The sequence below is a fragment of the Okeania hirsuta genome (genome assembly GCF_003838195.1).
In the GTDB taxonomy this organism is placed as follows: domain Bacteria; phylum Cyanobacteriota; class Cyanobacteriia; order Cyanobacteriales; family Microcoleaceae; genus Okeania; species Okeania hirsuta.
Map to the genome: position 1 here is coordinate 1 of NZ_RCBY01000002.1, position 100,563 is coordinate 100,563.

Here is a 100,563-nt window from a genome sequence, read left to right on the forward strand (position 1 = left end):
CTGAAGCTCTAGAACAAGTAATTTTAAATTACCTAGATAGACAGTGTGTTAGATTCTCTTGATTTTTTATAACTAGGCAACATTGTTTCTTTTTCCGGCAAAACCTAACCATTTCAACCTGTAATTTTTTCTGGTAATTTCTGTAGGTTAACCACTACTAAAGTCTCCAGAACCTGTTGTGTAGAAACTCTGGGTTTGCTCTAGATTAATATCAATAACTGTCAAAGTATTTCTGGGAGATAAGTTAGTACTAATTAAATTATGCAGACTTCTACCTGAAGCTCTAGAACAAGTAATTTTAAATTACCTAGATAGACAGTGTGTTAGATTTTCCTGATTTTTTCTAACTAGGCAACATTGTTTATTTTTCCGGCAAAACCCAACCATTTAAACCTGTAATTTTTTCTGGTAACTCCTGTAGGTTAACCACTACTAAAGTCTCCAGATCATAGGTAGCATAAAAACTCTTGTTTTCCTCTAAATTAATATCAACAGCAGGACCCCACCTAAAGCTCTAGAATCAAGTAATTTTAAATTACCTCGATAGACAGTATGTCAGATTATCCCAATTTTTGTTAACTAGGCAACATTACTTCTTTTTCTCGTAAAACCCAACCATTTAAACCTGTAATTTTTTCTGGTAACTCCTGTGGATTAACCACTGCTAAAGTATTCATGTCATAGGTAGTATAAAAACTCTTGTTTTCCTCTAGATTAATATCAACAACTGTCAAAGTATTTCTGGGAGATAAGTTACTACCAATTAAAGTACGCGGACCGCTACCTAAAGCACCAGAATAAAGCAACTTCAAATTACCTTTATAACCAGGAAAATAAGCATGATGATGACCGCTAATATATAGGTGAACATTATACTTTTCTAGGATAGTTCGTAACTCATCAGCTTTAGCTAAAACATCACCAATTTTATTTTTAGTAGGAGCAACAGCATAAAAAGGTAAATGCCCCATGACAATTCGCATTTTTGCTGTTTGTGCTTGACTACTTGCGAGACTTTTTTCTACCCATTCTAATTGTTGTTTAGGAATCCGAAGCATAGAAGCATCCCAAATTAAATAAAAAATTTCTTTATGGAGAAAGCTGTAATAAAAAGGAAATCCATCTGCTTCTAAAAAATTTATGTTTAAATCATTTTGATGTTTGCTCCAATAAAGTTGTGCTTGTCTGCGCTCTTTTTCATACTTATATCCATCCCCAGATTTTTTGAAATAACCTGAAGCATCATGATTGCCAATAGTAATAGCAAAAGGTTGTTTTGCTTGACGTAATGGTGTGACAATATAACGGTCAAAACCATTCCACATAGCTTGAATATTTTCTTCAGTAAGTGACAGTTTTTGTCCGGCAATCATATCACCGGCACAAAGTAATAAATCTGGCTGCCATTCAGATATTAAAGGAATAGTTTTTTCTACTTGCTGTTGGTAAGTTGTGGAACCATAACTACTGTTTAAATCGCTGATAACTACGAGTCGAATATCTCCTTGTTTTGGGGCAAACATTCCTGGAGGAGCGGGTGTTGATGGAGTCGATATTTCTGAGGGATTAAAAGTCTGATTGCCGGGAATTTGAGACTTAAAATTTTCTACGTTTGTAGTCTTGGTTTGCTGAAAATTTTTGCAAGAATTAAAAGCTAATCCTAATGCACTGCCGAGAGAAATTAGGAAATAACGACGGTTGAATTTCATTTTTTTCTCCACAATTACAATTAATTAGGTTAATTATATCTGAACTTTAAGTAAAGGTTTGATTAGCTTGGTGTGAAATATAAAATTTTATGCAAGCATTCAGGTGTCAGCTATCAGCTATTAACTTAATTACCCTTTTTTGAGGAATCAGAGTTGAAAGATTTAACAGAATTAAAAGTACCAAATATATTAGATATATTAGCTACTTGCTCACGACTCAATATTACTCAAATCCTCAAACTACTAATTCCTGTTAACGTAGTTCCTCCGGAGGAGGAAAGCTGACCCCCCATGGCTGAATGCTGACAATTTTATTAATCTCTTGTTAACCTCTTTTTAAACAACTAATCCCTATTTTTGTTAGCTGTTATACATTGATTAAAACAAATAAAAATATTGATAAACTGCCTAAAAAATCCTGCTATTCTTTTTATTGGTATTTTTCAAATATTTAGATAAATTCAAACTAGATTGTCATTTTTTATCCTATAGACAACTGTGGGAAACTTTCCAAAATTTGCTTTTTCTGTTCCTTCAAAAATCGACTAAAAATGGCTAACAATCACAATCGACTCAGTTTATATCTGAGTTTAACTCTATTAATCGGACTATTGCCAGAACCAATAGTTGCTCAAACTACCTCTAATTTGAAATCTCTTAAATCTTGCAACAATGACAATATTCAATTATCAGAAATATCAGTCGATAATTCAGTAAATAAGTTACTAACTATTTCTAACTGGATGACGAATCCAGAAATGGGATTAGCTAACTTAATTACAACACTGGGAGAACAAACAATTGTTGCTGCTAATACCATCCCTAATCCTTGGCCGACAATTCACGAACGAGCAAGATTAGGGAAAGTTCCTGTAATGATGTATCACGATATTTTGCCCAAGAAAAAAGTTTCCTTTGATGTCACAGTAAAACAATTTGAAAAGCATCTTGAATTAATTCAAGAAAGTGGAGCAACACCCATTAGCTTAGACCAATTAATTCAGCATTTACGCACAGGAGAAGCATTACCAGAAAAACCAATAGTTCTGACATTTGATGACGGATATATTGGTCATTATGAAATAGTTTATCCCCTACTCAAAAAATATAATTATCCAGCAGTTTTCTCAGTATATACAGACAAAATAGAAGGCAAAATAGTTGGTCGTTCTACTCTCACTTGGTCACAATTGCAAGAAATGGCAAAAAATTCATTAGTCACAATTGCTTCCCATAGTGTTACTCATCCCAAAGATTTAACTAAATTATCTGACCGAGAACTACAAGCAGAAATTTTCAAATCAAAGCAAATTTTAGAGAAAAAATTAGGAATAAAAATTAACTATTTTACTTATCCAGAAGGTAAATATGATGAACGTGTTAGTGCTTGGGTAAAAGTAGCGGGATATGAAGCAGCACTAACAATGGAAAATAATAAAAATATCTTTAGTAATGAATCAAAAAGTTTATTGGCAATAGACCGCTTTGGTCAATCAGGATTAAAAAAGGCAATTGCAAAAACTTTTGGTGGATTACAATTACCTCCCTGGAAATTTGGGTTTGATTTTACTGGTCAAATTATCAAAAATGAAATAACTCTTCAAGGAATTCCATTAATTTTAATTTCTGGAGGAAAACCAATAACTATTCATGCAGATAGTCGGTATCAAGTTAAAGATATTGTGGCAAAAAACGAGGCGATCGCTGGAGTGGATGGAGTATTTTTTTCTCTGGAAAAACTAGATTCTAACAAAGTAATTGGTCCGATTTTTAGTCAGAATACAAAAAAATTTGTGCCTGGAGATAACTATGACAACAATAAATTAAAGAATCGTCCGTTAGTATTAATTAGTGATGATCAAGTAAATTTTATTCCTTTTAATCCCGAAAATCACAATACAATCAAAGGCATAAAAGCAGAGATGCCAAATTTTACAGATGCTTTTGTGGGAGCTGCATTTTTAGTGAGAAATTATCAACCTCAACCACCAGAAAGTTTTGGTGAATTATTCAAGTTCAACGAACCTCGTCACCGAGCATTTTGGGGTATTCATCGTAGTGGTCAACCTATCATTGGTGTATCTTATAAAAGAATTGGTTCCGTTAAACTTGCTCAACTTTTAGCACAAGTAGGATTTCGGGATGCAGTTATGTTAGATTCTGGAGCTAGTACGTCTCTAGTTTATGAAGGTAAATCTTTAGTCAGGTATACTCCACGTCCTGTTCCTCATGTAGTGGCTTTAGTTTCACCAAAGTCAGCTTCCAAATCAACTTGTGTTGTCGCTCAGTATTGATAAATAAAAGTCAATTATTAGATTGAAAAAATGATTAACTAAATCAATATAAATTCATATAGCAGTCGGAAATTATTTACTGCTACATAACTAATTAGCATTCAGAATATTGCTAAGGCAAAGCTACCTCACCAGTATTAAAAATGCTATACTTGTTAAGCTGACTTTTAAAAAAGTTAATATTGAATCAGCATTAGAATTAACTTTAGCAGAAGTTTGTCAAACAATGAATTGGGATTTTGGAGAAGCATGGATTCCTGACCCAGAAGCTACAATGCTCAAATTTAGTAGAGGATGGTATTCTAGTAATAGTAATAACGGTACTTTACCAGCAGCTTTAAAATTTCGACAACAGCATCAAATTATTACCTTTAACTCCCAAGAAAGCTTACTACAAAGGGTGTGGAATTCTCAGCAAACAGAATGGGTAAAAGATATTTATCAGGAAAAAGATTCAGTTTTTATTTGTTTTAAAATTGCCGAAAAAATAGGTATTAAATCTGCATTGGGAATACCGATTATTCTAGATAAACAGGTTTTAGCTATCTTAGTATTTTTCCAGAAATTTTCTCAAACATTAGATCAAAATTCTATACAGTTAGTTAATGCTGTGGCAACTCAGTTAGGTGGATTAATTCAACGTAAAAAATCTGAGTTAGCTCTGAAAAAAGCAAACCAAAATTTAAAACTAATTGCCAGTTTTGATATTTTAACTTCTTTGGCTAATCGTCGTACATTCGATGAATATTTTCATCAAAAATGGGAGCAACTTAGACAAGACAAAAAATATTTATCTCTCATCCTTTGTGATGTGGATTATTTCAAATATTATAATGATTTTTATGGGCATCCAGAGGGAGACAAATACCTCAAAAAAGTTGCTCAAGCTATTAGCAAGGTAGCTAAATTTTCTACAGATTTAGTCTGTCGTTATGGTGGCGAAAAATTTGGAGTTATATTACCAAATACAAATATTAAGGAAGCTTTACGAAGAGCAGAATTAATTAGGAGAGAAATCAAAAGGTTTGAAATACCTCACGCTTGTTCAAAAGTAAGTCCTTATGTAACTGTAAGTTTAGGAGTAAGTAGCGTAATTCCTACGTTACAATTATCTGTCGTACATGATTAATAGATGCTGATCAGGCGCTTTATCAAGCAAAAGAACAGGGACGAGATTGTGTTATTGCTCATAGAATTAATTATGTTTGTTAGGAAAGAAAAAATCATATAAGACTCAGGTATAATTTTTTTTGTTTCCCCTACTGATATTAAATACTAAAATTTTTGCTACAAATACTTAGGCTGTTTCAAACAGTCAGGAGTCAGTAGGAATAGCCTATATATTATTTAGCTAGAGTCAAACTCTGTTTTTAGTAAAATCTATATTTCTAAGTACAGTCTTTTAAGCAGGGAAATTATTCATAGCGTTCTTTTTTATAGTTCATATGATTACTAAATTGAAGTGAGGTTATTCAACCTGATTTGAGATGATATGAAATACGAAAAATAATGGTAGAGTTATTTCACAAAGGCTGAAAGTTGAACTAGAGAGTCAAAGATCAATTTTATCTGAAATACAAGTAATGATCTTTTCCCTTATGGATTTAATACACTACCGTCACACTGTTTACAAGCTTGTTGGGGTTTGTATAGGTAAAGTTGCAATTTTTCAGTATCCCCATGCACTTTTTCCTTCTCTCCTAGGATATAACTAAAGCTTTCTTCCTTCTTCAAAACTAATTTATTCAAAATTAATATCAGATATTTCAATACACCCTTGAATTTAATTATTAGATTTAGTATATATTTCCATTATAACTCCTACGAATGAGCCAAATATTCCTCCAATAATTGCTCCCCAAAAAGGGATAAGTAGTGGACTGAAACAGGCATAAAATCCATCTAAACCATCTGCACAATTTAGAGGTTGAATTTTTTGATGAGCTACAACTATAAAAATGAACGTACTAAAAAGTGAAGTAAAAGTTGCTGCATTGAATATTCTCATCGTGCATCTAAATTTAGTGATTAAATTAGTAATTGCACCAACAATTCCCCCAATAGTACCTCCAATGATAATACCTACACAAGCTCCAAATAATGTGATAAACCATACGAAAATAACAGGAATTATACTACTCATAAAATCCTCCTTCTCTTGTTAATAAATATTGGTAGTACTGTACAAGTAGTAATATTTTAATACCCAATTAAAATAAAGCTGTATAGAATAAGATTCAATTTTGAATTGACCGTAGATCGACAGAGATAAATGAATTAATTTCATAATTATCTATATTTATTTTAATATTAGGTTCAAGACTCTCAGTATATTTAAAAAAATTAGTGGTACACCTTTGTGGCGGATCTGAGTCCTCCATCATACACCTGAATTTCGCACTTCCGACCCAGGAGACTAACTGATTCAAGTGCAGCCTTACATAAAATTGGTATTAGAAAAAGTCAAATAATTTGTCAATACTATTTCTTTGAAACTTAAAAATTGGAAATATTTTTTGTTTCCTCTTTTTTTACACTACCAGGTTTGTTTATGCCGACCCATTATCCCATCTCTGTTACCTGACTCCACAGGAAATTACTACATCTATAAAATGACCGATAATATTTTAGTTTTTTTTTGCTGTTTTTAAGTCCTCCAAAAAAGCTTTAATTTGCTAAAAATACTTACAATTAATGCCACTATTAATGTATAAATAAATCCCGTTAATAATCCTAACCTTGTTGTTTGAGTCATTTGTGCAATTTTTTCATACCATCCAGTTAATTTCAAGATAGGTAAGAGTAAGTTACCAAAAACCACATAAGCTATCATTGGATTTTGACCATTATAGATAAATAATTTGAGAATACTTTTTTGCTGAAAATAATCTCTAACAACAGTGAATAGAATTAACAAAAAAATAGACATTCCTGTAGTAATGAAAAAGTAGCTTAGAGTAGCACTATCTTTTTTAATTCCACCTTGAAAAGGTTCAAAAGCTAATCCTAATACTAGCCAATAAATTCCCCAACCATAAAGTTTATTGAGTAAATTTTCTATCTGATTACTTGGTTGCTGGAATAATAACCAACCAGAAGCACATAAAACTCCGCTGATTAAAGTTGTTTCTAAAACTAGCCTAGATTGTAACCCAATCAATAATACCAAGTCAATAGTAAGCATTAATACTGCAATAATAAAAAAACGACTAGCTGGCCATTTTTCTAATGTCGAATCGCGATCGCTACTTTCATTATTTCTCATCCATTTTAAAATTAAATCTCCGCTAATAGTACCTGGAATGACGATAAATAAGTACTTCAAATAATCAAATCTAAAAATCCAAGGCAAAGGAGAGTTAAACCAAAAATCTTTTACCCATCCATCATCAGCAGCAGAAAATCTTAGCCCTAATAATATTCCCAATAATCCTAAACGTAACCACCAATTAGATTGAGTAAATAACCAAATTATCGAACCAAAAACAGCCATATTAGTTAAAACGATGAGGATAATATCACTGCGTTCTAATGAAAAGTTACTACCATCTGGATATGTTAATCTACTCAGAATTAAAATACATATACTCCACCCAGCTATACTCATAAATTGATTGAGAAATTTGGGGATAAATTTTGGCAAACGACTGTACATTAAAAATAGGATTAAAAATCCCAATAAAGCAAGTTTCCACTTTTCCGGAATTTCCTCTGCATTATTAATAATGTGCGGTCGAAAATGTTGAAGCACTATAGCAAAAGTTCCCAACAAAAATCCTCTTTTCAGGATGAATAAAAATATTGAAATGTATCGCCACCCTTTATTTATTAATCGAGATAAAGCTAGGGGTATAGATGCTCCCATTGCAAATAAGAAAATTGGAAAAACAATATCTACCCAAGTTAATCCAGGAATATTAGGATTAAATACATAATTTGGTGGTGGTGTTTGAGCATGATACATCCAAGTAGGAAGTGTTCCATCACGAGGAATTATGCCTGATAATACCATCATTAAAATAGCAAATCCTCGTAGAGCATCTAGAGCTTCAGCACGTTTTTTAGAGGTTAGTTGTTTTACCATAGTTATATAGTCATCCTAATTTCATTTGTGATATTTTAGTGTTGGTTAGGAGCAAGAATTGCTGGAGTCAGCGAGTCAGAATATAAAGGATTTTTAATAGATATAGCAATCCTATTTTATTCGTGTCAAAAATCTTACTGCTTTTTAGGGAACACTTAACTGGGAATAGGGAACAGGGAACAGGTAAGAGTTTCAGTTTTTTTATTTACTTTTTGATTTGTCACGACCTATTTAGGATTGCTATATCTACAGAAAATCAACTTGCTCTTTATTTAAGATAAGCTAAAGTTGTAAAAGTCACTTACAAAATCATTTTTCGTATCTTGATTGCGAAAATATATTCTCTGTTTCCTGTTCTCTACTCTTGCAAAAATCTATATCTTTTTGGAATAGTTATAGTGCCTATTAACTATAATAATATTTTTCACAACCTATTTAGGATTGTTATATAAAAAATAGTTAGATTAAAATGTCAAAAAATTCAATTAGAATACAGTCTTTACTGAAAATTAGATTAATTAGAAAACTTTAGGCTGTAATTAATTTTTGCTAATTCTCTATTTCTAATTTTTTAAAGCTATACCCATAATGTTACCTCCACCTTGAGCTTTAGATAGACGCATTGCCAAAGCAACTTCAGGTAATGTTTTACCATATCCTATAGTGCCAGTTAATCCAGTTCTCTATTTGTAAATTCTCTGTAAATCCTTTAGTAAACTTATACCATTTATCCATGAATTTGCACTTAATATAAAGATGAGAATAGTCAGTTTAATAAGGTCTGAGCAACAATTATTAAGCGCATTGTTACAGAGAAATGGTATTACCTGATAAGGTGCTTTAAATAGAATATTATCTCCTTCTGCAAAAAGTACACTTTTGTTGCTTTGTAGATTAACTTTTTCAACTCTCCAATAACTTCATGTACTATATGACTTCGTTCTCTTACTTCATCTTCATTTGATTTTTCAAACGCCATTTCTAAATAGTCACCTCTAAAATCACCATCAAACCCAAAATAAAAAATTGTCTGATTTTTATCTGTTGGAGTTTCTAGAATTTGAACATTTACAAGTTGAAACTTTTTATCTAGAAAAGAACTTAGTGTTTTAGTGATAAATTGTAGAAATGCAAATGCTAACTGAGAAGACAAGCGAGATTGAATAGCTATTATATCCTTTGAATAACTATTTTCTGAAGAAGGATGAGCAATATCATTTCGTACTGAAGTGATTAGTCTAGTGATATGTTCTAGTATTTCAGTATTAACGAAGTATTTTGGATTTTGAGAAAAAATATTTCGCACTTCATCTAACTTTTTTCCTAGTGTTTTGTTTTCCAAATCAGCACTTTTTATAATCGTTAAAATGATATTTGCGACTTCTTCAACTCCAGCAGAGAAAGAAAAAATAGAATGACGATAACTATAGGTTTCTTCAGTTACTTCACCAATTAGGCGAGAATTTACCCCAGAGAAAAGCGATTCTCGTAAATGTTCAATATCAAATCCAGAAGGTAATAAATTTGTTAGGCAATTTACAAGATAGTTAATATTTGAGCGATGGCGTAAAACTTCTGTGTAATTTAATTTTCCGAAATTATCAAACTCCCTTATCGGAGGAAATTTGCGATACTTTATACTTACGCCTGCTTTTTCTAAATCATGGTAAAAAAGACTAGCTTGCTTTTTTCTAGTATAGCAATGAGCGCTGGTATATTTACAAATTGCAGGAAAGGCCAAATAACTAAAAGTCTTATATTATCGGCAATTTATTCCCCCTGTTGCCTGTTGCCTGTTGCCTGTTGCCTGCGCACAGCGCTATACCTGAATCTTTAGAAAAATCTATTTCCAACGAATAAATATTTTCTATATCAAGTACATAAGCAAAAACAGCAAGTATAGACTTAAGAGATGAAATACCACCTGTCAAGTCAATATAGTTTTGTGGGTTATCAAAAGGGTTAAATTTTTTCGTAGTTGCTCTACAAAATCCCTAAATGTATCAACATTAGAATCTTCTATTTTTTTGACATGATGTACTAAACTTGTTGAATAAATTTTATAGTTGCTTAGATATTCTTACCAATCTACTGAAGTTGTCAAAGCTTGTAATGATTGTTCTGAATGAAAAATCTATACTTGACCAAAAATTAAATCGCTATTTTTAGTATCATTTCGCGCTTGAAGGGTAGCTCCAATAATAGCGTTAATCATTGCAGGAATGTTTGTCTCTCCCGCTAAAATTAGCTTGAATGATTTTTGATAAATGTTCATTTTTGCTTTGTTTAATTCCCGATAATATAATTTATCTACTGTATAGTGGAGTTTAAATTTTATACTAATTCCAGTTATGAAAAGATACTTTTTCCAACTCTTTTTTAATCCTTCTGCCTTTTGCCTTTTGCCTTCTCCTCTTTAGAAAGATACTAATTAGGGTTTGCGTATGGAAAGTCTTTTTGCTCGGGTAAGAGACAGGAGACAGCAGACAGGAGAAATGGGAACTATAGAGGAAATAGTAGGAAGAATCGTCCGTTGATTTTTCTGCTCAACTCTTGACCAAAATCCACTCATTTTTGAACCATTACCACCTAAAACCTCGCATTTTTTGATACTTAAAAAGGCTGAAAACTTTGTCTATAAAGACTTTTAGATTTAATCGGCAAGCCCTAATTAGGGTTTGCTAAAAAAGTCTTATAGTTGAGGATATAATTCAGGATTTATAATTCTGAACTCATAATTCAGAATTTAGAGGATTTAGGAGGAATAAATATCCCTTGATTTTTCTATCCTTATCTACTCAAAACTCTAACTTTTTTAGCTTTTTAGACCAAAAACCTTGCACCTTTTTTAACTCTAAAAATCATCAAGTATTGACAGATAAAGGATTTGACAGTTAATCAGTAAGCCCTAATTAAATTAAATTTGTATTATACCAATTTTAAAAAAGAATGCTATGAAAAGTGCCTCTCTATCAGATATTCTTAAAAATAGTGACTATCGTGGATTTTAGATAGTTATTTATATCGTTTTTACCTTTTTTAAAATATTTCCTTCTTCTTCCTTCTTCCTTCTTCCTTACTTCTACTATTTGTAAAAAACACTTATCAAATTGGTATTATAGCAATGAGCGCTGGTATCTTTACAAATTGCAGGAGAGGCCAAATAGCTAAAAGTCTTATATTATGAGCAATTTATTTCCCCTGTTGCCTATTGCCTGTTGCCTGTTGCCTGCGCACAGCGCTATATTGCTCAATCAAGGCTCCATTTTTTGAAAAAAAAATTAGTTGCCAGTAAAAACTTTTCCTACTAACAACTAATAATAATTAACTATTAAATAATTAATCAACTTACCTTGGAATAGGCAAAGAAAGTTGAGGTTTAGTATCTGGTTTATCACCATTACCATTACCATTAGAATGCTCTGGAGATAATAACACTTGACGAATTAAACGAGCGATCGCCCTTTGAGTCAAACCACTTGCCACTTGTTGCCCCATCTGTTGCATTTCTGGTTTAGCCAACAAATTTGGTACTAATTGCGCTAACTGCATAGCATCAAAACCAGGAGTATCTTGAATAATTTGCCAAATACGTTGAATATGCTCTGCTCTTTTTTCTTCTGGAGAATTTGTAGATGCTATTCTGGTCGGTTTTTCTTCTTTCATACCCAACAATTCACCCACTCTATTTCTCACATTAGAAAAAGTATTTCTGGATGCTAAGTCAAGACTATTAATCAATTCTTCGACTAAACGTACCCTAATAAAATCACCACGTTCAGATAATAAGAAATCTAGAGCTTGGTCTAATACCTTGCTAATATCATAATCCTCACTATTACTCGCATTTCTTAATAGATTTTCCAATCTATTCCAACGAAAATCACCATCCTTAAAAAGTAAATCTTTCAGAGAAGTTCTTAACTCAGGAGCTGGGTCAGTTAATAAACGTTTTGCCACATAAGGATAAGCTTTACTCAACACCTTAAAATTAGGTTCGACATTAATCGCAATACCTTCCAAAGTTACCAAAGAACGAATAATCAAAGCATAATAAGCAGGCACAGTAAATGGATACTCATACATTAAAGCTGATAACTGGTCTGTAATACTCTTAAAATTAAGTTCTGCCACACTAGCACCAAGAGCATTATTAAACACACCAGCTAAGGCAGGAATAATTGGAGTTACATCAGTATCAGGAGTCAAAAATTCCAGCTTAATATAATCCTGAGCCAAAGCTTCAAAATCACGATTTACCAAATGTACAACTGCCTCTAATAAACCATATCTCTGATAAGGTTTGACCTCACTCATCATGCCAAAATCTAGATAAACCAACTTACCTTCTGGACTAGCCAATAAATTACCAGGATGAGGATCGGCATGAAAAAAACCATGTTCTAATAACTGTCTCAAAGAACATTGCACACCAATTTCTATCAGATATTTAGCATCAATATTTTTAGCTTTTACAGCTTCCAAATTAGTTAATTTAGTACCCGTTATCCACTCCATTGTTAATACACGACGACCTGTATATTGCCAATAAATTTTAGGAACATAAATATCTGGAAGATGACCGTAAAGTTGCTTAAATTTTTCCGCATTACGACCTTCTTGAGTGTAGTCCATTTCCTCAAATATTCGAGCCCCAAACTCATCCATAATAGCTACTAAGTCACTGCGGAGTCGCTTAATACTTTTATGTGTCCAAATAGCTAGTGTTCTTAATATATAAATGTCTAAAGCAATATTTTCCGCTAAACCAGGACGTTGTACTTTTACCGCTACTGCTTCGCCTGTTTTAAGTTTGCCTTTATAAACTTGTCCAAGAGAAGCTGCAGCAATGGGATTAGGTGTTAATTCTGCATAAATTTCTTCTGGACGGAAACCTAATTCTTCTTCTATAAAACGATAGGCTAATTCATTAGGAAAAGGGGGTAATTGGTCTTGTAATTTAGTCAACTCTTCTAAATATGTGGGAGAAGCTAAGTCTGGTCGAGTAGATAGTGCTTGTCCCACCTTAATAAAAGCAGGACCTAGATTTGTCAAAATTTCTCTTAACCTAATTGCCCGTTTTGGTTCATTTTTAGTGGCATTACCTGTAATTTTGTCCAACCACAAGCTAAAAGCAAATGATAAAAAAGTCCATAAAACACTGATGCGTCTTTTCCATACTGGCAAAGGGCGTTTACTGTAGAAGGCTGTGATTGCTTCTGGGTCATAGCGTAGAGCATTATTTTCTACTGGTTTTGAATAATCTTGAGACTTAACCATATTTATATTTGTCACTGGCATTGCCTCTATTTCTAATGTGTCTAATTTCTTAGTATGTGAATTCAAATATTCTTTTTGGGTATTAGATGATATTTTTTCCAGATTCATAAAATTTCAGATTTTTTTTATAAAGGTTGTTAAATATTGTAACAATATGGCTGTTGTTTCACTGAAGTCTTTGGTGAAGTCAAAAGTCAAAAGTCAAAAGTAAGAATTTGACTATATTTCTACCCAGAATTTCCTCTAGTCACAGAAAAATTATTAGTGAATCAAGAATCGAAAAATTAATTATTAAATCTGACTATTGCGACATACGCAACAGTAGAACATTAAACCTAGAGAGCAAGGAAACTCAGAGTTGATTTCTGCATCCCAGAAAATATTTGACTATCTCTCTACCGGAAACTTCCTTTAGTCACAAACAAATTATTAGCAAATCAAGAATCGAAAAATTAATTATTAAATCTGACTATTGCGATATACGCAACAGTAGAACATTAAACCTAGAGAGCAAGGAAACTCAGAGTTGATTTCTGCATCCCAGAAAATATTTGACTATCTCTCTACCGGAAACTTCCTTTAGTCACAAACAAATTATTAGCAAATCAAGAATCGAAAAATTAATTATTAAATCTGACTATTGCGATATACGCAACAGTAGAACATTAAACCTAGAGAGCAAGGAAACTCAGAGTTGATTTCTGCATCCCAGAAAATATTTGACTATCTCTCTACCGGAAACTTCCTTTAGTCACAAACAAATTATTAGCAAATCAAGAATCGAAAAATTAATTATTAAATCTGACTATTGCGATATACGCAACAGTAGAACATTAAACCTAGAGAGCAAGGAAACTCAGAGTTGATTTCTGCATCCCAGAAAATATTTGACTATCTCTCTACCGGAAACTTCCTTTAGTCACAAACAAATTATTAGCAAATCAAGAATCGAAAAATTAATTATTAAATCTGACTGTTGCGACATACGCAATAGTAGAACATCTAACCTAGAGAGCAAGGAAATTGAGAGTTGATTTCTACATCCCAGAAAATATTTGACTCTATTTCTCCCTACCCGGAATTTCTTCTAGTCACAGAAAAATTATTAGTAAATCAAGAATCGAAAAATTAATTATTAAATCTGACTGTTGCGACATACGCAATAGTAGAACATCTAACCTAGAGAGCAAGGAAATTGAGAGTTGATTTCTACATCCCAGAAAATATTTGACTCTATTTCTCCCTACCCGGAATTTCTTCTAGTCACAGAAAAATTATTAGTAAATCAAGAATCGAAAAATTAATTATTAAATCTGACTGTTGCGACATACGCAATAGTAGAACATCTAACCTAGAGAGCAAGGAAATTGAGAGTTGATTTCTACATCCCAGAAAATATTTGACTCTATTTCTCCCTACCCGGAATTTCTTCTAGTCACAGAAAAATTGTTGGTAAATCAAGAATCGAAAAATTAATTGTAAAATCTCACTGTTGCTACATACGCAATAGTAGAACATCAAACCTAGAGAGCAAGGTAACTCAGAGTTGATTTCTACATCTAAGAAAATATCTAACTCTGTCTCTCTACCCAGAATTTTTCGACTCACAGAAAATTTATTAGTTATTAGTCCGGAAGTTTTAGTATACTTTCCGTATTAATGAGTATTAATGATAGTATTGCGACTTTAAATCATGAAAAACTTGATATGTCTGTAACAAATACGAGTCAACAAAATCACATAATAAATGGGTGTACCTTTATGAGAAGTACACCCTCAAATGCTAATTACGAACTTACTTTAGCAAAAGATTGGTCTATTATTTCAATAAGCTTTCCCTCCTTACCTCAAACTTCACTGGTACATCACATATCTCTATTTCAATTGATGTAGTTGATGAAGTTAGTAAACACACAGTTACAGACGTAATCAAAGGCAATACTAGCTTTGCTAGAATCCAACCTTTGTTGTTGTGATTCGTATTTTTCATTGATTTTTTCCTGTTAATAACCAAGCTAGGTTGCAGTAAAATAATGTTTTCCGCCAAAAAACATTTATGGCAACTGAGCTTTTATTTTGCCGTTGCCGTTTTACTTTATTACTAATATCTATCTAATGTATTTGTTTATTTCCGGACTAGAAAATAAAATAGACAGCAAGGCAACTGAGAGCTGATTTCTATATCTAAGAAAATATCTAACTCTGTCTCTCTACTCGGAATTTCCTCTAGTCACAGAAAAATTGCTAGTAAATCAAGAATCGAAAAATTAATTGTTAAATCTGACTATTGCGTATGTCGCAATAGTAGAACATCAAACCTAGAGAGTAAGGAAACTCAGACTTTATTTCCACTGACAGAAAATATTTGACTATCTCTCTACTCGGAATTTCCTCTAGTCACAGAAAAATTGCTAGTAAATCAAGAATCGAAAAATTAATTGTTAAATCTGACTATTGCGTATGTCGCAATAGTAGAACATCAAACCTAGAGAGTAAGGAAACTCAGACTTTATTTCCACTGACAGAAAATATTTGACTATCTCTCTACTCGGAATTTCCTCTAGTCACAGAAAAATTGCTAGTAAATCAAGAATCGAAAAATTAATTGTTAAATCTGACTATTGCGACATACGCAACAGTAGAGCATCAAACCTAAAAAGTCAGGAAACTGACAGTTGATTTCCACACCCCAGAAAATATTTGACTGTCTCTCTACCTAGAATTTCCTCTAGTCACAAACAAATTATTAGTAAATCAAGAATCGAAAAATTAATTGTTAAATTTCACTATTGCGACATACGCAACAGTAGAACATCAAACCTAGAAAGCAAGGAAACTGAGAAAGGTGAAATAATACCAAATAGAAATTTGATTTTATTTCAAAAATTCTTGCAGTTTTACTTTAATCAGTAATACCCAGATTGTTGTTTCTGTCAGGATAGTAAAAGAAAATAATCTGAAAAATCTTTGACAGAATTTGAGCGTATCTCTCTACCTAAAATTTCCTCCACTCACAGAAAATTAATTGTCAAATCTGACTATTGCTCTATACACAATAATTAGAAAATACACCCATCTCCCTATCACCCCATCTCCCTATCACCCCACCTCCCCATCTCCCCATCTCCCTTTCAGCTATAATTACCAGGAATCCTCAACAAAAGAAAAAGCCTTACCCCATGCTAAAAAACGACCCACTTTGGTTCAAAGACGCCATAATTTATGAAGTACCAGTTCGAGCTTTCGCTGATAGTAACGGTGACGGTATTGGAGACCTTCAGGGACTTACAGAAAAATTAGACTATTTGCAAGACCTGGGAGTAACAGCAATTTGGACTCTACCATTTTTTCCCTCTCCCCTCAGAGACGATGGTTATGACATTGCTGACTATAGAAGTATTAACCCCATCTACGGCAACATAGAAGACTTTCAACAACTTCTAGATGCTGCCCATGACAGAGGAATTCGGGTCATTATCGAACTTGTAGTCAACCATACTTCTGACAAACACCCTTGGTTTCAAAGAGCACGTCGCGCTCCCAAAGGTAGTGTAGAAAGAGACTTTTATGTTTGGAGTGATAGTGCTGATAAATTCCCAGAAGTTCGGATTATTTTCCAAGACTTTGAAAATTCTAACTGGGCATGGGATTCTGTAGCTCAAGCTTACTATTGGCATCGCTTTTTTTATCATCAACCAGACCTAAACTACGAAAACCCTGCGGTACAAGATGCTGTTTTAGAGTTGGCAGACTTTTGGTTGAGCATGGGGGTTGATGGAATGCGCCTTGATGCGGTTCCCTATCTTTGTGTTGAAGAGGGTACTAACTGCGAAAACCTGCCAGGAACCCATGTCTTTCTGAAAAAGTTACGGGGGCACATAGATTCCAAATATCCCAACCGAATGTTATTAGCAGAGGCTAATCAATGGCCTGAAGATGCGGCTAAATATTATGGGGCGGGAGATGAATGTCACATGAATTTCCATTTCCCTTTGATGCCTCGTTTATTTATGGCTTTGCGGATGGAGGATAATTTTCCAATCTCTGATATTCTCAAACAAACTCCTTCTATTCCTAATAACTGTCAATGGGCTTTGTTTTTGCGTAACCATGATGAGTTGACTCTGGAAATGGTGAGCGATGAAGACCGAGATTATATGTATAAGGCTTATGCTCAAGACCCACAGGCTAGAATAAATTTGGGTATTCGTCGCCGTTTAGCGCCTCTATTGGGAAATGACCGTCGGCAAATAGAGTTGCTGAATAGTTTGTTGTTGTCTTTACCTGGGACTCCGGTTTTGTATTACGGTGATGAAATAGGTATGGGAGATAATATTTATTTGGGCGATCGCAATGGTGTACGGACTCCGATGCAATGGACTGCGGACCGGAATGCTGGTTTTAGTCGTACAAATCCACAAAAGTTATATGCTCCTGTTATTGTTGACCCTGAATACCATTACGAAACAATTAATGTGGAGGCTCAACAGGCTAATTCTAATTCTTTGTGGTGGTGGATGAAGCGTTTGATTTCTACCAGGGAACGTTTTCAAGCTTTTGGACGGGGTTCCTTTGAGTTGTTGCATCCGGAAAATAGGAAGGTCTTGGCTTTTACTCGTACTTATGCTGGTCAACATATTTTAGTAGTAGCTAATCTCTCTCGTTTCGTGCAAGTAGTAGAGTTAGATTTATCAGCTTTTAATGGTATGGTTCCTGTGGAAATTTTTGGTAGAACTAAGTTTCCAGCTATTGAAGAGCATCCATACTTTTTTAGTTTAAGTCCTTATGCTTTTTACTGGTTTACTTTACAACCACAACAAACTTATATTGAGACTCCAAAACCTCTAAGTAAACTTCCTGTTTTGACCGTAGCAGGTAATTGGAAAGATATATTTTCTCAGGCAGAAATCAAGAGTAGATTAGAGTCAACTTTACCTAATTATTTGAGCAGCTTCCCTTGGTTTGGAGGTAAAAATAAGGTGATTCAATCTACAGAAATTACAGAAGTTATTCCTATTGATTATCAACAAAAAGAAACTGCTTTAATATTTTTAGAATTTAATTATACAGAGGGGTCGCCAGAAACATATTTGATTGGTTTGAGCTATTTAATTCCCACAGAAATAACTCCTCAAATTCCTCGGGAACAGATTGTTGCAGAGTTGCAAATGCAGCAGCAAGAAAAGCCTGGAATTTTGTTTGATGTGTTGGGAGATAGAGATTTTTTAAATATGCCTTTTGATGCCATCGCCCAAAACCAAAAATATCACGGAAATAAAGGTGTTATTCGAGGAAAATCTAACGATGTATTAGCAGAGATGATGCAGACAAATACAGGGAATATTAATCCTCAGATTTCCTCAGAAAAACATGATAAAACTCTGATTAATTTCGGTACAGGATTAATGCTTAAGTTATTACGAAAACTAGAAATTGGTATTAATCCAGATTTAGAAGTTGGCAACTTCTTGACAAATAAATCTAGGTCTCAAAACTCAGAAATTTCAGGAAATATTTCTCAAATAGCAGGATATCTGGAATATCACCAACAGGGAACTAATTTAATAACCATTGGTATATTAGAACAATTTATTCCTGAAGCAATGGATTGTTGGTCTTATACTTCTGATATTTTGAGGGATTATTTTGATAGAATAATGGTGGAACAAACCTCTGTAAATGAGTTAGAAATTCCTCAGATTACTGTTAATAATGCTTTAAATATTGAAATCACTGAAGAAGTCTCCGACCTGATTGGTTCTTATATAAGTTTCGCTGAAAATTTAGGCAAAGTTACAGGAAATATTCATCATGCCTTAGCTTCTGATTTAGAGAATCCAAATTTTGCTCCCGAACAGTTTACACCTTTTTATCAAAGGTCGGTTTATCAGTATATGAGAAACCAGACAGGAAGAATTTTATTAAAGCTGAAAAAACACCTATCAGGATTTTCACAAGATAAACAACAATTAGCGAAAAATGTAATTAATCGTCAGGACCAAATTATGACACATTTAGGTTCTGTCGTAGAACGAAAAATTACTGCGATGCGTACTCGTTGCCATGGAGATTATCATTTAGAAAACGTTTTATTTACAGGTAAAGATTTTGTAGTTGTTAATTTTGAAGGGGAAGGTGTTCGACCTTTAAATGAACGTCGCATGAAGCGTTCCTTACTTCGAGATATAGCAATAATGTTAGAGTCATTTTATTATGCAGCTAACGTTGCTCTCCAGGAAGAAATTAAAAATGGAATGATTCGTCCTGAAAATTTGCTTGCCATGGAACAATGGTCTACATTTTGGTATAGCTGGGTGAGCATATCTTTTTTAAAAGCTTACCTCAACAATACAATGTCAAGTTCATTCTTGCCAAAAACTGAAGAGGAAATACAGGTACTTTTAGATGTTTATCTCTTAGAAAAAGTTGTTTATGAACTTGATTATGAACTGAATTATCGTCCTGAATGGGTGGAAATTCCTTTGGCACGAATTCAACAGTTAATTCCATGATTGATCGAGAAAGAATTCAGGAGTCAGTCCTCAGAAGTCAGAAGTTGTTTTTATAACGGGGATCTGAGCAAGTCTCCAAAAAGATTTCGCCAATCAAAGCGGGGTTGCGCGACCCAATTATTTTGATAAATAAATGGGTTTAATATCCCCACTAAGTTTGATGATTTGCTGGTACTCAATTAGTTGCGGGTCTGAATACCACTAATTGATTCAGACTCCTTCTTCAAGTCAAAAAAACTTTTATTATACCAATTCTCATGCATTAATGCTATACTAAGGTGACGCTTCATTTATTAAATAGGGTTTGCTGAATAAAGTCTTTTTGCTGGGGTAGGAGACAACCCACCCCTAACTCCTCCCAGGAGGGGAAGACATCTATACTGGAGACAGGAGAAATGGGTCGGGAGCGAGGAAGTAGGAGTAAGAATTGTCAGAATGATTTTTCTGCCCAACTTTGAACCTAAAATACGCCCCATGCATGAGCGTTTTAGACGTGATACCAGGTACTTTTTTCGACCCCAAAAAGGCTAAATTCTTTATATTTCAATGCTTTTAGATTTAATCAGCAAGCCCTAAATAATTAATACAGACAAAGTCCCTTTTTGCTAATTAACAACTCCGTTAATGTTAATTATTCTTATGTTTATTTCTCCCTGTACGGACGTTGCATGCAACATCCCTACCTACTCCCTTACTCAAGAAAATGTAGAAAAATTTTTGAGAAATGGTATTATTTAGAGCCAATTTAGGAATAATAGCTGTGAGTTGATTTTCCAACAAATTTATTAATACTCAATCACAAATTTTGCTAAATTATATCCTTAATAAATGGTTTATTTGACTTGCCATTTATTAGGGATTCATACAACTATTATTTTGCATAAGATGTTTGCATTAACACGATTAGATAAAACTTATCAATAAAATAATTTTATGGCAAGATATATACTGTATTAATTAGCAACATTGTAGTGCTAAAATAAAAGTAAAGTATATAAAAATTGGGATATTAAATATATTAGGTGGATAATAAACATCAAAATGGGACAAAAAGCCTTCAACTAAACTCTATGAAATTGAATTTCGCAGGCACTACTGATAAAGGTTGTATTCGCTCAGTTAATCAAGATTCTTATTACATAGACCCTGAAGGACGATTTTTTATTGTTGCTGATGGTATGGGAGGACATGCAGGTGGCCAAGAAGCTAGTAGAATTGCTGCGGAAGTAATTAAAAATTATCTTGTTAGCCATTGGCAGGATGTTATAGAATCATCAAAATTGTTAGAAGATGCTTTTCTCAAAGCCAATGAAGCCATTTTATACGACCAACTAGAAAACCCAGAACGTTCAGATATGGGCACCACCGCAGTAGTTGTTATCTTCCGAGAACAAGAACATTGGTGTGCAAATGTAGGTGACTCTCGCTTCTATCGACTTCGAGACCAAAACTTAGAACAAATTACAGAAGACCAAACTTGGGTAGCTCAAGCAGTGAGACAGAATGCTTTAACTCCCGAACAAGCTAGAGTACATCCTTGGCGTCATGTACTATCTCAATGTTTAGGTAGGAAAGATATGGGTAAAGTAGACACCTTATCTATTGATATTCAAACAGGCGATCGCCTATTACTCTGTAGTGATGGATTAACAGAAGATTTATCTGACACGGTAATTGCCCCCATGTTAAGTTCTAGTGATGATTGTGAACCTATTGCTCAAGAACTTGTAGATGCAGCTAAAGATCGAGGAGGTCGCGATAATATCACAGTAGTAATTGTCATTGTTGGTAATGAAAAATGACCAAAATTATTGGTTTGATTAGTGGCACTTCTGTCGATGGTATAGATGCAGCTTTAGTTGATGTTGCTGGTGGTCAAACAAATTTAAAAGTTGAACTGCTAGCAGCAACTACTTATCCCTACTCAGAAAAATTACGCTCCCAAATTCTTAGTGTTTGTGGCGGTGCATCTCTGTCAATAGCTGAATTGGCAGAACTTGATGATGCTATTGCCCAAGAATTTGCCCAAGCAGCATTTACAATTAATCAAAAAAGCGATCAAAAAGCAGAAATTATTGGCTCTCACGGTCAAACTGTTTATCACCGTCCACCATCTCAACAATTAGGTTATAGCCTTCAGTTAGGACGTGGTGAAGTAATTGCTAACATCACAGGTATTCCCACTATTAGTAATTTTCGAGCTGCTGATATTGCTGCAGGAGGTCAAGGTGCACCCTTAGTTCCTTGTGTAGATATTCATTTACTGAGCCACCCTGAATATAATCGCTGCATTCAAAATTTAGGTGGAATAGGAAATGTCGCTTATATTAAAAGTCAAAAATCACCATACCTCAAAAATAGTATTTTAGGTTGGGATACAGGTCCGAGTAATACACTATTAGATTTAGCAGTACAACACCTTTCTCAAGGTAGGAAAACCTACGATAAAAATGGAGAATGGGCAGCCAGTGGAATACCATGTCAAGACTTAGTAGAAAAATGGTTAAAACAAGACTTTTTCCAACAAAAACCACCAAAATCTACAGGTAGAGAATTATTTGGCAAAGACTATTTATTTAACTGTCTTGCTGATGGAGAAAATTATAATTTAAGTGCTGCTGATATACTAGCAACTCTCACAGAATTAACAGCAGCTTCTATTAATCATAGCTATCGAAATTTTTTGCCAAATTTACCAGATCAAATATTATTATGTGGTGGTGGTAGTCATAATTTATATTTAAAAGAACGGATACAGAATTTATTAGTACCAATTCCAGTAATTACCACTGCTGAAGTAGGTGTAGATGTAGATTTTAAAGAAGCGATCGCCTTTGCAGTTTTAGCTTATTGGCGTTCTTTAGAAATTCCCAGTAATTTGCCAGAAGTTACCGGAGCTAAAGCCAAAGTAATGTTAGGAGAAATTCATCAACCAATTATTTAATTAGGAGTCAGGGAGTCAGGGAGTGGCTCACACGGATTATGGCACGGATATACGGATTAGGTCAGGGAGTAGGGGAGATTAGAGGGTGCATCTCATCGCAAGCAAAAATACTTTTTTCCTATATATTCCCTATTCCCTATTCCCTGTTGCCTAAAAGGGATAAATTTTTGGTTTTATTCATACATTGAGATGCACCCAGATTGGATATTGAAGTAATTATAGAATTATCCACGTATACTATTAGGACTTACGCAGATACGCTATATATAGCGCTCAAAACTATTGTCCAACAGTTACTTTACTCTATAAATAGTGCCTTTCCGTAAGTCCTGACTATATAACCGGATTTTAGATTACGCAGTAATATTATGTCTGGATAATTAGTGATAAAAAAACTTTCCCCTTTAGCGATAGCCAATACCATTTGCCCCTACAGATGGTGGTTTAAAAGTCAATTTGCATAAGTCCTGAATAAAAAATAAAATCAATTATCCCACTGTTATTCATCAATTATTTCCCCCTACTTTGTACGGACGTTGCATACAACCTCCCTACTACGTTCTTACCGAATAATTAATAATTAATAATTAATAATTAAATAATCCTGGTTTAAAGCCTCCCCTTTTAAGGGAAAAAAAGTGCTAGGATATTTCCTTATATTCAATTCCGTAACTGTTTTAACCAGAGGTAATTATCAATTATCAATTATCAATTATCCATTATCAATTAATTACTCCCTCTTTTCTAGAAATGTCTAATGAAAACAACCGATTATTTTCAAAGATTATCTCAATATAATCAATGGATGAACGAAAAAATTTACCAAGTTTGTGCATCCATACCCGATGAAATACGCCGGGAAGATAAGAGAGCATTTTTTAATTCAATTCACGGCACACTCAACCATATTTTGTTAGCAGATAAATTGTGGTTAAGTCGTTTTGAAAATTATAATTTTGAAATTGAATCTTTAAGACAAGAATTAATTTATGAATTCGATTTATTATGGGAAGAACGTCAAAAAACAGACAAAGAAATTCAGAGTTATATTGATTCGTTAACAGATGAAAAATTGTCTGAAACTTTGACTTTTACAAGTAGGTCTCAGAAACGAGAATGTACATTTCCAGTTTGGTTCTTACTCTTACATTTTTTCAATCATCAAACTCATCATCGCGGTCAACTTACTACTTTAATTAGTCAATGTGGCAAAGATTTCGGAGTAACAGATTTATTGTGGTTACCAGAAGCTGAATTATAACGAAGTCAGAAGTCAGAAGTCAGAAGTCAGAAGTTGTTTTTGTAACGGAGATTTAAGCAAGTCTCCAAAAACATTTTGCCTTAAAAGGCGGAGTTTTAGACCCAATTATTTTGATAAAAAAATTTATTTTGGTAATAAATAAGAAACATAGCTTCCCTATGATTTACTTCCTCTTTTTGTAACCCTACAATTTATTCCGCAAATATGCCAAGCTAGATTTAGTATTAATTTATATCTAACCTAATTAATATTATGTGCCCTTTCCAGGGGAGCTACGCTATTAGTAGAACAGTTATAATTAGGCTATTATTAGGGCTAAAGCCCAACTAGAAAAAGCTCCCCCGGAGGGGTACACCCTCGACTCTAAACTGAAAAATTTAAAACTATAATTTCATTAACTTTACCTCTTTTCAAACCTTTAGAATTGATATTTCGTGCTGCCTTAACTATGTGAATTTTATCATGATAATCTTGATATAAATCCATAATAAAACCAGTCTGAGAATTACTCAACATAACTCGACAACCTCTCTCTGTTAAATTATCAACAACTTCCTTCAATCTTTCCTGTTCATTCCGGTTAAAACCATTAGCATCATATCCAGTAAAAGATGCTGTATCAGAAACTGGGTCATAAGGTGGATCGAAATAGATAAAATCACCTTTTTTTGCCTTCTTAACAGCCTCTGCAAAATCCATATTTAATAGTTTTACTTGAGGTTTGTTTAAATATTTACTAACAGCTTTTAAAACATCTTCATCTAATATTTTAGGTTTTTTGTATTTGCCAAAAGGAACATTGAATTGACCTTGAGAATTCACTCTAAATAAACCGTTGTAACAAGTTTTATTCAAATAGATAATTCTGGCAGCCCTTTCTACTGCTGACAAACTTTTATATTTAGACATACGGTCTAAATTTCTTACTTCATAATAATAATCTGGACTATTTTTTTCTTGATGTTTTTTTAACTCCACAATTAAATCATCCAATGAATCTTTAACTACCTGGTAACAGTTAATTAATTCCGGATTTTTATCGTTAATAACTGCCCTAGTTGATTGTAGCTCAAATAAAAGCGCTCCACCTCCAATGAAAGGTTCATAATAGGTATGCTTTTTTAGAGATTTTTCATCAATATATTTGATTAACTCAGGCAATAATTGTCTTTGTTAGAGTCGAATGGGATATCACTATCCCAAACTCTCCTTCAGAACCGAACATGAAAGTTCCCCTTCATTCAGCTCCTCCTAGCTAGTTTGACTTGCGATCGCGACTACCATCTTGAAAAATTTTCTGATGATGGCAGTAATTGTGCAGGAATTTTTTGTTAGCCATATTGTTTTTACCCTCTAAATATTAGAGAGTTATATGGTCTATTTCCAGGTTGTCTTCACTGGTAAAATACTAGGGAATTATAGGGAATTATATGGTTTATTTCCAGGTTGTCTTCACTGGTAATTATGTAGAATCCGGTTATATAATACCTATGTTTATAATTCTATAATTACTCTCCCACTCCCTGTAGGGACGTTGCATGCAACGTCCCTACCCACTCCCTGACCTATCCGTATATCCGTGCCATAATCAGTGTGAGCAACTCCCCCACTCCCTGACCTATCCGTATATCCGTGCCATAATCAGTGTGAGCAACTCTCCTTATGGTTTCGCAATACTTTCCCGTCTGGTGTGATAAACTTCCATCCTTGTCCCTTATCAACTCCCCAATATTTGTTTACAGTATGCTTTTTACCCTGCATGGAGGCACGATAGTATCCCCATCTGAGAAGTTGATGGAATAAGATATTATCCATCTTTGCGAAGACTCTTGAACTTACCACAGAGTCATAATAATTGCTCCACTCCCTTATTTTAGGTGTTAGCACTTCTATTAATTTCTCTTGCGCTGCATTGCGATACAGTCGAATTGTATGTTTTAGGACTCTGGTATGGCGTTTGATAGCTTCCTTTGTAGGTTTTATGAGAGTTTTAAACCCTAGTTTGTTACCATTTCCATCCGTTGCACTGTTTATATCTTTGACTGGATATTGCCTAACATTAAACCCTAGATAGTCAAATCCTGTCTGAACTTTTCCATCTCCTAGAGTGTGAGCAATTCTTGTTGTTGAGTCTTTGAGTTTTAGACCAATATTTTCCAAGTAGTCATTGATAATTTCCAGGCATTCCTCTATCACCTTTTTGCTTTCGTGCAAGATAACAAAATTACCCGCATATCTATGGAATAGAGGTGGATTGAAATTGATATCAGGTTGTATCCCATAGGTGGTATTTTTCTCAGAAAATACCTCTTGTAATGCTTCCTGCATTCCATGTAAAGCTATGTTAGCTAATAACGGAGAAATTACACCACCTTTTGCAGTACCATTTTCGGCTTTGTAGAAGACATCCTTTTCAATAACCCCTGCTTTAAGCCATGCCTTAATTTGACGACGCATAGCTGGATAAGTATTGAGTTTATCCAATAATCTTCCATGGTTTATTTGGTCGAAGCACTGCTCTATTTCAGCACCTAGAACATAGTAACTTGTTTTTTTGATGTCACTATAGATAGCTGTGATCGCATCTTTAGCACTTTTTCCCGGTCTGAAACCATAAGAGTTAGCTTCAAACCTTGCTTCCCATTCTGGTTCTAGAGCTATTTTAGCTAATACCTGTTTAGACCAATCTTCCATGGTGGGTATTCCGAATGGTATTTTCTCCTGTTTGTTTCGCTGAGGAATTTCAATCCTGCGGACAGGTTGAGCTTTGCCATCCAGTTGAATTTTTTGGGCTATTTGAGCTATTCCATCAATTCCTGGAGTATTTTGTCGGGTAATATTGGACTGTGTTACTTTCCTGACTGCGAGTAGTTTAGCTGATTTAGACTTTACCAGTAATTTCTGTAGTTTCCTGACAGTTTTGGTATCACCATTTAGCGACGCTTTGTAGATTCTTTTCTGAAGGCGAAATACTGCTCTATTAACCGATTTCCAGTTAATATCACTCCATTTCATTTCCACCGTAGTTGTTTCACTCGTATTGGTCATTTTGCCTCTTACTTAGTTTCTACTCTCTAGACTTAGGGATGTCCGTCTGCATATCCTGGAAATTACTCCAGACATTAGCTTTTGACATCATCCTTCCCCAATAAAGTTTATAGCTTGGCTGCCTACTCAATGAGAACTTTATTCGGGTTACTTCGTTCCGTAGAGGTTTTGTCTGGTCGGGTTGGGTTCTGACTATACGCCGAGGAATGCTCTTATCGGTAAGAGAAGGATGTTAATCAGAAAGAGGAAATTCTCTGATTCTCATTCCTATAGCAGGGAACAGGGAACAGGGAACAGGGAACAGGGAACAGGGAACAGTAGGAAAAAAATTTCCCTGTCTAAAGATCATTATCAAAATCATAAGGGTCGCGCAACCCCGCCTTGATTGGCGCAATATTTTTGGAGAGTTGCTCAAATCCCCGTTACAAAAATAACTTTTGACTTCTGAGTTCTGAGTTCTGAGTTCTGACTTCGTTAACAGTCTATGTCCGCACCCCATCTGTCTATTGCTATATTTGGATAGAGACTTGACCTATCGTATCTCCATCTTGGACTAACGACGCTTCCAATCATCAGTTCACAAATGTTAACCCTTTCGACCTCCCTCGCAGGGATTTAACCTAGATAGTTTAGTTATTACCTGCTTTTTATCCCGCTTCACTAATTCGAGCGCCACTCTCCTTAATGGGGATAATGGATTCAATCGAACATCTCGATGCTAGGACTTAAACCTAGAAACTCTCTACAGTTGTAGTTGATCTAAAAAAATCAACCCAGGTCATCCCCCGCTCCTAAAAGCAGTTTCGACCTAACGAATCGCACTACCTCCTGCCCATTTTAAAAAAGGTCTAGCTACTGAATTTTTGCTCACTCAAAAACCTCTATAAATCTAAGAAAGAAAATTATATAGCAGGGAACAGGGAACAGGGAACAGGGAACAGTTGGAAAAACATTTTCTAGTCTAAGATTCGTCATTATCAGGACTTACGCAAATTAACTTTTAAAGTACCATTTGTAGGGGCGAATGGTATTGGCTAACGCCAAGCTCCGAATGGCGCCCTTGCTATATGTAGAGTCTCTGCGCAAGTCCTACAAATTAAATGTTTGTAGTGCGGACATCTTGCCCGCGATGGGTGTATCTCACACTTAGTGGAATCTGCTGTATCAAAAGCTTAAAACTCAGACAATGCCAGATTTTTCCTTATTCCTTCTGCTATACAATCAAAAAACAGGGAATTGGTCTGCTATTTTCCCTGCCAATTCCCTCAATATTTTGTATTTGTTATTACTGAGTTCTTAGTCTGCAAAATTGTAACTTTACGGATCTACTGACTTGTCTGTACTATCCTTTGATAAATCTGATTCTAAATTCTTATTTTCAGATTTTTCCTCAGAAGAAATGGAAGTACCTTTTACTTCCAATTTTTCACTATCTTGAGTAGTTATTTCGTCTGATGACACCGAACTATCTTGAGTTTCAATACTTTGTGTATTAGTCTCTAAAATAGCTTTTTCGGAATCCGTAGATGTATAATTTATATCTGAAGATATAGTTGATTCTTCCTCAACTTCTTCCAAAGTAGTCTCTTTTTGTACATCAGATACAACAGGTGCTTCTTTATCTACTAAAAGTTCTGGATCAGATGAATTTTCTTTTCCATCACTAACTAAACTATTAACCTCAGAAGTAACTTCTTCACTAGAGACTAATTCTTCTGTCTCAACTTGATTTTCTTTGGATACTAAGTCAGAATTTGTATCTGTATTTTTACTATCTTTACCTTGAATTGCATTTTTAATATTACTCAATAGACCACTAACAGGTGTCAATAACTGAGAAAAACCACCACCTTTTTTAGATGAACTTTTCTGTGAATTCTGGGGTGTTTCTGAAACATCTTTCGTCGTATCTGTTATGACATTTTGTTCTGCCATATTTGTAACTGCATCTACCTCAGAATCTTTTGTTATATTGCTTGAATCTAAATTAGTTTCAGATGATACTAATTCAGATTCAGTTTCCGCAGGTTTAACTTCATTTTCTTCCTCTTGAATAGAGGTAGCTATTTCCGTAATATCTGATTTTGAGATAGTGTCTACTTCTTCTGTAGATGGTGCTTGAGGAACAGTAGTTGATTGTTCTTGAGTTTTATCTTTAGTACCTTTCTGAGTAGATATTTTTGTTTGCTCTACTACTGGAGTAACTTGGCGACGCAATGTCAGGGTTTGCCAACCAAAATAACCCAATAAAGCTACACTTGCCATTTGACCCAATAACACTGCACCTGTAATTCTACCTGCACAGAACCATAATACTAAGCCATAGAAAAGACCTAAACCACTCCAGATAAAATCATTTTTTCGATGGACTTCTGGAAAGAAAAAGGCCACCAGATATAAGGCTAAACTACCAAGACCAACAGTTAAGGCCAGTATTTTTGTCAGCATAAGTTGATGTACTCCCACTATATGTTTGGTATATGGGGTAATTTTATCGTTCAATAACTCCTGCTATAGCAGAAGGAAGAAGGAAGAAGGAATTTGGTTATCTATAGCGCTACGCAAATATGTTAGGACATTCATCTATTTCCTCTCTTGGTCAGCATTCCCTTGGGTATGTCGCACCTCGGGGAGTCGCACCGTTGTTCCCTTACAACTAAAATTTATTGTCAAGCGCCAAAAGACGTAGTGCTATAGGACAGACAGGATTTACGCAAAATATTACATTATACGCCATTTGTAGGGGTTGACAGCGGTTAACCCCTACTATATTTGGTGGTTATACGTAACTCCTAACATAAGGAAGAAGTAGAGAAGACTTTATTCATCTAGGAAACAAGGAAAAATCTGGCGTTATCTGAGTTTTAAGCTTTTGATATCTTCTAACCTTGTGCTTAGACTGCTATAACTTCTACATTTTTAACTTCAACCGCTCGGAGTGGACTAAATAGGGATATGTCGCCAGAGTCTTCCCAGCTTACATCTGAATTATTTGAACTAATTGATCTTGATTTATTAATTAATTAAACAGTGATTAAACTCACGATTTTACCTACTTTCAAGTCACAGACAATTAGTAAGTTTGTTTTGTAATATTTACCTAAATAACATGGGAGCATGAAAGCCATCTTCTTTTAAGCGATGGATGAAAGGTGACTCGTCGGATTTTAATCCACGGTAGCCTTAAGACTAATTGTTCTATATTTTAAGTAAAATTAAATTTAGGTGTGAGATGTGGGAAAAATTTTGGTTAGCAGTTGCTGTTACTTTATCTTTACATATATTTGCTGGGATAGATTTATCTGATATTAAATTGCCCTTTACTTCTCTATCTCCTGTGGTTAAAGCAGACAGTGAGATACCCGATACATTATTTGTGGAAAAAAATTTTCCATCTTCAAATCTAACAAATATCAAGATTTTGATTAACCGATAATCTAAATTTATTGCTGCAAAAAATAAATAATTTTCATTGATATTATTTGCAGCAGTAGAGTAATTCTGAAGTCGCAATAAATTAGAATAAATGTGTTTAAAATTTTACTAATTTTTTTGATAGGTATGACTCCTTGGATAGTTTCTTTGTGGATACTGCACAAGTTTAAAGCACGAACTAGAGAAAGACTTATGTCTATTAGATTGGCAGTAAACTATACAGGAATACCAACTATATCTAGTCAACCAGAACAACAATATATTGAAGGATTAGGATATATAATAGGAGACCTAAGTTGTAAGTTCAATGCTAGGTCTCCCCTAATTCGTTGTGCTGTTAACCCTTTCGGTCCATGTAAGGATTGTTCTGATTATAAGTCCATAGATACCTAATATTAATAATTTAATACCAAATTCATTTCTAAATTCCATAGAATAATATCTCGATTGGGGTTGACTGTAGATTGAGATAGACAAGTTAATAAATTTCTTCAAGAAGGGAGAAGGAAGAAGGAAGAAGCAAAAAATAATTGTGTGCCACCTCAAATAAAATTTTTATCAGACCTAACACCTAATTATGTGCCACCTCAAATAAAATTCGACTTGTGCAAATATTCCAATCCTAAAAATATTGCTGCTATAGTTCCAGAAACACTTATTTCTCCTATCAATACTCTTTTAATAACTTCATCGACAGGTATTAAAACTACTTCAATTTCTTCTGTAATATCAAGCTCTTGTTGTTGAGACTTAATGACATTTTCAGCAACAAATAAATGAATAGAATTGGTATCTTTAACAGGATTATCATATAAAGTTGTTAATTTAATTAATTTCTCAGCAACATATCCAGTTTCTTCAGTAAGTTCTCTACTAGCAGCTACTTCAGGAATTTCTACTTGAGGATTAAAAGATCCTGCGGGTAGCTCTAATAAGACTTTACCAACTCCATGTCTATATTGACGGACAAATACAATTTCTTGTCGAACAGTTACAGGAAAAACAAGAGCAATATCTGGTCTAACATTAACAAAAAAATCATCTATAATTTTGCCATTCGGTAATTCAACTTCATCCTGTCTTACCTGACACCATTTATTATTAATTACTAACCTAGATTGTAAAAGCTTCCATTTTTTTAAATTAGTCATAAATCAATAGATATGAGTAACCATTTAATCAATTCAACTAGACCCAGAAAGGATGCAGTGGACATGGCAAGAACCCACATTCCGCACCACAAAATGTAACATCAAAATATAAGTCAAAAGTCAAAAGTAAGAAATAAGAAGTAAGAAATAAGAAATAAGAAGAAAATTATAGTGGTCAATAGGAGTCAAGGATTCAGTAAGTATTTATGCTGGCATATTTAACTGAGAATTTGACTCCCGATCGAGGTAAATGAAGATAATTTATATAGTATAAATACTTAAGCAAGCTACGGATTTTATACTAATTTTCATGTGACAAATTGAAGTGCCGAATGTGGGCAAGAATATCAAAATTCTGATTACATCCGATTTTTAGAGATTATCTGGCAGTAACTCTTTAAATAAATTATTTAACTCTTGAGGATGAATCGGAGAAAGTATAGCATCATCTAAAATAACAGCAGCTCCAAAATGTCGATTGTGTAAAATTTCCCAGTCAATAATAGTTAAATGATTGCGTGTCATAAAGGGCAGTTTTCTATGCCAATGTATCTTCATTTCTAATACTGACCCCCCACCTTCTCTCTCTGCTAACGAAATTGGTTCTGTTTTGTCAAACTCTCCGTGGGGATGAATAATTAATATAGCTAATTTCCCAATTTCATTCCTTTTACTGTTGAGATTTTTCTGTAAATCTAAAGCTAATTTATCGGCTGATTTTTGACTTTGCCCTACGGTAATTTGCAAATCATTTTGTGCAGACAAGCTAAATCCTGAGAGAATATTTTCTGCATTAGCTACAGGTAGATTAAAGTTAGGTATTGCAACTGATAATAAAATCAAAACTATAGCCAAGATGAGAGAATTTACCTTGTTAATCATTGGTTTGAAGACAAAATAACGCATAAATAAATAAAAGCTGAAAATTGAAATAAGTCTAGAAACTTATAGCATTTTAAAATAAGATGTCAAACAACTGTTGGTGATTTTCTGACATTAAAAAGTCCTGGAAACCTTTTTACCGAAAAATTGTTGTCTAAAGCTTCCCCTTTTAAGGGGATCAAAAAAAAGATAATTCCGTATTTCAAGTCTCCTTATTGCAGAGGTACTGATAACTGATAACTGAAATGACACCGATGTTTTTCTTTTCTTTTATCTATCAATTTCTGCTGTATGTTTTTCTCGTTCCAACTTAAATACATTATCTTCCAGATTAAGTGGAATTAGTTCTCTAAATCAATCATTTAACTCTTATACCAATTTTATGTGAGAGTAGGTGTTAGGTCTTAGGTGTTATACCAATTTTATTTTAGGTGGCACACAATTATTTTTTCCTTCTTCCTTCTTCCTTCTTACTTCTTCTTAAAAATTTAACCACTGTATTACCATTTTTGGTGCAGGCAATAAAATCATTACCAATAAACCTAGCATTAATAATCCTAAAAAGTCGCGTTTGTCATCTAATTCACTAACATCATTCAAAGCAGGTTCATCAGCAAGAGGCATTAAAAATAAAAAGATTGCTAGAAATAAAAATTCCTGATTTATAAAAGCTAATAGTAATAACAAAAACCGAGAAATTTGACCAATAACCATACCAGTTCGTTGCCCAAACATTGCGTGTACTATATGACCGCCATCAAGTTGTCCAATAGGCATTAAATTATATGCAGTTACTACTAAACCTACATAACCTGCTACTGCTATAGGATGTAAATCTATGCCTTTGTTATAAGTTAATTCTGTACCTAATGCTAATTTACTTAATACAGCTAATAAAAAAGAAAAAGTGGGATTTAAAGAGTCTATCGATAATATTCCTGATTCCTCAGATAAAGGAACTATATTAGAGTGGGACAAACCCCAAATTAATAGTGGGATTGTAACTACTAACCCGGCAATTGGACCTGCTATACTAACGTCAAATAAAGATTTACGATTAGGTACAGGACTCTGCATCCGAATAAATGCTCCAAAAGTCCCTAAGAAAAACGGTACTGGAATGAAATATGGTAGAGTAGTACGAATTTTGTATAAATGAGCTGTTATGTAGTGGCCAAACTCATGTAATCCTAGAATCAGGATTAGAGCAACTCCATAAGGTAAACCCTGGATTAATAAATTAGGGTTAGATTGTATGGCATCTTCAGAAATACCAACTATTTCTCTAGCTCCTACTAAAGTAGTGGTGAATAAAGTTATGAGCAATAATCCTAAAGCCAAGAGTACAGGTTTTTGAGACTCCTGAGGAATCTGAGTTTCGTCATTTTTGCCACGGGGGTTAGGAACTAGAGCAAAAAAAGGTTTACCTTGAAAGCTATTTTGAAATACTACTAGGAAGCGATCGCCAAATTTTCCTTCTATATTTTCTGTTACTGTTTGATACGCTTTTTCAGGGTTTGAGCGTAACTGACCTCGACAAATAACTGCTTGAGGTCTAAATTCAAGATTCCTGAGATAGTAAACTGTCCAAGGAAAACAATTTCTCAGACTAGCTTCTTCTGTTTTATCTATTGTTAGTTTGGGTGGAGTTTGATTGAGAGTTTGAGTAGGAACTATTTTTGGTTTAGTCTGGGAATTACTATTATCTTTTGTTGATCGATCTGATTCTGATTGATTGGGTTGCTGTTGTCCCCATTGCACTAATAACCAGTATAAGTAAGGACAGAAGATAAAGGGAATGATAATTAATCCTGGTGGTAGTTGCTTTTCACCATAAATTAACATCCAAGTTGTCCATATTAAAGCTGGTGTCATCATTACTAGCCATAATATCCAGATTGGAGTGCGGGTAATTTTACTTACGCTGCGTTGTAACATGAAGTATGTCATCAACCCTAATAAAATCAATAAAAAGAGCATAATAGTTTGAGTTCAGTTTATTTTTAATCTAAGAATACTGCTTTGACACAACAGCCTTTTGTCTCCAAATATCCCCAGTTTGTCCTAGAAAATATTTTTGCTTTTTCGCCAAATCGGGATACTTTAGGAGGAACATCTTATTTTATTGTAGATAATCAGACCAACATTCTCATTGATTGTCCTGCCAATATTGAAACTAATCAGAAGTTTATCTCTCAACAAGGAGGAGTAAAGTGGTTGTATATTACTCATCGTAGTGCTATTGGCAAGGCACAAGACATTCAAAAAGCTTTCAACTGTGAGATTCTGATTCAAGAACAGGAAGCGTATTTGTTGCCCAACCTTAAGGTAACAACCTTTGAGCAAGAATTTAGTTTAAGTCAGAATATTACTGTTTTCTGGACGCCTGGTCATTCTCCTGGTTCGTCTTGTTTATACTACTCGGAAAATGGTGGGGTCTTATTTACAGGCCGTCATTTATTGCCTAATAGTCAAGGGCAACCTGTGCCATTGCGTATTGCTAAGACTTTTCATTGGCCTAGACAACTTCAGAGTGTTAAATTTTTGATTGACAGATTTTCACAACAGACTCTACAGTACATTTGTCCTGGTGCTAATACTGGTGCTTTGAGGGGTAAGCGAGTAATTGAGTCAGCTTATGATAAATTGACATCTTTAGATTTAGAAGTTTTTTCTGAGGTTAAACCATAACTTTTAATCGGTTGCTCGGATATTTTCTATTACCGAATAATTAAGGTTTAAAGCTTCTCCTTTAAAGTAGCAGTCAGCACTCAGCTATCAGCAGTCAGCTTTTCAAGGTGTATAATGGGGGTTTGAATCCCCCATAAAAGGCGCACCACTAATTTTTTCAAATAAGCGTGGGGGACTTAAACCCTCGAATTTTTAGTGATCCAGCTAAATGCTATTTGCGGAGCATTCCGTAAGGAAAAGCTGATAGCTAGTTAAAGGGGAAAAAAGCCGTCGTTAGCGTAGCTTCCCGCAGGGTGGGATGGCTAGGTCTCCTCGACATATCCAACCGACCAAGAGAAGAAAAAATTTTCACGCTCCGCGTCAATCTTCTTCTTTTCAAGCAGAGGTAATTGTTAATTATTAATTGTTGAACAGTTGCTCGTCATTAGGTAGGAAAAAAGCTTGATCTAGTAACCTTTTAGCAATTAGCAATTCCAAAAATTTGTAAATATATAGCACTACGTCTTTTGATTAGGAAAGTAAATTTGGGTTTTAAGGGAACAGGGAACAGGGAACGGAGGAATGTCAAGAGGGTATTTGTGTAGAGCTATACCAATTTGTCTCCCTGTAGTATCTAAATATATTTTTAGTAGGAAAATAGCCCATAATAACTTACATAAGCTTATTTTTACACAAAATTTTGGTTTGCTCAATTTTAGTATCAGATTTTTTTGAGGAGTTAGTTACCTGAGTTGGTAAAATTAAGACTTATGTATCTAAAGAATTAAAAATTAGAATAGCTTATGGCAACTGTTTCTGCTTATCCTAATGCCCCAGATTTATCTACTGATGACTATTTGGTTATTGGTTTGGCAACCTGCTTTATCAAGGAAGATGGTGAAATTTCTCAAGTAAAAGTTGTTGAACCAATACCCTCAGCAGCTCTCGAAGCTATTGTTAAAGGAATTCCTACTTCATATCAAATGGCTTGTGGGACAACTTTGGGTGCAGTTTTATCTGGGGACACACCTCTACTACCTCAAGATTTTCCTCCGGAAGCTCAATTCTCTGATAATTTTGCCTCAAGAGCGATCGCTACTGCTCGTACATATAAAATTCACCCAGAAGTTAAATCTTTAGTTCCTCTGGGCACTCGTCGTGATGATTTGAATTATTCTTTGGAGCGTAAGCGGATACTAAATGCCGAAAATATTGTCAGTTCAGAAGACAATGTGAAGCAACATGAATATACTCACAAAGTTCTTTAATGTTTCTGTTTATTTACTTAGGTAAAATTGTAGAAGTTACAGTTATCAAAAATTAGGTATATAGTCGTGCTAAAACTTTATGGTGGCGCTCGTAGTCGAGCATCAATTATTCTCTGGTATCTTGAAGAAATAGAAGCTGATTATGAATTTATTACTCTCGATATGCAGTCAGGAGAGCATCTCAAATCAGATTTTTTAGAGATTAATCCGATGGGAAAAGTTCCTGCTATTGTTGATGGAGAATTTAAACTTTGGGAGTCAGGAGCTATTCTGTTATATGTTGCATAAAAATATGGCAAAATGCCTGATTCTTTAGAACAGAAAGCTGAAATTTTTCAGTGGGTTTTGTTTGCTAATGCTACTCTCGGACCGGGAATTTTTGTAGAGGCAAGTCGTGAAAAGGAAACTCCTCGTTTATTAACTCCATTGAATCAAATTTTTGATACTCAACCTTATTTAATGGGTGAAGAATTCAATGTAGCAGATGTAGCTTTAGGTTCAATTTTAGCCTATATTCCCATGATGTTAAAGTTGGATTTAAGTTCTTATCCTCATGTTTTGACTTATATCAAACGTATATCTGAAAGACCTGCTTTCCAAAAGACAATTGCTAATCCTTCTTAGATTTATCTAAGTTTTTTTACTAACGATAATCAAATAATTTTCAAGTAAGAAGTATAGCAGAAGTAAGAAGGAATAAGAAATAAGGAATAAGGAATAAGGAATAAGAAGGAACCGAAGTTGGAAAATATTACCGAAAAATTGTGGTTTAAAGCCTCCCCTTTTAAGGGTATAAAAAGAAAAAAAATCCTTTTGACCAATCCTCTTATTTATAATAACAGGTAATTCTTAATTCTCAATTCTTAATTCTCAATTCTTGAAGTTGTCTGAGTTTATAGCTATCAATATGTCCTAACCTTTCCTTTGACTGCTATAAGTAGAAATAAAGACATATAACAATTAGGAATCAGATGTGATAATTTTATTGCTTTGGTATTTCCCATTCCCTGTTCCCTGTTCCCTATTCCCTAAAAATCTACAATAATCTCACAACTCAAATAAGAGCGCTATAAATCAAGAAAAATAATCAGTGTTGCATATTAAATTGATAATTAGTAATAGCTAATTTTCAAGAAGCAATTAATTATTCCCTAAAAGTCGTTTTATCCTCCTACAATGCAACACCGATTTAGCTTATATTCCCATGATGCTAAAGTTGAATTTAAGTTCTTATCCTCATGTTTTGACTTATATTAAACGTATATCTGAAAGACCTGCTTTCCAAAAGACAATTGGTAATCGATCTTAGATTTATCTAAGTTTTTTTACTAACGATAATTAAATAATTTTCAAGCAAGAAGTATAGCAGAAGGAAGAAGGAATAAGGAAAGACTGAAGTTGGAAAAATCTTACGTTATCTGAGTTTTAAGCTGTGGATATGTATTAACCTTTCCTTCGACTGCTATAGACAGAAAAAAGACATATAGCAATCAAGAATCAGATGTGATAATTTTATGGCTTCGGTATTTCCCATTCTCTAAAAATCTAGAATATCTCACAACTCAAATAAGAGCGCTATAAATCAAGAAAAATAATCAGTGTTGCATATTAAATTGATAATTAGTAATAGCTAATTTTCAAGAAGCAATTAATTATTCCCTAACAGTAGTTTTATCCTACTACTATGCAACACCAATTTAGCTTATATTCCCATGATGTTAAAGTTGGATTTAAGTTTTTATCCTCATGTTTTGACTTAGATAAAACGTATATCTAAAAGACCTGTTTTCCCCAAAAAAAATGCTAATCTGTCTTAGATTTATCTAAGTTTTTTTTAGCGACGATAATCAAATGATTTTCCAGTAATAACTAAGTAGAAAGAAGACATAAATCAAGAAAAATAATCAGTGTTGCATATTAAATGAATAATTAGTAATAGCTAATTTTCAAGAAGCAATTAATTATTCCCTAACAGTAGTTTTATCCTCCTACTATCCAACACCAAATTACTTTGGAAAACAAATTATCTTATCTTATAGATGAGTAACCTAAATTTTTTTTATAGGTCTATTTAACTGATGCAATTAATACTGGTTAAATAAGTTAGGTTAACCACCATGTGCTGTGGGATGGTACGTTAAATAACACACTTCGCACCCCACGTTTCTAAATATTTATTTGATATTTATTTGACAAAGACTCTATTATAAGTTTATCTTTTCTGTAGTGGGTTTAATGCTCAACCGTCTACACAATGTTTAAAATTTTTTGGGGTTTGTAGACACGAAGTGGCTTGTCGTTGACTATCCATAAGCAATTTTCCCTTCTGCCTTCTGCCTTCTGCCTTCTTCAATGAACTTATCCTATTAATACTGGTTAAAAAAGTTAGCTATCAGCTTCCCAATTATTATGCCTAATAAATTCTGATAAATAATTAGAATGGTAACTGATAGCTATCTTTAAGATTAATCTTTATTTGAAACCAACTGCTGCTTGCCACACAAAAGCTAACAACAAGAAGAAAACAGGAATTACTGGTAAAACATCAACTAACGGGTCAAAAATAGAGTAAGCTTCTGGCAGTTTTGCCAATAACATTGTTAATTCCATAAAATCTACCTACCTTTTTCACAAAATTTTTATGATATTTAGTATATCTTAACCTGAGCAATTAACATCAAAACTTATCTCCTCATATCTAAATCTCAACTAATGGAAATATTGGTGTTGGTAAATCCAGTAATTAATATCTGAGGGACAAAAATATTTCAAAACTTCAGATAGTAAATGAACGGCAGGCTAAAATATTTGAGCATTTCTACGGACTAGGAATAGCACAAAGTTTTAGGATTTAATCTAAAGTAGAATATCTACTATTAATAGAATATTGAATAACAAAAGAATGTCTGAGATAGAAACAAACCAGTGGTTAAAGTGGATTTGTTCGAGTCAAAATATTGATGAGTTAGTGGAAAACTACGACCAATGGGCAGATACCTATGAGACAGATATTGAGAGATTTTGGAAACCAGTGCCTTTAGCAGCATCACTTATGCTTGCTCAATATGTGGCCAATAAACAGGACACAATTCTTGATGTTGGGGCGGGAACAGGTCTAGTTGGTGTGGCCTTAGCTGAATTGGGATTTGAACAAATCATAGGTATGGACATATCACCTAGTATGTTGACCAAAGCAGCAGAAAAAGGCATATATAAATCCTTAGTTTGTTGCTTTATAGGTGATGAGCAATTCAGAAACTTAGAGAGGGCGAGTGGTATTGTCGCTACAGGAGTATTTGCGGAAAACCATGCTGGTTCAGCAGAACTGAATCAACTTCAAGACAATATCAAGTCTGGAGGTGTGTTGGTTTTCACGGCACGTCAGAGTTTCTTGCCTAAACTTGAGAAAGTCTTAAACCAACCAGAATGGACTCTTATTGATTCCAAAGTAATGCCGATTTACGATGATCCTATTAATCTTTTAGCGTACAAAATTTGTCAAAAATGAATTCAGAATTGAAAAGACTTAAGCAAATTAATCAAAAGTTGGCAACATCTCCTAATCTAAGTCGCCGTGAATTGCTGGAGATGAAAGTGATTCAAGAAAGCCAAGAATTGGTTAATCGAGTCGGTGCTACAAACGAACCTAAACAAAGTCTGCCATTCACGAAGTTATATCTACCGATGGCCTTCACAGGTATTTTAGAGCCAAATAAGTTAGTTGATGATACTCATCGTGCAATTCAGATCCTATTACCTGGTACTGGAACGACCTTTTCTGTTGCTGAAACACTATGTGATGTTGCAGGTACTTTTCATGGGCGAAAAAGCAAAAACCGTGGACGTGGGCGTAAAAGTAACCAAAGCTTACTAACTGAATTACTACCCGATGGTGAGACATTCCGTGTAGCATCTTTTCCTACTGACCTTCCTCTCAATGGTATGGGTTCAGATGCCCCATTTGAGTTTGCCAGCGAGCAAGGTCTAATGATCATGCTTCGTCATGTCCACCTGGTTTTGTCACGACTTTATCCCGATCGCCCAGTTTTTATTGCTGGACGTAGTCAAGGTGGTATAGCTGCCATACTTTATGCACAACATTATGATGACTTAGCTGGGGCAATTGCAGTTAATCCGCCACACCCAGACCCAGAGTTGTTCCAGTTTACTGTTCAATATTTGGAGGATAAAGCGGAAGTTTTGGCCGACCTTCTCCATGCTCCCGGTGTTACTTTGCATCCTCGTAGTTGGGAAGCTTACAAGACTTTTACTCCTGAGTTTAACTATCCATCTAGAACATCCCGATCTCCAATCCTAACTTTGGTTAGCTTGGGCGATCCATTCAACTTGTTTCCCCAGTATGCTCATGCACTGAAGGAATTTGCAGAAAATGACGAAAAATGTAAGTTACATATACTTGATGCAGGACACAATCTTTGGGATAGAAAATCAGAAGATACATATCGAGAAGTAATTCGTTTGCAAACTCAATTCATTTTGAACCAGATGAAATATGAGTTTGCTCTAGCTTGAATGCTATGGGAGATAAAACAGATATTATGATAATCTAAATAACTTAGGCTTGTTAATTATCAGAAAGGTATGAACTCAAGTAATTAGAAGTTAATAAAACATGAAGTGAATTAGGATAAAAGAATAAAATTTTGGAGGAATTACTTTCACATTTTTATTACTATGCCAATATTTTTTAGATCTAAAAAATACTCATCAAGAAGATATTGAAGTCCTTTAAACTGTTCAGCGCGGTGGCGTTGCTGAGGGGCGGGATGAATCTTTTTTGAACAGGTAAATCTCATCCTTAATACTTCATACTTCTTTTTTGCCCAAGCATACAATTCGTCCCACAAATATGCAACGCCGGGGGGTTAATCATCTTTAGGTTAAAAGAAAAGCTTATTTATCATTAATATTAAATCGGAAGCTATTGAATGGGAATAAATAATTTTTGAACGAATGGAAAAATTGACTAAAAAGACATTAGATGTTGAAGTATATCTAAATTTGCATAGCTATTTTAACCATAATTTACGATCTATAAAAATCTTGATCTGTGATTAGCTATTTTTTGCTTTAGTCAAGATATTCACTTCAAATGTATAAATATTGTCTCGTTGTTTTAAAAATATTAATTTCAGGTTGCCGATCAAATAGTAAGTTACTAAAAAAGCATTAGATGTTTAACTCGTTTTGAGAAATTATTCGCCAGTAAGTGTATATTATTATGTTTTCTACTACCCTACTCCTCCACTCAAGAAAACATAGAAAAGTTTTTGATATTTGGTATTAAATATTTTAGGAAATCCTCAAACAATTAATAAGTATGTATCAAGTCACAATCTTAGGAACAGGAAAAATTGGATCGGCGATCGCCAAGCTCTTACATTACAGTGGAGATTACAGCATACTTGTTGGAGATATAGACCCTAGAGCTTTAGAAAACTTAACCGCATCTTTGCCAGTCAATACTTTTGTCATAGATGTGACTGATGAAGTTGCTCTTGCAGAAAAACTAGAAGGCCAAGATTGTGTTGTTTCTGCTTGCTCCTATGAGGTCAATCCTATTATTGCTCGTGCTGCTGCCAAAGCTGGAGTTAGTTATTTCGATCTAACAGAAGATGTGGCCACTACCAATGCAGTTCGCTCCATTGCTGAAAAAACTCCTGATGATTTGATCTTCGCACCCCAATGTGGACTTGCTCCAGGGTTTATCGGCATCCTTGCTCATCATCTGTGTAGTGGTTTTGAGAAGCTTGACGAGGTAAAAATGCGTGTCGGTGCTTTACCCCAATATCCATCTAATATGATGATGTACAACCTCACCTGGTCTACCAAAGGTCTGATTAATGAATACTGTAATCCTTGCGAAGCTATTCATAACGGTCGTAAAATTGAGGCAATGCCTTTAGAAGAGGTAGAACATTTCTCTGTAGATGGGGTAAATTACGAAGCATTTAATACTTCTGGCGGCTTGGGGACTCTTTGTGAAACTCTTGAAGGCCAAGTGCGTACTCTCAACTACAAGACCGTGCGTTATCCAGGTCATCAATATCTGATGAAATTTTTAACTCAAGAATTGGGTTTAAGCGATCGCCGCGAACTTCTGCAAGAAATATTGGAAAATTCTATTCCTATTACTAAGCAAGATGTAGTAGTTATTTTCTGTACTGTAACTGGTTGGAAAAATGGCTATCTTCAACAAATAAGCGATGTCCGCAAGATTTACTCCCTCAATTTGCATGGAGAAACCTGGAGTTCTATCCAGCTTACAACTTCTGCTTCTGTTTGTGCTGTCTTAGATATGTATCTCCATGGGGAAATTCCACATACTGGTTTCCTCAAACAAGAGCAGATTAACCTAGATGCCTTTCTTAGAAATCGTTTTGGTTGTTATTATAACCTGTAACTGTTACAGGATTTTTGCTCCTAATTAACAATGGTTTCCACTTGTCGAGTTTGATATTTTTTAGACCGTAAACTTTGTGAGTTATACCATTTTCAAAAAATACTGTTACAGTGCTTTATTCTGTTAGTAGGAGTTTTGAGATTAATACTGTAGCGACCTTTTTTGAATTTGGTATTAAACTATATTCAAGCATATTTTTCGTGACATCCTCTCTAGCTATTAGGCGCGGAGATCCCTACTAAAATTATAGCTCTTCAGTGAGTTGGCGTTTTTATGGCGCAAAGCTTCTGCTAAAATCGGATGCTGCGAACTAATACGGTAGTCCTACACTTTCCTCTGCGTCCGTTTAGAGTTTCTGAGTGGCCCTCGGCAGCTAATATTAAAACTTAAATTATCAACCTGTATTTTCTTTTCCTTTCTTCAAAGACTCTAACCAAATAGGAATCAAAATCCAAGCTACCACTAACACCAAAGCAGCTACACCAAATTGTGCCACCCAAGATACTAACTTTTCTAGAGGTACAACTTGTCCCAAAAAGAAGGATAAACTGACCATTGTTAATGCCCAAATAGTCGCTCCACTAGCATTGCATAATAAAAATTTCCAGTAAGGCATTTGAGCAATTCCCGCCAAAGGGCCAGCAAAAATCCGTAGTAACGTAATAAATCGACCAAAAAATACTGCTTTAGCTGCATTTTTACTAAACTGATTTTTCGCGTCTATCAGTTTTTCTTCTTTAATCCGAAATATTTGACCTAACTTCAACATTAATGGCCAGCCACCATACTTGCCAAGCAAATATCCACAACTGTCGCCGAATACTGCACCTATAATTGCACAGCTAAGTACATATCTATAAAGTAATTCCCCACTACCTGCAAGGAACCCACCTACGAGTGTAACTGTTTCTCCTGGTAAGGGAACTCCTGCATTTTCGAGGGCTATTCCTAAAAAAATGGCTAGATAGCCGTATTTATTGGCAATTAATTGAATTGTTTCTAATGATACAAATTCTAGGGACATTATACGGTAATCTTTAAGCGAACTTGATCAAATTTATCATTTTTTTATATTTTATTGCCAAATAGTGGCTTGTAAAGTCTGTAAAGATGGTTTTGAGGGGTAGCCAATCTCAAAAAGCATTACCCAAAAATCATGTCTTACAAAAATCTATCCATCATTTCAAAGTTGATAGACCAGTAGTTATATCTAAACGGAACTTATTTATTACTCAAGCAATATTTATAGATTATAGAGAACTAATTGATGTACCCAAGAATTATTAAATATATCACAAAAGTTAACAACTTGCACTATAATTGACAATAATTACTGTCAATTTTGTATTTTATACAGGGAACTCTATTTCTAGTAAAGTGAATTTCCTGAGTATCATTACAACTTCTGGATTGTTGATAATTAGGGTGTAATGAATTATCTTTAATCTAAAACAATTTATATTTCAGAGCAAAGTAAAAAATAATTTTTTTTCTTTTTAATTAATGGTGATACCTATGAAAGCTATTGATGTCAGTCAACATATTATTCTCATTCCGAATCACCGCTTAGACTTAGCTGGAGCAAATGTGATTAAGCAGCAATTCATATCTCTACTAGAAAAAAACTACAATCTTTGGATTATTGATATGGCCAATGTGGAGTTTATAGATAGTTCTGGTTTAAGTGCATTAGTTATTGGTTTAAAAAAGGCTCGTGAACATGGCTGTAATTTAGCTATCTGTAACCTTAACCCCACAGCTAGATTGGTTTTTGAAATTACTCAGTTAGATAGGGTTTTTCAAATTTTTGATAGTATTGATGATGTTTTTTTAGATTCTCATGGAAAATTAATAACAGCTTAAGTTAAGCTGATTTTTAAATTCTCGGCTCAGATGCTAAATTTAATAGTAACTGAGCCGTTCTTACAGTAGTTCACTAATTATAAAAATACTATTCTCTTGAGATAAAACTTGATAATAATGCTAAGATAGAATATCATACCTATCTCAGCAAATATTTACTTAAATTAAGCATTTCCAAACGTCGGCATCTCTACAGAAGAACCTGGTTGTCCCTGACCAAAAGCAGGTAAATCTAGGCCATTAGCACGACGATTTCTAACTGCTAGACGATAACTAACACTTTGTAACTCTGCATGAAGTTGACGGTTTTCCTTTTGCAATATTTCCACTTTTTCAAGTACTTCTGCAAGTCGTTCGGAGAATTTTTGACGATAGACTTCTGGTAGCTCTTGTACTACTTGTTCTAACATTTGGGAGCGGTCTGTTAACTCTTGCACAGAATGACGTAAATTATATACTTCTGCATCTCGTTCAGAGATTTGTTCTTGATAAAAATTTACTTGTTGTTCAACTTCATTGAGTTGTTCCTTTAAACTCTGCATTTGAGATTGGTAACTTTCAGGAACTGTTGATGTTGGTACTATACTTGTATTTCCCTTAACTAATCGAAAAAGTTCTTGAGACAATTGTTGAATTAATTGGTCTCGCATTTGTAATTCTTCGTTAAGACGAGATACTTCAAGTTGAAGTTGTTGTGAATTTAACTTTTGCATCTGCTTCACTTTAAGTTTGCTCCTAATTATTCAGTAGTTCCTATATAACTTATATTTTATATTTAGAAATAGTATAGCTCTATAGCTAATATAATTAGACATCTCCAATAATAAAAAATAAAATCAATTATCCCACAGAAATTATCAATTCTTTCCCCCTACTCCCGACTCCCTTTTTTCTGGAGATGTCTATTGATAATGTAAAGGAAATAGGAGAGGAGTCTCCCCTATTTTAAGATGCTCAAGTTCTACTTTTTTGTTGAATTTGCCTTTTTTGGGTTAATCAAAACTCTCAAATTTGTTAGTCCAAATAATTAGGGTGCATCTCAATGCAAGAATAAAGCCAAAAAATTATCGCTTTTAGGCAACAGGCAACAGCTCATCTGGCAACAGGCAAAAGGGAATAGAGAATAGGGAATATATAGGAAAAAAGTATTTTTGCAAATATTGAGATGCACCCAATAATTATGTGCTGCCGTGAAACATTACTATTCCACTGCTGCTAATGGTTTTGGTCGTTCTTGAGTATCTGGTACAGTAGTATCTGGTGTAGTATTTTTGGGTACTTCCTGTTTAATCGTTAAGTAACGAATAACCTCTTCACTCAAACGCATTGCCCTCTCCAATACAGCTATTTGAGTCGGAGGACCTTGATAATTCATCTGAACATATGTACCTTCTCGATGATCGTTGATCTCATAGGCTAAACGACGCTTACCACGATGTTGAATTTCTATGTCGTAAGCGCCCTGCTCCTGCAATAAATCTTTATATTTTGCAATTTCTTGTTCTACCTGTTCTTCATTCAGGTCTGGACGCAGGATATACATTGTTTCATAAATGAATGGTTTCATGGAAATAATCTCCTTTCGGACTACATGGCTTCTAGCAAATTTATGCAGAAGCAAGGATCTTTTATTTTACAAAATTTTCACCACAAAGACAAAATAAAGGGTGTGAGTGTGAAAAATATTTAGCGCACTTGCATATAAACAGCTTCAGAAATAGTAGGTATTTCTGCGTAGCGTCCCATGACTGATTGAACTACTGCATAGATAAATGATGCTAGAATTCCGATGAATATCATATTAGAGAGAGTTTCCAGAATAAATCCTCCTAAACTTGCTCCCAAGATTTGCAGAATTAGACCACACAAGATTAAAATAATATCCAGTAAAATTGCTTGCATTGTATTGAAACGAATAAAGTGAGATATATTTTCATTTCTCACTACTAACAAGAACAGAGCGAAGAAAACTATTAGGCCAAAGAAGGGTATACCTCTATAAATCTGTAACAAAGGGCTAAGAAGAACTGGTATTATCTGTATGGGAGGGAACTGTTGGAATAAATATCTGCCATACACTAACCCATCTAGCAAGGGTAATAGATAAGGTAAGCTAGCAAAAATTCGGTCTTGAACAGTTGTAGAACCGCGCCAATTCATTGTAAAATACTCCTGAGTTTGATGATAAGTAAGTAAATATAAATTCAGGATAGCGCAGTAGTTAGATAACTTCAGCCCTGGATCGTATTTTGTGGCCTAAAAAATCACTAAACTTTCAAATTTTCAGTAATTTTAAGAAAAAAATAAAAATACTTTCTTTCTTTGGGAAAAAGTCAAAGGTAGGCCCTTCCTTACTAGGACTCAAGTTTCAAGCACAAGTGCCTAGTTTTTCACTATAATTAGGTAGATAGTCACCATCTAAAAAATGATGCAATAGAAGCAATACTTGTATTAGTCTACCTGTTGGTGCCTCTAAAAATATTATTCTATATTCTTCAAATAAGTAGTCCTAAATAATTGATCAAAAAAACAAAAAAGTAGATAATTAAAGTGTTAAGTGTTTAAAACTGTGTTTTGCTCAGTAATGAAGATATTTTCTACACAACTCAAATCTGAGCGAACTATTTTGTTTACTTTTAAGATACATTTAAATGATTAGCTTCAAGGCTAAATGCACTATTTTAATCTACTTTTAATTTTCATCCTGACTATAGTTTTTTTATTTGAGATGTAAATCTAGATAGAGTTTTTTGTTATAAAAAAAAGCGCACCGAACAAATACCCTATCTCCTGGTGTTTGCTACTAACTATATTAATGCTGTTTTTCCTCCTTTACTATTCCCTGTTTAATAGTACTTGGTTTTCACTTCCCAGATAAAAATGCTATATCAAACTAATAATTTTTTGTAATTATATGAAATCCGGTTATACAGGTTATACAATTATTGCAAAACTACCTCCACTCAATGTAGACATTTCACGGAATACCTCTAGATAATTGCCATGCTCAATTCTTCTTTTCTCCTGACTCGCTCTTCCTGACTCCTGACTCCGAGGGCTATACGATAAATTATCCGGATTCTATATTATTCTATACTGGCAACGCGGAAACCCATTTGACACTCATACTGATCTGCTTGAGTATCTGATAACTTAGGAACTGGATGACCACAACGTAATTGACCACCTTTCCATCGGGGTTGACCACTTCTATCGGCTAACAAACAACTTTGACAAACTTGTTGAGGAGCAACTAGCTGATTTTCCATTAAAATAACTAACATAAATTACACCTCCAGGAATATCCCATATGGTGTATCTATTGTAAGCGATGATTATAGCAGAAGTAGGTATATTGGTACAGAAATTAACATTTACTGAAGATGCAGTGATGAAATCAGCTTATGAAGTCAAAAGTCAAAATTTAAAAGTCAAAAGTCAAAAGTAAGATTTTAACTTTTGAGTTAAAAATTATGGGATGAAGTCAAAAGTCAAAATTTAAAAGTCAAAAGTAAGATTTTATAGGCTCGAAACTTTAATCTCATAGTAATTTCAGGAAATTATTTCATATCTACATATCTAAAAAAGTATGAAAATTTTGACTCACTTCCACTGATTTTAACAGAATTTGTAGTAATCAACTATTTATTCCCCCGCACTAGACCAAATTTTATTAATCCTCGTTCATATCCACTACTCATTAACTCCAAGGAAAGGGCAGCTTGAATTGTTGTCCAACCACTAAAGAGTAAGTTCATAATTACTTTAGGGTCAAAAGCTGATTCGATCACAATATTCCAGAAGGGAGCAGCAGCAGTTGACCAGTCAGCAGTGCAGATATTTTGAAAGCCGACATTTTGGGCGATCGCTTCATATTCTGGCAAAGAAATAACATAAGGCAGAGCATAGACGCGATATATTTCGGCTAGATGTCTCCTTTCATCGTCAGTTAGTTGTCCATAGGAGCTACCAACTGGACGATGACACCAAGTAGCCATAATTATAGTTCCACCTGGTTTGAGGACTCTATGGCATTCTTGCAAAAATTTCTGTTTATTAGGCATGTGTTCTCCACTTTCGAGAGACCATACCAAGTCAAATGATTCATCGGCAAAGGGCATTTCTAAAGCATTTGCCACTATAAAATTAGTAGTTTGACTTAAGTTGGCTACATCAGCTCGTTCTTTAGCTCTTTGGGCCTGGACGGGAGAAAGGGTAATGCCAGTGGCAGTGGCATGAAATTTTTCGGCTAAGTACAATGTACTACCGCCTATACCACAACCGACGTCCAGGATCGAGGTAGGAGGCCAAAAATTTGATTTTTCATTTAATGCTCCCCATTGAAGTAGTTCTTCAATCATGTCTATTTGGGCTTGTCGTCTATTTTTTTTCTGCTTACCATCTTGTCCATAATGGCCATGGTGCATGTGTTCGCCCCACGCTTGTTCCCATAGACTGGAGGAAGCATCATAGAATTGTTGAATCTGTTCGATTAAGTTTGAGGTCATAATTATTAATCAATTAAGATTGAGGATTTATTTTCCTGGACTATTATATAGCAATCATATTTCAGTTGTAAGATTTTAGTAGTAATTAGGAGTCAGGAGTCAGGAGTCAGGATTAAGAATATAAAAGGATTTTGATGGCTTTTAATTGTTATTAAATATCTCATAAATTTTTCCTGATTACTACATAATTTAACACAAAATTTAAAGGTTTAAAATTATTATTTTTCTAGAAAAAAATTAAGTGTTTGTAATTTTAGATGTTAATTTATGCCATTATTAATGTGAATTACTGTAAGCATTTAGGTGTCAGCTAGTCTCCTACTGAGAAACTATGTTAACAGCCATCAGCTATTAACTTAATTGCCCTTTTTTGAGGAATCAGAGTTGAAAGATTTAATAGAATTAAAAGTCTGAAATAAATTAGCTACTTGCTCACGACTCAATATTACTCAAATTCTTAAACTACTAATTTCTGAAAGCTGACCGCTAATGGCTTAATGGTTACGAATTAGTATAAGTTATTTGTGATTGAAATAACTCGCCTAAATTTTAAATATACATACTAAAAATTTGAAATGAGTTTAGCTAGAACTGTATGTAAAGGTTTTATTGCTGTTATTATTATTGGTGCTATATTACTCATGTTACCTATTTCTGTGAGTAATGGAAATTGGAGTCATCCTGTAACTGCTTTATTCACAGCAACTTCTGCTGTTTGTGTGACGGGACTTTCTGTTGTGAATGTGGGGGAATATTATTCTTTTTGGGGGCAATTATTTCTATTGTTATTGGTTCAAATTGGAGCTTTGGGTTATATGACTGCTACAACTATTCTTTTGTTGTTGCTTGGTCGTAAATTTCGTCTGCGGGAAAAAGTGGCTCTTCAGCAATCTTTGGAACAAGTAGGATTGGCTGGTGTAGAACCTTTAATTAAGTCGATTTTGGCTACAACAATTGTGTTTGAATTGACTGGTATTTTGTTGCTTTTGTTTGTTTTTGTTCCAAATTATGGGTTTAAAGAAGGTCTTTGGTATTCTGTTTTTCATAGTATAAATGCTTTTAATAACGCTGGTTTTAGTTTATATGCAGATGGGTTTATTAAGTATGTCAAATCTCCGTTACTAAATTTTGTGATTACTGGCTTGATTATATTTGGAGGATTGGGTTATCAAGTGATTATGGAAATATATTTATGGCTGAAAAGTTGTTGGAAAAAAGAGCAAGTTTTTCACACTTTTTCTCTACATTTTAAAGTGGTTACTAATACAAATATTTTTTTATTAATTTTTGGTATTATTACTTTTTTTATTGCCGAATTTAACAATCCTCAGACTCTAGAAAATTTTAACTTAGGGCAAAAATTAATTGCTGTTTGGTTTCAATCTGTTACTACTAGAACGGCGGGTTTTAATACTATTGATATTGGGAATTTGACTGATGCTGGTTTATTTATCACGATTGTTTTAATGTTTATTGGTGCTAGTCCGGGTAGCACTGGAGGGGGTATTAAAACTACAACTTTTAGAATATTATTGAATAGTACAAAAGCAGCTTTACAGGGTAGGGAAGAAGTTTTATGTTATCAACGTAAGATTCCGGTTATAGTTATTATTAAGGCTATTGGTGTGGTTTTTGCCTCAGGTTCATTAGTGGCGATCGCTACTACTTTAGCTGCTTTTGCTGACCCAGAATTAGAGTCAATTCAAATTTTATTTGAAGTTATATCTGCTTTTGCTACAGTTGGTTTATCTACGGGAGTTACTTCTAATTTTACAATTCCCGGGCAATTAGTATTGATTTTAACTATGTATATAGGTAGGGTGGGTGTCTTACTATTAGTTTCTACTATTTTTGCTGAACAAAATCCTAGTGCGGTTCAGTATCCAGAGGAAAATTTATTTGTATAATTTTTGAGTTTTAGGGAGTAGAGAGTAGGGAATAGAAAAGAAGAAAAATAACTTTACCTTAGTAACTTGAGAAACCCTATATTGATGCTAAAGTTAAAAACACAGCAAAAAAACTAAGAGAACAAATTTAGTTAGTTGTGAAAAATTTTTCTCAGCATTGGTAAAATCTGAAAATAGATATTTTGGAGGCAACGTTATTTTTGCTATTTATAGCAATGTGCGCTGGCATATTTACAAATTACAGGAACTGTCCAATAGCTAAAAATCTTATATTATCAGTTTTTTATTCCCCTATTGCCTGTTGCCTGCGCGCAGCGCCATACAATATAGAAGCTATAACGTTGAATTTTTAGTGAAATTATCGTCTTGGAATTTTTGGCAAAATTTAAAATCTGAAACTAAACAATTTGCAGTAATTGGTTTGGGAAGATTTGGTAAAGCAGTGTGTCTAACTCTGCATAATTTGGGCTATGAAGTTTTGGCTATTGATAGAGAAGAAAAAAGAGTAAATCAAGCTTTAACTGACAAAATATCTTCTCATGCTTTAGAGCTTGATTCAACAGAAATTAATGCCATTAAACAAGCTGGTATTTCAGATTTTGATACAGTAATTGTTGCAATTGGCAATTATTTGTCGGAAAGTATTATTACTACTCTCAATCTTAAAGAAGTAGGAGTAAAATTTGTAGTAGCTAAAGCTTCTTCAGAAACTCATGTCAAACTTTTAAACAAGGTTGGAGCAGACTATGTGGTATTTCCAGAGAGAGAAATGGGTTGCGAATTAGCACGATTATTGAGTAAACCTAGAATACTCGATAAATTTGATATAGACCCAGATAATAGTATTGTAGAATTTATTGTACCAGAAAAATTTGATGGTAAAACTATTGCTGATTTAGAACTACGGAATAAATATGGTTTAAATTTACTGGCAGTGAGCGACGGAAGTGAAAAATTTCAAATTAATCCGAAGCCTAGTACAATTTTAACTAAAGGAATAATAATGATTGTACTTGGCTCTAATCAAGATATTAATCGCTTGCCAAATTAATGGGTGCATCTCAATGCAAGAATAAAGCCAAAAATTTATTGCTTTTAGGCAACAGCTCATCTGGCAACAGCTCATCTGGCAACAGGAAATATGTAGGAAAAAAGTATTTTTGCAAATAATCTTAGATGTACCAAAATTAATTAATATTACCGAATAATTAATAATTAATAATTAAATAATTAAATAATTATGGTTTAAAGTCTCCCCTTTTAAGGGTAAGAAATAAATAATATTTCCTTATATTCAATTCCGTAACGGTTAAAATCAGAGGTAATTATCAATTATCCATTATCAATTAATGAAAGCGTTTTTCATTTAAGTAAACTACAAAATTATTTTTGCTTACGGAGGATGGAGTAGGGAGTAGAGAGTAGAAAAATGCTTTTATTACCGAAAAATTGTGGTTTAAAGTCTACCCTTTTAAGAGGATAAAAAGAAAAATTTTCCTTTTAGTCAATCCTCTACTTTAAAAGAAGAGGTAATAATTAATTATTAATTATTAATTCTTGAATATAGTCTATCTATGTGAAAACTGCTATAAAATAATCGTAAATTAAGATAAAAATCATTCAAGGTAGTTATGGGAGAAATTTCACATTATCAGGAAGCAAAAATCACAACTAATTTGGTGCAAAAATATTTTCCATGGCTATATAGTTTTTGGAAGTTTGCACGTCCCCATACAATTATTGGCACAACATTAAGTGTATTAGCAATATATCTAATTGCTCTGGGCGATCGCTCTGATTTTTTCAATCAATCTTTGTTCATCTATAGTTTAATTCTGTTATTGGTAACTTGGATAAGTTGTCTATGTGGAAATATTTATATAGTAGGATTGAATCAATTAGAAGATGTGGAAATAGACCGAATTAATAAACCTGATCTTCCTATAGCTGCTGGTGAATTTTCTCGGTTTTCTGGTCAAGTAATTGTGGCAATAACGGGAGTTTTGGCTTTAAGTTTTGCTCTAGTTTGCGGACCTTTTTTATTAGGTACGGTGGGAATAAGTTTAGTAATTGGTACATTTTATTCTTTGCCTCCTATTAGATTAAAAAGATTTCCTTTTTGGGCAGCTTTATGTATTTTTACTGTGCGGGGAGTAATTGTTAATCTAGGGTTATTTTTAAGCTTTGTTTGGGGATTAGAAAAAGTTGAGAAAGTTTCAGGAAGTTTAAATAAATGGATAGAAGGAGTAGGTGAAATAATTATCCTCAAAAAAAGCTTGATCATTCCAGAAATTCCTCCAACAGTATGGGTGCTAACTTTGTTTGTAATAGTCTTCACTTTTGCTATTGCAATTTTTAAGGATATTCCAGATATTGAAGGAGACCGTAAATTTAATATCACTACATTTACAATTAAATTAGGGACATTTACTGTATTTAATTTGGCAAGGTGGGTATTAACAATTTGCTATGTCGGTATGATTATATTGGGTGTAGTTTGGTTGGCAAATGTTAATTTCATTTTTTTGGCAATAACTCATTTTTTAGCTTTATGTTTAATGTGGTGGCGTAGTCAAAAAGTAGACTTGGAAGATAAAAGAGCGATCACTGATTTTTATCAATTTATTTGGAAACTATTTTTCCTAGAATATTTAATTTTTCCTATGGCTTGTCTTTTATAGCAATCAGATTTTGGTTGTGTCAAAAATTTCTGAGAATCAGGAAAAGTCTGCTCTGGGAAAAAAAAGGTAATAATTTCAGATTTTCTATTGTTACTTGGGTTATTTTTTCGGAAACTATTTTGCCGAGAATATCTAATTTTTCCTATGGGTTTTCTTTGATAGTATTCAGATATTGGTTATGTCAAAAATTTCTGGGAATCAGGATAAAGTCTACTCTGGGGAAAAAAGGTAATCATTTCATATTTTATATTGTTGCTCAGGGCATTTTTTGTGATAAATATGGGTGTAGAGGATAGCAAGTAAAATTATTACAAACTAGATGATAATGTTGATTTTTATCTATTTATTGGAAAAGTACTTTTTCTTATGAATCTTCAATTTTACTATGGGTTATCTTTTATAGTAGTCAGATTTTGGTTCTTTCAAAATTTCTAGGAATTAGGAAAAGTTATCTCTGGGGAAAAAAGGTAATCATTTAAGACTGTACTAGATAACTAAATTATTCCTCCTTCTTCTATATTTTTCCTTTGAATATTTAATTCTCCTATGGGTTGTCTTTGATAGTAGCCAGATTTTGTTTGTGTCAAAAATTTCTAGGAATTAGGAAAAATTAGCTCTGTGAAAAAAGGTAATAATTTCAGATTTTATATTGTTGATCGGGGTATTTTTTCTGATAAATATACCTGTAAGGGATGGCAAATAAAATTATTACAAACTAGACGATGATGTGGAATTTTATCAATTTATTTAGAAATTATTTTTCCTTTGAATATCTAATTTTTTCTATGGGTTGTCTTTGATAGTAGTCAGATTTTGTTTGTGTCAAAAATATCTAGGAATTAGGAAAAGTTAGCTCTGGGTAAAAAAAAGTAATAATTTCAGATTTTCTATTGTTGTTCGGGGTATTTTTTCTCCGAAATATGAACAAAACGCAGCATAATTACTCATTGTATTCTTCACACAAAAATAATATTAATTATTATGTAAAGCACCAAAAATCAGCTAAGTGATGAAAAACATAAAATCAATAGTCCTAATATTAACTTTAGCCTTTCTGTTTTGTTTCATTATCAAATCAATAGTGCTGACATTAGCTTTAGTCTTTCTGTTTTGTTTCATTAACCTAATGCCTCCTGCTTACGCTTGTACAGGTATTACCCTAAAAGCAGAAGACGGTGCTATGGTCTATGGTAGAACAATGCAATGGGGTAAGTTTGATCTAGAATCTCGAATATTGATCCTCCCCAGAGAGCACCAGTTTGTGACTGAACTCTCTAGGGATGAAAATGTCCATTTGCCTGGTATACGGTGGACTGGCAAATATGGAATAGTAGGAATTGATGCTGTAAATAGGCCAATTCCTCTTGACGGCATGAATGAAAAGGGATTAGTTGCTGGAGTCTTTGATCATCCAGACTTTGCTGAATATGTGGATTATGATTCAACTATGGCAGAGAAATCTATGGCACCGACCGATGTTGTCCAGTATCTTCTTTCCACCTGTGCCACAGTAGATGATGTTCGTGAGGCAATAGACCAAATCTTAGTGGTAAACGTTGTTGAACCAGTTATTGGGAAAACTGCACTATATCATTTGATGGTCAGCGATCCTTCGGGGGAACAGATCGTCATTGAATGGTCACAAGGCAAACCAAAAATTTTTGATGCTGAACTAGGGATTATTACTAACTCCCCAACATACGACTGGCATATTACTAATTTACGAAATTATGTCAATATTTCTCCTGTAGCTTATCCAGATCGGAATATTGGCTCAATTAATTTTAGCCCATTAGGTGTCGGTAGTGGTATGATTGGGCTTCCAGGAGATTTTACGCCTCCATCACGTTTCATCCGTGCTTTTGCTTTTTCTCAAACTGCAAGAGCAACTACTGACGGACCTGAGACGATGTATGAATTGTTTCGTATACTTGATAATTTTAATGTTCCGCTCGGACCACCCGAAGAATCTGAAGATGAATATATAGACACATCAGGTATGCGGAGTGCGACCGTTTGGACAACAGCTTACGACCTCACAAATAAGGTAATCTATTACCACACTCAACATAACCGTCAAGTCCGCAAAATTGATGTTGGCAGCTTAGACTTTGAAACTATTAGGGATATGCAGGTGTCCCCCCTTGATATAGTGAAGGAACAGAATATTGAGGATCGGACTCCTGGAAAGCTTAAGGTTTCATCATAAACTTTCGGCTATGCTTTTAGATTTTAAATTGAAGATTGATATAGATAAGGAATGAGGATTTTATTATCTACACAATTTAAATTATTTAAAGTCCATATAATCTGAGTTCTTTCAAAAAAATTCTGGAATTTATTTAATTATCATTCCTAGTAATGGGATATAAACAACCCCCACTATCTAAACTTTTATGGAATAGAAATTAAGACCTCTCATCCAACCTCTCTTTTTTCTTCAAGGGAGGGGGGTTGAGAGGTTATAAAATTTTTCAATGGGATTTTGTTTTCGATGCTATATATCTCTCAGGAATTTAGAAATTTGGTATTAGGTTCTTTTTATAAATATTGATATTGAGCAATTATATAGTCAGATTAAAAAATCTAATGAAGATATTGTTTTACATAAATTAAGATGGTACAAAATTGCGGATAATTACTCTCAAAAACAATGGCATGATGTATTAGCAATTCTTAAAGCTAGACTAAAAATATTAGATTTTAACTATTTGAAACTGTAGAGCAATTATCTAAAATTAACTCCATAATTAGAAAAAGCTTTTGATGAAACAAACTTGACTTGATATTACTAAACTAGAAAACTCTATATTCACTCAGAGATTATTTTTAACTTTTAACTTTTGACTTGTGCATAGCGCTTCGGAGAGATTATCAGTAGGTAAGTGGGAAAATTTACAAGTACGTCAAATGTGTTGCCATAGTCAAAAAGTAGACCTGCAAGATAAAAGAGCGATCGCTGATTTTTATCAATTTATTTGGAAATTATTTTTCCTATGGCTTGTCTTTTATCATACTTATAATAGAAGGTAAAAATTTAGGATTTTATTTAACCATTAAAATTATGCCGTTAAGAGCTATTTTAGATAATCAAGAATTATTAGCCCCACTACTATCTGATAAAGAATGGGAAGAATTAAAACGTAAAAAAGTTTAAGTTATTTTACCTTGTTGTGAAGCAAAAGGACATTTAAGAACTTCAAAATTGGGAACTAAGCATTTTGCTCATAATAAGTAAAGATGGATGTAATTATAAATCAGAAACATGGCAACATCTTTTATGCAAAACAGAAATTGCTAAAGTCTGTAACATTATGGGTTACGCTGTTAAAACTGAAGCAAGTAGATTAGATTGGAGAGCCGATGTTTTAGCTACTAAGCAGGAGAAACATCAATTAGTTCAACTGGCTTTTGAAGCTCAATGGAGTCCTCAAATCTTAGAATAAACGAAAGAACGTCAAGATAAATATGCCAGAGATGGTATTAGTTGTTGCTGGTTATTTAAGAAGTTACCAACATCCGAAGAAAGACAAGATATACCGATGTTTCAATTACAGTTTGACCAATCTGAAAATCATACAGTAATTTTTGATAATAACACCTATCTTTTAAAGAATTTTATTACTGAAATTTTATCTGGTCATTTTAAATTTTCTCAATTTTACCGATATAAAACACAGCAAGATATTAAAATCAGATTTTTTCCTGTTAATTGTTGGAATTGGAAGTGTCACGGGAAATATTATATTTATCACGTTCACAATGAGTCTTATGAAACTTTATGTGGGTGTAATTTTAATTTAATAGACTACATTATATTAACAGAAAAAATTATAGATGAACCTCAATTTCTTCCTGAAATTGTAAATAAAGCTTATGAATGCTTGAAGACTGAAAAAGCTAAACGTCAAAATATGAAAATGGGCAAAATTAAATATCGCTATAGCAAAACTGTTGGAAGCTCTTACACTTCATTCGGTTGTCCTTATTGTGATGCAATATTTGGAGATAATCATTATTTATTTTGACAAAATTTGCGAGGTTGAGTATGGATATATTCAACACATTGATTTTGAAACAACTGTTAATATCTCTTCCGAAAAACTAAATATTCTTCATTGGTGCTATTCTCCAACTAAAGATTTTTGTTGCAACTACTAATTTGGATTAACTTAACTCATACAAACATGACTAAATTACTAGGAAAAGTATATATTGTTGGAGCTGGACCTGGAAGTAAAGAATATTTGACTGTCAAAGCACATTCTCTCATTACTCAAGCTGAAGTATTAATTTATGATGCCTTAGTTGATGATTCAATTCTAAAATTAGCACCAGAAAATTGTTTAAAAATAGAGATGGGTAAACGTGGTGGTAAACCCAGTATGTCTCAGTCAGAAATTAATAGCTTGTTAGTAGAAAAATGTCGTTTAGGCAAACAAGTAATTAGACTAAAAGGAGGAGATCCTTTTATTTTTGGTCGTGCTTCTTCAGAAATTCAAGCATTAATTGAAGCTGGTTGTGAATTTGAAGTTGTACCAGGAATTTCTTCTGCATTAGCTGCACCTTTACTCGCAAATATTCCTCTGACAGATGCAGTAATGAGTAGAGCTTTTATCGTCTTGACTGCTCACGATATAGAAGCATTAGATTGGGAAAGAATATCTCAGATTGAAACTTTAGTAATTTTAATGGGGGCACGAAATTTAGATGAAATTGTGCGTCAGTTATTAAGACATAAAAGAACATCTCAAACTCCTGTGGCAATTATTCAAAATTGTGCCACTCCAAAACAACAAATTTGGATTGGTAGTTTAGGGGATATTGTTCAACAAACATACACTGAATATTTGTCCCCTTGTGTGATAATAGTAGGGGAAGTAGTCAGGTTACGAGATTATTTAAAGTCTCCAAATAATATGGTTAAAGAAAATTCAGTAGCCAAAATTGAAATAGCGCCTTTAGCAAATAAAACTGTTTTAGTGACTCGTGCAGCAGGTCAGTCTAGTAAGTTTAGCGATCGCCTACAAAAAGCAGGGGCAAAAGTAATTGAAATGCCTGCTTTAGTGATTACTCCTCCTTCAAGTTGGCATGATTTAGATGTGGCTATTAATAATATAGATACTTTTGATTGGTTAATTTTGACTTCTACAAATGGGGTAGATTACTTTTTTGAAAGGTTGGCAGAGAAAGATAAGGATAGTCGTGCTTTATCTGGCGTAAAAATAGCAGTTGTTGGTAAAAAAACTTCGGGAAGTTTGAATGCTCGTGGTTTGAAGGCGGATTTTATTCCACCTAATTTTGTTGCTGATTCTTTGGTGGTAAATTTCCCAGAAAATTTGAGTGGAAAAAAGGTTTTATTTCCCAGAGTAGAGACTGGTGGTAGGGAAGTATTAGTGAATGAGTTAAATAGTAAAGGTGCGGAGGTAATAGAAGTAGCTGCTTATGAGTCTAGTTGTCCAGAAAATATTTTACCGGAAGCTTTATTAGCACTACAAAATTGTCAGATAGATATTATGACTTTTGCTAGTTCTAAAACGGTGCGAAATTTTTGTTATTTGACGGCTGAAAATAAAGATAATTTACCGCAAGATTGGTTAGAAAATATTTGTATTGCTTCTATCGGACCTCAAACTTCTCAAAGTTGTCACAGTTTGTTAGGTAGAGTAGATGTGGAAGCTCAAGAATATACTTTGGATGGGTTGACTGAAGCTATTATTAAATGGGTAGAAATTGAAAGTCAAAAGTCAAAATTCAAAAGTTAAAAGTAATAAAATAAGCACTTAGCTCTTATACCAAATTGAAATGAAGCTGCATAGAATAATATTTTAAGCATAATTGACCGCAGGTAAGCGTAGATAAAGATAGATCGATTTAATGAATTTCATCATTCTATGCAACCTCATATAAAATTGGTATTAGCAGTCAGCTATCAGCAAATAATACCAAATTCAAAAAAGGTCTCTACAGTATTAATCTCAACACTCCTAGTAACAGACTAAAGCACTGTAACAGTATTTTTTGAAAATGGTATAATGAATGATTCCTTCTAAGGTTAAAAGACCTTACTTTGGCAGTAACTTTTAATTCCCTCTCAATTTCAAGGGTTGCTTTTGCCTCTTTCTGTTATTTTTCTCTCATTAGATATCTTCAGAAAAGAGGTATTATACCAAATTGATAAATGTTTGCTACAAATAGCTAGGATATTTCTTAGGAGTCAGGAGTCAGGAGTCAGGAGTCAGAATTAATGGCTTAAATACCATTTTTTAGGCCGTAAATCATCCTTTTTGTCAAAGAGAATATCCTGTAAAATCTTTTTATTCCTCAGGACTTACACAGAGACTCTATATATAGAGAGAGCGAATGCCATTCGCCCCTACAGATGGTGGTTTTACAGTCAATTTGCGTAAGTCCTGATTCCTCTTACTATTCGTAACATTCTTTTTTTAAATTGGTATTAGGGAGTAGTGAGTAGGGGGAAATAATTGATGATTTCTGTACGATAGTTGATTTTATTTTTTATTATTGGAGATGTCTATTAGTAGCTGATAGCTAATAGCTGATGGCTGAATGCTTACCTAAAATCCGGTTATACAGTTATCGCACTTTCTACTTCCATCCAATGCAGACATAAAATGCCGGAATATTCCCAGATAATTCCCACTCTCATCCTTTCTTCCTACTGACTCCTGACTCCTGACTCCTCTCATCATAAAATTTGAAGTAACGTAAAAATATCCAAGTCAATGTACAACCTAATATATAGTACAAAAAATCCCACCATACAAAAGTATTTCCTAACAACAGTCTGCCAATTAAAGTTGCTCGAATAGTTTGTAAAAAAGGTGGTTTCCATAACTGCATAAATTCTAGAAAACAGGTGACAATAAATACCCAAAAAGCTACTAAACCTGGTTTAAGTCGAGGTCGAATAAAAATTACTAAAAAAATCCAGAATGCTTCATAAAAAATTGAACTAAAAGAATTATTTAGCCATTCTGAAAATAGTCCTTCATAAAATTTAGTTGCAAAACCTAAAATTACAGTAAATATCAAACAAATTATAATTTTAATTCTATATCTTTTCATCTTTTCAGAAAAATTATATGAAATATAAAAAAGAATGCTACGAAGAATTTTCCTCCTGAAAAGACTTTATTTAAAAATGCCTATTTGGCGTTGCTGAATGATAATGATTTTTAGATTAAGTATCAACGCAAAACATAAGTTTTTCAATTTGACCTTCAGCTACTTACCATTACATTTCAGCAACGCCGTCTATTTGACTAAAAACAGAGTTTTACTTTAGCTAAATGAGATAGCAATTTCCATGCTTATGGGGTCATTTCAGTTATCAGTTATCAGTACCTCTGAAATAAGGAGGCTTAAAATCAGGAATATTCTCTTTTTTTATCCCCTTAAAAGGGGAGACTTTAGACCACAATTTCTCGGTAAAAAATTCCTTTGCTTTAGAGAGTAGGGAGTAGGAAATAGAAAAAAGGATAAAGGAGAGGCTTTAAACCTTAATTATTCGGTAAACGACCAACCACTTCATGTCTTATAACCCCAAATAATTTTAAGCGCCCCCGTTGACCGTAGGGTATTAAACCCGCCACAGAAAAGATAAAAGAAGGTTACAAAATTGTTTTTATAGACAAGGGAAAACAGGAAACAAATATTTGTTGCTAAATAAATACAGCGTATTTCAGGTTAATGAAGTACAGTAATATCATGTCTGAAAATAGCGTGAGAAAAACAACTTTCTTCCCCTCTTACTTCCTCTTTTCTATTGTAACTCCCTAATCTGATAGCTTCCCTACCTATAAGTCCCCAATCCAATGCCCTATTTAGGGTTTGCGCTCAAAAGTATTTTAGTAGGGGTAGGAGACAACCCACCCCTAACCCCTCCCAGGAGGGGAAGACAGCTATACTGGAGACAGGAGAAATGGATCGGGAGCGAGGAAGTAGGAGCGGGCGTTTTGTCCCAAGATTGTTCTGCCCAACTATGCGCCTAAAATACGCTCCATGCATGAGCGTGAAGAGCTGAAACAGGCGCACTTTTTTCGTTCCCAAAAAGGCACTTGTCTTTATATGTCAATGCTTTTATATTTAATCAGCAAGCCCTATTTAGCTTTATAGCTATTTATAACTATTCAACCAGACATAATATATACCAGAAGGAAGAAGGAAGAAGGAAGAAGGAGGAAGGCTATTAAGCAAAAAAAAACCTAAATTTCCTGTAGATATTCACCCTTGAATTTACACAAACTATACTAACGGACATGATATTAATTATGAAGAACTATTTGCTCAAATTCTCTTCTACAAATAATTATCTTTTCTGTGCCGGGTTTAATATCAAATCCATTTAATTCGGTATAAAAACATTCTCCATCTTCACGGCATTGCTGAGGGGCGGGATGAATATCAGTGGGATGTGTATCCTGCCTGCGGTGAAAATATAAGGAACGGGTAAGATGCCCATTCCACAAAACACAAAACTATAATTGCCTTTAATTGTCTCAAAAATATCTTTATTTTCCGCTCAAAACTGAATCTAAAATTGCTTGAGCTGCACGACTACAAACTCCTTCTTTTCCCAAAGCATGACGCATTTCCTGATAATTTACTATCATTTTTTCTCGGCACTGAGAATTTAATAGAAGTTCCAAAGCTTCAGAAACAATTTTTTCAGGAGTAGCATTTTCTTGAAACAATTCTGGCACAATAGCTTTCATTTGTACCAAATTTGGTGGCGACATAAATGGAATTGAAAATCTCAAAATATTCCTAGCAATCCAAACAGTTATTGGATTAACTTTATAAACTACTACTTGCGGTACATTTAGCAAAGCTATTTCCAAATTTACAGTACCAGATTTAGCGATCGCTAAGTCGGCTGCAGCCAGAATTTCTAAATTTTTACTTTCTTGTATTTCTTGATTATTTTGTGGCAGAGATGGATAAATTTTTGCCTGTAGTTGATACTTCTTAATTGCCTCTTCAATAGGATGACGATAACTTTCTAAAGAAAGAGGAATTAGAAAATGAACTTGAGGTAATTTTTCCTGAATTATTTGTGCTGCTCGAAATATTACTGGCATTAAATATTTAATTTCTTGTCGTCGAGATGCTGGTAATAAAGCGATCGCTATTGTATCTGATTTTATGCCCAAATTATGACGTGCTTTTTTCCGACTAGGAGCTATTTTTATTCTGTCAATTATGGGATGACCTACCCAAGTAACTTTAGCTCCTTTTTGTCGAAAATAATTTGCTTCTTCCGGAAAAATTGCCAAAATTTTGTTTGCTAAATTTACTATTTTATTTGTTTTACCCTTTCCCAGAGACCAAACCCATTCTTGAGGAGCAATGTACCAAATAATCGGTAAATTCGGCCAGGTTTTACGGATATAATTACCAATACTAATATTAGGTCCCATGTAGTCAATCAAAACAACTATATCAGGGGATTCGTTATGTAAATATTCCTTTGCTTTTTGTTGTAATTTCAGAGTAGGAAAAACGAAAGGCAAAGACTCAATAATTCCGACAGCACCAATTTTTGTTGTATTTCCTAATAAAGTAGCACCAGCAGCAGCCATTCTATCGCCCCCCAAGGCGACAATATCTAAATTTAAACCTTGAAGTTGAGCTTGACGGTAGAGTGCTTCAACTAATAGAGACCCTTGTAAATCTCCAGAAACTTCACCTGTACTAATAAAAATTTTCATAAGACATGGGGGACTGGTTATTTCAGTTGTCAGTTATCAGTTATCAGCAAAAGAGGTGCAAATATAAAAATTCAAACCTCAGTTACTTCATTCCAACTGAAATAAACTATATACCAATCGAAGCAAAAATTAAGACATTTCTAGATAATTGAACTCAATCATAGATTATTTTTGACTTTTGCTTTGTCCATAGCGCAACAAGACTTTTAAATAATAGTATATTAATTAAAATTATAATTAATTGATTAAAATATTGATAATTTAAATTGATTTTGACAAAAAAAGTTCAAATGAGCTATCGAAAGCCAAATTTGAGGGAAAAATTGCGATTTCGCGCCTATATGAGCAATCTTTTCATAAACGCTACAAGTCTTGATATGCAATAAATACAGGATTTTTGCCGCTCGGTCAATTTTGATGTATATTGAGTACAAGTCTGTAGCTCTGCGTAGGTGCTCATTAAAATGATTTGAAATATTATTCATAGTAGAGCAGTTAAAGCAAATGTCGCAAAAGAACCTGAACAAGTTACACAAAAAAATTAGGGGTTGCACATTATGGAATGATATTGCCAAAAATTTGTTTAGACTTTGACTAAAAATAACCATTAATTAATCATTCTGACAATTGATTAATCCACAATCCAATTCAATCAAAAATCTCAAATCATTCGTCGCTGTGCAACGCCAAAAATTAAGCATTGTATAAATGCGGGATGATTTTAATAGTTTTGTGGAAGTGGAAGTGGAATGGGCATCTTGCCCGTTCCTAATATTTTCACTGCAGGCAAGGACAGGCAGGATGCCTGCCCCCACTTATCACTTATATTCATCCCGCCCCTCAGCAATGCCAAAAATTAAGGTTAGCCCAAAAACTACTTTCTCGTAAAACCAAAGGATCTAATAACTATCACAAAGCAAGGGTCAAAGTAGCTAGGATACACGCAAAAATCAAAGATTTAAGGCTTGACTATACTCAACTGTAAGGCCGGAAGGGAATAAATCTTGGAAGGCAGGTGCATTGTTAGCGCAACTCCTCTCTCTGTAAAGAGGCAGCAGAAAACCCCTACCAGCAATGGAGCGGGAATCCCGAGCTGTCTCCTAGAGGAGCGTCGGGAGGATGTCAATCCAACTTAAAGAGACTATAATTCTTGATATAAAACGACAAATCTTGCCTCTTTTCCATAGCATTACTAAGAGCTTCAGATAAATTTACGTCTTTGTCTCTATCTATAATACCGATTATAATAATTCTCGGTTGAGGAGCTGTCTCTTGTTTAGTCTTGGGTGAACATTCTCCTTTGTACTTTCCTAAGTTCAAAGTGTATCCTGGTTTGTCTTTGAGGTCGTGCTTTTCTAGAGCCTCGTGCAACCATTCATCCAACTTGCCAGCTCTAATTTTGGATCTCTCGAAGCTAAGTGCTACAACACAGATTGTCTAAGAAAAATAAGAGTTCTGCTAACTACGAGAAAGCAAGGATTAAAGTAGAGAAACAGCAAAATCATATTGCATTCAAACGCAAAGACTATCAGTTCAAATTAGCCCATAAATTATGTGACATGGCTGAGACTATCTTTGTGGAAGACATATCCAAGTTGATATTCTTTTAACCCCAACCACCCTTTGGCTTCTCCGTAAAAAACCTCTATCCAATTTCTATTTGAGTAAGTATTTACTATTCACTCAGATGTCACTTTTGAATTCTCAACATTTTTTCTTCATTTACTTGTGTAAGTCCCAATAGACAATTTAATAGAAATGATAGACATAATTGAAAAAGTTTGGGAAGTATTGCTTTGTATCAGTTGGAGCAATTTTTTCCCTCTATTTAACAAAAACTCTATTAACGATCAATCTCTTCTAACCTTGCTCCCTTAGACATTTTTCCCGGCATCGGTCCACGACGTTTAGACTCAAGAGACATACTTAAAAAAGAATACAATTTTTGAATATACTTGTTATGAGAATCTAACTCTAATTCTGCTAAAGCTTCAGTCAGAGACCTACCAGAACGATAGAGAGTTCGGAAAGCCTTCTTCAATATTGCTAAATCTGCACTTGTCAAACCTGCACGCTTTAATCCTAACAAATTAAGCGATCGCACCAAACAAGGATGACCTTCCACCAACATAAACGGTGGTACATCTTTAACTATACGACTCATACCACCCACCATTGCCATTTTACCAATATGTACAAACTGATGAATACCCAATACCCCACCAATAACAGCTTTTGACTCAATTTTGACATGACCTGCTAAAGATACAGCATTAGCTATGACCACAGAATCTTCAATAATACAATTATGCGCCACATGGACATAAGCCATCAGTAAATTGTCATTACCAATAACAGTACTCTCACCAGCATAAGTAGCGCGATTAACTGTAACGTATTCCCTGATTTTGTTATTGTTGCCAATTTTTACCCAACTGGGAGCACCTGCATATTTTAAATCTTGTGGTTCTAGACCAATAGCTGCCCCAGGAAAAATTCGATTACCAGAACCAATCTCTGTTGGCCCTTCAATCACAACATGAGCGCCAATGGTAGTTCCCGCACCTACCTTGACCTGTTCCTCTATTACAGCATAGGGACCCACTTGTACAGTGGGATGCAGTTCGGCACTTTCAGCAATAACAGCTGTTGGATGAATCAGAGTAGGCATACTTCAATCCATTATTGAAAACATCAAATTTCCTTCTGCGGCTTTTTGACCATCCACTTCTGCAAGACCTTGCACTTTACCAAACTTGCCACCTTTAACAGATAATAATTCTGTCTTTAATATTAGTTGGTCTCCTGGAACTACTGGGCGACGAAACCTGACCTTATCCATACCTGCAAATACAAATAATCCTTTCTGAAGCTCTGGCATTTGAGCAAAGACTATGCCTGCAACTTGAGCCATTGCTTCTATGATTAATACCCCTGGCATAATTGGTCGTTCAGGAAAATGTCCTTGAAAATGGGGTTCATTAAAAGTCACATTTTTAATACCTACCGCTCTTTCTCCTGGTACATATTCTATAATACGGTCTACCAAAGCAAAGGGATATCGGTGGGGTAATAGTTTGTGAATTTCTTCAATGGTCATAATATTTACCCCAGTAGTCCCAGTATCTTGATTTGGCTGAGTTGAAGAATTTTCTGTGGTTTGTGCTGAATCTGTTGTAGTTTTTTCAGAGGTTGACATTATGTACAGTTCTTAATTGGCAGTCTCGATTTTACCATTATTCACTTCTCGCTGCTCTAAACAGACAGAGATTCTAAGCAAATGCTAGGCAACGGGATAAATAAACATTGCTCGCTTCTTCTTAGCTGTCACCCAGAAATTTATCCGGGTGGGACGAGTCAAAACGCCCCTAGACACTCACTTGTATTGACATTAAGTTATACAGATTGTGCTTACTTTTTCTGAGCTTTCGGGAGATTATATCACTATGTCAAAATGGTACACTCCCTGTCCTGCCATTGCTGGTAGTGATATAGTCATACTGCCGTTGAATGTATCAACCGTTGTTTCTTATTTACCGGGATTTCTCGGTACTAGGATAGTTCCAGGTGCAAATGAACACCTTACTCAAACTTTAATTCTATCAATTCGGCCCAATTTTTCCATAACGGTCATTTTTACCCCTGCCTGAAGGTGAGGAGCTTTCAATCTTCTTCTGTGTAATCAAAAGTAATCCTAACATGAATTTTTAGTCTTACTATCTACAGATAACTCAGAAATTTTTTGAGCTAATTGTATATGTAATTTATGGCTAGCTTTGTAAGCCAGATAATGAGCTTGAGGAAAACTACTTAATAAACTCAAATCTCCTACTAAGTCCAAGAGTTTATGACGTACAGGTTCATTTTCAAATCTTAAGGGTGGATTTAACCATCCGGACTGATTACAAACTAGAGCATTGTCTAGACTACCACCTTTAATTAAACCCGCTTCTCGTAATTGCTCAATTTGATGTGCTAAGGCAAATGTACGAGCTGGGGCAATACAGTCAGCAAAACTTTCTGTTTCTGGAGACCAACTATGCCACTGATTACCAATAGCTGGTAGATTAAAATCTATTCCGTAAGTAAACCGAGTTTCTCGACTAGGTAAGGCAGCGACAAAAGCATCACCTTGATTTATCCAAATTGGTCGGTCGATCGAATTTTCAGTCCTTAGTTTTGGCTTAAGACTGTGGTTTATTAGCTGTGGGCGATCGGTATTGTTAATATTTTTTTGCCCCATCTCCCCATCTCCCCATCTTTCCATCTCCCCATCTCCCCATCTCTCCATCTTTCCATCTCCCCATCTCCCCATCTCCCCATTTTCCTCCTCTGGTTGAGCAATTAATCCTACAGAAGCGATCGCCTCTACCCAGAGTTTAGCCGAGCCATCCAATAAGGGAACTTCGGGGCCATCAATTTCAATTCGAGCATTATCTACTCCCATTCCTGCCAAGGCAGCTAATAAATGTTCTACAGTGCGAATACGAATATTTGCAATACCAAATTCAGTAGAGAGAGTGGTAGAGACTACAAAATTTATGAGAGCTGGAATACTAGGAGTCTTAGGTAAGTCAACTCTAACAAAATATCTACCTGCATTTTTGGGGGCAGGTATAACTCTAATATGAGATTTAATACCGCTATGCAGACCTATTCCCCACTGTGAAAATTCTGTTGCCAAAGTATATTGGTTATCCATATTTTTGTCATAATTATTGTTAGCTATTAACCTATATTTAAACTGTGCTTAAATTTTACTTATTCTCCAATAATTATAATGAGACTCTAAATAACAATTATTATTTTTACATGATATAAATGTTTAATTTTCTATATTTTTGATAAAAAGTCTAGGAAAACAAGAGTATGGTAACTACCAAAGTAAAGAATTTGAAGCTGAATAAGTGGAAATTAGCTAGTGTCTTTGCTCTAGTAGCTACAACATTAGCTATAACTATTCCTGTAGTTAGGTCTCAAAGCCCGTCTATAATTAAAATTGATGGTTCTAGCACAGTTTACCCTATTACCGAAGCAGTAGCAGAAGAATTTCAAAAAGAGAAAAGAGGTGTTATGCGGGTAACGGTTGGAATTTCTGGAACAGGGGGAGGCTTTAAAAAATTTTGTTCTCTAGAAGATTCCGTTAGAACAGATATTTCTGATGCTTCCAGAACTATTCAACCATCTGAAATAGAAAAATGTAAAGCTGCAGGAATTGAATTTATTGAATTACCTATTGCTTATGATGCTATTACTGTAGTTGTTAATACTGAAAACTTTGTTGATACTATGAGTGTGGAGGATCTCAAAAAGATGTGGGCACCGGAGGCCCAAGGTAAAGTTATGAAGTGGAACCAGGTTAACTCTAATTGGCCTGATGCAGAACTTAGAATGTATGGACCAGGTGCAGATTCAGGTACATTTGACTATTTTACTAAAGAAATAGTTGGTCAGTCTAAGGCTAGCCGTTCTGACTATACACCTAGTGAGGATGATAATGTTTTGGTTCAAGGTGTTGCTAATGACCCTAATGCTATTGCTTATTTTGGCTATTCTTATTATGAAGCGAACCGAGACTTACTAAAAGCAATAGCTATAGACAATGGTAATGGACCTGTTAAACCTTCATTGGAAACAGTGCGAAGTGGACAATATCAACCTCTGGCTAGACCAATTTTTATTTATGTTAATGCTAAATCCACAGAGCGTCCTGAAGTTAAAGAGTTTGTTGAATTCTATCTGAAGAATGCTCCTCAGTTAGTTAAAGAAGTCAATTCTGTACCTCTTTCGGAACGAGAATATCAGCGAGCAATGGAACGTTTTAAAAATCGTGTTATTGGGAGTGGTAGTTAAATTTTATAATAATTAAAGCATTTTTAAGTAGAATAATTATTCGATTTTTCAGACCAAAGTAGAGTCAAGTGGCTAAACATATTTTATGATTTAAGTTCATGCTAAAAATCAGATAAATTATCGGCTAATATCTAAGCATAAATTTTATGTGAGGCTGTACAAAATCATGAAATTTATTCACTTGTCTGTCTAGATATACAGTCAACTTTGATTAAATTATTATTCTTTGCAAATTCATATTAATTCGGCATAAGTACCAATTCTTATTTTTCATTAGTTAGTAAGTATTCAAGATTCAGTCTTATAGCCCACATTCCATACCACAAAATGTAGTATATAAGAAGGAGACAGGAGACAGAATTTTAGAAGAAAATCATAGCTACCGTGATTGAGTAATCAATCAAGTAAGTATTCATGCTTAATTATTTACTCGGAATTTGATCGACGAAAAAAGTAATCGAGATGATTCGCCTATAAATATTTACCAAGCTACAGATTTATATACTACTTTTAATAATACAAACCGAAGTACGGAATGTGGGTTATAGCAGAAGGAAGAAACGAAGTTGGAAAAATCAGGTTCTGTCTTAGTTTTAAGCTTTTGATATGTCCGTGCCTTTCCTTCAACTGCTATAGAGGTACAGGAATTATGGTCAAAATGGGAAACCCTGGGCTTGTATATATTCTTTTTACCAAGGTATGTCAAATATGACTATCTTTTTCTGAACTATAACTTACTGAATGCTAACCATTATTATTTACTTAATTCCTGAGTATTGAATGAGAGATAAACTTTTAAAATTAATAAAATCACCAAGATTAGTTCAAGATACACGAGAAAAAACAATTGAATATATTTTATTTCTAGCAGCTTTTTCCTCTGTAGCAACTACAATAGGAATTCTGTTTATATTAGTCAGAGAATCAGTTTTATTTTTTCAAGAAATATCCATATTAGACTTCCTGACAAGTACAGAATGGACTCCCTTATTTCAAAATCCTCAATATGGAATTTTACCTTTAGTCTCAGGAACTTTAGTAACTTCAATTATTGCTTTAATGATAGCTATTCCACTGGGCACTATAGCAGGAATTTATCTGAGTGAATTTTCCCCAATAAAATTTAGAGAAACCATCAAACCATTCTTAGAATTATTGGCTGCTATTCCCACAGTAGTTTATGGTTATTTCGCACTCTTGTATGTCACTCCACTATTACAAAAAATATTTCCAAATTTACCAACTTTTAATATGTTGAGTGCAGGATTAGTAATGGGGGTAATGATTATTCCATTTATTAGTTCTATAAGTGAAGATGCTATGCGTTCTGTGCCAGTAGGTTTACGAGAAGGGTCTTTTGCTATGGGAGCAACTAGGTTTCAAACATCATTATTAGTTGTATTTCCGACTGCTATTTCTGGTATTTGTTCGGCTTATGTTCTGGGAGCTTCCCGTGCAGTAGGAGAAACAATGATTGTTGCTATTGCGGCTGGTTTGCAGCCCAATTTTACTTTGAATCCTACAGATCAAGCTGCTACTATTACAGGGTATATTGTGCAGGTTAGTCTTGGTGATTTACCTCATGGTACTTTAGCTTATCAAACAATTTTTGCTGCTGGTCTAACTTTAGTATTGATAACTTTAATATTAAATATAATCGGTCATTTTCTAGCTAAACATTATCGCGAAATATATTAACAGAAGGAAGAAGGAAGAAGGAAGAAGAAGGAAGAAGGAAGAAGGAAGAAGGAAGAAGGAAGAAGGAAGAAGGAAGAAGCTGTTATGTTTTTAAATTGGTTATTGATACTAGCCAACAGATTTTCATAAAATTCGTGTATTGAGAGGATAACTATGAAGGTAAGCATTCAGCTATTAGCTGTCAGCTCTCAGCTATCATGAAGTGGTTTTAATGAATATAGACTGTTTTAGGCCGCTTTTATAGTTAAGTATAAATTCTGCCTCAATGTCATATCCAATCGACCAAGAGAAAAGAAAAAATTTTCCCTATCGCGTCAGTCCTCCTCTTTTCAAGGAGAGGTAATTGTTAATTATTAATTATTAATTATTAATTATATGTAGATAAAATAAAGGAACTTGATATAGATGTCGAATAAAGATGTTACCAAGAAATTTTTACCTTTCAATTATCTTGAAAGTAATCTTAATCAACGAAATTTAGTTAATAGTATTTTTGCCGTAATTGGTTTGTTAGTAATTACGGGTTCAATATTAATATTAGCTGCTTTAATAATTAAAATGATGATTGATGGCTTACCACGCCTAAATTGGAACTTCTTATTTTATTTCCCTAGTAGAAAACCGGAAGAAGCAGGAATTTTATCAGCTTGGGTAGGTACTTGTTTAGTGATGTTAGTAACTACATTAGTAGCAATTCCTTTAGGAGTTGCCTCTGGTATTTATCTAGAAGAATATGCTCGGAAAAATTGGATAGCCGATCTAATAGAAATTAATGTGACAAATCTTGCAGGTGTACCTTCAATTATTTATGGTTTATTAGCATTAGGATTTTTTGTTTATCAGTTAAAATTAGGGGAAAGTATTCTCACCGCAGGCTTAACTTTAGCCTTATTAATTTTACCTATAGTTATTGTCACTACTCGTGAAGCTCTCCGCTCCATTCCAACTAATTTACGAGAAGCTGCTTATGCTCTTGGAGCAAGTAAATGGCAAATGATTTGGGACCATCTTTTACCTTACTCTTTTGGTACTATTCTTACTGGTATAATTATTGGTTTATCACGGGCAATAGGAGAAACAGCTCCAGTTATTACTATTGGTGCATTAACATTTATTGCTTTTTTACCAGAATCTCCATTGAAAAGTGAATTTCCGTTTATTTCTTTTTCCTGGCTCCAAGCTCCATTTACATTAATGCCAATTCAGATGTTTAACTGGGTTTCTCGCCCACAGAAAGCATTTGAAATAAATGCAGCAGCAGCAGGTACTGTATTAACTATTATGACTTTGACAATCAATACTCTAGCTATTTATTTACGTTATCTAATTCGTAAAGGTATCAAATGGTAAACTTTTATAGAAACAAACAAGAATTAATTACTATAAAGCCCAAAGCAGAAGTCAAAAAACTGAATTTTTATTATGGTCAATCCCATGTTTTAAAAAATATTGATTTGGTTGTTCCAGAAAAACAAGTTACTGCATTAATCGGACCTTCAGGGTGTGGAAAAACTACTTTATTACGCTGCTTTAATCGCATGCACGATTTGTATCCAGGAAATTACTATGAAGGAGAAATTTGGCTAGATTCTCTGAATATTTTGGCTAAAAATATTGACCCGATAGAAGTACGAATGCGCATTAGCATGGTATTTCAAAAACCCAATCCATTTCCCAAATCAATTTATGAAAATGTAGCTTATGGTTTGCGGGTGCGTGGTGAAAAAAGACGGAGTTTAATTGATGAAAAAGTAGAACAAGCTCTTCGAGGGGCAGCTTTGTGGAATGAGGTGAAAGATAGATTAAAAGAGGTAGCTTTTAATTTGTCTGGAGGTCAACAACAACGTCTATGTATAGCTCGTGCTTTAGTAGGAGAACCTGAGATGATTTTATTGGATGAACCTACTTCTGCTCTTGACCCAATTGCTACTGCTAAAATTGAAGAGTTGATGAGTCAATTAAAAGAAAAGATAACTATTTTAATTGTGACTCATAGTATGCAGCAAGCTGCAAGATTATCTGATTATACGGCGTTTATATATTTAGGAGAATTGATAGAATTTAGTGAAACTAAAGATTTATTTGCTGACCCTAAAAATCAGAAAACAGAGGATTATTTGCATGGCAGAATTGGTTAATTGAAGAAGGAAGAAGGAAGAAGGAAGAGGGAAGAAGGAAGAGGGAAGAAGGAAGGTAAATATTCAGCTCTCAGCAAAGTTTGAATAACTTTTCCTATTGTCATCGTATATATTGTATAGGTTAAGGTCAGGGGGTTGAGTCTGCGGAGTGGCCACTGAAAAGATTCCCAGATTCTTTGCCTTTCTGTACTTCTGCCTTCTTCCAGGAGAATAATATATGCCTAGATCGGCTGGTAATTCTAATGTAGAAAAACTTCAAACTGGTGAAGCTAAACTTTTAATTCTCTTAGTGGGAATTAATCAATATGATGATGCCAGAATAAAGAACTTAAATTATTGTGTTAATGATTGTCAGGAATTAAAGGCTGCATTAGAATTAGCTACAAAATTATTCACCAATAAAACTATTATTATCCATCACGATAATACTCCTGAATATCCTCATCTTGACGTGGTGAAAAATAGCTTAGAAAAGTTAGTCTCTCAAGCTACTAAAGAAGATACTATTTTAATTTATTTTTCCGGTCATGGTTTTTTATACAAACAAACTCAACAACCAATATTATGTCTGAAAAATACTCAAACTAATAATTTAACTACAACAGGTTTGCCAGTATCAGAAATTTTGCAAAAGTTAGCAGAAAGTGGTGCTAAATATCAATTGATTTTTATTGATGCTTGTCATAGTGGTGGCACAAGTATTAATTTTCAGCATTTGTCTGAAAGCAAGAAATTATCTGAATCTGAAACATCTAGTATTGCTCCACAATTAATAGAATTATTTTGGCAAAGGGCTGCTAAAAGTAAAGGTTTTTATGCGCTTTTGTCTTGCGATAAGTACGAACAATCTGAAGAATGGAAAAATTTAAAACATGGATTATTTACTTATTATTTGATTCAAGGTTTTTTGGGTCAGGCTGCGGATAAGTCAGGAGTAATTGAGGCGGATAGTTTATATAAATATGTCTATCATCGCACTTTGGAATATATTGATAAAACTAATCAGCAAATTCGTTTGACTAATCAACAAAAAGCTAATCGTGGTGAATCAAATATTCAGTCAGAATCTCCTGGGCAAACTCCTCTAAGAATTGTGGAGGGAGCGGGGGAGTTTGTGTTAGGAATTGTGCCGATTAATAGTAATGAAAATAGTCGGCGACAAGCTGTAATTATTAATGGTTTGGTAGGATGTGAAGAGACTGTTTCTTTATCAGGTGTTTTGCACAGTCGGGGTGAATTTGTTGTAGGATATTGGCCACGAACAGACCGCTCTTGGCAGGGTATAAAGGGTGTAAAAGGCGGAATATTGGAATGTTTGAATATCGCTCCTTCCCAAATTCCCCTCCTGGGAGGGGTTAGGGGTGGGTCCCACACTCCCCACACCCAATTAGAAACAACATTTCTCTACATCCGGGGTGAGGTTGAAAGTGTCATTCATGATGATAATGAGCAGGAGCATTATCTGGTTTTGGGAGATGGGGTGCGTATTAGTTGTTTTTGGTTGCAGAGACAATTATGGAATTCTCAGGTGCGTCAACAGGTGATTATTCTTGATTTTCCTAATGCTGAAAATAATGTGCTGACTCAATGGGTGGAATATTTGCACCAAGAAAAGAATAGGTCTCAATGTATTATTGCTTCCTCGTCGTTAGAGTTTTCTCAGGAGTTGGTGAAAATATTGGGAAATGCTCGACATGGTTTGACTGTTGCGGGGTTGGTTATTGAGTTGCAGCAACGGTTGAAAATTACTACTTATTTGTCTGGGAATGCTATTGATGTTTTGCTTCCTGGGGAGGCAACTAATACAATTTTTGATGCTAATATCTGCCCTTACAAGGGTTTGGAGGCGTTTCGTCAACAGGATGCGGAGTTCTTTTTTGGTAGGCAAAAGTTGATACAGGAGATTTTGGCAAGGTTGCGGGATAGTTCCTTTTTGGCGGTGGTTGGTGCTTCGGGTAGTGGGAAGTCTTCGGTGGTGCAAGCTGGTGTTTTGCCACAACTGGCTGCCGGGAAGCAACCGCCTGGTAAATGTTGGTGTGCTTGTTTTCACCCTGGTGAAATACCGATAAATGCTTTAGCTCAAGTATTGGCGACTGATGGGAAAGTTGATGAAATGGAGGCTTCGTTGCATTTGGGTGTGGAATGCTTGGTATTGTGGTTGCGTCGTCGGGTGGAACCGATGGTGGTTTTGGTGGTGGATCAGTTTGAGGAATTATTTACTTTGACTGCTGAAAAGGAACGTTTGGAATTTCTGAATTTGCTGTTGGGTGCTTTGCGGGAAACGTCAGATAAGTTGAGGTTGATAATTACGTTGCGGGATAGTTCCTTTTTGGCGGTGGTTGGTGCTTCGGGTAGTGGGAAGTCTTCGGTGGTGCAAGCTGGTGTTTTGCCACAACTGGCTGCCGGGAAGCAACCGCCTGGTAAATGTTGGTGTGCTTGTTTTCACCCTGGTGAAATACCGATAAATGCTTTAGCTCAAGTATTGGCGACTGATGGGAAAGTTGATGAAATGGAGGCTTCGTTGCATTTGGGTGTGGAATGCTTGGTATTGTGGTTGCGTCGTCGGGTGGAACCGATGGTGGTTTTGGTGGTGGATCAGTTTGAGGAATTATTTACTTTGACTGCTGAAAAGGAACGTTTGGAATTTCTGAATTTGCTGTTGGGTGCTTTGCGGGAAACGTCAGATAAGTTGAGGTTGATAATTACGTTGCGGGATGATTTTATTGGTAATTGTTTGGAGGTGGTTTATCCCCCCTAACCCCCCTTAGTAAGGGGGGGACTCATCAGGAGGAAAAAGTTTCCCTTGGTAAGGGAAAAAGTTTGGAAGAGTATGGTGATGTTGCTAAGTATGGGGATGTATCTCCCCTAGTCCTCCTTAGTAAGGGGGGAACTAATGAAGAGGAAACTAACAAAAAAGCCCCCCTTGGAAAGGGGGGTTTGGGGGGATTAAAAATCACTATCTCACAGGAAAGTTTACCCGATGCAACAACACCCCACTCCACACTAGAAGATAACAACAAAAAAGCCCCCCTTCCCAAGGAGGGTTTGGGGGGATCAGAAATTACTGTGGAAGTTGCTCACGAAATCTTAATCTGTCATTGGTCAACTTTACGTTGGTGGTTGGATGAAAATAGAAGTCGCCTACAACAGCAACGACAGATGGAGCAGGATGCTAAAAAGTGGGTACAACATGGGCGAGTAGATGATTTTTTGCTGCGGGGTGTGGCATTGCAGAATGCGGAGGAACTTTATATTAAGTATGGTGATGAGTTGTCTGAGTTGACTCAAGAATTTATTGAGGCGGGGATGGCGTTGCGTCAACGACAGGAAGAGGAGAAACGACTGGGTAAGCGAAGGACGATATTGGGGTTAGTGAGTGGTTTGGCGATCGTGTCATTATTGGCGGTTGGGGCGGTTTGGCAGTGGCGTCGGGCTGTTGTTGGGGAGATGAATGCTGTACTTAAAGGGGAAATTGCAACTTTAGAATATTTGGGAGCTACGAGTTTAGGGAGGCAATTGGATGTTATTGCCTTGGGGAAAAAATTAAAAGCTGGTTGGGTTAGTCTGGAAAATAGGGTGCGCGGTATAGTGTTGCTGCAACAGACCTTTGATTTTGAGAAGTGGAAAGAATTTAAGACTTTATTAGATCCTAGTTTAATCTACCACGTCAGTTTCAGCCCCGATGGCAAGTTACTGGCTTCTGCTGGCTATTACGGCATCGTGCGTGTATGGCAAGTAGATGGTACTCCTGTTGCTGTTTTAGAGGGGCATAAAGATTCAGTCAGACACGTCAGTTTCAGCCCTGATGGCAAATTACTCGCTTCTGCCAGCGAAGACCGCACTGTGCGTGTATGGCAAGTAGATGGCACTCCTGTTGCTACTTTAGATGGACATAAAGGTATGGTCAATCACCTCAGTTTCAGCCCCGATGGCAAGTTACTGGCTTCTGCAAGCGATGATGGCACAGTGCGTGTGTGGCTTCCAGATGGCACTCCTGTTGCTACTTTAGATGGGCATGAATACTCAATCATACACGTCAGTTTCAGTTCCGATGGCAAGTTGCTCGCTTCTGCAAGCGATGACGGTACGGTGCGTTTGTGGCAAGCTGATGGCACTGTTGTTGCTACTTTAGAAGGGCATAAAATTTTGGTCTACCACGTCAGTTTCAGCCCTGATGGCAAGTTACTGGCTTCTGCAAGCGGTGATAGCACAGTGCGTCTGTGGCTTCCAGATGGCACTGCTGTTGCTACTTTAGAGGGGCATAAAATTTTGGTCTACCACGTCAGTTTCAGCCCCGATGGCAAACTGCTGGCTTCTGCAAGCGGTGATAGCACAGTGCGTTTGTGGCTTCCAGATGGCACTGCTGTTGCTACTTTAGAGGGGCATAAAGATTGGGTCAATCACCTCAGTTTCAGCCCCGATGGCAAACTGCTGGCTTCTGCTAGCGGTGATGGCACAGTGCGTCTGTGGCTTCCAGATGGCACTGCTGTTGCTACTTTAGAGGGGCATAAAGATTGGGTCAATCACCTCAGTTTCAGCCCCGATGGCAAACTGCTGGCTTCTGCTAGCCATGATGGCACCGTGCGCCTATGGAATTTAAACCTCGACTCCCTCCTCAAAGAAGGCTGCGACTGGGTGGGCGATTATTTGAGGAATAATCCCAATGTCAGCGAAGAAGATAAACGTTTGTGTGAGGGAATTGAGTAGAAGTCAGAAGTTTGAAGTCAGAAGTCAGAAGTTAGAAACCAAACAAAAAAATTGTAGGGGCGGGTTTAGCCGAAAGCTTTGTCAATTAGCAGTTTAGTCATGTAAACCTGCCCCCACCATTGATTTAATTCATAAACATGGGGGCGGGTTCATTTGATTTAATGGTTGCTATTGTTAATTTGAACTGGAACCCGCCCCTACAGTTGCTATATGTCGGTAGTAAAATTGAGCGATCGCCTCCAAATTGACAAAACTCAAAATTTGTGTTAGAAAATCATCAACCAAAACCTCACACTCAAAAAAAATGGAACCACAAACCATAAACTTACCCGAACCTCTAGCAAGTGCATTATTATCCTATATGCGCGATCGCCAAGACTCCCCCACACCCAATATAGTTATACAAGCAGCAGTAGAAGAATTTCTAACTCAACGTGGTTATTTATCCCCACCCAAAAAACATCTACAAATAACGCCAGCATCAAAAGGCAGTGGATACCACAAGACATCAATTAACCACGACTCAGTTATTGCCAACCTTCCCACTCAACAACAACCATGAGAGCTGTTATTGCCGACACTGGCCCCCTTTATGCTGCGATCGATCCAGATGACCAATATCATCAACAGGCCCAAGCAGACTTAAACCAACTCCAACAAGAAAACTTAGGAGTTATTGTTACTTATCCGACTCTTTTAGAAGCCTATACTTTAGTTTTGTATCGTCTAGGAAATGAAACTGCCAGAGCATTTTTGCAGCAAATTTTTGCCGGAGTTGAATTAATTAATCCCACAGTTGATGACTACTTAGCAGCAACAAAATTAGTTGAAAATTTTCCCGATCAACGAATTACTTTATTTGATGGTTTAACAGCAATTATTTCTAATCGTCTGAGTTTACCAGTATGGAGTTATGACTATCATTTTGATGTAATGTTAGTATCTGTTTGGCGCTACTAATTGAGCGATCGCTCCTAAAGCCATTTAGGGACATTCCATAGAACGTCCCTACTGTGGTCTATGATCTATCCTGCAACCAATTCAACAAATCTTCCAAACTATTGAAGTCTAAAAAATCTTCTCCTAAATCATCCAAATTTTCAACAGATAAATCCTCAATTTGACTAATTATTGCCTCTGGAATTTCTCCAAAACGCTTTTTAAGTTGACGCATTATTAATTGCAATCTACCTTGTTGTTCGGCATAAGTTATCCGTCCTCTCTCATCTTGCATTGCTATTCCTCGGCGCTCAACTATATCTAATTCTTCCGCTGTCATGTTAATTTTATTAGCAATATTTAAAGCCTTTCCTATTTCCGAAACTTCTCCTAAATTCTCTGGAATACTATCCAAATGAGTAGCCTCTTTCAGAAAATAAATCCACTTATCACTCAAACTATTTAACTCAGACAAAGCTTTCTGAAATTTCGGCAATTCTACAAAAATTAGCTGCAATTGGTCTGCCAGACATTCAAACTTTTTAGTCTTCTCCTGAAAGACAAATTGATTAATCACATCCTCAGTATTTGGGAATAGGATAAAATCTGTAATTGTTACCGCTATAGCTGGATTAAGTAGAAGATAATCTTCTCCTGTTTCTAATTGATTTGCATAAGCTTTAGCTAGGTTATAAGCTACTCGTTTATTAAAACCAGCCATTCTAGCAACCTGCATTTCAATCACTACAATAGAACCATCTACTAAAACAGCTTTAACATCTAAATATGTATCTTTTAAACTGAGCAATTGACCAGGATTAAAAGGATTAACAATTGTCAAAGACTGAATAATTTTTTCTCCCCCATAAATAATCGCATTGAGAAAACTGATTAAGATATCTTGACTTTGTTGGGAACCGAATATTTTTTTAAAAGCATAATCGATCTTAGGACTAACAAATTTCATAGTATTTTTTCTCCCTTTAACAATCAGGAATTATAGTAAATATTTTAGCAACTCTACTTACAAGAGGTGTAGGCTGGGTTTCGGCTGTCGCCGACATGAAAAGCGACAGCGCAACCCAACAACTATAAATTTGTGTTGGGTTTCCTTAAGGTCAACCCAACCTACGCCTGACTCCTCTGAATATGAATAACTTTTTCCAGAGATATCGAATAACAAATTTCATAGTAGTTTTTATCCTTTTCAAGCCAGAAATTATAGTAAATATTCTAGCAACGATACTGAACTTTTTTTCTAGATATAAATGAATCTTTTCTAAAGATTGGGAACAATTGTATTACTAATTCCTGCTTTTTTAAATACTTGTTCAGCAGTTAACTCCAATCCTCCAAATAAAGAATCTATCAGTAGAGTATCTCCCATATAAGTTTGTGGCGGTGCATCTGGATAAAAAACTGTAATACTCTGAGCTTTACTATCAATAACCCATACTCTTAATACACCTGCATCTAAATAATCTTTAGCTTTAGCATTAAGTTGACCATAAGTTTGACCGGGAGAAATAATTTCTATTACTAAATCTGGCGGTACAGAACAAGCAACATCTTCTTCCCAATCTTCAGGAAAACGTTCGGCAGCAAGATATAATAATTCTGGAACAGGCATCCAATCTTTTCCTTTTCTGATTAATTTAACTGCCAATTCTGGGTAGACTTCTCCCTTACCTTGACACCATTCATCAATTAAATAAAGTAATGCACGAGTCAGTTTAGAATGAAATTTTTTTGGCGACATTTTTGCTACTGCTATTCCATCAATAAATTCATAAGTAATATCTCCCTCTCCTGGTGGAAGTTCGATAAATTCTTGTAATGTGAGTTGATTTTTTACCTGTACCATTTTTCACCTCTAATACGAAATTAAAAAAAGCTCGTTACAGTATTTTTTTCTCCCAATTAATAATTAATAGTAGATTGCATTAGACAGCTACAATTTACAGAAGTTTTTAGGTCAGTGAACCACATAAAAAAAATGATAACCTTGTAGGGACGTTGCATACAACTTTGTGGTCTACTCAATTAATTATTTGGTGTTGGGTTTCGGAGTCCCTCAACCCAACCTACGCTTAACTCCTCTAAATATGAATAATTTTTCCCAAGGATATCGACATTAACTATAGAGACACTCAAACTTGAATATTCCATGAAACTCAAATTATGAATAACTTTTCCAAGAGATATCGAAATTAAATATAGAGACACTCAAACCCTAATATTCTATGAAAATAAAATTATGGACAAAGATGCAAAAGTCAAACAACTATTAATCGACATCAAAAACCAAAGGGGAGACCAAAGAAACCAAACCATTGACAGTTTACTAAATATTACTCCCAAATTGCCAGGAATTTGTCAAGACAAACATCCAGATTATTTACACGCAGTTAATAACACTTTATTCTCTGTAAAACACAATATTGATAAGTTTTTCCAGGAATACAAAAAAAGATGGAGAATTGATCTTATTCAAAATTCACCTCTACTGGTACGACAGCGTTATGTAATGTGGATAAATGGATATTTAAAATATGACATTCTTGACTTATACCGCAAGACGAATCAAGATATTAGTCTCGATACTCCAGTAGGTGAATAGCAAAAATAAAATTGGATAGACTTATTAGCTAATGAAGGATTTAATATTTCTACATCAGATGGTTTTGAGACTTATATTACCCATATACAAAATCATAAAACTCAAAGAAAAGGTCTAATTTTAGAACTTTACATTGAGAACGATCCAGAAGGAAAATTACAGAAATTTCATCCCAAAGGATATCCAGAATGTAACGCCCAAACAATAATTCAGTATTTTTATTTGAGCAATGCAGGTGACAAAGTAACAGTAAAAGAGGACTGGATTATTGTTGATAAGCAAAAAGGAAAATACATCAGAAAAAGCAAAAAAATAACCAATCTTTCTGAACCGGAGAATAAAAATAATTGGACAAGTTTTGCTAAGGAACATGATATTAAATATCAAACTCTCAAAACCTATTGGCGCAGACATGATGAGAGTATATTTGAGGAAATTAATCAGGATATTGAGCAGAATTTCGACAAGTACACCAAACTATTTGCACAAAAAATCCAAGAAATATTAGGAGAAAATGACAATGATAAATAGAACAGAATTACAACCAGTTTTTGTAACTTTAGATGCTGAAACACATCAACAAGCTGCCAGTGTAGCTGCCGAACAATCTAACCCAGAAATTGGCAAACAAACTTATTTTAATATTCTTGCTGTTAAGGCTGTTAATAATTTATTGAAATGGTTAGATTTTTCTACAGATTTACAACAGGTTAAAAGTTTAAATCCAATTCTGAGTGGAGTGTTAAATGCCACAGACTTAGTAGTAGAAAACAAGAGATTTTTTGTATTCCAATTTTGCCTGGAAAAACAGAATTTTCTGTACCTCCCGATGTACCAGACAATATCATTGGTTTTGTAGCGGTGCAGTTCGAGCAAGTTTTGGATAAAGCTAAAGTTTTAGGATATTTCCCTGTAAAAAATGTGGATAATTTACCAGAAACTATTCCTCTGGAAAAACTACAACCTCTAGATAATTTATTTGCAATTTTAGAAGAATTAAAACTGCAAAATGAGTCAGAAGTATTAGAAATAAATGTTTTAGAATTGCTCAAACAAGGAATTAACGAACTAGCTGAACAAATTGGTTGGCTATTACGCAACAAAAAAACAGATTTAGCATTTGACAAGGAAGTAGGCACAAAAGAATTAGAAATTCCCACAGATAATTTTTTATCCAAACAACTCAAAATTGCCGGACAATATTTTATTTTGCGGGTAATTAGTCGAGTGAAAGATGGTGAAATTATCTGGCGATTTGAACTGCAAAATATAGCTGTGGGAGGTTTAATTCCGGCAGGCTTTAAGTTGCGATTATTGACAGAGTATGGAGAAAATTTTGAAAATAATGAAGCTGTATCTACCCATGCTGTAGAAAAGCTATATGTAGATGTAATTTTAGAACCAGGGGAAGGTTTAATCTGGGAAATTGAGCCGATTCCTGATGATTTTAGTAGAGAAATTTTGCGGTTTTAATTTGACATCTCAATAATAGGAAAATCAAATCTTTGTAGTAGGGAAGTTCCATGGAATTTCCCTATTATTTTGAATAAAATTCCATCAACTTTACAGAGTAATAAGTAGAACAACAAATTACAATCAAAAATCTGACTTGAGGATAGTTTTATATATTATTTATCAGGAGAAAAATAGAAATTTTTCTTAGCCTCAATTCACATTAAATATATAAAAGGTTTTGTTTCCAGTAAGTCTTAAATATTCAAGCATAGATGGGAAAAACTTGATTTGAAATGCTTGCTGGAAAACAGCCTATTTTTGAGTATAACTTAAAAAAACTGAATTATAAAATCACCTCAAATCTACAAAATGAGAGTTATTTAGTTCGATAAAAATAGAAACCTAGGACTCACAAAGAAGTTAAAATATCATGGACAATAAAATTATTGGTACTTTTCTGATACTTCTGGGCACCTCAATAATTTTTCCTCAAACAGCTATTCCTATTATGGAAATAATGACACCAATTATCAAACTTGTAGAAGAAATTTATGATAACCCAAATCCTTACCAAGAACCGGAAAGCAAAAACTATAGACAAGAATCTTCAGTTATTAATTCTGTTGAAAAATCTTCATCTTTCAACTTAAGCAAATCCAGCCAAAAACTTCGGTATATAAATGGAAAAAAAGTTACTTCCTTTGGTCAAAACGGACAGTTTGTGGGAAAAGTTGAGAGAATCAGGATTCAGAAAAAACTAATTAGTCAAGATAGTGGAGTAGTTGGAATTATTTGTTGGAATGATGGAATTCAATCTAATGTTTTATTCTTAGAAAATTCCCGAGTTCGGGTGTGGACAAATAGTATTGAATATGGTGGAAAATGGTATTGGGATACAGCAGGTTATTTACGCATCAAAATGGATCAAGGTTCTCAATATATTTTTGATTACCAATTGTTACAATAATGTTAGGGCATCTCAAAAGCTTAAAACTCAGAAAAAGCCAGATTTTTCCTTCTGTATCACCTATTATTATCCAATAAATGTAAAGCTACTTGTTCTAAATATCTGCGCTCAATTGGCTGAATAAATTTATCTAAAGGATTCAAATCAACAATATAGTTGCCTACTTTTATTCCCACTGGTTCTAAATGTTTTCCCTGGATTTCTTGATGTAATAACCCTCTATTTTTTAAGGTATTTATTAACCAAAGTACATCACTTTTATCTTGAATTTCTTTACTTTTTTCTCGATCTGTGATACTCCCTGCAACAGTATCTTTAGAAAAAGAAATCATAGAAATTAACTGAAATAAATCACTATGTTTAATCAAAGATTGGCTTTGTTTTCGATTGGGTTTTGCTCCTAAACCAATTCGGTCTATTAATTTTGCTAAAGCAGGGACAGGTATAGCGCTATTTGTGTCACTAATATCTGGAGCTATTAACAAAGAATGCTGATTTAAAATAGTAGTTATACTAGGATGAATTTGATGGAAAATTCTTTCTACTTTTTCTACCTCGCGAGCATCAGCATATTTTCTGAGTTTGTCTTGCCATCCATTTTCACTCAGGAATTCTAGCAGCACAATATATTTACAGCCTAAACTATGACCAACCCAAAAATATTTTGATTTGTCAGTATAGATATTATTTTTATAACCTAATTTTTCAGCAAGTTCTGGCATAGCTTTTGCTAAAATACTTTGTTCTTTTAATAAACTAATAGCAATAGGCCAATGTTGGAAACTAAAGCGGAAAGGTAAAGCAATAATGCTATATCCTTTAGCATACATTTGACTTAAGAAATAGCGATAAAAAATCGTTGGGAAACTACCAAAAAAAGCTCCGCCGATAAATTGGATAATTCCACGAGGTTGAGGGTGAAGTGCGACCCAACTGAAAGAAAGTGGTGTAAATTTTAAATTCATAGTTTTATAGTAGGGAACAGGGAACAGGGAACAGGGAACAGAGCGTATTTGCGTAGCGCTATAAATAACGACGGAGGAGTCAGAAATCAGGTAGGGGACTGTCGGATAGGCGAAGTACAGGAGGGAAGAAGAGGACTTACGCATAACCACCATCTCTTGGTGCGCGTTCCCTTGCGTCTGACGCCGACGCGGGGTCGCACCGCTATCTAGTAGGGGCGAATGGCAATTTATCCCTACAAATGGCGTATAATTTGATATTTTGCGTAAGTCCTGGAAGAAGAAGGAGGAGGAGAAGAAAGTTTTTTCTGAACGCTATTAACGGACATAACATTACTTATCCTTTCAGCAGCAATGTAGCTATACCAATTCACTTTAAAGATGTCACAAATAGTTTCAAACTTTAAATGTTAAATAACTTCCGTAAATTACTGTAGTATCAAAGTTCTGAGTTGATAAAATCTTTCTTTTGACTTTTAACTTTTAACTTTTGACTTATAACTTGCGTGAAACGGTCTTTCCCGATGCCAATAATCTAGCTATGGCATTACTAATAGGTTGATTTGTTTCTTGCTGATAATATGTAAATCCTGGAGAAGGATTAACCTCAAAACAGTACCACTCACCTTCTGGAGTTTCTCGCAAATCTATGCCAGCTAAAGATAATTCCATTTCTGCCGCCATTACTCTACATTTATTTTCTATATCTTCCGGTAAACGATAACTAAAAATTTCAGGAGCATTGGTAACTCCCGCGTAACGATAATCATCTGCAGCAGAACTAATAGCACAGGCAAATACATCTCCACCCACTACATGAACCCGATAATCCCTACCCGGTATATATTGCTGAAATTGAGTTGGACAAGAAACAACATTATCTAAACGTTCCGCGCGCTCCGGTCGTAACTGAGAAACCTTACTGCGGGTACTACTGACAGATTTGTAAATCACACTGCCATGGTCTTGCCAAAACTCATGCACCGCATTGGGAGTCGTAGTAACTAAAGTGTCAGGGACTTGAAACCCAAACTTACGAATTTGCTGTAATTGATACGGTTTAGAATTATTCGCTGCCATTGCTGAAAAACGATTCAAAACTAAGGCAGAAGTCATCTCTACCCATGACAACAAAGCATTATCTACTGCCGTCGCGTGTTGCCAAGCATAACTCTCAGGTCCTGCTTCCATGATTTCCGGGAGTTTGTAAGAGTCGTGGGGACGCAAATAAACTCCTGTGACTGCATTCAAGTCTATTTTGTCAGTAGGAGTGCAGATTTCCCCTGTAATTTTTTCCCCTACAGAAAGCTTAACTTCGGTTTCAATAATTTCTCGTTGGTTGAGCAGTACATGAGGTATACCTAAATTTTGCAATTCTTTCTGTACTGCTGCTAAGGGTGAATCTCCAGGTAATCCCCACAACAGAATTAACATTTTTTTTCCTCGTTAAAAAAGCGGTCATTTCAGTTATCAGTTATCAGTTATCAGCACCTCTAGCTGTTTGTGCAGCATGACCTAGTGCAATAAGCGTAGGTTTGGTTGACGTAGGTTAGCGCCAGCTTATCCGCTAGGATAAACCCAACCAGAATCAGGATTTGTTGGGTGTCACTTCGTTCTACCCAACAAATCCTGATTCTGGTTTGGTTGACGTAGGTTAGCGCCAGCTTATCCGCTAGGATAAACCCAACCAGAATCAGGATTTGTTGGGTGTCACTTCGTTCTACCCAACCTACATTTTTAGACGTGTCATTCTACTACTAATAGCGTTCATGCGTAAGTCCTAAAAAAGTTAAAAGTAAGACAAAGCAAGGTTTTTCCTCCTGCCTTCTGCCTCCTGCCTTCTGCCTTCTTCTATAAAATACTCCAGAATGGCAGTAGCGATCGCTGGTTGAGAAATATCTGTCCACAAATTAGCATCAATAAATTCTGCATTAGCATCAGCTTGACTAAATTGAACAGTCAATAACTCAACTCCAGCAGCATCAGCAAGAGTTATTGCCTGATTTGCTAAGGTGGGGTCAACTTCACCAATACAACGTTTACCAATAACAGTTACTGTTGCTGAATTTTCTGGAATTACCTCTGGCAAACTTTCCTTCCCTAAAGCAATATGTTGATGCAGAGGACGCACAGACATCCCCACTTGAGCAGCAGCATAAATCCATTGGGGCGATCGCCAATTCGATCCAAGTAGACAAGTTGGTGTCGGTCGGTTGAGCATTGGGCATTTTAGTGTATTTAACCAGGAAACCAAAAATGCTGTCATTTCAGCAGCTACATAAGAGCGATCGTTGGGAACAATATGAAAAAGTTCCTCTGGAAAAACTACAGGGAGGCGAGTTAACACACCTGTTATTTGTGCAACTTCTATAATTTTTCCTCCCACTACCGCCGTAGAATTTTTCGCATTTCCCAGATGGTGTCGCCACCCAACCACTGATAAATCTTCAGGGGTTAGTAGCGTTACACCATCACTTACCGAATGTTCAACAAAAGACCGAGCAGACTTGTCATAGCTATTGGCAATAACAACAAGCACTACTCTACTCCTTTTTATCCGTTGTTAACAGCAGTTTCACCAACAACAGGGCGCTCTTGAGAAGATATGAACGCTTCTTGTGTTGCTAGTTGAAATAGACTACCTCCATTAGGAGTTGGTAGAGCATAAACCAGTTGGTCAAAGTCAGCACGACGAGGTCGATTATTATTGACAAATGTGCCTCGGTGTTCGGGAGTTAGTAGCAAATTAAAATTACCAGCAGGAGCGCGCAAAAAGATTTCCACAAATCCACGAATTTCGACTTCATCTACCTGTGGATCGAGAGTAGTAATATCTGGCTGTAAAATCACTAATCCTGTATCGTGGGCAGCTATTCCTACATCAAGAGTGAATTTACGAGGGTCTGGGGTGGGAATTAAATTGCCAAATACGTTAGCACCTGCTACATCACGAATAGTAATAGTATCAGCTACATTTAAATTAGGTGTTGTCGCTGTAAATTGGAGTCGAAGCCTCAAGTCAGTGTTATTAGGATTAGCAATAGTTAAAAAGTAACCTTGGAGAACTTGACGGTCAGAATTAGGAATATTTCCCGGAGTAGGAGTGATCTTTTTTAAGAGTAGTTCAAAAGTTGAAACTAGCATTATTTATCCTCAACAAAAAGTAGTGTTGGTTATCAATCATATTTGATAACTTTGATTTTTTTTGGTGTTTTTTGTTCACCTGTATCTACCTTAGCCTGATAATTATTAACTGTGTAGGACAAAAACCTAAAAGTGATTTACATTTTTCTATCGGTAAGGCGATCACGTTGCCAACGTGCCAAAATTTCTGCAGCAAGACGACGAATAGGCCGAGATGGTTGCCTTCTTTGTGCTGCCCATTTGTCTACTGTATCTCTAGCCACTCCTAACATTAAAGCTAAGGAATCTCTGGTTAATCCTTCTCTAATATAAAGTAATGTTAAAGGGTCTATTTCTTGAGTTTCTGCTTCTATTCGTGAAATCGCTATAGTTTTGGACATAAAAATTTTTTCCAAATTAGAACTTGTCATTTATACTACTCAGAACTTACTCACAATTTAAGTGTTATTCCCTAACTGCGGTAGAGTATCCTGTAGGGTAAAGTTTAATTGCTGTGTAAGTCCTATTAGTTTTCATATTTTTGAAACTGCCATAGGTATGCAGTAAGATCGTCTTCGGTTGGCCGTTAACGCTCCGCGACATGAAACGCCCGTACAGGAGTAGAAAAAATCGACAGATTTGCCTTTGAAGCTAGAGGTATGTTTTTTTTATAACTAATCACCCGTTAGCGTAGCTCCCCCGGAGGGAGCACATGATATATAGCAATGTGCGCTGGCATATTTATAAATTGTAGGAATTGTCCAATAGACATCTCCAGAAAAGAGGGAACAGGGAACACCGGAACAGGGAACAGGAAGAAAGAATAGATGATTTCTGGATGATAATTGATTTGATTTTTAATTTTCGGAGATGTCTAATAGCGAAAAGTCTTATATTATTCCAACGGAGATGCTGCGCAAACAGATTTTTATTCCCCCTATTGCCTCACAGGAGTGCGCATTCCGCAAGCGAGCTGGCATAGTCGCGGGGTCGCACCGCTGTTGCCTTCCGGAGCTGTTGCCTGCGCGCAGCGCTATAAAATCGCCAATGATTAAATAACAAAGCTTTTGTAGAGCGGGTAGAGGTAAAATTTGGTTGATGGTTGACATACTCTTCAGATTAAAAAAAAATTCCTTTCTACCTACTGATAACTGATAACTTATATGACTCCTGTGATATCATACCGTTGTTTAACAAAAATTAATAAAACTATGGCCCGCGACTTAAGAGGATTCCTGAAAATTTTAGAAGACCGAGGACAACTATACCGAATCAAAGCTTTAGTTGACCCAGACCTAGAAATAGCAGAAATTTGTAACCGAATGCTACAGAAGGGTGGCCCTGCTCTCCTATTTGAAAATGTTAAAGGGTCTGACCACCCCATAGCAATAAATCTCTTGGGTACGGAGGAAAGAGTATGCTGGGCAATGAATATGGAAAAACCCCAGGAGTTAGAAACCTTGGGTAAAAAACTCGGAATGCTGCAACAACCCAAACCACCAAAAAAGATTTCTCAAGCAGTAGAATTTGGTAAAGTCCTATTTGATGTGGTTAAGGCAAAACCAGGACGCGACTTTTTCCCTCCTTGTCAACAAGTCGTCGTTGAGGGAGACGCTCTCGACTTAAACAAAATTCCGATGATTCGCCCCTATCCCGGAGATGCAGGTAAAATTATAACTCTTGGTTTGGTAATTACAAAAGATTGTGAAACAGGTACTCCTAATGTGGGAGTTTATCGGTTGCAGTTACAGTCTCGTAATACCATGAGCGTGCATTGGTTATCAGTCCGTGGTGGAGCGCGACATTTGCGAAAAGCAGCAGAAAATGGTAAGAAACTGGAGATAGCGATCGCTCTGGGAGTAGACCCATTAATTATTATGGCTGCTGCTACTCCAATTCCAGTAGACTTGTCAGAATGGCTATTCGCAGGACTTTACGGTGGTTCTGGGGTAAAGTTAAATAAGTGTAAAACCTTAGATTTGGAAATACCCGCAGATTCAGAATTTGTCCTCGAAGGTACTATTACTCCTGGGGAAATGTTACCTGACGGACCATTTGGCGACCACATGGGTTATTATGGTGGATTGGAAGATTCTCCGGTTGTTAGATTTCACTGCATGACTCACCGCAAAAACCCAATTTATTTAACAACTTTTAGTGGGAGACCGCCGAAAGAAGAAGCAATGATGGCGATCGCTCTTAACCGGATATATACCCCTATTCTCCGACAGCAAGTTTCAGAAATTGTTGATTTTTTCCTCCCCATGGAAGCTCTGAGTTACAAAGCTGCCGTAATTTCTATTAAGAAAGCATATCCAGGTCAGGCACGAAGAGCAGCATTAGCTTTTTGGAGTGCTTTGCCACAGTTTACTTATACAAAGTTTGTCATTGTGGTAGATGAGAGTATTAATATTCGAGATCCGCGTCAAGTAGTCTGGGCAATTAGCTCTAAGGTCGATCCTTCTAGGGATGTGTTTATTTTGCCGAATACGCCTTTTGATAGTTTAGATTTTGCTAGCGAAAAAATTGGTTTGGGTGGTCGTATGGGAATAGATGCAACTACAAAAATCCCTCCTGAAACTGACCATGAGTGGGGTGCAGCTTTGGAGTCTGATGCCGATGTTGCTGCAATGGTTGATAGACGTTGGTCTGAATATGGGTTGAATGATTTGAATTTGGGAGAAGTTGACCCGAATTTATTTGGATATGATATTCAGTAATTCTACTGATTGCTCAATCACAAACTGATTGATGCCTTTAGCTTTTCAAATATCGAATTGCTGTTTATGGTAGCAATTCTAGAGTTAGTTTGTGGATCAGTTTGCGGTATTTGGGAATAAAATGTGGCGATCGCGTAGTTTTGTTTTTACCAAATATTCCTGAATTTGTCATTACTTATTTGGCAATTCTCAAACGTGGTGCCGTGGTTGTTTCTGTCAATTCAATGCTGAAAAGTGATGAAGTTAGCTTCATCCTCAATGATAGTGAAGCAGTAGCAGTTGTGACAACAGAATCTTTGAGGGAGCAAATACCCTATGGGGATTTAGCTTTTCTCAAAAATGTTTTAATTGCTGAGGGTGGAACAGATACAGATATCAGCTTGTCTACTCTGCTCGAAAAAGGGAGTTCTAATTTCAAGGCAGTTTCCATGGAACCGAAAGCTCCTGCTGCTATTGTTTACACTTCTGGCACCACTGGTTTTCCTAAAGGAGCAACCCTTGGATAAACATTTGTTGTCGATCTACTATATGGGGTAAATATAGCAGTGTATAGCTTTGAGTAGGTTAAATGTTGCACTTACAGCAAACCCTGCTTAAATTGCAACAAACTCGCTTGGTTCATAAGTAGATGGAGGACTTTTATGCGGTCTGGAGTAAATGCTCCTGTCGCGAGGCTGTTTTCTAGGAGAAGGAGAGCAATAAATTTTCCTTGCTTGACGATCGGAGTACACAAGAGGCTTTTTGGCTGGTGTTCGATCAGGTATGGATCTCCAGCGAAGGTAGTTTCTGTTTCAAGCTGATTGATGAGTACAGTTTGTTGAGTCTGTTTGACGGTGTTGATAACAGTATGGGGTAAACTTTTAGTTGGATCGAGATGTGTGATGGATGAGTCAGAGTCGTCGCTCAGGGATTGAATAGGAATTTCCCAAGTACCAGAGCTGTTCAAAACTAAAGTTCCTTTGTTTGCTCCAGCGTTTTCCATGAGGATGTGCATCATTTTATCAAGCAAGCTATTTAGTTCGATTTCCTCTGAGATAGTTTGGGAAGCTTTAATAATAGTATAAAAGTCGAGGTTTTTGCTAGTTTTGCTGGTGATTGAAGATATAGTTTTTGTGATGTCAAGTTTTGTTATTTCTGCTGTTTGGGTACGAATAATTAGGTTGGAGTGGTGTTCTTCTAAGTCTTTGATTTTGGCAGTAGCACCCCAACTAATATAGCAGTAATAGGCTTCCGTCATGTAGGTTTTGGCTACTTTTTCTCTGCCAAGAGACAGATAAAATTCTGCTGCTCGTTCGTTGGCGATCGCTTCTTCATGGATGTAGTCGTTTTCTGAGGATCCAGAAATTGCTTTTTCGTAGTAGGTTGCTGCTGTTTCATTTTCACCTAAAACTCTGGCTATTTCTGCTTCCACTAGGTCGTATTTGTGTTGGAAGTTCATGGGGCCGTGCTCTGCCCAAGCTTTCATTTGTTTTTGGTTGGATTTGACTTGCTTTAGGTATTGTTTTTGTTCTTTTGGAGAGACAGTGAGGTAGTTAGCTAGCAGGGAAAGAGAGTAGTAGAAGTTGTATTGCACAATTTCAATTGACCCATTCATTCCTTCTAGATATTCTGCCATTGCTCCTACGTTTTCTAGAGCTGCCACATAATTTTTCCACAAATAAAAGTAAATTAGTTGCGATAGGTAAATATTAGTTATCCCTCTACTATCATTTGCCTGTTTTAAAACAGATAATTTTTCTCCTAGCTTCAATAAATCATCTGTTGGCTGCACTTCAGCTTTCAACATTGACACAAGTTGGCTCCAAGTCGTCAGATGATCGCCAACAAGTTTTTGTTTATATTTCAACATCACATCAATAGATTGTTTTTGGGTTTGAGCGACAGTATCTAGATGTTCACCCACCCAAAATTTATTATTCGTATAAAAACAAAGACAATAAGAAGCAAACTCTAAATCTCCCACTGATAGACCACTTTGAAATCCCTCAAGTAATGGGTTGATCGTTTCCTGAAGATGTTCTTTCCAGTGTCGAATAAAATTATTAAAAGTAAAATATACTTTTGCTTTAATTTCTCTAGCATTAAGTCGGTCTAATAAATCTAGAGCTAGTTGACCAAATTCATAGCCTGAATTAAAGTCTCCCAAAATACTACACAAAATTAAGCCATAGTTGACATATCCAAAAGCAGACAGATGAGAGTTACCATATTTCAAAGAGATTCTCACCATTTTAAATACAGCTAAAGGAAACAAAGCTGGATTAGCATTAAAAGCAGCCGGAATCATTGCCATTAACAGTCGCATAGTTGCTATCTGTTCGGAATCATTCATGATAGCAGTATTTGCTAAATCCTTGATTTCTATACTACTTAGAGCTAATTGAGTTTTAGCTAATTCCACTAAAACATCGCGTTTATTTGGTTTTGCCGGTAAGCTCACTCCTAGATACTTTAACGCTAACAAGGCAATATCTATAGCTGGCTGGGGTTGATTCTGAGAATAATAATATGGAATTTGTAACTCATAAACTTTCACTCGATCCAGATTGCTTTGAATCTTAGACAAAAGTAGTTCCGACAATTGTTGCGCCGACTCAAAGTTCACATTCAAATATTCAACTTCTAGTATCTCAAAATAAACATCCTGCGTCAATTCATAATTACTCTCCCAACTATTTGTGGGTAACAACTCTAACCCCACATTCAAATATCTACCCGCAGCCTCATAAGCTGTAGCTCCTTTGGCTTTTTTCCCTGCCCATAAATTTAATTTTAGCAACCCTTCTTGTAACTCTGTTTCTGTGATGAAATCTCGCCCTATATTCAACTGATTTACAAGATCAAATATGTTCTCTTCTATTTGCTCAGAGGGCAGACTTTTCCACAACAACTTACCAATTTTTAGATGGATTTTTTTTCTATTTTCTTCGGGAATAAGTGAATATGCTGCTTGCTGAACTCTGTCATGCAAAAAACGATAACTTACTCTAGATTCATCAAATAATAATTCTCGGGAATTGTCATTTTCAGAAAATAATAAGGGAATTTTATAATCCTGAGTGAGTGGTAATATTAAACCTATTTGTAAAGCACTCCATAAATCTTTTACTGTCTGAGTTACAGATTTTTCGTTAACAACTGCCAATACATCTAAACTAAATTTATTGCCAATACAAGCTGCTAGTTTTAAAACTTTTTGGGTAGTTGTTGATAGTTTTTCAATATTCCTAGCAACTAATTCTACTACTCCTAAATCTGCTATTCCCACACTTTGAATCTGTTCAATATCCCACATCCAATATCCAACTGTAAAATCAAATATTAACAATTTGTCTGTATATAATGTTTTGAGTAGTTGAGTTAAGAAAAACGGATTACCTTGGGTTTTACTGTATAGTAAGTCTGATAATTGAGTGAGTCGCTCATTAGTTGTAGTAGCTTCTTCTGATAATGTTTCTGCTACTAATTGTCTGATGTAATTGATTTTTAGGGGTTCTAATATAATTTTATTAACTGTTGTGCTGGTTTTTTGGATTTTTTCTATGGTTTGGATGGTCGGATGTACTGGGTTAACTTTGTGATCTCGATAAGCTCCGATCAATAATAAGTGTTTGGTTTCGCTGTCCGTCATTAATTGTTCGATCAGGTTTAATGATGCTAGATCTGCCCACTGTAAATCATCAAGAAATAAAACTAATGGATGTTCTGGTTGAGCAAAGACACGGACAAATTTTCCAAATAGTTGATTGAAATTGTTTTGTGATTCAGTTGTCCCTAACTGGCCTACTTTTTCTTGTTTACCGATGATTAATTCTAATTCTGGGATGACATCAATGATGATTTGACTATTTTCTCCTAATGCGGTTAATAGTTTCTCCTTCCATTCGGCAACTTTTAGTGTAGTTTCTGTAAGTAACTGACTGATTAACTGTTGAAAAGCTTGGCTGATAGCAGCATAAGGAATGTCCCGTTTGAATTGATCGAATTTGCCACCAATGAAATAGCCTCTGGCTTTAACTATGGGTTTATGTACTTCGTTAACTACTTTGGTTTTACCGATCCCGGAGTAACCTGTAACTAGAATGATTTCTTTATTGCATTGACTGATGCTCTCGTCATCGGTATTGCTTACACGACCAAAAGCTTCCAAGAGGAGGCTGACCTCTGTTTTCCTACCATAGAGCTTTTGGGGGATACTAAATTGACCTTTTTTATCCTTTTTCCCTGGAGTAAAGGCTTGAAGTCTTTTGATGCTTTGTAGTTTACTCAAGCAATATTCAAGGTCTGCTTTTAATCCGAGGGCACTTTGATAGCGGTCTTCAGCATTTTTTGATAGCAGTTTGATCACTATTAAGGATATAGCAATGGGAATTTCTGGGTTAATTTGGTGTGGGGAGATAGGGGTTTTAGCTATGTGTGAGTGGATGACTTCCATTGGATCATTGCTATAGAAGGGAAGCTGTTTAGTGAGCATTTGGTAGAAGGTGACACCTAAGGAGTAGAAGTCACTGCGATAGTCTATGCAGCGGTTCATGCGTCCAGTTTGTTCTGGAGATATATAGGCTAGAGTGCCTTCTATATAACTTGGGTTGATGATGGCCTGAGTTTCTGTTTTTAGACGGGTGGCGATGCTGAAGTCGATGATTTTTATTTTTTGTGTGGTGGGATCGATCAGGATGTTGTGGGGTTTAATATCTTTGTGGATTATTTGTTGTTGGTGTATTTTATCTAGGGTGTCACTAAGTTGGATGGCTATGTTGATAAATTGAGGAATTGCGATCAATGAGTCTGTTATATGTTGTTTGAGAGATAGGGAATTGAAGTATTCGAGGATGAGGATGAGGCGATATTCCTGGTGGGTCAGGTCTATAGATTTGACAATTCCTTCAAAGTTGAGGTTTTTGAGGATGTTGTATTCATGTCTGATGCGCGCAATTTCTTCTGGAGCTGGGTATTCAGAAATTTGTGTTTTGAGGAGAACTAGGGTGCGATCGGACTGCTGTAATGCCCTATATATTATGCTGTTGTTGCCTCGGTATAAGGTTTGTAAATTTGAATAGCCAGGGATATATAGCATAATTTTTATTTTCTTCAGAATTGTCCAGCAGCAGTATTTCAAAGTAGCTTGGAAAAGAAAAAAGTGACTCAGACCGAATAGTCTTAACAGCTAATAAATAAATAGGATATATAGCTTAACTTTTGTTCTTCTATAATATCAACAATTGTCAAAAAAAAAACTCTGGTGAAGAAAATTGGGAAAGAGTCAATAATGAAATATGCGTAAAATTTTGGCTCTAGTACACTATAAACACCAAACACTATTTTAGTTATCAGTAATTATATGGTTGTATATTAAAAATTATACATGAAAAAAAACATATATACGGTTGGACATACAAACAGATTGAAGAAAGTTGTAGGTTTAATGCGATTGCTTAAATTCCCATCGACCCCATTCTCAGTCCTACTGATACCATGTCCGGATAATTAAGTATAATAAAAATGTTCTATTGAAGCGATGTTGAAGGAATATCCCAAATTTGTGCTCCCTTTCCAGTATTCTCACTTGAACAGGATTTACGCATGAGGTACGAAAAACTAGGGCTTGAGATTGCTTTCCTGTCGGTCGCAATGACGAAAATACCTTGTAATGCGTAAGTCCTATTGAATTTACACCTACGACCTAAGAACTTTATTATAACTAATTAAACGGACATGATATGACTACTCCTTCAAGGCTAATTGACTGGACATAATATAACCCAAGAGTTATCATTTTTGAAGCCTTCCTTTATCTGATAGAAAAAGGAGAGTAAGATTAATTTGGGTGTGTATGAATGCACAGATTATTTCGATCTGTCTAAATTTTGCTAAATTAATATGTTTACAAACAGCGTGATAGATGGTCGCTATAGGGAAAAGCGAGAATGGTTGACGGTTATTCTGCAAATGCGATATTCGGTCATTCCAGCTATTATTTTTCGGGTGACATTCTGCGGATTTTTTGGTGGCTTGATTTCTTTACTTAACTATTTTAATTTTCCTGTGACTTTGCCGGCGAAAAGTAGTATTGTTCCTAGTTTAGTTTTGGGTTTACTATTAGTTTTTAGAACAAATACTGCTTATGAAAGATTCTGGCAAGGTCGGCAACTGTGGGGGCAAATTGTTAATACAGTTCGTAATTTTGCCCGACAAATTTGGGTTTCTGTTGAAGAAAATGAACCAGCAGATAGAAAAGTAAAAGAGGAAATAATCAGGTTATTAGTAGCCTTTGCTATCGCTAGTAAATTATATTTGCGCCGTCAGAGTGTAAATAGAGAATTAGAGGGATATATGCCTAAACAGTGGTATGAAAAGCTCAAAAAAATGAATCATCCTCCTATTCATATTGCTTTTTGGATTAGTGATTATCTCCAGCATCAATATGAACGTGGTTGTATTAATCCTTATCAACTTACTGCGATGTTTAAGTTGTTGGATAGAATGGTTGAAGCATTAACTTGTTGTGAGGGAATTTTAAATACACCAATTCCTTTAGCATATTCAATTCATCTAAGGCAATTATTGTTAATTTATTGTTTATCATTACCATTTCAAATAGTTAATGAGTTTCATTTTTGGACTGGTATAGTAGTTGCCTTAATCAGTTTTACAGTATTTGGAATTGAAGAAATTGCTCTAGAAATAGAAAATCCTTTCGGTTACGACCCTAATGATTTACCTTTAGATGCTATTTGTATTGCAATGCACCGCAATATTGAAGATTTAATTACTTTAGCTCCTAGTGTTAGACATTGGAAACGTATATCAGTTAATTTAGAAACCCATAATTTTTAACTAGTTCTGGACTAAAAGTTTTCAGCTATCAGCTTGGGTTGAAATCCTCTTTGAAATTGCATTTCTCTCGGTCTCAGTATAAATCTAAGCTGTTTGCAGAGCATGACTTTAGAAAATTCTGATTGCAGCAATTGCTATTTGCGGAGCATTCCGGACCGAAACGCTTTTTTTTTATCTATCTTAATAAAAGTATAATTTTATACATAATTAATTTGCGTTTTGTGGTATGAGCGATCGCTATTAATTATGTTTGATAATTTTGCCTAAATTGCAACAAAAAAAAGTTATGTTTAAGATTTACATAATACGGTCACAAATAAAGTTAATAGCGCTCTAAATCCAGAGTGGCGATTTTATCTATCTTTAATTTTGCAGACTTTACACACATGGCTTTAATGCTGTATCTGCTTAATTTTCAGGACTTACGCATCAGGTACAAAAAACTAGGATTTGAGATTGCTTTCCGTTCCGGACTGCTGCGCAAACCCTATCGGTAACAATGGCGAAAATATGTTGCAGGTAGGTAAATCCTAATTTTAATATCCGCAATAATTTATCGACTTTCACTCATCATAATGATTAACAATATTAATTCGACCTTGAGTTTACGGAGATTAGCTACCATTGTAGCTGTCTCAATTTTGACATTAACTCTAATCTCTGCCTTGTCTGGAACATTGTTAGCGTTTAATTATCAACCCACCACTGGTGGTGCTTACAAATCTCTAGAAATGATTACCAGTCAAATTCCTTTCGGATGGATAATTCGAGATTTACACAATTATGCTGGTAACAGTATCATTATTCTCGGCTTAATTCAAATAGTAATTATGTTTTTAAGTCGGCAGTTTCGCTCTAGTTAGTTGATTGCTTGGATTAGTGGAATTTTCCTTGTTTTAGTCGCAATTGGTTTGGGTTGGACAGCAATGATTCTTGACTGGTCTCAAGAAGGTTTTTGGAGATTTTCTATAGAATTATCTACTGTAGAAACTATTCCTTTTATTGGTTCTTTACTACTATATATTTTAACAGGTGGTAATGGTATTAGTACAATGACTGTATTGCATCAGTACACTTTACATAGTTATCTTTTGTCCGTGTCAGCGATCGCTTTAGCATTTACTCATTTAGGTGGATTGATTTGGCAGTCAGTTCAGGATCAAAAAAATCAATCAGATAATAATGAACAGCAGGAAGCAGGACAAAGTTTCAATGCTTCAGCATCATAGATAGAATCAGCACAAAACTGTTCCCTGAAAAAATAGTAATTCAATCATTTATTTCATCTCTTCAGATTGACTTCTGGAGAGATTTTTCTTTTGGAATAGAAATTGCTGATTGCTATTTCAAAGCAGGCAACAAGCAATAGTGGGAAAAACCTTTCTTCACTTAAGATTCATCATCAATCTCTGTCTTAAACAACCCATTCTTTGCTATAAAATTAGTCCTACTTTGAGAACTTGTAGATGAAAATCTTTGAGAGAAAAGAGGGTTTAATGTAATTGTTCTCCTTCTGTTGATTTTGAATGATTTATATCAAGTCCGGATAATTAGTGATGAAAAAACCTATCCTCGTTACACAGGGCAAATCTCTCTATTCTCGCCTCTCTTAGCTCCCCCCTCCCTACTAACTTATTTATAAGTATTCAACCGGAAGTGATATTACTATCTTTTTATTTGTTCAAAGTAAAATATTATTATACTATTAATCATAGTATAAGTATTATAAAAAATGGGAAATTTTTGGCCAATATATGAATTTTTTTGACATTGATAAAAAATATTTAACATAGATGATTTACTATATGGTAAAGGATAAAAAATTAATTGAAGAAAATTAGTAAACAAGATGGAAAATAATCAAATTGATATTGCAGTTATTTATGAGCAGGCACTAGCTCGTTACCAATGGGGAGATTATTATGGTGCGATCGCTGATTATACGACAGTGATAGAGATGGAATCAAGTAATGCAGATCTTTACTACAATAGAGGTATTACCAAGCATCAAATAGAAGATTATCAAGGTGCAATTTTTGATTATAGCGAAGCGATTAAAATTAATCCCAGTAATAGCGATTTTTATAATAATCGTGGTTTAGCTCTTTCTCAAATGGGGTATTATACCGAAGCGATCGCTGACTTAGATGAAGCACTTAGACTTAATCCTAATGATGCTGATAGTTATTACAATAGAGGTTTTGTATATGAGGCAATGGCAGATTGTGAAAAAGCTATTGCCTCATACACGGAAGCACTAACAATAAATCCTGATTATGATGAAGCTAATCAAAAACGAGAGTATCTGCTTTCTCTGATAGAGAGTCAGAGTGCAGCAGTAACAGAAGAAACAACAACAGAAGAAACAACAACAGAAGAAACAACAACAGAAGAAACAACAACAGAAGAAACAACAACAGAAGAAACAACAACAGAAGAAACAACAACAGAAGAAACAACAACAGAAGCACCACAGACTGAGATTGAGACAGAGAAATCTCCAGATGTATCTGCTGAGGAGACTTTACTACAGAAATCAAAAAATGATGTGGAGATGAAAAAATCTCCTAGTTCAGCTAACTCACCTATGAAAAGTGTGTTACATCAGTATTTACAGAGAGGTCGATCAGTAAAGAAGACTTCACCACAGAAACAAAAAAATGATGCGGAAATGAAGAAATCTCCAGATGTATCTGTGGAGGAGAGTACTGCAAAAATATCACAGACAGAAATTGAGAAATCTCCAGATGTATCTGTGGAGGAGAGTACTGCAAAAATATCACAGACAGAAATTGAGAAATCTCCAGATGTATCTGTGGAGGAGAGTACTGCAAAAATATCACAGACAGAAATTGAGAAATCTCCAGATGTGTCTGTGGAGGAGAGTAC

Annotated in this window: 79 protein-coding genes and 2 pseudogenes; 47 read left to right on the plus strand and 34 right to left on the minus strand. The window is 35.1% G+C overall.

From position 1 onward, the window contains the following. Positions 1–575: 575 nt before the first annotated feature. Positions 576–1,709, minus strand: a complete 1,134-nt coding sequence (locus D5R40_RS00465) for a metallophosphoesterase family protein (protein ID WP_124146158.1) — start codon at positions 1,707–1,709, stop codon at positions 576–578. Positions 1,710–1,862: 153 nt separating this feature from the next. Here D5R40_RS00465 and D5R40_RS40625 point away from each other — a divergent pair, with 153 nt between their 5' ends. The 3 genes from D5R40_RS40625 to D5R40_RS00475 all read left to right on the plus strand — a co-directional run bounded on the left by D5R40_RS40625 (position 1,863) and on the right by D5R40_RS00475 (position 5,132). Further along, the gene (locus D5R40_RS40625) at positions 1,863–1,994 is read left to right on the plus strand and encodes a hypothetical protein (RefSeq protein WP_275670411.1); all 132 of its coding nucleotides are present in this window, start codon (positions 1,863–1,865) and stop codon (positions 1,992–1,994) included. A 266-nt stretch (positions 1,995–2,260) separates the two neighbouring features. Beyond that, positions 2,261–4,003 carry a polysaccharide deacetylase family protein gene (locus D5R40_RS00470; RefSeq protein WP_124146159.1) on the plus strand — a complete coding sequence of 581 codons (1,743 nt, stop codon included), beginning with the start codon at positions 2,261–2,263 and terminating at the stop codon, positions 4,001–4,003. 109 nt (positions 4,004–4,112) lie between these two features. Then, positions 4,113–5,132 (plus strand): sensor domain-containing diguanylate cyclase, encoded by a 1,020-nt coding sequence (locus tag D5R40_RS00475; protein ID WP_124146160.1) that lies wholly within the window; start codon positions 4,113–4,115, stop codon positions 5,130–5,132. Between the two features lie 467 nt (positions 5,133–5,599). Here the strand turns inward: D5R40_RS00475 and D5R40_RS34270 are convergent, their stop codons facing one another. The 6 genes from D5R40_RS34270 to D5R40_RS00495 form a co-directional block, all read right to left on the minus strand. Further along, the gene (locus D5R40_RS34270; RefSeq protein WP_161564629.1) at positions 5,600–5,752 is read right to left on the minus strand and encodes a hypothetical protein; all 153 of its coding nucleotides are present in this window, start codon (positions 5,750–5,752) and stop codon (positions 5,600–5,602) included. 34 nt (positions 5,753–5,786) lie between these two features. Continuing rightward, a complete protein-coding gene (locus D5R40_RS00480) occupies positions 5,787–6,146 on the minus strand; it encodes a hypothetical protein (RefSeq protein WP_124146161.1) in 360 nt (119 codons plus the stop codon). 504 nt (positions 6,147–6,650) lie between these two features. After that, positions 6,651–8,087 carry a DUF5009 domain-containing protein gene (locus tag D5R40_RS00485; RefSeq protein WP_124146162.1) on the minus strand — a complete coding sequence of 479 codons (1,437 nt, stop codon included), beginning with the start codon at positions 8,085–8,087 and terminating at the stop codon, positions 6,651–6,653. A gap of 823 nt (positions 8,088–8,910) precedes the next feature. Then, positions 8,911–9,828, minus strand: coding sequence for a hypothetical protein (locus D5R40_RS00490; protein WP_124154112.1), 918 nt, complete (start codon positions 9,826–9,828; stop codon positions 8,911–8,913). A gap of 393 nt (positions 9,829–10,221) precedes the next feature. After that, on the minus strand, positions 10,222–10,362 hold the full coding sequence (locus tag D5R40_RS34275; RefSeq protein ID WP_161564894.1) for a hypothetical protein: 141 nt from the start codon (positions 10,360–10,362) through the stop codon (positions 10,222–10,224). A 1,073-nt stretch (positions 10,363–11,435) separates the two neighbouring features. Continuing rightward, complete coding sequence (locus D5R40_RS00495; RefSeq protein ID WP_124154113.1) at positions 11,436–13,475, minus strand: ABC1 kinase family protein; 2,040 nt, start codon at positions 13,473–13,475, stop codon at positions 11,436–11,438. 3,071 nt (positions 13,476–16,546) lie between these two features. On the opposite strand from D5R40_RS00495, the gene treS reads away from it, so the two are divergent. From treS to D5R40_RS00515, 4 genes are all read left to right on the plus strand, one after another. Next, positions 16,547–19,879 carry a maltose alpha-D-glucosyltransferase gene (gene treS, locus D5R40_RS00500; RefSeq protein ID WP_124154114.1) on the plus strand — a complete coding sequence of 1,111 codons (3,333 nt, stop codon included), beginning with the start codon at positions 16,547–16,549 and terminating at the stop codon, positions 19,877–19,879. A 1,070-nt stretch (positions 19,880–20,949) separates the two neighbouring features. Further along, the gene (locus tag D5R40_RS00505) at positions 20,950–21,681 is read left to right on the plus strand and encodes a Stp1/IreP family PP2C-type Ser/Thr phosphatase (RefSeq protein WP_124154115.1); all 732 of its coding nucleotides are present in this window, start codon (positions 20,950–20,952) and stop codon (positions 21,679–21,681) included. After that, the gene (locus tag D5R40_RS00510; protein WP_124154116.1) at positions 21,678–22,823 is read left to right on the plus strand and encodes an anhydro-N-acetylmuramic acid kinase; all 1,146 of its coding nucleotides are present in this window, start codon (positions 21,678–21,680) and stop codon (positions 22,821–22,823) included. The genes D5R40_RS00505 and D5R40_RS00510 overlap by 4 nt, the downstream gene beginning before the upstream one ends. A 757-nt stretch (positions 22,824–23,580) precedes the next feature. Further along, positions 23,581–24,084 (plus strand): DinB family protein, encoded by a 504-nt coding sequence (locus D5R40_RS00515; RefSeq protein ID WP_124146168.1) that lies wholly within the window; start codon positions 23,581–23,583, stop codon positions 24,082–24,084. 363 nt (positions 24,085–24,447) lie between these two features. Here the strand turns inward: D5R40_RS00515 and D5R40_RS00520 are convergent, their stop codons facing one another. The 3 genes from D5R40_RS00520 to D5R40_RS38920 all read right to left on the minus strand — a co-directional run bounded on the left by D5R40_RS00520 (position 24,448) and on the right by D5R40_RS38920 (position 29,634). Next, complete coding sequence (locus tag D5R40_RS00520) at positions 24,448–25,245, minus strand: DNA adenine methylase (protein ID WP_124146169.1); 798 nt, start codon at positions 25,243–25,245, stop codon at positions 24,448–24,450. Between the two features lie 480 nt (positions 25,246–25,725). Next, complete coding sequence (locus D5R40_RS00525; RefSeq protein ID WP_124146170.1) at positions 25,726–27,132, minus strand: reverse transcriptase N-terminal domain-containing protein; 1,407 nt, start codon at positions 27,130–27,132, stop codon at positions 25,726–25,728. A gap of 1,317 nt (positions 27,133–28,449) precedes the next feature. Then, complete coding sequence (locus tag D5R40_RS38920; RefSeq protein ID WP_240039078.1) at positions 28,450–29,634, minus strand: Ycf66 family protein; 1,185 nt, start codon at positions 29,632–29,634, stop codon at positions 28,450–28,452. A 730-nt stretch (positions 29,635–30,364) separates the two neighbouring features. Between D5R40_RS38920 and D5R40_RS00535 the strand changes: the two genes are divergently transcribed. Together D5R40_RS00535 and D5R40_RS00540 are read left to right on the plus strand one after the other, a co-directional pair. Continuing rightward, positions 30,365–30,568 (plus strand): QAALIT motif small membrane protein, encoded by a 204-nt coding sequence (locus D5R40_RS00535; RefSeq protein WP_124146171.1) that lies wholly within the window; start codon positions 30,365–30,367, stop codon positions 30,566–30,568. 92 nt (positions 30,569–30,660) lie between these two features. Further along, a complete protein-coding gene (locus tag D5R40_RS00540; RefSeq protein WP_124146172.1) occupies positions 30,661–30,960 on the plus strand; it encodes a DUF6464 family protein in 300 nt (99 codons plus the stop codon). A 194-nt stretch (positions 30,961–31,154) separates the two neighbouring features. Here D5R40_RS00540 and D5R40_RS00545 read toward each other — a convergent pair whose 3' ends face one another. From D5R40_RS00545 to D5R40_RS00555, 3 genes are all read right to left on the minus strand, one after another. Next, positions 31,155–31,718, minus strand: coding sequence for an NUDIX hydrolase (locus tag D5R40_RS00545; RefSeq protein WP_124154117.1), 564 nt, complete (start codon positions 31,716–31,718; stop codon positions 31,155–31,157). A gap of 372 nt (positions 31,719–32,090) precedes the next feature. Next, on the minus strand, positions 32,091–32,600 hold the full coding sequence (locus D5R40_RS00550; RefSeq protein WP_124146174.1) for a hypothetical protein: 510 nt from the start codon (positions 32,598–32,600) through the stop codon (positions 32,091–32,093). Positions 32,601–33,080: 480 nt separating this feature from the next. Further along, complete coding sequence (locus tag D5R40_RS00555; RefSeq protein WP_124154118.1) at positions 33,081–34,580, minus strand: site-2 protease family protein; 1,500 nt, start codon at positions 34,578–34,580, stop codon at positions 33,081–33,083. Between the two features lie 42 nt (positions 34,581–34,622). Between D5R40_RS00555 and D5R40_RS00560 the strand changes: the two genes are divergently transcribed. From D5R40_RS00560 to D5R40_RS43435, 4 genes are all read left to right on the plus strand, one after another. Further along, entirely contained in the window at positions 34,623–35,291 is a 669-nt protein-coding gene (locus D5R40_RS00560; protein WP_124154119.1) for an MBL fold metallo-hydrolase, read from the plus strand. Between the two features lie 782 nt (positions 35,292–36,073). Next, on the plus strand, positions 36,074–36,538 hold the full coding sequence (locus D5R40_RS00565; RefSeq protein WP_124146177.1) for a hypothetical protein: 465 nt from the start codon (positions 36,074–36,076) through the stop codon (positions 36,536–36,538). A 66-nt stretch (positions 36,539–36,604) separates the two neighbouring features. After that, positions 36,605–36,826, plus strand: coding sequence for a glutathione S-transferase N-terminal domain-containing protein (locus tag D5R40_RS43430; protein ID WP_338043216.1), 222 nt, complete (start codon positions 36,605–36,607; stop codon positions 36,824–36,826). Positions 36,827–36,838: 12 nt separating this feature from the next. After that, on the plus strand, positions 36,839–37,162 hold the full coding sequence (locus tag D5R40_RS43435) for a glutathione S-transferase family protein (RefSeq protein WP_445974441.1): 324 nt from the start codon (positions 36,839–36,841) through the stop codon (positions 37,160–37,162). Positions 37,163–39,010: 1,848 nt separating this feature from the next. Here D5R40_RS43435 and D5R40_RS00585 read toward each other — a convergent pair. After that, positions 39,011–39,148 (minus strand): photosystem II reaction center protein K, encoded by a 138-nt coding sequence (locus D5R40_RS00585; protein WP_124146178.1) that lies wholly within the window; start codon positions 39,146–39,148, stop codon positions 39,011–39,013. A 277-nt stretch (positions 39,149–39,425) separates the two neighbouring features. Between D5R40_RS00585 and D5R40_RS00590 the strand changes: the two genes are divergently transcribed. The 3 genes from D5R40_RS00590 (at position 39,426) to D5R40_RS00600 (ending at position 42,962) form a co-directional block, all read left to right on the plus strand. Further along, positions 39,426–40,046 (plus strand): class I SAM-dependent DNA methyltransferase, encoded by a 621-nt coding sequence (locus D5R40_RS00590; RefSeq protein ID WP_205127583.1) that lies wholly within the window; start codon positions 39,426–39,428, stop codon positions 40,044–40,046. Next, positions 40,043–41,071, plus strand: a complete 1,029-nt coding sequence (locus D5R40_RS00595) for an alpha/beta fold hydrolase (protein WP_124146180.1) — start codon at positions 40,043–40,045, stop codon at positions 41,069–41,071. The genes D5R40_RS00590 and D5R40_RS00595 overlap by 4 nt, the downstream gene beginning before the upstream one ends. Before the next feature lie 808 nt (positions 41,072–41,879). Beyond that, positions 41,880–42,962, plus strand: a complete 1,083-nt coding sequence (locus D5R40_RS00600; protein ID WP_124154120.1) for a saccharopine dehydrogenase family protein — start codon at positions 41,880–41,882, stop codon at positions 42,960–42,962. Between the two features lie 394 nt (positions 42,963–43,356). Here the strand turns inward: D5R40_RS00600 and D5R40_RS00605 are convergent, their stop codons facing one another. Beyond that, a complete protein-coding gene (locus D5R40_RS00605) occupies positions 43,357–43,986 on the minus strand; it encodes a DedA family protein (RefSeq protein WP_124146182.1) in 630 nt (209 codons plus the stop codon). 86 nt (positions 43,987–44,072) lie between these two features. Between D5R40_RS00605 and D5R40_RS34280 the strand changes: the two genes are divergently transcribed. Together D5R40_RS34280 and D5R40_RS00610 are read left to right on the plus strand one after the other, a co-directional pair. Further along, complete coding sequence (locus D5R40_RS34280; protein ID WP_161564630.1) at positions 44,073–44,249, plus strand: hypothetical protein; 177 nt, start codon at positions 44,073–44,075, stop codon at positions 44,247–44,249. A 228-nt stretch (positions 44,250–44,477) separates the two neighbouring features. Next, positions 44,478–44,825: an STAS domain-containing protein gene (locus D5R40_RS00610; RefSeq protein ID WP_124146183.1), complete on the plus strand. Its 348-nt coding sequence runs from the start codon at positions 44,478–44,480 to the stop codon at positions 44,823–44,825. A 164-nt stretch (positions 44,826–44,989) separates the two neighbouring features. Here D5R40_RS00610 and D5R40_RS00615 read toward each other — a convergent pair whose 3' ends face one another. From D5R40_RS00615 to D5R40_RS00635, 5 genes are all read right to left on the minus strand, one after another. Then, positions 44,990–45,547 carry an Npun_F5560 family protein gene (locus D5R40_RS00615; protein ID WP_375339357.1) on the minus strand — a complete coding sequence of 186 codons (558 nt, stop codon included), beginning with the start codon at positions 45,545–45,547 and terminating at the stop codon, positions 44,990–44,992. A 479-nt stretch (positions 45,548–46,026) separates the two neighbouring features. Then, the gene (rpsF, locus tag D5R40_RS00620) at positions 46,027–46,392 is read right to left on the minus strand and encodes a 30S ribosomal protein S6 (RefSeq protein WP_124146185.1); all 366 of its coding nucleotides are present in this window, start codon (positions 46,390–46,392) and stop codon (positions 46,027–46,029) included. A 119-nt stretch (positions 46,393–46,511) separates the two neighbouring features. Next, positions 46,512–46,985, minus strand: a complete 474-nt coding sequence (locus D5R40_RS00625) for a Tic20 family protein (protein WP_124146186.1) — start codon at positions 46,983–46,985, stop codon at positions 46,512–46,514. A 926-nt stretch (positions 46,986–47,911) separates the two neighbouring features. Continuing rightward, on the minus strand, positions 47,912–48,109 hold the full coding sequence (locus D5R40_RS00630) for a hypothetical protein (RefSeq protein ID WP_124146187.1): 198 nt from the start codon (positions 48,107–48,109) through the stop codon (positions 47,912–47,914). Positions 48,110–48,466: 357 nt separating this feature from the next. Continuing rightward, positions 48,467–49,333, minus strand: a complete 867-nt coding sequence (locus tag D5R40_RS00635) for a methyltransferase domain-containing protein (RefSeq protein ID WP_124146188.1) — start codon at positions 49,331–49,333, stop codon at positions 48,467–48,469. 575 nt (positions 49,334–49,908) lie between these two features. Here D5R40_RS00635 and D5R40_RS00640 point away from each other — a divergent pair. From D5R40_RS00640 to cobA, 8 genes are all read left to right on the plus strand, one after another. After that, the gene (locus D5R40_RS00640) at positions 49,909–51,240 is read left to right on the plus strand and encodes a TrkH family potassium uptake protein (RefSeq protein WP_124146189.1); all 1,332 of its coding nucleotides are present in this window, start codon (positions 49,909–49,911) and stop codon (positions 51,238–51,240) included. Positions 51,241–51,592: 352 nt separating this feature from the next. Next, entirely contained in the window at positions 51,593–52,291 is a 699-nt protein-coding gene (locus D5R40_RS00645) for a potassium channel family protein (protein WP_124146190.1), read from the plus strand. Between the two features lie 580 nt (positions 52,292–52,871). Further along, positions 52,872–53,921 carry a homogentisate phytyltransferase gene (locus D5R40_RS00650; protein ID WP_124154121.1) on the plus strand — a complete coding sequence of 350 codons (1,050 nt, stop codon included), beginning with the start codon at positions 52,872–52,874 and terminating at the stop codon, positions 53,919–53,921. A gap of 1,126 nt (positions 53,922–55,047) precedes the next feature. Further along, entirely contained in the window at positions 55,048–56,130 is a 1,083-nt protein-coding gene (locus D5R40_RS00655; protein ID WP_205127584.1) for a linear amide C-N hydrolase, read from the plus strand. 641 nt (positions 56,131–56,771) lie between these two features. Beyond that, positions 56,772–56,954 carry a hypothetical protein gene (locus D5R40_RS00660; RefSeq protein WP_124146193.1) on the plus strand — a complete coding sequence of 61 codons (183 nt, stop codon included), beginning with the start codon at positions 56,772–56,774 and terminating at the stop codon, positions 56,952–56,954. A gap of 188 nt (positions 56,955–57,142) precedes the next feature. Continuing rightward, entirely contained in the window at positions 57,143–57,367 is a 225-nt protein-coding gene (locus D5R40_RS00665; protein WP_124146194.1) for a hypothetical protein, read from the plus strand. 96 nt (positions 57,368–57,463) lie between these two features. Next, the gene (locus tag D5R40_RS00670) at positions 57,464–57,949 is read left to right on the plus strand and encodes a hypothetical protein (protein WP_124146195.1); all 486 of its coding nucleotides are present in this window, start codon (positions 57,464–57,466) and stop codon (positions 57,947–57,949) included. A gap of 159 nt (positions 57,950–58,108) precedes the next feature. Further along, positions 58,109–59,686 carry a uroporphyrinogen-III C-methyltransferase gene (cobA, locus tag D5R40_RS00675; RefSeq protein WP_124146196.1) on the plus strand — a complete coding sequence of 526 codons (1,578 nt, stop codon included), beginning with the start codon at positions 58,109–58,111 and terminating at the stop codon, positions 59,684–59,686. Positions 59,687–60,587: 901 nt separating this feature from the next. Here cobA and D5R40_RS00680 read toward each other — a convergent pair. Beyond that, complete coding sequence (locus D5R40_RS00680) at positions 60,588–61,010, minus strand: ribosomal maturation YjgA family protein (protein ID WP_124146197.1); 423 nt, start codon at positions 61,008–61,010, stop codon at positions 60,588–60,590. Between the two features lie 749 nt (positions 61,011–61,759). Between D5R40_RS00680 and D5R40_RS34285 the strand changes: the two genes are divergently transcribed. After that, positions 61,760–61,936 (plus strand): hypothetical protein, encoded by a 177-nt coding sequence (locus D5R40_RS34285; protein ID WP_161564896.1) that lies wholly within the window; start codon positions 61,760–61,762, stop codon positions 61,934–61,936. Positions 61,937–62,455: 519 nt separating this feature from the next. Here the strand turns inward: D5R40_RS34285 and lpxB are convergent. Further along, on the minus strand, positions 62,456–63,655 hold the full coding sequence (gene lpxB, locus D5R40_RS00685; protein WP_124146198.1) for a lipid-A-disaccharide synthase: 1,200 nt from the start codon (positions 63,653–63,655) through the stop codon (positions 62,456–62,458). Between the two features lie 826 nt (positions 63,656–64,481). Here lpxB and D5R40_RS00690 point away from each other — a divergent pair. Beyond that, positions 64,482–64,640: a transposase gene (locus D5R40_RS00690; protein ID WP_275670412.1), complete on the plus strand. Its 159-nt coding sequence runs from the start codon at positions 64,482–64,484 to the stop codon at positions 64,638–64,640. 137 nt (positions 64,641–64,777) lie between these two features. On the opposite strand, the gene D5R40_RS34290 is transcribed toward D5R40_RS00690, so the two are convergent. The 3 genes from D5R40_RS34290 to fabZ form a co-directional block, all read right to left on the minus strand. After that, positions 64,778–65,038, minus strand: coding sequence for a hypothetical protein (locus D5R40_RS34290; protein ID WP_124146199.1), 261 nt, complete (start codon positions 65,036–65,038; stop codon positions 64,778–64,780). A gap of 460 nt (positions 65,039–65,498) precedes the next feature. Further along, on the minus strand, positions 65,499–66,326 hold the full coding sequence (gene lpxA, locus D5R40_RS00705; RefSeq protein ID WP_124146200.1) for an acyl-ACP--UDP-N-acetylglucosamine O-acyltransferase: 828 nt from the start codon (positions 66,324–66,326) through the stop codon (positions 65,499–65,501). A 3-nt stretch (positions 66,327–66,329) separates the two neighbouring features. After that, complete coding sequence (fabZ, locus tag D5R40_RS00710) at positions 66,330–66,854, minus strand: 3-hydroxyacyl-ACP dehydratase FabZ (RefSeq protein WP_124146201.1); 525 nt, start codon at positions 66,852–66,854, stop codon at positions 66,330–66,332. 247 nt (positions 66,855–67,101) lie between these two features. Between fabZ and D5R40_RS34295 the strand changes: the two genes are divergently transcribed. Then, the gene (locus D5R40_RS34295) at positions 67,102–67,305 is read left to right on the plus strand and encodes a hypothetical protein (RefSeq protein WP_124146202.1); all 204 of its coding nucleotides are present in this window, start codon (positions 67,102–67,104) and stop codon (positions 67,303–67,305) included. Positions 67,306–67,349: 44 nt separating this feature from the next. Here D5R40_RS34295 and D5R40_RS00720 read toward each other — a convergent pair whose 3' ends face one another. Next, positions 67,350–68,357 carry a UDP-3-O-acyl-N-acetylglucosamine deacetylase gene (locus tag D5R40_RS00720; RefSeq protein ID WP_124154123.1) on the minus strand — a complete coding sequence of 336 codons (1,008 nt, stop codon included), beginning with the start codon at positions 68,355–68,357 and terminating at the stop codon, positions 67,350–67,352. 167 nt (positions 68,358–68,524) lie between these two features. Between D5R40_RS00720 and D5R40_RS00725 the strand changes: the two genes are divergently transcribed. The 8 genes from D5R40_RS00725 (at position 68,525) to D5R40_RS00760 (ending at position 79,011) form a co-directional block, all read left to right on the plus strand. Next, complete coding sequence (locus D5R40_RS00725) at positions 68,525–69,508, plus strand: PstS family phosphate ABC transporter substrate-binding protein (RefSeq protein ID WP_124154124.1); 984 nt, start codon at positions 68,525–68,527, stop codon at positions 69,506–69,508. A gap of 780 nt (positions 69,509–70,288) precedes the next feature. After that, positions 70,289–71,206, plus strand: a complete 918-nt coding sequence (gene pstC / locus D5R40_RS00730) for a phosphate ABC transporter permease subunit PstC (protein WP_124146205.1) — start codon at positions 70,289–70,291, stop codon at positions 71,204–71,206. A gap of 405 nt (positions 71,207–71,611) precedes the next feature. Continuing rightward, positions 71,612–72,556 carry a phosphate ABC transporter permease PstA gene (pstA, locus tag D5R40_RS00735; protein WP_124146209.1) on the plus strand — a complete coding sequence of 315 codons (945 nt, stop codon included), beginning with the start codon at positions 71,612–71,614 and terminating at the stop codon, positions 72,554–72,556. Further along, positions 72,550–73,344, plus strand: coding sequence for a phosphate ABC transporter ATP-binding protein PstB (gene pstB, locus D5R40_RS00740; RefSeq protein WP_124146210.1), 795 nt, complete (start codon positions 72,550–72,552; stop codon positions 73,342–73,344). The genes pstA and pstB overlap by 7 nt, the downstream gene beginning before the upstream one ends. 217 nt (positions 73,345–73,561) lie before the next feature. Beyond that, positions 73,562–76,102: an nSTAND1 domain-containing NTPase gene (locus tag D5R40_RS00745; RefSeq protein WP_124154125.1), complete on the plus strand. Its 2,541-nt coding sequence runs from the start codon at positions 73,562–73,564 to the stop codon at positions 76,100–76,102. Positions 76,103–76,164: 62 nt separating this feature from the next. Then, positions 76,165–78,051, plus strand: a complete 1,887-nt coding sequence (locus D5R40_RS00750; RefSeq protein WP_124154126.1) for a WD40 repeat domain-containing protein — start codon at positions 76,165–76,167, stop codon at positions 78,049–78,051. 304 nt (positions 78,052–78,355) lie between these two features. After that, complete coding sequence (locus D5R40_RS00755; protein ID WP_124146212.1) at positions 78,356–78,613, plus strand: hypothetical protein; 258 nt, start codon at positions 78,356–78,358, stop codon at positions 78,611–78,613. Further along, a complete protein-coding gene (locus tag D5R40_RS00760; protein ID WP_124146213.1) occupies positions 78,610–79,011 on the plus strand; it encodes a type II toxin-antitoxin system VapC family toxin in 402 nt (133 codons plus the stop codon). Before D5R40_RS00755 ends, D5R40_RS00760 begins: the two co-directional genes overlap by 4 nt. Positions 79,012–79,069: 58 nt before the next feature. On the opposite strand, the gene D5R40_RS00765 is transcribed toward D5R40_RS00760, so the two are convergent. After that, positions 79,070–79,957 (minus strand): Rpn family recombination-promoting nuclease/putative transposase, encoded by an 888-nt coding sequence (locus tag D5R40_RS00765; protein WP_124146214.1) that lies wholly within the window; start codon positions 79,955–79,957, stop codon positions 79,070–79,072. Between the two features lie 312 nt (positions 79,958–80,269). Continuing rightward, on the minus strand, positions 80,270–80,854 hold the full coding sequence (locus tag D5R40_RS00770; RefSeq protein ID WP_124146215.1) for a Uma2 family endonuclease: 585 nt from the start codon (positions 80,852–80,854) through the stop codon (positions 80,270–80,272). A 393-nt stretch (positions 80,855–81,247) separates the two neighbouring features. Between D5R40_RS00770 and D5R40_RS00775 the strand changes: the two genes are divergently transcribed. From D5R40_RS00775 to D5R40_RS00795, 5 genes and pseudogenes are all read left to right on the plus strand, one after another. Then, complete coding sequence (locus D5R40_RS00775; RefSeq protein WP_124146216.1) at positions 81,248–81,610, plus strand: hypothetical protein; 363 nt, start codon at positions 81,248–81,250, stop codon at positions 81,608–81,610. A gap of 222 nt (positions 81,611–81,832) precedes the next feature. Beyond that, positions 81,833–82,141 carry a hypothetical protein gene (locus D5R40_RS00780; protein WP_124146217.1) on the plus strand — a complete coding sequence of 103 codons (309 nt, stop codon included), beginning with the start codon at positions 81,833–81,835 and terminating at the stop codon, positions 82,139–82,141. Beyond that, positions 82,131–82,582, plus strand: a pseudogene (locus tag D5R40_RS00785) (DUF1822 family protein); the annotation flags it as partial. The gene D5R40_RS00780 and the pseudogene D5R40_RS00785, both read left to right, overlap by 11 nt. 72 nt (positions 82,583–82,654) lie before the next feature. Then, positions 82,655–83,083 (plus strand): DUF1822 family protein, encoded by a 429-nt coding sequence (locus D5R40_RS00790; protein ID WP_338043218.1) that lies wholly within the window; start codon positions 82,655–82,657, stop codon positions 83,081–83,083. A 412-nt stretch (positions 83,084–83,495) separates the two neighbouring features. Continuing rightward, on the plus strand, positions 83,496–84,032 hold the full coding sequence (locus D5R40_RS00795; RefSeq protein ID WP_124146220.1) for a hypothetical protein: 537 nt from the start codon (positions 83,496–83,498) through the stop codon (positions 84,030–84,032). A gap of 56 nt (positions 84,033–84,088) precedes the next feature. On the opposite strand, the gene D5R40_RS00800 is transcribed toward D5R40_RS00795, so the two are convergent. The 5 genes from D5R40_RS00800 to D5R40_RS00820 all read right to left on the minus strand — a co-directional run bounded on the left by D5R40_RS00800 (position 84,089) and on the right by D5R40_RS00820 (position 88,518). Then, entirely contained in the window at positions 84,089–84,997 is a 909-nt protein-coding gene (locus D5R40_RS00800; RefSeq protein WP_124146221.1) for a DUF1350 family protein, read from the minus strand. A gap of 492 nt (positions 84,998–85,489) precedes the next feature. Then, a complete protein-coding gene (locus tag D5R40_RS00805; RefSeq protein ID WP_124146222.1) occupies positions 85,490–86,428 on the minus strand; it encodes an ATP-grasp domain-containing protein in 939 nt (312 codons plus the stop codon). A gap of 355 nt (positions 86,429–86,783) precedes the next feature. Continuing rightward, the gene (locus tag D5R40_RS00810) at positions 86,784–87,533 is read right to left on the minus strand and encodes a hypothetical protein (protein WP_192901161.1); all 750 of its coding nucleotides are present in this window, start codon (positions 87,531–87,533) and stop codon (positions 86,784–86,786) included. Positions 87,534–87,547: 14 nt separating this feature from the next. Then, the gene (locus D5R40_RS00815; protein ID WP_124146223.1) at positions 87,548–88,138 is read right to left on the minus strand and encodes a hypothetical protein; all 591 of its coding nucleotides are present in this window, start codon (positions 88,136–88,138) and stop codon (positions 87,548–87,550) included. Between the two features lie 137 nt (positions 88,139–88,275). After that, positions 88,276–88,518 (minus strand): helix-turn-helix domain-containing protein, encoded by a 243-nt coding sequence (locus tag D5R40_RS00820; RefSeq protein WP_124146224.1) that lies wholly within the window; start codon positions 88,516–88,518, stop codon positions 88,276–88,278. An 810-nt stretch (positions 88,519–89,328) separates the two neighbouring features. Between D5R40_RS00820 and D5R40_RS00825 the strand changes: the two genes are divergently transcribed. Both D5R40_RS00825 and D5R40_RS00830 read left to right on the plus strand, forming a co-directional pair. Continuing rightward, the gene (locus D5R40_RS00825; RefSeq protein ID WP_124146228.1) at positions 89,329–90,837 is read left to right on the plus strand and encodes a UbiD family decarboxylase; all 1,509 of its coding nucleotides are present in this window, start codon (positions 89,329–89,331) and stop codon (positions 90,835–90,837) included. Between the two features lie 110 nt (positions 90,838–90,947). Next, complete coding sequence (locus tag D5R40_RS00830) at positions 90,948–91,343, plus strand: AMP-binding protein (RefSeq protein ID WP_240041521.1); 396 nt, start codon at positions 90,948–90,950, stop codon at positions 91,341–91,343. 71 nt (positions 91,344–91,414) lie between these two features. On the opposite strand, the gene D5R40_RS00835 is transcribed toward D5R40_RS00830, so the two are convergent. Next, entirely contained in the window at positions 91,415–95,914 is a 4,500-nt protein-coding gene (locus tag D5R40_RS00835; protein WP_124146226.1) for a protein kinase domain-containing protein, read from the minus strand. Between the two features lie 803 nt (positions 95,915–96,717). Here D5R40_RS00835 and D5R40_RS00840 point away from each other — a divergent pair. The 3 genes and pseudogenes from D5R40_RS00840 to D5R40_RS00850 all read left to right on the plus strand — a co-directional run. Continuing rightward, positions 96,718–97,674 (plus strand): bestrophin family protein, encoded by a 957-nt coding sequence (locus tag D5R40_RS00840; RefSeq protein WP_124146227.1) that lies wholly within the window; start codon positions 96,718–96,720, stop codon positions 97,672–97,674. A gap of 575 nt (positions 97,675–98,249) precedes the next feature. Next, positions 98,250–98,903, plus strand: a pseudogene (locus tag D5R40_RS00845) (cytochrome b N-terminal domain-containing protein). Positions 98,904–99,523: 620 nt separating this feature from the next. Next, positions 99,524–100,563: tetratricopeptide repeat protein (locus D5R40_RS00850; protein ID WP_124154127.1), on the plus strand; the 1,040-nt coding region annotated here is incomplete at its 3' end.

Excerpts from the sequence above, each read along its gene's own strand:
- D5R40_RS00465 (WP_124146158.1), bottom strand. The coding sequence starts at position 1,709 with ATGAAATTCAACCGTCGTTATTTCCTAATTTCTCTCGGCAGTGCATTA.
- D5R40_RS00470 (WP_124146159.1), top strand. The coding sequence starts at position 2,261 with ATGGCTAACAATCACAATCGACTCAGTTTATATCTGAGTTTAACTCTA.
- D5R40_RS00480 (WP_124146161.1), bottom strand. The coding sequence starts at position 6,146 with ATGAGTAGTATAATTCCTGTTATTTTCGTATGGTTTATCACATTATTT.
- D5R40_RS00485 (WP_124146162.1), bottom strand. The coding sequence starts at position 8,087 with ATGGTAAAACAACTAACCTCTAAAAAACGTGCTGAAGCTCTAGATGCT.
- D5R40_RS34275 (WP_161564894.1), bottom strand. The coding sequence starts at position 10,362 with ATGAACATTTATCAAAAATCATTCAAGCTAATTTTAGCGGGAGAGACA.
- D5R40_RS00495 (WP_124154113.1), bottom strand. The coding sequence starts at position 13,475 with ATGAATCTGGAAAAAATATCATCTAATACCCAAAAAGAATATTTGAAT.
- treS (WP_124154114.1), top strand. The coding sequence starts at position 16,547 with ATGCTAAAAAACGACCCACTTTGGTTCAAAGACGCCATAATTTATGAA.
- D5R40_RS00505 (WP_124154115.1), top strand. The coding sequence starts at position 20,950 with ATGAAATTGAATTTCGCAGGCACTACTGATAAAGGTTGTATTCGCTCA.
- D5R40_RS00510 (WP_124154116.1), top strand. The coding sequence starts at position 21,678 with ATGACCAAAATTATTGGTTTGATTAGTGGCACTTCTGTCGATGGTATA.
- D5R40_RS00515 (WP_124146168.1), top strand. The coding sequence starts at position 23,581 with ATGAAAACAACCGATTATTTTCAAAGATTATCTCAATATAATCAATGG.
- D5R40_RS00525 (WP_124146170.1), bottom strand. The coding sequence starts at position 27,132 with ATGACCAATACGAGTGAAACAACTACGGTGGAAATGAAATGGAGTGAT.
- D5R40_RS00535 (WP_124146171.1), top strand. The coding sequence starts at position 30,365 with ATGTGGGAAAAATTTTGGTTAGCAGTTGCTGTTACTTTATCTTTACAT.
- D5R40_RS00545 (WP_124154117.1), bottom strand. The coding sequence starts at position 31,718 with ATGACTAATTTAAAAAAATGGAAGCTTTTACAATCTAGGTTAGTAATT.
- D5R40_RS00550 (WP_124146174.1), bottom strand. The coding sequence starts at position 32,600 with ATGATTAACAAGGTAAATTCTCTCATCTTGGCTATAGTTTTGATTTTA.
- D5R40_RS00555 (WP_124154118.1), bottom strand. The coding sequence starts at position 34,580 with ATGCTCTTTTTATTGATTTTATTAGGGTTGATGACATACTTCATGTTA.
- D5R40_RS00565 (WP_124146177.1), top strand. The coding sequence starts at position 36,074 with ATGGCAACTGTTTCTGCTTATCCTAATGCCCCAGATTTATCTACTGAT.
- D5R40_RS43435 (WP_445974441.1), top strand. The coding sequence starts at position 36,839 with ATGCCTGATTCTTTAGAACAGAAAGCTGAAATTTTTCAGTGGGTTTTG.
- D5R40_RS00585 (WP_124146178.1), bottom strand. The coding sequence starts at position 39,148 with ATGGAATTAACAATGTTATTGGCAAAACTGCCAGAAGCTTACTCTATT.
- D5R40_RS00595 (WP_124146180.1), top strand. The coding sequence starts at position 40,043 with ATGAATTCAGAATTGAAAAGACTTAAGCAAATTAATCAAAAGTTGGCA.
- D5R40_RS00600 (WP_124154120.1), top strand. The coding sequence starts at position 41,880 with ATGTATCAAGTCACAATCTTAGGAACAGGAAAAATTGGATCGGCGATC.
- D5R40_RS00605 (WP_124146182.1), bottom strand. The coding sequence starts at position 43,986 with ATGTCCCTAGAATTTGTATCATTAGAAACAATTCAATTAATTGCCAAT.
- D5R40_RS34280 (WP_161564630.1), top strand. The coding sequence starts at position 44,073 with ATGGTTTTGAGGGGTAGCCAATCTCAAAAAGCATTACCCAAAAATCAT.
- D5R40_RS00610 (WP_124146183.1), top strand. The coding sequence starts at position 44,478 with ATGAAAGCTATTGATGTCAGTCAACATATTATTCTCATTCCGAATCAC.
- rpsF (WP_124146185.1), bottom strand. The coding sequence starts at position 46,392 with ATGAAACCATTCATTTATGAAACAATGTATATCCTGCGTCCAGACCTG.
- D5R40_RS00625 (WP_124146186.1), bottom strand. The coding sequence starts at position 46,985 with ATGAATTGGCGCGGTTCTACAACTGTTCAAGACCGAATTTTTGCTAGC.
- D5R40_RS00630 (WP_124146187.1), bottom strand. The coding sequence starts at position 48,109 with ATGTTAGTTATTTTAATGGAAAATCAGCTAGTTGCTCCTCAACAAGTT.
- D5R40_RS00635 (WP_124146188.1), bottom strand. The coding sequence starts at position 49,333 with ATGACCTCAAACTTAATCGAACAGATTCAACAATTCTATGATGCTTCC.
- D5R40_RS00640 (WP_124146189.1), top strand. The coding sequence starts at position 49,909 with ATGAGTTTAGCTAGAACTGTATGTAAAGGTTTTATTGCTGTTATTATT.
- D5R40_RS00650 (WP_124154121.1), top strand. The coding sequence starts at position 52,872 with ATGGGAGAAATTTCACATTATCAGGAAGCAAAAATCACAACTAATTTG.
- D5R40_RS00655 (WP_205127584.1), top strand. The coding sequence starts at position 55,048 with ATGCCTCCTGCTTACGCTTGTACAGGTATTACCCTAAAAGCAGAAGAC.
- D5R40_RS00670 (WP_124146195.1), top strand. The coding sequence starts at position 57,464 with ATGTTTCAATTACAGTTTGACCAATCTGAAAATCATACAGTAATTTTT.
- cobA (WP_124146196.1), top strand. The coding sequence starts at position 58,109 with ATGACTAAATTACTAGGAAAAGTATATATTGTTGGAGCTGGACCTGGA.
- D5R40_RS00680 (WP_124146197.1), bottom strand. The coding sequence starts at position 61,010 with ATGAAAAGATATAGAATTAAAATTATAATTTGTTTGATATTTACTGTA.
- D5R40_RS34285 (WP_161564896.1), top strand. The coding sequence starts at position 61,760 with ATGCCCTATTTAGGGTTTGCGCTCAAAAGTATTTTAGTAGGGGTAGGA.
- lpxB (WP_124146198.1), bottom strand. The coding sequence starts at position 63,655 with ATGAAAATTTTTATTAGTACAGGTGAAGTTTCTGGAGATTTACAAGGG.
- lpxA (WP_124146200.1), bottom strand. The coding sequence starts at position 66,326 with ATGCCTACTCTGATTCATCCAACAGCTGTTATTGCTGAAAGTGCCGAA.
- fabZ (WP_124146201.1), bottom strand. The coding sequence starts at position 66,854 with ATGTCAACCTCTGAAAAAACTACAACAGATTCAGCACAAACCACAGAA.
- D5R40_RS34295 (WP_124146202.1), top strand. The coding sequence starts at position 67,102 with ATGTCAAAATGGTACACTCCCTGTCCTGCCATTGCTGGTAGTGATATA.
- D5R40_RS00720 (WP_124154123.1), bottom strand. The coding sequence starts at position 68,357 with ATGGATAACCAATATACTTTGGCAACAGAATTTTCACAGTGGGGAATA.
- D5R40_RS00725 (WP_124154124.1), top strand. The coding sequence starts at position 68,525 with ATGGTAACTACCAAAGTAAAGAATTTGAAGCTGAATAAGTGGAAATTA.
- pstC (WP_124146205.1), top strand. The coding sequence starts at position 70,289 with ATGAGAGATAAACTTTTAAAATTAATAAAATCACCAAGATTAGTTCAA.
- pstA (WP_124146209.1), top strand. The coding sequence starts at position 71,612 with ATGTCGAATAAAGATGTTACCAAGAAATTTTTACCTTTCAATTATCTT.
- pstB (WP_124146210.1), top strand. The coding sequence starts at position 72,550 with ATGGTAAACTTTTATAGAAACAAACAAGAATTAATTACTATAAAGCCC.
- D5R40_RS00745 (WP_124154125.1), top strand. The coding sequence starts at position 73,562 with ATGCCTAGATCGGCTGGTAATTCTAATGTAGAAAAACTTCAAACTGGT.
- D5R40_RS00755 (WP_124146212.1), top strand. The coding sequence starts at position 78,356 with ATGGAACCACAAACCATAAACTTACCCGAACCTCTAGCAAGTGCATTA.
- D5R40_RS00760 (WP_124146213.1), top strand. The coding sequence starts at position 78,610 with ATGAGAGCTGTTATTGCCGACACTGGCCCCCTTTATGCTGCGATCGAT.
- D5R40_RS00765 (WP_124146214.1), bottom strand. The coding sequence starts at position 79,957 with ATGAAATTTGTTAGTCCTAAGATCGATTATGCTTTTAAAAAAATATTC.
- D5R40_RS00770 (WP_124146215.1), bottom strand. The coding sequence starts at position 80,854 with ATGGTACAGGTAAAAAATCAACTCACATTACAAGAATTTATCGAACTT.
- D5R40_RS00775 (WP_124146216.1), top strand. The coding sequence starts at position 81,248 with ATGGACAAAGATGCAAAAGTCAAACAACTATTAATCGACATCAAAAAC.
- D5R40_RS00795 (WP_124146220.1), top strand. The coding sequence starts at position 83,496 with ATGGACAATAAAATTATTGGTACTTTTCTGATACTTCTGGGCACCTCA.
- D5R40_RS00800 (WP_124146221.1), bottom strand. The coding sequence starts at position 84,997 with ATGAATTTAAAATTTACACCACTTTCTTTCAGTTGGGTCGCACTTCAC.
- D5R40_RS00805 (WP_124146222.1), bottom strand. The coding sequence starts at position 86,428 with ATGTTAATTCTGTTGTGGGGATTACCTGGAGATTCACCCTTAGCAGCA.
- D5R40_RS00815 (WP_124146223.1), bottom strand. The coding sequence starts at position 88,138 with ATGCTAGTTTCAACTTTTGAACTACTCTTAAAAAAGATCACTCCTACT.
- D5R40_RS00820 (WP_124146224.1), bottom strand. The coding sequence starts at position 88,518 with ATGTCCAAAACTATAGCGATTTCACGAATAGAAGCAGAAACTCAAGAA.
- D5R40_RS00825 (WP_124146228.1), top strand. The coding sequence starts at position 89,329 with ATGGCCCGCGACTTAAGAGGATTCCTGAAAATTTTAGAAGACCGAGGA.
- D5R40_RS00835 (WP_124146226.1), bottom strand. The coding sequence starts at position 95,914 with ATGCTATATATCCCTGGCTATTCAAATTTACAAACCTTATACCGAGGC.
- D5R40_RS00840 (WP_124146227.1), top strand. The coding sequence starts at position 96,718 with ATGTTTACAAACAGCGTGATAGATGGTCGCTATAGGGAAAAGCGAGAA.